At 62.0% G+C, this 115,343-nt stretch carries 99 protein-coding genes (1 of these 99 running past the window's edge); 35 read left to right on the top strand and 64 right to left on the bottom strand.

Annotated elements, in window-relative coordinates; all coding sequences use genetic code 11:
- The 11 genes from ureC to urtA form a co-directional block, all read right to left on the bottom strand.
- Positions 1–359, bottom strand: partial view of an urease subunit alpha gene (gene ureC / locus HBR93_RS04400; protein ID WP_115127279.1) — the start only. Its footprint begins 1,342 nt before the window's first position; the window shows 359 of its 1,701 coding nt (coding positions 1–359); the start codon lies at positions 357–359; its stop codon lies off the left edge, out of view.
- Between the two features lie 141 nt (positions 360–500).
- The gene (locus HBR93_RS04395) at positions 501–809 is read right to left on the bottom strand and encodes an urease subunit beta (protein WP_057958190.1); all 309 of its coding nucleotides are present in this window, start codon (positions 807–809) and stop codon (positions 501–503) included.
- Entirely contained in the window at positions 806–1,339 is a 534-nt protein-coding gene (locus tag HBR93_RS04390; RefSeq protein WP_057437504.1) for a GNAT family N-acetyltransferase, read from the bottom strand. Before HBR93_RS04390 ends, HBR93_RS04395 begins: the two co-directional genes overlap by 4 nt.
- Positions 1,340–1,344: 5 nt before the next feature.
- Positions 1,345–1,875, bottom strand: a complete 531-nt coding sequence (locus HBR93_RS04385) for a GNAT family N-acetyltransferase (RefSeq protein WP_169959874.1) — start codon at positions 1,873–1,875, stop codon at positions 1,345–1,347.
- 9 nt (positions 1,876–1,884) lie between these two features.
- Positions 1,885–2,187: an urease subunit gamma gene (locus HBR93_RS04380; RefSeq protein WP_032862374.1), complete on the bottom strand. Its 303-nt coding sequence runs from the start codon at positions 2,185–2,187 to the stop codon at positions 1,885–1,887.
- 86 nt (positions 2,188–2,273) lie between these two features.
- Positions 2,274–3,113, bottom strand: a complete 840-nt coding sequence (locus tag HBR93_RS04375; protein WP_057444483.1) for an urease accessory protein UreD — start codon at positions 3,111–3,113, stop codon at positions 2,274–2,276.
- Positions 3,114–3,144: 31 nt separating this feature from the next.
- Complete coding sequence (urtE, locus tag HBR93_RS04370; protein ID WP_057437509.1) at positions 3,145–3,843, bottom strand: urea ABC transporter ATP-binding subunit UrtE; 699 nt, start codon at positions 3,841–3,843, stop codon at positions 3,145–3,147.
- Positions 3,844–3,890: 47 nt separating this feature from the next.
- A complete protein-coding gene (gene urtD, locus HBR93_RS04365) occupies positions 3,891–4,724 on the bottom strand; it encodes an urea ABC transporter ATP-binding protein UrtD (protein WP_169960030.1) in 834 nt (277 codons plus the stop codon).
- 23 nt (positions 4,725–4,747) lie between these two features.
- Positions 4,748–5,827, bottom strand: coding sequence for an urea ABC transporter permease subunit UrtC (urtC, locus tag HBR93_RS04360; protein ID WP_057437513.1), 1,080 nt, complete (start codon positions 5,825–5,827; stop codon positions 4,748–4,750).
- Positions 5,827–7,329: an urea ABC transporter permease subunit UrtB gene (urtB, locus tag HBR93_RS04355; RefSeq protein WP_128593127.1), complete on the bottom strand. Its 1,503-nt coding sequence runs from the start codon at positions 7,327–7,329 to the stop codon at positions 5,827–5,829. Before urtB ends, urtC begins: the two co-directional genes overlap by 1 nt.
- A gap of 84 nt (positions 7,330–7,413) precedes the next feature.
- Positions 7,414–8,679, bottom strand: a complete 1,266-nt coding sequence (gene urtA, locus HBR93_RS04350; RefSeq protein WP_057437515.1) for an urea ABC transporter substrate-binding protein — start codon at positions 8,677–8,679, stop codon at positions 7,414–7,416.
- A gap of 301 nt (positions 8,680–8,980) precedes the next feature.
- On the opposite strand from urtA, the gene HBR93_RS04345 reads away from it, so the two are divergent.
- On the top strand, positions 8,981–14,908 hold the full coding sequence (locus tag HBR93_RS04345) for a DUF4329 domain-containing protein (protein ID WP_169959873.1): 5,928 nt from the start codon (positions 8,981–8,983) through the stop codon (positions 14,906–14,908).
- A 52-nt stretch (positions 14,909–14,960) separates the two neighbouring features.
- Here the strand turns inward: HBR93_RS04345 and HBR93_RS04340 are convergent, their stop codons facing one another.
- The 11 genes from HBR93_RS04340 to cbiE form a co-directional block, all read right to left on the bottom strand.
- Positions 14,961–15,971 carry an iron ABC transporter permease gene (locus HBR93_RS04340; protein WP_169959872.1) on the bottom strand — a complete coding sequence of 337 codons (1,011 nt, stop codon included), beginning with the start codon at positions 15,969–15,971 and terminating at the stop codon, positions 14,961–14,963.
- Complete coding sequence (locus HBR93_RS04335) at positions 15,968–16,915, bottom strand: ABC transporter substrate-binding protein (protein ID WP_169959871.1); 948 nt, start codon at positions 16,913–16,915, stop codon at positions 15,968–15,970. Before HBR93_RS04335 ends, HBR93_RS04340 begins: the two co-directional genes overlap by 4 nt.
- Positions 16,912–17,700, bottom strand: a complete 789-nt coding sequence (locus HBR93_RS04330) for an ABC transporter ATP-binding protein (protein ID WP_057437525.1) — start codon at positions 17,698–17,700, stop codon at positions 16,912–16,914. Before HBR93_RS04330 ends, HBR93_RS04335 begins: the two co-directional genes overlap by 4 nt.
- 37 nt (positions 17,701–17,737) lie before the next feature.
- Positions 17,738–19,846: a TonB-dependent receptor gene (locus HBR93_RS04325; RefSeq protein WP_169959870.1), complete on the bottom strand. Its 2,109-nt coding sequence runs from the start codon at positions 19,844–19,846 to the stop codon at positions 17,738–17,740.
- A 153-nt stretch (positions 19,847–19,999) separates the two neighbouring features.
- Positions 20,000–21,382, bottom strand: coding sequence for a PepSY domain-containing protein (locus HBR93_RS04320; RefSeq protein ID WP_169959869.1), 1,383 nt, complete (start codon positions 21,380–21,382; stop codon positions 20,000–20,002).
- A gap of 104 nt (positions 21,383–21,486) precedes the next feature.
- On the bottom strand, positions 21,487–23,562 hold the full coding sequence (locus HBR93_RS04315) for a TonB-dependent copper receptor (protein WP_169959868.1): 2,076 nt from the start codon (positions 23,560–23,562) through the stop codon (positions 21,487–21,489).
- Between the two features lie 93 nt (positions 23,563–23,655).
- Positions 23,656–24,078, bottom strand: a complete 423-nt coding sequence (locus HBR93_RS04310; protein ID WP_115127287.1) for a DUF2946 domain-containing protein — start codon at positions 24,076–24,078, stop codon at positions 23,656–23,658.
- A 19-nt stretch (positions 24,079–24,097) separates the two neighbouring features.
- Entirely contained in the window at positions 24,098–24,580 is a 483-nt protein-coding gene (locus tag HBR93_RS04305) for a copper chaperone PCu(A)C (protein WP_115127288.1), read from the bottom strand.
- A gap of 45 nt (positions 24,581–24,625) precedes the next feature.
- Complete coding sequence (locus HBR93_RS04300) at positions 24,626–25,021, bottom strand: DUF2946 domain-containing protein (RefSeq protein ID WP_169959867.1); 396 nt, start codon at positions 25,019–25,021, stop codon at positions 24,626–24,628.
- Between the two features lie 272 nt (positions 25,022–25,293).
- On the bottom strand, positions 25,294–26,004 hold the full coding sequence (locus HBR93_RS04295) for a cobalt-precorrin-6A reductase (RefSeq protein WP_169959866.1): 711 nt from the start codon (positions 26,002–26,004) through the stop codon (positions 25,294–25,296).
- Complete coding sequence (gene cbiE / locus HBR93_RS04290; RefSeq protein WP_115127291.1) at positions 26,001–27,206, bottom strand: precorrin-6y C5,15-methyltransferase (decarboxylating) subunit CbiE; 1,206 nt, start codon at positions 27,204–27,206, stop codon at positions 26,001–26,003. Before cbiE ends, HBR93_RS04295 begins: the two co-directional genes overlap by 4 nt.
- Before the next feature lie 111 nt (positions 27,207–27,317).
- Here cbiE and cobG point away from each other — a divergent pair, with 111 nt between their 5' ends.
- The 5 genes from cobG (at position 27,318) to HBR93_RS04265 (ending at position 32,684) form a co-directional block, all read left to right on the top strand.
- A complete protein-coding gene (gene cobG / locus HBR93_RS04285; protein ID WP_169960029.1) occupies positions 27,318–28,616 on the top strand; it encodes a precorrin-3B synthase in 1,299 nt (432 codons plus the stop codon).
- A complete protein-coding gene (locus HBR93_RS04280) occupies positions 28,609–29,235 on the top strand; it encodes a precorrin-8X methylmutase (protein ID WP_057437540.1) in 627 nt (208 codons plus the stop codon). The genes cobG and HBR93_RS04280 overlap by 8 nt, the downstream gene beginning before the upstream one ends.
- Positions 29,235–29,966: a precorrin-2 C(20)-methyltransferase gene (locus HBR93_RS04275; protein WP_029297692.1), complete on the top strand. Its 732-nt coding sequence runs from the start codon at positions 29,235–29,237 to the stop codon at positions 29,964–29,966. The genes HBR93_RS04280 and HBR93_RS04275 overlap by 1 nt, the downstream gene beginning before the upstream one ends.
- Positions 29,966–31,603 carry a precorrin-3B C(17)-methyltransferase gene (cobJ, locus tag HBR93_RS04270; RefSeq protein ID WP_115127292.1) on the top strand — a complete coding sequence of 546 codons (1,638 nt, stop codon included), beginning with the start codon at positions 29,966–29,968 and terminating at the stop codon, positions 31,601–31,603. Before HBR93_RS04275 ends, cobJ begins: the two co-directional genes overlap by 1 nt.
- 298 nt (positions 31,604–31,901) lie before the next feature.
- Positions 31,902–32,684 carry a hypothetical protein gene (locus HBR93_RS04265; protein WP_120731444.1) on the top strand — a complete coding sequence of 261 codons (783 nt, stop codon included), beginning with the start codon at positions 31,902–31,904 and terminating at the stop codon, positions 32,682–32,684.
- An 8-nt stretch (positions 32,685–32,692) separates the two neighbouring features.
- Here HBR93_RS04265 and HBR93_RS04260 read toward each other — a convergent pair whose 3' ends face one another.
- The 13 genes from HBR93_RS04260 to HBR93_RS04200 form a co-directional block, all read right to left on the bottom strand.
- The gene (locus tag HBR93_RS04260) at positions 32,693–33,289 is read right to left on the bottom strand and encodes a MarC family protein (protein WP_057437546.1); all 597 of its coding nucleotides are present in this window, start codon (positions 33,287–33,289) and stop codon (positions 32,693–32,695) included.
- 209 nt (positions 33,290–33,498) lie between these two features.
- On the bottom strand, positions 33,499–36,276 hold the full coding sequence (locus HBR93_RS04255) for a hybrid sensor histidine kinase/response regulator (RefSeq protein ID WP_120731447.1): 2,778 nt from the start codon (positions 36,274–36,276) through the stop codon (positions 33,499–33,501).
- Positions 36,277–36,378: 102 nt separating this feature from the next.
- Positions 36,379–37,671 (bottom strand): phosphoribosylamine--glycine ligase, encoded by a 1,293-nt coding sequence (gene purD / locus HBR93_RS04250; protein ID WP_057437548.1) that lies wholly within the window; start codon positions 37,669–37,671, stop codon positions 36,379–36,381.
- A gap of 131 nt (positions 37,672–37,802) precedes the next feature.
- Entirely contained in the window at positions 37,803–39,410 is a 1,608-nt protein-coding gene (purH, locus tag HBR93_RS04245; protein ID WP_057958208.1) for a bifunctional phosphoribosylaminoimidazolecarboxamide formyltransferase/IMP cyclohydrolase, read from the bottom strand.
- 81 nt (positions 39,411–39,491) lie between these two features.
- Positions 39,492–39,812 carry a DNA-binding transcriptional regulator Fis gene (gene fis / locus HBR93_RS04240; RefSeq protein ID WP_003186237.1) on the bottom strand — a complete coding sequence of 107 codons (321 nt, stop codon included), beginning with the start codon at positions 39,810–39,812 and terminating at the stop codon, positions 39,492–39,494.
- Positions 39,809–40,822: a tRNA dihydrouridine synthase DusB gene (gene dusB, locus HBR93_RS04235; RefSeq protein WP_057437552.1), complete on the bottom strand. Its 1,014-nt coding sequence runs from the start codon at positions 40,820–40,822 to the stop codon at positions 39,809–39,811. Before dusB ends, fis begins: the two co-directional genes overlap by 4 nt.
- A 186-nt stretch (positions 40,823–41,008) precedes the next feature.
- On the bottom strand, positions 41,009–42,217 hold the full coding sequence (locus HBR93_RS04230; RefSeq protein ID WP_169959865.1) for a DUF3426 domain-containing protein: 1,209 nt from the start codon (positions 42,215–42,217) through the stop codon (positions 41,009–41,011).
- Positions 42,218–42,247: 30 nt separating this feature from the next.
- A complete protein-coding gene (gene prmA, locus HBR93_RS04225) occupies positions 42,248–43,126 on the bottom strand; it encodes a 50S ribosomal protein L11 methyltransferase (protein WP_057958210.1) in 879 nt (292 codons plus the stop codon).
- A gap of 273 nt (positions 43,127–43,399) precedes the next feature.
- Entirely contained in the window at positions 43,400–44,761 is a 1,362-nt protein-coding gene (gene accC, locus HBR93_RS04220; RefSeq protein WP_003188188.1) for an acetyl-CoA carboxylase biotin carboxylase subunit, read from the bottom strand.
- 17 nt (positions 44,762–44,778) lie between these two features.
- Positions 44,779–45,243 (bottom strand): acetyl-CoA carboxylase biotin carboxyl carrier protein, encoded by a 465-nt coding sequence (gene accB, locus HBR93_RS04215; RefSeq protein WP_057437565.1) that lies wholly within the window; start codon positions 45,241–45,243, stop codon positions 44,779–44,781.
- 24 nt (positions 45,244–45,267) lie between these two features.
- Positions 45,268–45,723: a type II 3-dehydroquinate dehydratase gene (gene aroQ / locus HBR93_RS04210; RefSeq protein ID WP_057437567.1), complete on the bottom strand. Its 456-nt coding sequence runs from the start codon at positions 45,721–45,723 to the stop codon at positions 45,268–45,270.
- Between the two features lie 300 nt (positions 45,724–46,023).
- On the bottom strand, positions 46,024–47,985 hold the full coding sequence (locus HBR93_RS04205; RefSeq protein ID WP_057437573.1) for a methyl-accepting chemotaxis protein: 1,962 nt from the start codon (positions 47,983–47,985) through the stop codon (positions 46,024–46,026).
- A 54-nt stretch (positions 47,986–48,039) separates the two neighbouring features.
- Positions 48,040–49,710 carry a PleD family two-component system response regulator gene (locus HBR93_RS04200; protein WP_115127297.1) on the bottom strand — a complete coding sequence of 557 codons (1,671 nt, stop codon included), beginning with the start codon at positions 49,708–49,710 and terminating at the stop codon, positions 48,040–48,042.
- Positions 49,711–49,984: 274 nt separating this feature from the next.
- Between HBR93_RS04200 and HBR93_RS04195 the strand changes: the two genes are divergently transcribed.
- From HBR93_RS04195 to speA, 4 genes are all read left to right on the top strand, one after another.
- Positions 49,985–51,052 carry a DUF2333 family protein gene (locus HBR93_RS04195; protein WP_057437575.1) on the top strand — a complete coding sequence of 356 codons (1,068 nt, stop codon included), beginning with the start codon at positions 49,985–49,987 and terminating at the stop codon, positions 51,050–51,052.
- Between the two features lie 3 nt (positions 51,053–51,055).
- The gene (locus HBR93_RS04190) at positions 51,056–51,592 is read left to right on the top strand and encodes an NUDIX hydrolase (RefSeq protein WP_057437578.1); all 537 of its coding nucleotides are present in this window, start codon (positions 51,056–51,058) and stop codon (positions 51,590–51,592) included.
- A gap of 182 nt (positions 51,593–51,774) precedes the next feature.
- Positions 51,775–52,146 carry a translation initiation factor Sui1 gene (locus tag HBR93_RS04185; RefSeq protein ID WP_029297635.1) on the top strand — a complete coding sequence of 124 codons (372 nt, stop codon included), beginning with the start codon at positions 51,775–51,777 and terminating at the stop codon, positions 52,144–52,146.
- Between the two features lie 196 nt (positions 52,147–52,342).
- The gene (speA, locus tag HBR93_RS04180; RefSeq protein WP_029297633.1) at positions 52,343–54,256 is read left to right on the top strand and encodes an arginine decarboxylase; all 1,914 of its coding nucleotides are present in this window, start codon (positions 52,343–52,345) and stop codon (positions 54,254–54,256) included.
- A gap of 4 nt (positions 54,257–54,260) precedes the next feature.
- Here speA and HBR93_RS04175 read toward each other — a convergent pair whose 3' ends face one another.
- Both HBR93_RS04175 and HBR93_RS04170 read right to left on the bottom strand, forming a co-directional pair.
- Entirely contained in the window at positions 54,261–55,754 is a 1,494-nt protein-coding gene (locus tag HBR93_RS04175; protein WP_120731451.1) for a M91 family zinc metallopeptidase, read from the bottom strand.
- Between the two features lie 117 nt (positions 55,755–55,871).
- Positions 55,872–57,215 carry an MATE family efflux transporter gene (locus HBR93_RS04170; RefSeq protein WP_057958218.1) on the bottom strand — a complete coding sequence of 448 codons (1,344 nt, stop codon included), beginning with the start codon at positions 57,213–57,215 and terminating at the stop codon, positions 55,872–55,874.
- Between the two features lie 216 nt (positions 57,216–57,431).
- Here HBR93_RS04170 and HBR93_RS04165 point away from each other — a divergent pair, with 216 nt between their 5' ends.
- The 3 genes from HBR93_RS04165 (at position 57,432) to HBR93_RS04155 (ending at position 64,259) form a co-directional block, all read left to right on the top strand.
- The gene (locus tag HBR93_RS04165; RefSeq protein ID WP_057958219.1) at positions 57,432–58,280 is read left to right on the top strand and encodes an EamA family transporter; all 849 of its coding nucleotides are present in this window, start codon (positions 57,432–57,434) and stop codon (positions 58,278–58,280) included.
- Positions 58,280–59,233 (top strand): LysR substrate-binding domain-containing protein, encoded by a 954-nt coding sequence (locus HBR93_RS04160; protein ID WP_169959864.1) that lies wholly within the window; start codon positions 58,280–58,282, stop codon positions 59,231–59,233. The genes HBR93_RS04165 and HBR93_RS04160 overlap by 1 nt, the downstream gene beginning before the upstream one ends.
- Before the next feature lie 130 nt (positions 59,234–59,363).
- Positions 59,364–64,259, top strand: coding sequence for an alpha-2-macroglobulin (locus tag HBR93_RS04155; protein ID WP_115127301.1), 4,896 nt, complete (start codon positions 59,364–59,366; stop codon positions 64,257–64,259).
- Between the two features lie 128 nt (positions 64,260–64,387).
- On the opposite strand, the gene HBR93_RS04150 is transcribed toward HBR93_RS04155, so the two are convergent.
- A complete protein-coding gene (locus tag HBR93_RS04150) occupies positions 64,388–64,681 on the bottom strand; it encodes a hypothetical protein (protein WP_057437585.1) in 294 nt (97 codons plus the stop codon).
- A gap of 99 nt (positions 64,682–64,780) precedes the next feature.
- Between HBR93_RS04150 and pbpC the strand changes: the two genes are divergently transcribed.
- From pbpC to HBR93_RS04120, 6 genes are all read left to right on the top strand, one after another.
- On the top strand, positions 64,781–67,111 hold the full coding sequence (pbpC, locus tag HBR93_RS04145; RefSeq protein ID WP_120731459.1) for a peptidoglycan glycosyltransferase PbpC: 2,331 nt from the start codon (positions 64,781–64,783) through the stop codon (positions 67,109–67,111).
- A 156-nt stretch (positions 67,112–67,267) separates the two neighbouring features.
- On the top strand, positions 67,268–67,576 hold the full coding sequence (locus HBR93_RS04140; RefSeq protein WP_057437589.1) for a MazG-like family protein: 309 nt from the start codon (positions 67,268–67,270) through the stop codon (positions 67,574–67,576).
- Positions 67,569–68,318, top strand: a complete 750-nt coding sequence (locus HBR93_RS04135; protein ID WP_057437591.1) for a methyltransferase — start codon at positions 67,569–67,571, stop codon at positions 68,316–68,318. Before HBR93_RS04140 ends, HBR93_RS04135 begins: the two co-directional genes overlap by 8 nt.
- A 24-nt stretch (positions 68,319–68,342) precedes the next feature.
- Positions 68,343–68,945, top strand: a complete 603-nt coding sequence (locus HBR93_RS04130; RefSeq protein WP_057437597.1) for a DUF4136 domain-containing protein — start codon at positions 68,343–68,345, stop codon at positions 68,943–68,945.
- A 45-nt stretch (positions 68,946–68,990) separates the two neighbouring features.
- The gene (locus HBR93_RS04125) at positions 68,991–69,548 is read left to right on the top strand and encodes a DUF4136 domain-containing protein (protein ID WP_057437600.1); all 558 of its coding nucleotides are present in this window, start codon (positions 68,991–68,993) and stop codon (positions 69,546–69,548) included.
- A gap of 393 nt (positions 69,549–69,941) precedes the next feature.
- Positions 69,942–71,954, top strand: coding sequence for a pilus assembly protein TadG-related protein (locus HBR93_RS04120; protein ID WP_169959863.1), 2,013 nt, complete (start codon positions 69,942–69,944; stop codon positions 71,952–71,954).
- On the opposite strand, the gene HBR93_RS04115 is transcribed toward HBR93_RS04120, so the two are convergent.
- Positions 71,943–74,696: an ATP-binding protein gene (locus HBR93_RS04115; protein WP_169959862.1), complete on the bottom strand. Its 2,754-nt coding sequence runs from the start codon at positions 74,694–74,696 to the stop codon at positions 71,943–71,945. The two genes, HBR93_RS04120 and HBR93_RS04115, sit on opposite strands and share 12 nt — an antisense overlap.
- Positions 74,693–75,130, bottom strand: a complete 438-nt coding sequence (locus tag HBR93_RS04110; RefSeq protein WP_057437602.1) for a TadE/TadG family type IV pilus assembly protein — start codon at positions 75,128–75,130, stop codon at positions 74,693–74,695. Before HBR93_RS04110 ends, HBR93_RS04115 begins: the two co-directional genes overlap by 4 nt.
- Before the next feature lie 72 nt (positions 75,131–75,202).
- Here HBR93_RS04110 and HBR93_RS04105 point away from each other — a divergent pair, with 72 nt between their 5' ends.
- Together HBR93_RS04105 and HBR93_RS04100 are read left to right on the top strand one after the other, a co-directional pair.
- The gene (locus tag HBR93_RS04105; RefSeq protein ID WP_346266845.1) at positions 75,203–75,676 is read left to right on the top strand and encodes a prepilin peptidase; all 474 of its coding nucleotides are present in this window, start codon (positions 75,203–75,205) and stop codon (positions 75,674–75,676) included.
- A gap of 126 nt (positions 75,677–75,802) precedes the next feature.
- On the top strand, positions 75,803–76,579 hold the full coding sequence (locus tag HBR93_RS04100) for a response regulator transcription factor (protein ID WP_057437606.1): 777 nt from the start codon (positions 75,803–75,805) through the stop codon (positions 76,577–76,579).
- Positions 76,580–76,704: 125 nt separating this feature from the next.
- On the opposite strand, the gene HBR93_RS04095 is transcribed toward HBR93_RS04100, so the two are convergent.
- From HBR93_RS04095 to cpaB, 8 genes are read right to left on the bottom strand one after another with little or no spacing between them, the layout of a single operon-like run.
- Positions 76,705–76,977 (bottom strand): DUF3613 domain-containing protein, encoded by a 273-nt coding sequence (locus HBR93_RS04095; protein ID WP_057437609.1) that lies wholly within the window; start codon positions 76,975–76,977, stop codon positions 76,705–76,707.
- Positions 76,978–76,996: 19 nt separating this feature from the next.
- Complete coding sequence (locus tag HBR93_RS04090; RefSeq protein WP_169959861.1) at positions 76,997–77,713, bottom strand: tetratricopeptide repeat protein; 717 nt, start codon at positions 77,711–77,713, stop codon at positions 76,997–76,999.
- Between the two features lie 10 nt (positions 77,714–77,723).
- A complete protein-coding gene (locus tag HBR93_RS04085) occupies positions 77,724–78,611 on the bottom strand; it encodes a type II secretion system F family protein (RefSeq protein ID WP_120731467.1) in 888 nt (295 codons plus the stop codon).
- Between the two features lies 1 nt (position 78,612).
- Positions 78,613–79,494 (bottom strand): type II secretion system F family protein, encoded by an 882-nt coding sequence (locus tag HBR93_RS04080; protein WP_057437614.1) that lies wholly within the window; start codon positions 79,492–79,494, stop codon positions 78,613–78,615.
- A gap of 10 nt (positions 79,495–79,504) precedes the next feature.
- Positions 79,505–80,776, bottom strand: coding sequence for a CpaF family protein (locus HBR93_RS04075; protein ID WP_120731471.1), 1,272 nt, complete (start codon positions 80,774–80,776; stop codon positions 79,505–79,507).
- On the bottom strand, positions 80,773–81,966 hold the full coding sequence (locus HBR93_RS04070) for a pilus assembly protein (protein WP_057437617.1): 1,194 nt from the start codon (positions 81,964–81,966) through the stop codon (positions 80,773–80,775). The genes HBR93_RS04075 and HBR93_RS04070 overlap by 4 nt, the downstream gene beginning before the upstream one ends.
- Positions 81,963–83,165, bottom strand: a complete 1,203-nt coding sequence (locus tag HBR93_RS04065; RefSeq protein ID WP_169959860.1) for a type II and III secretion system protein family protein — start codon at positions 83,163–83,165, stop codon at positions 81,963–81,965. The genes HBR93_RS04070 and HBR93_RS04065 overlap by 4 nt, the downstream gene beginning before the upstream one ends.
- Positions 83,166–83,184: 19 nt before the next feature.
- On the bottom strand, positions 83,185–84,132 hold the full coding sequence (cpaB, locus tag HBR93_RS04060; RefSeq protein ID WP_115127310.1) for a Flp pilus assembly protein CpaB: 948 nt from the start codon (positions 84,130–84,132) through the stop codon (positions 83,185–83,187).
- A 331-nt stretch (positions 84,133–84,463) separates the two neighbouring features.
- Here cpaB and HBR93_RS04055 point away from each other — a divergent pair, with 331 nt between their 5' ends.
- Genes HBR93_RS04055 through HBR93_RS04045 form a run of 3 tightly spaced genes read left to right on the top strand, consistent with a single transcriptional unit; the run spans position 84,464 to position 85,333 of the window.
- Positions 84,464–84,652, top strand: coding sequence for a Flp family type IVb pilin (locus HBR93_RS04055; RefSeq protein WP_038445716.1), 189 nt, complete (start codon positions 84,464–84,466; stop codon positions 84,650–84,652).
- Positions 84,653–84,707: 55 nt separating this feature from the next.
- Positions 84,708–85,100: a response regulator gene (locus tag HBR93_RS04050; protein WP_057437620.1), complete on the top strand. Its 393-nt coding sequence runs from the start codon at positions 84,708–84,710 to the stop codon at positions 85,098–85,100.
- Between the two features lie 44 nt (positions 85,101–85,144).
- Positions 85,145–85,333 carry a Flp family type IVb pilin gene (locus HBR93_RS04045; RefSeq protein WP_115127311.1) on the top strand — a complete coding sequence of 63 codons (189 nt, stop codon included), beginning with the start codon at positions 85,145–85,147 and terminating at the stop codon, positions 85,331–85,333.
- 447 nt (positions 85,334–85,780) lie between these two features.
- Here the strand turns inward: HBR93_RS04045 and HBR93_RS04040 are convergent, their stop codons facing one another.
- From HBR93_RS04040 to HBR93_RS04025, 4 genes are all read right to left on the bottom strand, one after another.
- Positions 85,781–87,463, bottom strand: a complete 1,683-nt coding sequence (locus tag HBR93_RS04040; RefSeq protein WP_115127312.1) for a POTRA domain-containing protein — start codon at positions 87,461–87,463, stop codon at positions 85,781–85,783.
- A gap of 166 nt (positions 87,464–87,629) precedes the next feature.
- The gene (locus tag HBR93_RS04035) at positions 87,630–89,255 is read right to left on the bottom strand and encodes a collagen-like triple helix repeat-containing protein (protein WP_169959859.1); all 1,626 of its coding nucleotides are present in this window, start codon (positions 89,253–89,255) and stop codon (positions 87,630–87,632) included.
- Between the two features lie 312 nt (positions 89,256–89,567).
- Positions 89,568–90,416: a MaoC/PaaZ C-terminal domain-containing protein gene (locus HBR93_RS04030; RefSeq protein WP_169959858.1), complete on the bottom strand. Its 849-nt coding sequence runs from the start codon at positions 90,414–90,416 to the stop codon at positions 89,568–89,570.
- A gap of 2 nt (positions 90,417–90,418) precedes the next feature.
- Positions 90,419–91,771 carry a 3-oxoacyl-ACP reductase gene (locus HBR93_RS04025; RefSeq protein WP_169959857.1) on the bottom strand — a complete coding sequence of 451 codons (1,353 nt, stop codon included), beginning with the start codon at positions 91,769–91,771 and terminating at the stop codon, positions 90,419–90,421.
- 105 nt (positions 91,772–91,876) lie between these two features.
- On the opposite strand from HBR93_RS04025, the gene HBR93_RS04020 reads away from it, so the two are divergent.
- Together HBR93_RS04020 and HBR93_RS04015 are read left to right on the top strand one after the other, a co-directional pair.
- Positions 91,877–93,154 carry an acetyl-CoA C-acetyltransferase gene (locus tag HBR93_RS04020; protein WP_115127314.1) on the top strand — a complete coding sequence of 426 codons (1,278 nt, stop codon included), beginning with the start codon at positions 91,877–91,879 and terminating at the stop codon, positions 93,152–93,154.
- 174 nt (positions 93,155–93,328) lie between these two features.
- Positions 93,329–94,225 carry a PA4780 family RIO1-like protein kinase gene (locus HBR93_RS04015; RefSeq protein ID WP_029297573.1) on the top strand — a complete coding sequence of 299 codons (897 nt, stop codon included), beginning with the start codon at positions 93,329–93,331 and terminating at the stop codon, positions 94,223–94,225.
- A gap of 75 nt (positions 94,226–94,300) precedes the next feature.
- Here HBR93_RS04015 and cueR read toward each other — a convergent pair whose 3' ends face one another.
- On the bottom strand, positions 94,301–94,702 hold the full coding sequence (gene cueR / locus HBR93_RS04010) for a Cu(I)-responsive transcriptional regulator (protein WP_057437636.1): 402 nt from the start codon (positions 94,700–94,702) through the stop codon (positions 94,301–94,303).
- 259 nt (positions 94,703–94,961) lie between these two features.
- Positions 94,962–95,342 (bottom strand): hypothetical protein, encoded by a 381-nt coding sequence (locus HBR93_RS04005; protein WP_057437637.1) that lies wholly within the window; start codon positions 95,340–95,342, stop codon positions 94,962–94,964.
- A 147-nt stretch (positions 95,343–95,489) separates the two neighbouring features.
- On the opposite strand from HBR93_RS04005, the gene HBR93_RS04000 reads away from it, so the two are divergent.
- Positions 95,490–95,687: a cation transporter gene (locus HBR93_RS04000; protein ID WP_057437639.1), complete on the top strand. Its 198-nt coding sequence runs from the start codon at positions 95,490–95,492 to the stop codon at positions 95,685–95,687.
- 86 nt (positions 95,688–95,773) lie between these two features.
- Positions 95,774–96,967: a multidrug effflux MFS transporter gene (locus HBR93_RS03995; RefSeq protein WP_057437641.1), complete on the top strand. Its 1,194-nt coding sequence runs from the start codon at positions 95,774–95,776 to the stop codon at positions 96,965–96,967.
- 8 nt (positions 96,968–96,975) lie between these two features.
- On the opposite strand, the gene HBR93_RS03990 is transcribed toward HBR93_RS03995, so the two are convergent.
- On the bottom strand, positions 96,976–97,155 hold the full coding sequence (locus tag HBR93_RS03990) for a hypothetical protein (protein ID WP_057437642.1): 180 nt from the start codon (positions 97,153–97,155) through the stop codon (positions 96,976–96,978).
- A gap of 149 nt (positions 97,156–97,304) precedes the next feature.
- Entirely contained in the window at positions 97,305–98,318 is a 1,014-nt protein-coding gene (locus HBR93_RS03985) for a zinc-binding alcohol dehydrogenase family protein (RefSeq protein WP_057437646.1), read from the bottom strand.
- 122 nt (positions 98,319–98,440) lie between these two features.
- Here HBR93_RS03985 and HBR93_RS03980 point away from each other — a divergent pair, with 122 nt between their 5' ends.
- Both HBR93_RS03980 and HBR93_RS03975 read left to right on the top strand, forming a co-directional pair.
- A complete protein-coding gene (locus tag HBR93_RS03980; RefSeq protein ID WP_169959856.1) occupies positions 98,441–99,367 on the top strand; it encodes a LysR family transcriptional regulator in 927 nt (308 codons plus the stop codon).
- 137 nt (positions 99,368–99,504) lie between these two features.
- The gene (locus HBR93_RS03975) at positions 99,505–100,203 is read left to right on the top strand and encodes a helix-turn-helix transcriptional regulator (protein WP_169959855.1); all 699 of its coding nucleotides are present in this window, start codon (positions 99,505–99,507) and stop codon (positions 100,201–100,203) included.
- Between the two features lie 31 nt (positions 100,204–100,234).
- On the opposite strand, the gene HBR93_RS03970 is transcribed toward HBR93_RS03975, so the two are convergent.
- Positions 100,235–101,188 carry an adenosine deaminase gene (locus tag HBR93_RS03970; RefSeq protein ID WP_032859755.1) on the bottom strand — a complete coding sequence of 318 codons (954 nt, stop codon included), beginning with the start codon at positions 101,186–101,188 and terminating at the stop codon, positions 100,235–100,237.
- A 194-nt stretch (positions 101,189–101,382) separates the two neighbouring features.
- Here HBR93_RS03970 and HBR93_RS03965 point away from each other — a divergent pair, with 194 nt between their 5' ends.
- Positions 101,383–102,471 carry a calcium:proton antiporter gene (locus HBR93_RS03965; protein ID WP_115127318.1) on the top strand — a complete coding sequence of 363 codons (1,089 nt, stop codon included), beginning with the start codon at positions 101,383–101,385 and terminating at the stop codon, positions 102,469–102,471.
- 6 nt (positions 102,472–102,477) lie between these two features.
- On the opposite strand, the gene HBR93_RS03960 is transcribed toward HBR93_RS03965, so the two are convergent.
- Positions 102,478–103,413 carry a LysR family transcriptional regulator gene (locus HBR93_RS03960; protein WP_128593777.1) on the bottom strand — a complete coding sequence of 312 codons (936 nt, stop codon included), beginning with the start codon at positions 103,411–103,413 and terminating at the stop codon, positions 102,478–102,480.
- A gap of 131 nt (positions 103,414–103,544) precedes the next feature.
- On the opposite strand from HBR93_RS03960, the gene HBR93_RS03955 reads away from it, so the two are divergent.
- Entirely contained in the window at positions 103,545–104,507 is a 963-nt protein-coding gene (locus HBR93_RS03955) for an alpha/beta fold hydrolase (protein ID WP_057958248.1), read from the top strand.
- A 59-nt stretch (positions 104,508–104,566) separates the two neighbouring features.
- Positions 104,567–105,892, top strand: a complete 1,326-nt coding sequence (locus HBR93_RS03950; protein ID WP_057958249.1) for an MFS transporter — start codon at positions 104,567–104,569, stop codon at positions 105,890–105,892.
- An 86-nt stretch (positions 105,893–105,978) separates the two neighbouring features.
- On the opposite strand, the gene HBR93_RS03945 is transcribed toward HBR93_RS03950, so the two are convergent.
- From HBR93_RS03945 to HBR93_RS03920, 6 genes are all read right to left on the bottom strand, one after another.
- Positions 105,979–107,337 carry an 8-oxoguanine deaminase gene (locus tag HBR93_RS03945; RefSeq protein ID WP_057958250.1) on the bottom strand — a complete coding sequence of 453 codons (1,359 nt, stop codon included), beginning with the start codon at positions 107,335–107,337 and terminating at the stop codon, positions 105,979–105,981.
- 140 nt (positions 107,338–107,477) lie between these two features.
- Entirely contained in the window at positions 107,478–108,164 is a 687-nt protein-coding gene (locus HBR93_RS03940) for an SDR family oxidoreductase (RefSeq protein WP_115127322.1), read from the bottom strand.
- A gap of 46 nt (positions 108,165–108,210) precedes the next feature.
- On the bottom strand, positions 108,211–108,792 hold the full coding sequence (locus HBR93_RS03935) for a YigZ family protein (protein WP_057437658.1): 582 nt from the start codon (positions 108,790–108,792) through the stop codon (positions 108,211–108,213).
- Between the two features lie 13 nt (positions 108,793–108,805).
- Positions 108,806–109,465 carry a TetR/AcrR family transcriptional regulator gene (locus tag HBR93_RS03930; RefSeq protein ID WP_057437660.1) on the bottom strand — a complete coding sequence of 220 codons (660 nt, stop codon included), beginning with the start codon at positions 109,463–109,465 and terminating at the stop codon, positions 108,806–108,808.
- Between the two features lie 87 nt (positions 109,466–109,552).
- Positions 109,553–110,947 carry a nucleobase:cation symporter-2 family protein gene (locus HBR93_RS03925; RefSeq protein ID WP_057958251.1) on the bottom strand — a complete coding sequence of 465 codons (1,395 nt, stop codon included), beginning with the start codon at positions 110,945–110,947 and terminating at the stop codon, positions 109,553–109,555.
- An 86-nt stretch (positions 110,948–111,033) separates the two neighbouring features.
- A complete protein-coding gene (locus tag HBR93_RS03920) occupies positions 111,034–111,954 on the bottom strand; it encodes a LysR family transcriptional regulator (RefSeq protein ID WP_057437664.1) in 921 nt (306 codons plus the stop codon).
- A 125-nt stretch (positions 111,955–112,079) separates the two neighbouring features.
- Here HBR93_RS03920 and HBR93_RS03915 point away from each other — a divergent pair, with 125 nt between their 5' ends.
- Positions 112,080–113,429: an aspartate aminotransferase family protein gene (locus HBR93_RS03915; protein ID WP_128593780.1), complete on the top strand. Its 1,350-nt coding sequence runs from the start codon at positions 112,080–112,082 to the stop codon at positions 113,427–113,429.
- A 74-nt stretch (positions 113,430–113,503) separates the two neighbouring features.
- Positions 113,504–114,997 (top strand): CoA-acylating methylmalonate-semialdehyde dehydrogenase, encoded by a 1,494-nt coding sequence (locus HBR93_RS03910; protein WP_057958254.1) that lies wholly within the window; start codon positions 113,504–113,506, stop codon positions 114,995–114,997.
- Positions 114,998–115,343: the final 346 nt, after the last annotated feature.

Raw genomic sequence — 115,343 nt, 5'->3', positions numbered from 1 at the left:
CCGGCAATCACTTCCGTGCTGGCGCCGATGGCCAGGGTCACGCCGGGCTGGATGTCCGGGTTGCCGGCCTTGCCGATCCCGGCGATGCGGCCATTTTTCAGGCCGACATCGGCCTTGACGATGCCCCAGTGGTCGATGATCAGCGCGTTGGTGATCACTGTGTCGACCACCTCGGCGGCCAGCAGTTGGCTCTGGCCCTGGCCGTCCCGGATGACCTTGCCGCCGCCGAACTTCACTTCTTCGCCGTAGGTGGTGAAGTCCTGTTCGACTTCGATCCACAGCTCGGTATCGGCCAGGCGGACCTTGTCGCCGACGGTGGGGCCGAACATGTCGGCGTAGGCTTGGCGGCTGATTTTCATTGGGGTGTCCTGAAAAATTTGTGTTGATCGTTCCCACGCTCTGCGTGGGGATGCATCCGCTGACGCTCTGCGTCACGACGTTAAGAGCGGGACGCGGAGCGTCCCAGGCGGCGTTCCCACGCGGAGCGTGGGAACGATCAGTCAGTCGAGGTCGCCCATGATCCGTCCGGCAAAGCCAAACACCCGGCGCAACCCTGCCAGCTCCACCAACTCCACCTCGCGACTCTGCCCCGGTTCAAAGCGCACCGCCGTGCCCGCCGGGATGTTCAGGCGCATGCCGCGGCTGAGGGCGCGGTCAAAGGTCAGCGCGTCGTTGGTCTCGAAAAAATGGTAATGGGAGCCGACCTGGATCGGCCGGTCGCCACTGTTGGCCACGCTCAGGCTCAATGTGCGCCGGCCCACATTCAATTCGATGTCGCCAGGCTGGATCTGGAATTGGCCAGGAATCATGCAGGTTGCCCCAGGGTCTTGTAGTAGATGGCGGTCGGGCTGTAGCGCCCGTCCGGGCTTTGGCAGTAATCCGGCAGCTCGCCGATTTTGGTGTAGCGCAGGGCCTGGTAGAAGGCTTCGGCGGGGGAGCCGGCTTCGGTGTCCAGGTACAGCAGGCCGCGCTTGTGCTGGCGCGCGCACAGCTCCAGGGCGCTCATCAATTGCTGGCCGAGGCCGTGGCGCCGGGCGTCATTGCGCACCAACAGTTTCTGCACCTCGGCACGGTTGAGGCCATTGGCTTTCTGGCACAGCGCCAGTTGCACACTGGCCAGGACTTGCTCATTACGCACCACCACCCACAGCAACACGCTGGCGTCCTCGACGCCGGCTTGTACGCCATCGAAGTAGCTGCGCGCCTGGGCCGCGTCGAGGTCGGCCATGAAGCCTACCGATGCGCCGTGCTGCACGGCGTCCAGCAACAACTCAATCAAGCCCTGGCGGTAATGGGCAAAACTTTCGGCATTCACTCGACGCAGTTGGGCAGCGTTCATCGCTATTACTCCTTGTGAACCGCCGGCGGCTGGGCGCCGGGGTTGAGCAGCAGTTGCATAAAGGTCAGGTCCAGCCAGCGGCCAAACTTGGTGCCTACCTGGGCCATCTGCCCGGTGACACTGAAGCCCAGGCGCTCATGCAGGCGGATCGAGGCCTGGTTGCCGCTTTCGATGGCGGCGACCATCACGTGTTTGTCACAGGCCCTGGCGCATTCGATCAGTGCCTGCATCAGCAAGGGGCCAAGGCCTTTGCCGCGTTGGTCGTTGCGCACGTACACCGAATGTTCGACGGTGTGGCGAAAACCGTCGAAGGGCCGCCAATCGCCGAACGAGGCATAGCCGACCACTTTCTCGGCTTCCACCGCCACCAGGATCGGATAGCACTGCGCCTGGCGCGCACTGAACCAGGCCTGGCGATTGCCCAGGTCCACGGGTTGGTCGTTCCAGATGGCGGTGCTGTTGAGCACGGCATCGTTGTAGATATCGCAGATGGCCGGCAGGTCGCCGTGTACCGCGTCACGAATCAGCAAGGACATGGCCGGGCCTCAGGCGATGGGTTGGTGGACGGTCACCAGTTTGGTGCCGTCCGGGAAAGTGGCTTCAACCTGGATATCCGGGATCATCTCCGGGATGCCTTCCATCACTTGCTCGCGACTGAGCAGGGTGGTGCCAAAGTGCATCAGGTCGGCCACGGTGCGCCCGTCGCGCGCGCCTTCAAGCAGGGCGGCGGAGATATAGGCGATAGTTTCCGGGTAATTGAGCTTCACCCCGCGCGCCAGGCGACGCTCGGCCACCAGGCCTGCGGTGAAGATCAGCAGTTTGTCTTTTTCCCTTGGGGTCAGGTCCATGGTCAGCAGTCCGTCATAAAAAGCATTCTAAAAAACACCGAAGATTCATTGTGGGAACCCGCTCCCACACAAGCCCGGTTCCACCTTCATGTGTTCCAAATTCTTGGGGGTACAGCCTCACGCCCCAGCAGTGCCGGGCGCAACAGTCGCCATAAATCAATCAACCACGCCCGCGCCAGCAGGGTCTCGCTGGCCAGGCAGCGCGCCACCAGCAAGCCCGGCAACTGGGTCAGGTCGCCGCGTACTGCATGGGGCAGGGCGCGACACTGTTCCAGCAGTTCACTGTCGATTTCACCGGTCACCAGCAAGGTGGCAAACACCGGCTGGCCATCCAGGCCGATCGGCGAGTCGAGTAGGCCGTCGTCGCCGACGATGCGCTGGCGCTCATGCCAGAGCAACTGGCCGTCGCGGCGGATGTCCAGGTGCGACTGGAAGTGCCCGCGCTCGAAACGCTCGCCACTGGCCGGGCGCCCCAGCGCCACCACATCCCAGTACAACAGCCGGGCGTCGCCGTGCAGGTCGATGCGGGTGCTGAGTTCGGCCTGGGCCGCACTGAACACGATGGTTTCCTGGGGCAGCCACTCCAGGGTGGCGCCGGCCTCGACCGTCAAAGCCACCTGCTGATAGGCCGGCCCGCTGGCGCGGTACCACTTGGCAGCGCCGGGGCTGGTCAATTGCGCCCACGCGCCCTCAGCCAGGTGGGCGGTGATCTCCAGGCGATCCCCTCCGGCAATCCCGCCCGGCGGGTGCACGATGATGTGCTGGCACACCTCGGGGCCTTCGGCGTACAGGTGCTTTTGCACCCGCAGCGGGCCCAGGTGGCGGCGCATCACCGGGCGTGTGCTGGCGCCGAAGCGTGCATAGCCCAACTCCAGCGCGGCGTGCCAGCTGGGGGTGAACAGGGCGGTGGGGGCAGGAACGGTCATGGTCAGGGCTTAATCAACGGGACGCTACAGATTAGATGGTAACCAGGCCGCGTACACCGTCGGCCTCCATATTTTCACCACGGCCCTGCTGGACGATCTCACCCCGGGACATCACCAGGTATTGATCGGCCAGTTCGGCGGCAAAATCGTAGAACTGCTCCACCAGCAAAATCGCCATGTCGCCGCGCTCGGCGAGCTTCTTGATCACCGCGCCGATCTCCTTGATCACCGACGGCTGGATACCTTCGGTGGGCTCATCGAGGATCAACAGGCGCGGACGGCTGGCCAGGGCGCGCCCGATGGCCAGTTGTTGCTGTTGCCCACCGGACAGGTCGCCACCGCGCCGGTGCTTCATTTGCAGCAGCACGGGGAACAGCTCGTAGATAAATGCCGGGACTTCCCTGGCTTCGCTGCCGGGAAAACGCGACAGGCCCATCAGCAGGTTTTCTTCCACCGTCAGCCGGCCGAAAATCTCACGGCCCTGGGGCACGTAGGCGATGCCGGCGTGTACCCGCTGGTGCGGCTTGAAGCCGGTGATGGCCTTGCCTTCCCAGTTCACCGCGCCTTCCTTGGCGGGCAGCAGGCCCATCAGGCATTTGAGCAGGGTGGTCTTGCCCACGCCGTTACGGCCGAGCAGGCAGGTGACTTCACCGACTTTCACGTCGAACGAAAGGCCGCGCAGGATGTGGCTGCCGCCGTAGTACTGGTGCAGCTTGTCGACTTGCAACATGTTCAAACTCTCCTCAAATCCCCTGTGGGAGGTGGCTTGCATCTGGCCTAGCGACCGAGGTACACCTCGATCACCCGCTCGTTTTCCTGCACCTGCTCCAGCGACCCTTCGGCCAGCACGCTACCCTGGTGCAGCACCGTCACATGGTCGGCAATCGAGCCGACAAAGCCCATGTCGTGCTCCACCACCATCAGCGAATGCTTGCCCGCCAGGCGCTTGAACAGTTCGGCGGTGAACTCGGTCTCGGCGTCGGTCATGCCGGCCACGGGCTCATCGAGCAGCAACAGTTGCGGGTCTTGCATCAGCAGCATGCCGATTTCCAGGAACTGCTTCTGGCCGTGGGACAGCAAGCCGGCCGGGCGCTGTACCGACGTGGTCAGGCGAATAGTGTCGAGCACCTCCTCAATGCGGTCTTTCTGTTCACCGCTCAGACGCGCGCGCAGGCTGGCCCACACCGATTTGTCGGTCTTCTGTGCCAGCTCCAGGTTCTCGAACACGCTCAGGGCCTCGAACACCGTGGGCTTCTGGAACTTGCGGCCGATACCGGCCTGGGCGATCTGTACTTCGCTCATGCGCGTCAGGTCCAGGGTTTCACCGAACCACGCCTTGCCGTGGCTGGGGCGGGTCTTGCCGGTGATCACGTCCATCAGCGTGGTCTTGCCCGCGCCGTTGGGGCCGATGATGCAGCGCAATTCGCCGACGCCGATGTACAGGTTCAAGTCGTTGAGGGCCTTGAAACCATCGAAGCTGACGCTGATATCTTCCAGGGTCAGGATCGTGCCATGGCGGGTATTGAGGCCCTTGCCGGCGGCCTGGCCGAGACCGATGGCGTCGCGGCTGGTGCCCTGGTCGCGGTTCGGTTCGATGATCGGTTCGAGCATGAACTGGTCGGTTGCCGTGACTCTCATTGTTCGCCCCTTTTCTTCAGCAGGCCGATGATGCCCTTGGGCAGGTACAGGGTGACGATAATGAACAGTGCCCCCAGGAAGAACAGCCAGTACTCCGGGAAGGCCACGGTGAACCAGCTCTTCATGCCGTTGACCACGCCGGCACCCAGCAGTGGGCCGATCAGTGTGCCGCGCCCGCCCAGGGCCACCCATACAGCGGCTTCGATGGAGTTGGTCGGCGACATTTCGCTGGGGTTGATGATGCCCACTTGCGGCACGTACAGCGCCCCGGCGAGGCCGCACAGCACTGCGCTCAACACCCACACAAACAGCTTGAAGCCACGCGGGTCATAGCCGCAGAACATCAGACGGTTTTCCGCGTCGCGCAGGGCCGTCAGCACCCGCCCGAACTTGCTCCGGGCCAGGCGCCAGCCGATAAACAGGCTGCCCACCAACAGCAGCACCGTGGCCAGGAACAGCACCGCGCGGGTACCGGGCTCGGTGATACCGAAGCCCAGGATGCTGCGGAAGTTGGTAAAGCCGTTATTGCCGCCAAAGCCGGTCTCGTTGCGGAAAAACAACAGCATCCCGGCAAAGGTCAGGGCCTGGGTCATGATCGAGAAATACACGCCCTTGATCCGCGAGCGAAAGGCGAAAAAGCCGAACACCAGCGCCAGCAAACCCGGGGCCAACACCACCAGGCACAGGGCCCAGAGGAAGTGCTGGGTGCCGAGCCAATACCACGGCAGTTCGGTCCACGACAGGAAGGTCATGAACGCCGGCAACTCGCTGCCGGCGGCTTGGCGCATCAGGTACATGCCCATGGCATAACCGCCTAGGGCAAAAAACAGGCCGTGCCCCAGGGACAACATACCGGCGTAGCCCCACACCAGGTCCAGGGCCAGGGCGACGATGGCGTAGCAGAGGATCTTGCCCACCAGCGTCAGGGTGTAGGCCGAGACATGCAATGCGTTATCGGCAGGCAGCAGCGACAGCAGCGGCAACGCCAGCAGCACGGCGAGGATCACCACACCCACCGCGATCGTTACCTTGGGGCCGGCCTTTTGCGCGGCTGTAAGCATCAATGGCTGGTTCATCAGTCGATCACCCGTCCTTTCAGTGCGAAGAGTCCTTGCGGGCGTTTCTGGATAAACAGAATGATCAGCGCGAGGATCAGGATCTTGCCGAGTACGGCACCGATCTGCGGTTCGAGAATCTTGTTGGCGATCCCCAGGCCAAAGGCGGCCATGACGCTGCCGGCCAACTGGCCGACCCCGCCGAGCACCACCACCAGGAACGAGTCGATGATGTAGCTCTGGCCCAGGTCCGGGCCGACGTTGCCGATCTGGCTCAGGGCCACGCCACCTAAGCCGGCGATACCCGAGCCGAGGCCAAAGGCGAGCATGTCCACACGCCCGGTGGGCACGCCGCAGCAGGCGGCCATGTTGCGGTTCTGGGTCACGGCACGCACGTTGAGGCCCAGGCGGGTCTTGTTCAGCAGCAGCCAGGTCAGCACCACCACACACAAGGCAAAGCCGATGATCACGATGCGGTTGTACGGCAGCACCAGGTTGGGCAGCACCTGGATCCCGCCCGACAGCCAGGCCGGGTTGGCCACTTCGACGTTCTGTGCACCGAACAGCAGGCGCACCAGTTGGATCAGCATCAGGCTGATGCCCCAGGTGGCGAGCAAGGTTTCCAGGGGGCGGCCGTAGAGGTGACGGATCACCGTGCGTTCAAGTGCCATGCCGATGCCGGCGGTGACAAAAAACGCCACCGGCAGCGCGATCAGCGGGTAGAACTCGATTGCCTGGGGCATGTAGCGCTGCATCAGCAACTGCACCACGTAGGTGGAGTAGGCACCGAGCATCAACATCTCGCCGTGGGCCATGTTGATCACCCCGAGCAAGCCGAAGGTGATCGCCAGGCCCAGGGCCGCCAGCAGCAGGATCGAACCCAGGGACATGCCGCTGAAGGCTTGCCCGAGGATCTCGCCCACCAGCAACTTGCGCTTGACCTGGGCCAGGCTGGTTTCGGCGGCGGTGTGCACCCCGGCATCGGTTTCCACGCCGGGCGCCAGCAAGGCTTCCAGGCGCGTGCGGGCCAGCGGGTCGCCGGTGCTGCCAAGCAGGCGCACGGCAGCCAGGCGCACGGCCGGATCGGGGTCGACCAGTTGCAGGTTGGCCAGGGCCAGGCTCAGGGCACTGTGGACGTCGTCGTCGGCTTCGCTGGCGAGTTGCTGGTCGAGGAATTTCAGTTGCGCAGGCTGCGCGCTTTTTTGCAGGGTCCGCGCAGCGGCCAGGCGCACCGTGGGATCGGCGGCGAGCAGTTGTTGGCTGGCCTGCACATTGTCGATCAGGCCGCGCAGGCGGTTGTTCAGGCGCACGGTCTTGGGTTCGCCGTTGACCGTGAGTTGGCCTTGTTGCAGGGCGTTGACCAACTCGATGCGCGCCGGGTCAGGCTGGGCGGCCCAGTCCTGCAACAGCTTGGCTTGTTGGCTCGGGTTGGCGGCGAGGAAGTCTTCGGCATCACCGGCGTGTGCGGCCAGGGGCAGCAACAGCAGGCAGGCCAGGAGGAAGCGGTGGAGGGCAGTGGGCATAAACAAATGTCCTGGTCATGCGCGGACTAGGTTTATGTGGGAGCGGCGATTCGACCTGCTCCCACATTTGATCTGTGGTGCGGTTTAGTTGCTCTTCACCGCGTGATCCGGCTTCTTGTCATTGCCAGGGATGTACGGGCTCCACGGCTGGGCACGGATCGGCCCTTCGGTCTGCCACACCACCGAGAACTGGCCGTCGGACTGGATCTCGCCAATCATCACCGGCTTATGCAGGTGGTGGTTGGTCTTGTCCATGGTCAGGGTGTAGCCCGACGGTGCCGCAAAAGTCTGGCCGGCCAGGGCTTCGCGCACCTTGTCGACGTCGGTGGACTTGGCTTTCTCAGCGGCCTGCGCCCACATATGGATGCCGACGTAGGTGGCTTCCATCGGGTCGTTGGTCACCGCTTTATCGGCGCCCGGCAGGTTGTGTTTCTTGGCGTAGGCTTTCCAGTCGGCGACGAACTTGGCGTTGACCGGGTTTTCTACCGACTGGAAGTAGTTCCACGCCGCCAGGTTGCCCACCAGCGGCTTGGTGTCGATGCCGCGCAGTTCTTCTTCGCCCACCGAGAACGCCACCACCGGCACCTCGGTGGCCTTCAGGCCCTGGTTGGCCAGTTCCTTGTAGAACGGCACGTTGGAGTCGCCATTGACCGTGGAGACCACGGCGGTCTTGCCGCCCGCCGAGAACTTTTTGATGTTGGCCACGATGGTCTGGTAATCGCTATGGCCGAACGGGGTGTAGACCTCTTCGATGTCCTTGTCGGCCACGCCTTTGGAATGCAGGAACGCACGCAGGATCTTGTTGGTGGTGCGCGGGTACACGTAGTCGGTGCCCAGCAGGAAGAAACGCTTGGCGCTGCCGCCTTCTTCGCTCATCAGGTATTCCACCGCCGGGATCGCCTGCTGGTTCGGCGCGGCGCCGGTGTAGAAGACGTTGGGCGACATCTCTTCGCCTTCGTATTGCACCGGGTAGAACAGCAGACCGTTGAGTTCTTCGAACACCGGCAGCACCGATTTACGCGACACCGAGGTCCAGCAGCCGAACACCACCGCGACCTTGTCCTGGGTCAGCAACTGTCGGCCCTTCTCGGCGAACAGCGGCCAGTTGGAGGCCGGGTCGACCACCACCGCTTCGAGCATCTTGCCGTTCACTCCGCCCTTGGCGTTGATCTCGTCGATGGTCATCAGCGCCATGTCCTTGAGGGACGTTTCGGAAATGGCCATGGTCCCGGACAGCGAATGCAGGATGCCGACCTTGATGGTCTCGGCGGCCTGGACGGTCCAGGTCAGGCCCATGGCGGCAATGGATGCCGACAGAGTGAAAGCCTTGATCAAGCTGCGACGCTTCATGGTGCGATCTCCAGAACTGATTATTTTCATGAGGGCAGATAGGGGCATTGCTGGAGCGTTTGCAAAGGCTGTGCCTAGTGCCTGCACCGCGCGGTTGCAGGGGCTATCGACTGGGTGGGCAAGGCACGCTGCACCAAGTGAGGGCCTGTTTTGCATGCTGGTGCGTGACGCGCGCCCGAATAGGGCAGGGCGCGGCGGCAGATAACTATCTAGCGCCCCCTGCCTGGCCGCAGCGGTGATTATTTGGCTGGTTGTGTGGCCAGCGTCTGGCCACAGCGATTATCCAATTGGAGGGGATGTCATGGAGCGACCTAAACGCGGCTGGTTCGGGGGCGGTTTGCAGTCAGATGCGGTGCTGCCGCCAGTGGGGCCGGCCTTTGCCAGCATGGATGATGCGGCTCGTTATGCTCATCAGCAGATTGGTCGGCGGCGGGATGTGGAGTACGGCGGAGTGATTCTGGAGAGCCTGGCGGATGGTTACTTTCATTCCACCGAGCCCATCGCCGGGGAGCGCAATAGTTTCGATCACTGGAAGGTACTGAAAGTCGACAGCAATGGGCAGTACCTGGCCCCGGAAGGCTATCGGTGTGTGGCCGACTACCACTCTCACCCCGATCTGTTCGATGAGTTCGAAGCCAATAATCCGCAGTTTTCCGATCGTCAGGTCCGGGCGCTGAACGGCTTTTTTTCGGACATTGATCTGGCCATCAATATTCTGGAGCGCGGTTTTTTCTCTGCGTCCTATCTGTCCGCTCCCGACGGCGCGCTGCTCAAGCATGTCACCAGCGGCTCGGAAGAGGAGCGCCGTTTCGGGGTCTGGCTTGATCAAAAGCTGCACTTCAATCATGAGGACGGGATCCCCGACAACAAACCGGAAAGCCTTATCAAGAAGGTGCTCAGTGTCAGCCAACTGTCCTTTGTGGTGTCCAGTCCCTTGTGGGGCGGTTCGGTGGGCACCGTTCCCAAGCAGTGGCAGGCGTATTCACCCTTTGCCTCACACACCTACGACCTGCCTGCCTGCGGGCCTGTCCAGGCGGGACTGACGGCTGCGTTGGCGGTGCTGCAGGCGCGCAGCCCCCAGCGGACACGGCCGGTGTTTATCCTCAAGCACGTCGACAAAGAAGACTATGTGCTGAGTGAACCCCAGGCCGATGGCGCACCGGCGCTGTCGGTTCAACAGCTCTTCCCGCGCACCCCGGATGGCAAGCGCGTGGTGCACGACCATTTTCATTGGGTCGGGGTCTATCTGGGAAAAACCCCGACGCCGGTGCGGCTCGCCGCCCTGGAACCCTGGCTGTACCGTAACTTCTTTACTCCGCTTGAGCTGGCGACCCAGCTTTATCAGGGGCACCAGGCCACGGATTTACTGGGGCCGGGGCGCCAGCTGTGGTTCTATCGCAACCTCAACGATGGCGCGTTGTTGCGATACACCTGTGGGTTTTCGGCGGCTGAGACGGAGCTTTTTCGCGTCGCGCCCAGCGGGCGGGTGGTGGATAACCAGATTGATTCGGCGCTGCTTGCCGGCACGTTGCGGCCGCGGGATTTTGTGCTGCGCGTGGCAGCAGCCGGGCATTTGGCGGTGATCCGGGCAGGGAAGATCTGGGACAAGGTTGGCCCGGTCGATGGGCACTGGCGTGCTTGTTCATTGATTCCCAAGCCCGTCTTGAGCCCGCCTTTTGCCACGGCCGACGATGCTGCCCGCTGGGCCCACAATCGGATCGGCGAGCGGCGTGACAAGGAGTATGGCGGCGCGGTACTGAAACAGGGCGGGCGTTATTTCGCCACTGAGCCGGTGGCCGGTGCGTCCATTCAGTTTGATTTCCGCACCATGATGGCCACCGACGAGCATGACTACTTCATTGCACCGTCGCCCTATGACTGCCACGCCTTCTACCATTCGCATCCGGCAGGCTCCGCTGGGGAACAACAGCTGCACGAACAGTTTTCCGCCGACCAGGTCAGGGTGTTTATCAGCTTTTTCTCGTCGGCCGACCAGGCGTTTATCATCGGTAACCGTGAGTTCGCCCCGGCCCACTATCTCTCGGGGCCGGAGGGCTCTTTGCTCAAGTACATGAGCAGCGGCTCGGCAGCGGAGCAGAAGCTGCTCAAGCAACTGACCGGCGAGCTGGAGATCGAGCCGTTCACTGACTTTGAAGGGGCCATCTGGGGCTTTGCGGATGTTGGAGACCTGCGGGTGGTATTGCCCAATCGTGTCTGGGGCGGTGCTCGCGGTCGGATATCCAGAGGCTGGCGTCTCGGCCACCCGGTCGCCCCCGCCGGCAGTGTGCAGGAACAGCCGTTCTTTACACCGGTCGCCGGCATGGGGCATGTGGCGGCGCTGATCGCCCTGAATAATCTCGACTCGCTGCCGCCTGCTGCATACCAGGGGTTTGTCCTCAAGCATCAGACCCGCTCGTCGTATGTCGCGACGTTACCGGTGGCGGCGGGCTCGACCCTGGCAAGCCTGTTCCCGACCCGCGCCGACGGTCAGCCGAAACTGCTCTCTAACTATCGGGTGGTCGGCGTCTACCGGAACGCACCGCGCTTCGAGCCCGGGCAATTGCCGGCCAGCGAAGCCTGGTTGTACAAGCGCTTTGCCAGCCCGGCGCTGTGGGTGGACGCCATGACTCAGGCCATCGCCACCTTCGGCCTGCAAATCGCCGGACTGGGGTTCAAGCTGTATCTGCAGACCGCCGACAACGCGCTGCTGCATTGGCAGGTGCCGAGTGCGCAGGCCGCCAACGAACTGTTCAGCGTGGCGGGCCAGGCAGTCACCGACAACGGCAACCAGGCCGCCTTGCTCGATGGCTCGCTGACCCCGCGCGAGTTCGTGCGCCGGGTCATCCGCGCTGGGGAGTTGGTGGTGCTTCAGCAGGGCGGGTTATGGAACGTCCTGGGGCCGCTGCATGACCTTGAGCAACTGCCGTTGGGCTCGGGCGCCATGGTGCTCAGTGCCTCGTTCCTGACGGCCGATGACGCCGCACGCCATGCCCACGAGAAGATCGGCTTTCGCCGTGGGACCGCTCTGGGTGGCTACCTCCTCAAGAAGACCGACGGGCGGTTTGTGTTCACTGATCCGGTGAGCATCCACGGTGACGGCTTTGCCTCCGACCTGCTGCTGCCGACACAGGGCAGTGGCTTGCTGGTGCCCCCGGCGGGTTATGAAATTCATGCCCGCTACGCCTCCCATGCGGCTTTGTCCTTGAGTGACCTGGGGCGCCAGCGGCGTCTTGGCTGGACCCCTGCCGACCTGGAGGTGAATATCACGATGTTCTCGGACAGGGAGATCCGCTCGGTGATCGAATCCCGGCAGCCGGCCTATCTGAGCGGGTCGCCGAACAACCTGATCGGCTACACCCCCAGTGGCTCGGCCAATGAATTGCTGGTGCTCAACAACACCACCCGCGAGCCGGGCCAGCATGGGTATTTCGAACGGTTGGAAACCGGCAAGCTCAAGCCCGTGGACATTGTCAGCCGCCTGGCGGAGGCGGGCAATCTGCAGGTGCTGATTCGCAGCCAGTTGTGGGGGCCGCGTGGCAAGGTCTACAACGACTGGACGCCCAACTTCGAGTACGCCGAAGTGGATCTGCAAGCCCCGGCGTTTGGTGCGATTTTCAACAGCCAGGACGCGGCGGCACTCAACGCCCACGTTCGCTGGTACGGCAGGAACCTGGATGCCCAGGGAGGGGCGGCCTACATCCTCAAACACCCGCAACGCGATGAATTCGTGGTCAGTGAACTGTTGCCGGTCAAGCCGGACGGGCGTTGGTTGAGTGATTCCACCCGAGGCGCCGGGTATCTGGCCGGTGGCGATTTCGCCAGGGGGTTTGTCCTGGTGGGCCTGCTGTATTCACAGCAATGGCTGCCCGTGGGGCTATCCACGACAGAGGCCTGGCTGACGAGTTTTTTTGTCACGCCCGAGGTGTTGTTGCGTGCTGAAGAGGATGCCCGGAATCTACCGCGGTCTTCCACCACTCCCGTGCTGCCGGTGTATTTTTCGACGTTGGACGGGGCCTTGCTGCGGTATCAGCCCCAGGCTTCGTCATTGCTCAAGCAGAGTAGTGGCGGGGACGGTGTGACGATCCAGGGCATGAGCCTGCGCAATGGCTCCCTGGATACCCGCCGCTATATTTCGCTGATTGCCAAGGCCGGAGACTTGCGGGTGTTGTACAGCAGCCAGTGCTGGGACCGACGGGGCCCGGTGAGCGAAAACGCTGTGTTATGGCGGCCCTACAGGAACTTTATCCGTCGTCGCCTGGGGCCGACTTTCCAGGAGCAGGATGATGCGGTGCGGCATGTGCGCTCGCAGCTGAGCAATCACGATAACGGAGGGATGGGGGGGGTGATCCTCAAGCGCCCTGACGGCCTGTTCGTGGCGACCGAACCGTTGAGGGTGCCTCGGGAAGATTTCGATCCCAAGTGGATCCTGCCGGATGAAGTGGTCGCCTCCGGGGGCTTTCCGGCGGGACACACGATTGTCGCGCGCTACCGCACCAGCCCGGTGCGGGAGTTGCCGTTTGCTCTGGAGGTCACGCAAAAAAACGTCTATCGCAACATGCTCTCCACCCGGGTGATCAGTTCATCGTTGCAGTCCCCGGACACGCGTCTGACCCGCGAGTATCTATTGGGCAGTGACGGCTGTGTGCTCAGTTACACCCGAAGCCATACAGTCCTGGAGGATGAGCTGAAAAAGGCCTTGCTGCCGTTGACGCTCGAACGGGCGGAACTGTTGGATAACCTTGTCGAGCGCCAGATGCGCGATGGCACGCTGACCCCGGTCGAGTTTGTGTCCCGGTTGGGCCTGGCTGGTGTATTGCGGGTCGTGGAGGGGAGCCAGGTGTGGGGCCTGCCGCGCAGGATCAGCACCCCGTTCATTGCCAACCTTGACCGACCTGAGCCGTTATTGATCAGGAACTCGCTGGCCGATCCGCCGTTCAGCCCGGTCTTCACTCAGGAACAGGATGCCGTGCGCTATGCCCATGAGCACTGCAGGCACGGCGAAAGCCTACAGTTCGGCTACATCTTCAAGTCGCACAGATCGGGGCATTACATGGTCAGTCTGCCGCTGGTGCGCCAGAGCTATCGCGACTACAACCAGGTTTTCCCACAGGGCCTGTTTCCCCAGGGCTATACGCTCGAAGGTTTCTACCTCTGTGCTACCCGGGAGGTTCTGACCGCGGAGGATGACCCGTTGCATCAGGCGTTCTTTCTGCCGTCGGATATTGATACGGGGATACGCTTCTCCATTCACGGGCTCAAGGACAAAAAACTAACGTTTTACCTGTCGTGCCTGGACGGCGCGCTGCTCAGGTATCAGTACCTTGGCACTGATGAGCAACTGGACACCCTGAGCACGCTACAGACCCTGCGTTTGCAGCTACTGCAAGGGGGCACCCGCATGCTCGACTACGTGCGCAGCCTGATTGCCCGAGGCAATCTGGATATATTGATCGAGGGCCGTGTCTGGTCCGGCACCGTGCGGGTCGCCGCCGATTGGCGACCCGGTACGGGGGAAGGCTTTTTTGCAACCTGGCAGGCCTGTGGCCCGCTGTTTTCCCTTGCCGACGATGCAGCGCGCTCCATCCACCGCAGGCTCGCGCCGTATCGGGGGCGGGAGTACCTGGCCGCCGTATTGGGCAACCCCACGCGCACCTCGTTTGTCGGCACGCAACCATTGGCGGCCGGGCTCGATACGGCGCAGCAACTGGCACTTTTCTACACGGGGCCCGACGGGCCGGTACAACCTCTGGTACAGCCGGTGGGCCGCCCGGTGCCGTTACCCGTGTTCCCGTCGCGCTATGAAGTGGTCGCTGCCCAGCTTGTCTATAAAAGCATGCCGTCTACTCAAAGCAGTGATCCCAAGGAACAGAGGCTGATCAATAACTTTGTCGGCCCGACCCTCCTCGGATTCTATCTGCGCGTGGTACGTGCCCATGCGCAACGGCCAGCCAGCGTTTATCTGTCGGTTCGCGAAGGGGCACTCCTCAAATACATCCCGAGTTTTTCCAGGATGGAAGAGGAAGTCATGGTGTTGGGCACCGGCCTTCAGCCCAGTGTCTTTTTGAAACGCGTGACCAGTAGCGGCGAGCTTTTTGTACTGGAGCGGGATGCGTTATGGCGGTACGAGGGACGCCTGTCAGACGCTCAGGTCGATACCCGCGACGACACGCAAACCGAAGAAATCCAGATGGATGAAGCGTTGAGGATACGCGACCGCGATGAGTTGTAAGGGCGAGGGTCAACCTGCCGATACGCCGCCGGTCGATGAGTGTTGAGGAGGCCTAGCGCCTGCGCATCAGGCCAATAAAAAACAGCCCGCCAATCGCCGCCGTGGCCACGCCTATCGGCAGGTCTTCGGGGGCGATCAGGGTGCGCGCGGCGACGTCCACCCAGACCAGGAACAGGCTGCCCACCAGCACGCACACCGGCAATAAGCGCCGGTGCTCGGCGCCCACCAGGCGCCGGGCGATATGCGGCACCATCAGCCCGACAAAGCCGATAGAGCCGCTGATCGACACCAGTACGCCGGTCATCAGCGAGGCAATCAAAAACACCCGCAGCCGTACCGTGCGGGCATTCAGGCCCAGGGTCACGGCGGTCTGCTCGCCGGCCATCAGCGCGTTCAGTGGGCGGGCCATGCCCAGCAGCAACAGCAGGCCCAACAGCACGGTGGCGCTGGGAATCGCCAGCAGTTCCCAGCGTGCCAGGCCGAGGCCGCCGAGCATCCAGAACATCACCGCCGACGCGGCGCGATGGTCGCCCATGAACAGCAGCAGATTGGCCGCCGCCATCATCACAAACGACACCGCCACGCCGCACAGCAACAGGCGATCACTTTCTAGCCGGCCGTTGCGACTGGCTACCGCCAGCACCACCAGCATGCTCAGCAAGGCGCCGATAAAGGCGGCGATGGGCAGGGTCAGCAGGCCGATGATCTGGCCGACATGCAGCACCACAATCACTGCGCCCAGAGTTGCGCCCGAGGTCACGCCTAACAGGTGCGGGTCGGCCAGCGGGTTGCGGGTGACTGCCTGCAAGACCGCGCCGATCAGCGCCAGCCCGGCGCCCACCAGTGCCCCAAGCACCATGCGCGGCACGCGGATCAGCCAGACGATATGCTCCTGGCCCACCGACCAATCCACTTCGCCGATCCCCAGGGCCTTGTACAACAGAATCCGCCACACCACGTCCACCGGCACCCGCGCCGAGCCGAAGCCCAGCGAGACCACACAGGACACCAGCAGCACCGCACCCAGGGCGGCGAGCAGCAGGGCATAGCGGCGCTCGATCATTGGCCGTGGAACCCCTTGGCCAGGGTTTCCACCGCCAGCACATTGTCGATGCCCGGCGTGGCCTGCACGTAGGGGATCACGATAAAGCGTCGCTGCTTGATCGCATCCACCGATTGCAGGGCCCGGTTATCCAACAGGAACTGGATTTTCTGCTCGGCAGTGATTTCGCTGTAGTCGACGATCACGATCACCTGGGGGTTACGCTCGACGACGGTCTCCCAGTTGACCCGGGTCCAGCTGGCATCCACATCGTCGAGGATATTGCGCCCGCCGGCGGCAGCGATCAGCGCCTGGGGCATGCCCAGGCGGCCGGAGGTCATGGCGCGGTCTTCGCCGCTGTCGTAGAGAAATACCCGTGGCTGTTCGGCGGGCAGGGTTTTCTGCACGGCGGCGACCTGGGCCTGCATCCGGGCGATCAGGGCATTGGCGCGGTCCTGCACGTCGAAGATCCGGCCCAGGTTGCGCAGGTCGTTATAGGTGTCGTCCAGGGTCGCAGCCGGGCGCTTCATCACGAATGCGCACGACTCGGTCAATTCCAGCACGTTGATGCCCAACGGTTGCAGGGTTTGCGGGGTGAGGTCGCCACCGACGCGCATGCCGTAGTCCCAGCCGGCGAAGAAGAAATCCACGTTGGCATTGAGCAGGGTTTCCACCGACGGATACTTGGCCGCCAGCTCCGGCAGGCCGTCGAGAAGGGTGGCCATTTGCGGGGTCACCGCTTTCCAGCCGGTCACGCCGCTGTAGCCGACCATGCGCGACTTGAGGCCCAGGGCGAGCATCATCTGGGTCATGTTGATGTCGTGGCTGACCGCGTGTTCAGGGGCTTGATTGAAGGTTACCTCGCGGTTGCAGCTCTGAATCTTCAACGGGTAGCGGGTGGCTTCGGCAAAGGCCTGGGTTGCACCGCACAGCAGGGTAAGGCACAGCAGGGAACGCAGGATCATGGTTGGGTTATCCAGGTGATTCGTGGGTAGCCGGACAAAGGGTGGGTGTCGATCAAGGCATCAACCCCGAACACCTCACGCAGCAGCTCGACGGTCAGTACTTGGTGGGGCGTGCCGCTGGCGACGATACGGCCATGGTTGATCACGTACAGGCGATCACAGAAGGCCGCGGCCAGGTTCAGGTCGTGGATGCTGGCCAGGGTGCCGATCTGCAGGCGCTTGACCAGCTTGAGCAGCTCCAGCTGGTAGCGCGGGTCGAGGTGGTTGGTCGGCTCGTCGAGGATCAGCAGTTGCGGTTGCTGGGCCAGGGCGCGGGCGAGGATCACGCGCTGTTTTTCACCGCCGGACAGGGTGGCGAAGGCATGGTCTTCAAAGCCCAGCAGGCCGACGGACTCGAGGGCCTGTTGAATCAATTGGCGGTCGTGCAGGGTATCGCTGTCGAACAGCCCTTTGTGCGGAGTGCGGCCCATGGCGACCACTTCATCGACCCGCAGGCCGAAGGCATCGGGGAATTCCTGCAGCACCACGGCGATGCGCTGGGCGCACCAGCGCGAGGATTGCTTCCACACGTTCTGGTGATCGAGGTGCACTTCGCCCTGCTCGGGTTTGCTGAAGCGGTAGGCGCAGCGCAACAGGCTGGTCTTGCCGCTGCCATTGGGCCCGATCAACCCGACAAACTCCCCGGCACCCACCTGCAGGCTGGCATCACGCAGATGGAACTGGTGATGGCAGTGGCCATGCCCCAGGGGGGACCAGGCGAGGTGGTGAAGGTTGAGTGTGGGCATCAAATATCTCGAGTCAAACAGCGATCCGGGGTGGGGGTCAGAAGGTGTAGTCCGCCGTCACGAAGAACGAGCGCGGCTCCCCCAGAATCCATTGCTGGCCGTCATTGTATTGGCTTACGGCATAGGTGCGGTCGAACAGGTTATTCAATTGCAGGCCCAATGTCGTGTTGCGCAGGGCTTTCCACGAAACAGTGGCGTCGACCACGGTATAGCTGGGCAGCTCATTGCGATTGGCCATGTCGGCGTAACGCGCATCCACATAACGCACGCCGGCCCCGGCACGGATGTCGTCGGTCACGGCCTTGCTGAGCCACAGGTTGGCGGTGCGGCGCGGCACGTCCACCGGGCGATTGCCGTCGCGCGAAACCTGCACGCCGCCGACGTCCTGCTGGAAGTCGTCGTACTGCGCCCGCACGATGGCCGCATTGGCCTGCAGTTGCCAGGCGTGGGGCAGTTGCAGGTCGAGGCTGGCCTCCAGGCCGTCGGAGGATTGCTGGCCCACCTGCTGTTTGAACTGCGGGTTGCCCGGTACATCGGTCAGCAGTTTCTTTTTGACGATATGGTAGGCCGCCAGGGTCCACTCGCCGCGCTGGTCCCAGAAGGCTTGCTTGATGCCGATTTCCGTCTGTTTGGCGGTGGACAGGTCGAACGCCTGTTGGCTTGAACTCAGGGAGATCAGGCCGCCGACCCCATCGGTGCTGGTGGCGTACTGGCCGTAGACCGAGGTGTCCGGGGTGAGGGCAAAAACCAGGCCGGCCTTCCAGTTGTTGCCGGTGAGGGTCTTGTCGTTGCGTTCACCGCTGCGCAGTTCATCGCGGTCCAGGTGCACGTAGTCGCGACGGATGCCGGTGATCAGCGAGAGCCGGTCAGTCAGTTGCAGGCGGTTTTCCGCAAAGCCCGCGAACTGCTTGGTGGTGGTGGCGAACAGCGGCAGGAACGGGGTGGCACTTTCAAACGGTGCCTGGGCCGGGTGTTTCAGGTCAATGGGCTGACCTCCGGTCACTACGTCGGTAAACGGTGAATTGCTGGCCAGGCGGAAGCGGATGCGGTTGTATTCCACGCCGGTCACGGTCTGGCTGTCGAGGCCAAACAGGGTGTGTTTGAAGGTAAAGGTCTGGCGGTCGCCGACCTGTTCCTGGTTGTGCTTGATGCCGTAGAAGCCGCTGCGGGTCAGTTGCCCGGCACTGAAATTGTAGTTCTCGGCGTTCTGCCAGCGGCGCTGGGCCTTGAGGTAGTACAGCTCGTTGCGCGCGCTGACACTGTCGTTGATCTGCCACTCGCTGCTCAGGCGGGTCCACTGGTCGTTGTAATGCTGGGTGTCGTTGCTGACGTTGTAGTTCTTGTCACGCAGGCCCTTGTGCAAGTGGCCGTTGAGCAGTGGTGTGCCGAAGTAGTTCTGCGGGCGCTGGTCGCCGTAGTCGTGGGCCAGGGTGAAGCTCAGGTTGTCGGCAGCCTGCCAGCGCAGGGCGCCGCTGGCAAAATCGCTGGCCGAGTCGCCACGGTCGATAAAGCCATGGCTGCGCAGGCGGTTGAGGTTCAGGCGATAGCTCAGGGTGTCGGTCAGCGAGCCGCCACTGTCCAGGGCCTGTTGCTGGCGATCATAGGAACCGTAGCCGAGACGGATGTGGTTTTCGATCTCGCCCTCAAAGGGCTTTTTCGCGACGGTATTGACCACCGCGCCGGTGGCACCTTCGCCATACAGCACCGATGCGGGGCCGCGCAGCACGTCCACGCGCTCGACGGCCCAGGTGTCGACCGGGAAGGTCGAGGTGCCCATGCCGTTGTACAGGCGGTTGCCGTCATACAGTTGCATCACTGAGCCCTGGCCGGCAAAACCCCGAGCCTGCAGCGAGGTGCCACCGTCGCCTGGGGTGCCGGTGCGGCTGATTCCGGTGGCGCGGGAGATGGCGTCCTGCACACTGGCATCAGCGCGCTCACGGATCTGCTCGCCGGTCTGGCTTTCGACACTGCCTGGGGTTTGCAAGGCGCTGAGGCCCAGGCGCGAACCGGCGGTGGTCGGGGTGTTGAGGTCGACCGGTGCGCTGTCCACCGCCGGGGCGGTCACGGGGCTGACGGGCAGGGTCAGGGCCTGGGCACTGTTGTGCAAGGCAAGCAGGCACAGGCCGCTGGCAAGGTACTTGTTCATTGGGCGGCAGATCGCTTCTTCGAGACGGTACTCGCCGCTGGGCGCGGCGAGTGGGGACAGAGCAACAAGTGTTATAAGTTAACACTTCTTACGTGGAGGATGAAAGCCCGCGTAAGACTACATAACGCCTCTATGTAGGGCATCTCGCCTACCTCATGCAGAAGATGAGGCCGATTCACGTTGCTTGAACAGGCGTGACAAGACCAGCCGATCCAATACCCAGACCACGATCAGCGAGGCGCCGACCAGCGGGAAAACAATCGCCAGGGCGAGCATGATCACCATCGCGGTTTTCCACTTCGGCAAGTCATGGCGCAACGGCGGAACCCCCAGGCCACCCTGTGGCCGGCGCTTCCACCAGATCACCAGGCCGCTGACCGAACTCAGCAGAATCATCAGGCACACCAGCAGCACAATGATCTGGTTGACCACGCCGAACATCTTGCCCTCGTGCAGCATCACCCCGGACTCGGTGACCCGCGCTACGGTGTTGTAGTGCTCCCAGCGCACATCGGCCAGGACCTTGCCGGTGTATTGGTCGACATGCAGGGTCGCATCATTGCGCGGGTCGTTGGCGAACACCGCGATGGTGAACACGCCCGTGGCTGTGGTCGGGAACGTGATGCTGTAGCCCGGCTCGACTTGGCGTGCGGTGGCCAGGTCCACCACCTGTTGCAGGCTGATTGTCGGGGCGGCAGGACCGTGGTGCATGCCGCCGTGCTGCATGTGCTCGGCATGCTCGCCGGACATCGGCATGGGGGTGTTTTCCATGGCCCAGGGCACGGTCTGTTGCGTGGCGGTATTGAGGCTGCGGGCTTGCTGGTCGGATTGCGGCACGTCGTTCCACATGGCGGCCGGGAAGCGGTTCCAAAGGTCGGCGTATTGCTTGCCCCAGAAGCCGGTCCAGGTCAGGCCGCTGAGGATCATCAGCAGCAGGAACGCCGCGCCCCAAAACCCGGTGACCGCGTGCAGGTCGCGCCAGAACAGGCGCCCGCGACTGCCCAGGCGTGGCCACAGGATCCCGGCGGCCGATCGGCCGCGCGGCCACCACAGGTACAGGCCGGACACCACCAGCATCACACCCCAGCCCGCCGCGAGTTCGATCAGGCGGTCGCCAGTGGTGCCGATCATCAACTCGCCATGCAGGGCACGGACGATGGCTTGCAGGTTGTAGGTCGCGTCCTGCTCCCCGAGCACGTTGCCGCGATAGGGGTCGACGAACACCGTCAGTTCGTGGCCGGCGTTGTGCAGGACAAATTGCGCGCTGCTGCTGGCGTCCACAGGTGGTAGGTATTTGCTGAGGGTGGCTTGGGGGTAGGCGGCCTTGGCGCGCTGCAATTGCTCGTCGGCGCTGAGGACATGCGCGGCGGGCTCGACCTTGAGCAGGTCGCCATACATCAACGGGTCCAGCTGGGGTTTGAACAGGTAGATGATGCCGGTCACTGCCAGCAACACCATGAAGGGCGCGACAAACAGCCCGGCGTAGAAATGCCAGCGCCAGGCCAGGTTGTAGAAGGAAATTTTTGGCGGGTTCATCAGGGTGCTCCGCAAGGTTTTTTATTTATAGGTAGGTCTGGAGGTACGGGCCTGTGTAGGAGCGAGCGAGCCCGCTCCCACACAAAGCCACCTCCCACTAGCTGTTAGAAGCTCATATCCACCTTGGTCCAGAGCGTGCGCCCTGGTTCATTGATGGCTTGCGGGTCGTTGGCCGGGTAGCCGAAGCCAGCGTTGCCGGCCAGGTTCAAGTGTTCGGCGTAGGCCTTGCCAAACAGGTTGTCGACGCCGGTGCTGACCTTGAAGTTCTTGTTGATGCGGTACGCCGCATTGAGGGAGAACACGCCAAAGCCACCGCTCTTGGCGAAGTCCTTGCCGACCACGTTGCCCTTGTTCTGGTCGATGCGGTTTTGTGCCGCCACCACGCGCCACAAGGCGCCGGCGCTCCAGTCGTCTTCGCTGTAGGTCAGGCCGAAGCGCGCGTCCAATGGCGGCATTTGTGGCAGGGCCTTGCCATCACTGCTGTTTTTGCCCCAGGCGTAGGCCAGGGTCGCATCGGCTTTCCAGTTGGCCGTCAGCTTGTAGGCTGCGCCCAATTCACCGCCCATGATCCGCGCGTTGATGTTCTGCGCCTGGGAGGTCATGCCCATCATCCCCGGGGTGTAGTTGAACAGGATGTAGTCGCGCACCTGGCCGATATACCCGGAGGCCCAGGCTTCCAAGTCAGCGGTTTTGTATTGCAGGCCGAAGTCCAGTTGGGTGGTTTTCTCTGGTTTGACTGCATCAAAGGCATTCAGCGAACCCGCTGGGCCTTTGCCGGGGGAGAACAGCTCCCAGTAGTCCGGGAAGCGTTCGGCGTGGCCGAGGCCGGCGTAGAGGGTCGTCGGGCTGTCGGCCAAGTCATGTTCATAACGTACGAAACCGGACGGCAGAGTGTCAGCGCGGGTATCGCCGGCGGTCGGGTTGGCGCGGCTCATCATGCCGCTGCCGGTGCGCTGGCGGTAATCCTTGGCCGAGGCGCGATCCAGGCGGGCGCCAGTGATCAGCCGGTCATTGTCGGCGGCGTACCAGGTCAACTCGCCAAACACCCCGTAGTTATGGAAGTCGGCGTCCTTGTTGCGCGGCAGGTTCTTGTAGGTGTCGACCCCGGCGCTGCTGCGCTGGCGATGTTCGTTGGTCTGTGCGTCGATACCGCTGATCAGTTGCACATCGGCCCAGCGCCAGGTGGCCTTGATCCGCGCGCCGAGGGTACGGCGGTCGACGTTGGAAGCCATGGGCCCGGCCATCATCCCGGTGCCCGACGGCGTGCGCAGGCTGTAGTTGTCCATCACGTGGTCGGCGTAGTTGTAGTAGACCTGTGCTTCGACCTTGTCCAGCACCTCGCCGATGTTGGATTTCTCGAAGCGCAGGCCGAGGCTTTCGCGCAGGAACTGCGAGCCGTCCATGCCGCGCCCGGCGTAACGCGCTTCGCCATCGCCACGGCCGGCGGTGAGCTCCAGAAGGGTGTCGGCGTCCGGGGTCCAGCCGAGGGCGACGTCGCCGTTCCATTTGTCGTAGCGCGAGGCGACGGTGTCGTTGTTGCCGTCCTTGTAATCGTCGGAGTGAGCCTGGTTGCCGATCACGCGAATGTAGCCCAGTGAACCGCCGGCGGCGGCATCCACGACTTTGTCGAAGCGCCCGTTGGAGCCGGCGAGGATGCTCGCATTGACTCGGGTGCCCAACTCGCCGAACTGCTCCGGCTCACGGTCGAACAGCACCGTACCGGCCGAGGCGCCCGGGCCCCAGAGCACGGTTTGCGGGCCTTTGATCACGGTCAGCTTGTCGTAGGTTTCCGGCGAGATATAGGAGGTGGGTGCGTCCATGCGGCCAGGGCAGGCGCCGAGCATCATGCTGCCGTTGGTGAGGATATTCAGGCGCGAGCCGAACATGCCGCGCAGTACCGGGTCGCCGTTGGTGCCGCCATTGCGCACCAGGGCAAAGCCGGGGATGGTCTTGAGGTAGTCACCGCCATCACTGGCCGGCACAGGCTGGCGCGGGTCCTTGGGGTTGGTGACGATGGTCAGGGGGGAGCTGGGGGCGACGCCGGTAATCACTGTCGGGCTCAGCTCATTGTGATGCTCGGCGTGTTCGTCGGCATGCGCCTGTGGCGCCAACAGTGCGCCGCACAAAACGGCGAGCACAGGGGTACGTCCCATACGGGTGTCAGCAGGAAACCTGGACATAAAAATTCCATCAATCAGTCGTAAACAACACGGCCAGCAGCCTGCGGCTGTCTGTGTGAAGGCGGCCGTGCGAAGTTGTGTGTTATTGGCGGTCTACGACTGGCTGGGCGGGGCGCGGCTGCGGGCGCCGGGGAAAATGCTCTGCCGGGCATGGCCCAGGCGCGGTGCGGGGATCAGGCCAGTGGCCGGCGGCGGGCTGCCGAGGGCCACGAATGACACGCTGCCAGGCAGGGCCGGGCAACTGAACAACAGGCTGCAATAGCCGCATTTCTCCCACATCACGTGGTCGGCGGCGGGGACCTTGGCGTGCTCGGCCGGGTGCTGGGGCGCGGCATGGCAGGTGTCGTCCATGGACATCTGCATGGACATGCCGGCGTGATGATCCATCGGCATCGCTTGGGAAATCAGCGGTCCGATAAAGATCATCAGCATGGCGAACAGGCTGATCCAACTGCCGCCCGCCAACCTCAAAGGCTGGCGGCGGCGCGTGGTCGACCTGTTGGCGCGAGCACCCATGGGGAGCGGCCTGGGCTGGTTAATGGGCGTGCTTGTGTCCGTGCTCGGCCATCGGCGGTACTTTTTGCACCGAGACTTGCACTTTTACCGGCCCGGCCTTTTCGAAGTTCAAGGTCAGCGGGAAGTGCTGGCCGTCGCGCAACTGGCTGCGATCTTTAAGATCCAGGAGCATCACGTGATAGGCCATCGGCGCAAAGGTCAGCTCGCCCTTGGACGGCACGGCCACGCTGGGCACCTGCTGCATCTTCATCAGGTCACCGTGCATCACATGCTCATGCAGCTCGGCCTTGGCCGCCACTGGCGTGTCGACACTGAGCAAGCGGTCCGGGGCTTCACCCTGGTTATGGATCACAAAGTAGGCGGCTACCGTCGGCGCATTGGGCGGCAATTCCTGTGACCAGGGGTCGCTCACCAGCAGGTCGCCGGCCTTGTAGTCATCGGCATTGGCGGCACTGAACGCAGGCAGCAGCAAGGCCGCCAGAAGCAGGGAAGATTTGAGCATGGCAGTTCTCCAGAACGATTCAAACGCAGTTCAATTGCGAAGTGATCAAACGGTAGGAGAGGCGCGGGGGCTGAGGCTCGGCCATTGCTGGCGCGGAGTCGGGGCTTGCAGGGCAGGCGATGGCAGGCCAGGCGCCGGGTCGATTCGTGTGAGATACAACTGCGGCACATGCCCCGGCAGCGCCACCAATGGCGCCGAGCCCGAACAGCACCAGCAATGCTGCATGCTGGAATGTTCGTCCTGCTGCGGCGCCGGTATATCCAGCGTGCCCAGGGACATCGCCACCAGCTTGCTGCCATTGGACGAACAGAAACTGCCCCACAGCAATTGCTCGGAAGGGCTTTTACCCTGTTGCATTGCCCCGGCCAATGGCATGGCAAACGCATTGAACAGCACTGCAAGGCAGGCGATCCAGGCAAATGCAAAGCGTTGACGGGCCATGGCGGACAATCCGTAGGGTTAAGCGATCAGGTGGGTATTTAGCCTGATCGGGGGGCATAAGTAAAAGTTGCTGGTGTGGTTTGGTGTCGCAGTGATGTCAGTGGCTGTGCTTATCATGATAGACGCGAACGCAGGATTACCAATCGCGAAAACACCGCAGTCCTAAATGTGGGAGCGGGCTTGCCCGCGATTGGGGTATGTCAGGATCAAATATGCTGACTGATACACCGCTATCGCGGGCAAGCCCACTCCCACATTTGAGCTGTGTTGTTCTATAAAACCTGCAGTATTGCGTCGACCGTCAAAAACTCCCGATCCACCCCCGCCAACACCGGCCGCTGCAAAACCACCACCGGTATGCCGCGCTCGCGGGCCACCTCCAGCTTGGGTTCGGTGGCGCTGCTGCCGCTGTTCTTGCTGATCAGCACATCAATCCGCCGTCGTTCGAACAACGCCCGTTCATCCTCGATCAAAAACGGCCCACGGGCGCCGATCACTTCGCAGCGTTCGTTGCCGGGGTAGACGTCCAGGGCGCGCAAGGTCCAGAACTGCCCGGCGGGGATTTCATCGAGGTGTTGCAGCGGTTCGCGACCGAGGGTGAACAGTGGGCGCTGGAAGGGTTTCAATGCCTCGATCAGTTCGCTCCAGTCACTGACTTCACGCCAGTCATCACCCGGTTGTGGCTGCCAGGCGGGACGGCGCAGGGCCCAGCAGGGGATCGTGCACAAGCGCGCGGCCTGGGCGGCGTTGGCGCTGATTTGTGCGGCGTAGGGATGGGTGGCGTCCAGCAGCAGGTCGATGCCCTGTTCGCGAATAAACTGCGCCAGCCCTGCGGCGCCGCCGTAACCACCGACGCGCACCTGGCACCTCAGGTCAGTGGGCACCCGGCCAATCCCGGCCAGGCTGTAGATATGCTGGGGCCCCAGGGTGCGGGCGATGGCCAGGGCTTCCGTCACGCCGCCCAGCAGCAGGATGCGCTTCATAGCGGCTTGAGCACTTCAAGCAAGGTGATGGGCAGCGCCTGGCGCCAGGTATCGAAGTCGCCCAGGGGCTGGGCCTGGGCCACGTGGATGCGGGTCAACTCGCCGCCGTGTTGCGCGCGCCAGGCCATCAGGGTCATTTCGCTTTGCAGGGTCACGGCATTGGCCACCAGCCGCCCACCGGGGCGCAGGTGTTGCCAGCAGGTGTCGAGCACGCCGTCGCGGGTCACGCCGCCGCCGATGAAAATCGCATCAGGCGCTTCCAGCCCTGCCAGGGCCTGGGGCGCGCTGCCGCGAATCAATTGCAGGCCAGGCACGCCGAGGGCATCGCGGTTATGTTCGATCAGTTGCTGGCGGCCAGCGTCGGCTTCAATCGCCAGGGCGCGGCAGCTGGGATGGGCGCGCATCCACTCGATGCCGATGGAGCCGCTGCCGGCGCCGACGTCCCACAGCAATTCGCCAGGGGTGGGGGCGAGGCGCGCGAGGGTCATGGCCCGCACATCGCGCTTGGTCAGTTGGCCGTCATGCTTGAACGCTGAGTCCGGCAGGCCGGCCAGGCGCGACAGGCGTGGGGTATTGGCGTCGGCGAGGCAGTCGATGGCGACCAGGTTCAGCGCGGCAATGGCTGGGTCTTGCCAGCTTTCGGCGTGGCCATCGATACGCCGTTCGGCCGCGCCACCGAGGTGTTCAAACACACTCAGGCGGCTCGGGCCAAACCCGCTGGCGCGCAGCAACGCGGCGATGGCCGTCGGGCTCTGGCCGTCGTTGCTCAACACCAGCAAGCGCACGCCGCTGGCCAGATGAGCATTGAGCGCGGCCACCGGGCGGGCGACCACCGACAGTGTCACCACGTCCTGCAACGGCCAGCCCAGGCGCGCCGCCGCCAGTGACACCGACGAAGGCGCCGGCAGGATCAACAGCTCATCCGCCGCCACCTGCCGCGCCAGGCTGGCGCCGACGCCGTAGAACATCGGGTCGCCGCTGGCCAGTACGCACACCGGTTCAAAGCGCCGTGCCAGCAGCGGCTCCAGGGAAAACGGGCTGGGCCACAGCTCGCGTTCGCCGCGGATGCACACCGGCAGCAAATCCAGCTGGCGCTGGCCGCCGATGATACGAGAGGCGCGCAACAGAGCATGCCGGGCATTCCTGCCCAGGCCCTTGAAGCCATCTTCACCAATGCCTACTACTGTCAGCCAGGGCGACATATTGATTCCTTGAACGACATCCGACGGGCAGGCTTTTCATGCTGCCGGACAAAGCAGGCATAATACCGCGCCTTTACCCGTGAACCGGTAGCCCCCGTGAAGCCACTTCCTCTGTCCGCCAGCAAACGTCCCTCGGGTTGTCCGGGGTTGCTGCGTATTGTCCAGGCATTGGATGGCGGGATTTGCCGGATCAAACTGGCCGGTGGGGTCATCACCGCCGCGCAGGCGCTGGCCGTGGCACACGCCGCGCAGAGCTACGCCGGCGGGGTGATCGAGGCGACCAACCGCGCCAACCTGCAGATCCGCGGCATTGGCCTGGAGCACGAGGGTTTGATCGCGCACCTGCTGGCCGCAGGCCTGGGCCCGACCACCGCTGCGGGCGATGATGTGCGCAATGTGATGCTCAGCCCCGGCGCGGGCATCGACCGCGACATGCTGCTGGACACCCGGCCCCTGGCGGAGCAGATCCTCGCCACCCTGCAGACCCATCCACGGTTCCATGAGTTGTCGGCCAAGTTCGCCGTGCAACTGGATGGCGGCGAAGCCCTGGCGATGCTCGAACATCATCACGACCTGTGGTTATCGGCTTACCCCGCGCAGGGCCAGACCTTGTTGGCATTCGGCCTGGCCGGTTGCCCGGGGCGTGACAGGCCGCTGGGCGCCGTACCCCTGGAGCAAGGCCATGAGCTGGTCGTGGCGGTGTTGGAACTGTTTCTTGAGCTGGCCCGACCCGACCAGAACCGCATGCGCGACCTGCTGACACACACGTCTGTGGATAACTTCGTCGGGCGCTTGCGCCTGCCGGTACTGCCCGCCGATGGCTATCGTCGCCGCGCCAACCCGAGCAGTTTGCGCCTGGGCACTTATCCACAGCGCCAACCGCAGCAGGTCTATGTGGCGGCGGTCACGCCATTAGGACGCCTGGACTCGAGCATGCTGCGTGGCGCCGCGCAACTGGCCCTCGAACAGGGCGACGGCACATTGCGCTTCACCCCGTGGCAAGGCCTGCTGCTGCCCAACCTGGCCCCGGACGCCGCCGTGCGCGTGACGGCGGGCCTGGCGCAATTGGGCTTCCTCTGTTCCGCCGACCAGGCCCTGGCGCGGCTGATTGCCTGCACCGGTTCCAGCGGCTGCGCCAAGGCCCTGGCCGACACCAAGGCCGACGCCCTGCACCTGGCCACGCTGCTCCAGGGCCATGGCCTTGATGTGCACCTGTCTGGCTGCCCACGCACCTGCGCTGCGGCACACATTGCCCCGGTCACCCTGCTGGCAGTGGGCACCGGGCACTACGACCTCTATTTTCGCGATGCAGGCCAGCCGGGTTTCGGCCGCCTGCACGCGCACAACCTTTCTATTGAAGCGGCGGGCGCCGTGTTGCGTGCCCGTCCACGGAGCAACACCGATGATTGATTACATCCGCGACGGTCAGGAGATCTATCGCAACTCCTTTGCGATCATTCGCGCAGAGGCCAAGCTGGATCGCATCCCGGCCGACCTGGAAAAACTCGCCGTGCGGGTGATTCACGCCTGCGGCATGGTCGAGGCTATCGACGGTTTGCAGTTTTCTGAAGGCGCAGGCAAAGCCGGCCGTGAGGCCCTGGCCGCCGGTGCGCCGATCCTGTGCGATGCGCGGATGGTCTCCGAAGGCGTGACCCGTGCGCGCCTGCCTGCCAATAACCCAGTGATCTGCACCTTGCGTGACGATAGCGTGCCGGAGCTGGCGCGGGAGCTGGGCAACACCCGTTCCGCTGCCGCCCTGGAATTGTGGCGCCCGCACCTGGCAGGCAGTGTGGTGGTGATCGGCAACGCGCCGACTGCGTTGTTCTATCTGTTGGAAATGCTCGACGCTGGCGCCCCCAAGCCGGCGCTGATCCTCGGTTTTCCGGTGGGTTTTGTCGGCGCCGCCGAGTCCAAGGCGATGCTCGCCGCAGACAGCCGTGGCGTGCCGTTTGTGATCATGCAAGGCCGCCTGGGCGGCAGTGCGATGGCCGCCGCAGCGGTCAACGCCCTGGCTACGGAGGTCGAATGATGCAGGCGCGTGGACGTTTGATCGGCCTGGGCGTCGGCCCCGGCGACCCGGAACTGATTACCCTCAAGGCCCTGCGCCTGCTGCGCGAATCGCCGGTGGTGGCGTACTTCGTCGCCAAGGGCAAGAAGGGCAATGCGTTCGGCATTATCGAAGAACACCTGGTGCCCCAGCAGACGCTGATGCCGCTGGTGTACCCGGTGACCACCGAAGCCTTGCCGGCGCCGCTGTCCTATGAACAGGTGATCAGCGATTTCTACGACGCGGCCAGTGTTGATGTGGCCGCGCATCTGGATGCCGGGCGCGATGTGGCGGTGATCTGCGAAGGCGACCCGTTCTTCTACGGCTCCTACATGTACCTGCATGACCGCCTCGCCGAGCGCTATGACGCCCAAGTCATCCCCGGGGTGTGCTCGATGCTCGGCGGTGCCTCGGTGCTGGGGGCGCCTTTGGTGTATCGCAACCAGAGCCTGTCGGTATTGTCCGGGGTGCTGCCCCACGACGAACTCAAACGCCGCCTGGCGGATGCCGATGCGGCGGTGATCATGAAGCTGGGACGCAACTTCACCAAGGTGCGCCAGGTGCTGGAGGAGCTGGGGCTGGCCGGGCGTGCGCTGTATGTGGAGCGCGCCACCATGGCCAACCAGAAAATCGTCGCGCTGGATCAGGTGGAGCCCATGTCTTCGCCATATTTCTCGTTGATCATCGTGCCGGGCGAAAGGTGGCAAGGGTGATGACGCCGGCGATCGTCATTCTCGGCCAGGGCAGCCTCGCCACCGCGCGCAGCATCCAGCAGGTGTACCCCGGCGCCTTGATCCACGGCCTGGCAGGCCGGGTGGAAGGCGCCGACCAGGCCTACAGCGAATTTGGCGCGACCGTGCGCCAGTTGTATCAACAGGGCACGCCGATCATTGCCCTGTGCGCGGCCGGGATTGTGATCCGCACCTTGGCGGCGCTGTTGCTGGAGAAAGGCGAAGAGCCGGCGGTGCTGGCCGTCGCTGAAGACGGCAGTGCGGTGGTGCCGTTGCTCGGCGGCCTGGGCGGGGTGAATATCATGGCGCGGGAAATCGCGGCGGCCCTGGGGGTGGCGGCTGCGATTACCACCAGTGGTGAACTGCGCTTTGGCACCTGCCTGCTCAATCCGCCCCAGGGTTATCAGTTGGCGGACCTTGAGCTGGGCAAGCGTTTTGTCTCGGACCTGCTGGCCGGCGAACAGGTGCGCATTGAAGGCGCCGCACCATGGCTGGAGCAGGCCAACCTGCCGCAGGACCAGCAGGCGCGCCTGAGCATTCATGTCGGCAGTGCCGAGCGCGTGCCGGCGGCCAATGAGCTGCTGATCTATCCGAAAAACACTTGGGTCACCTGCCGCCCCGGCGTCGGCTTGGCCGCGCGGGTGCGCCAGGCGTTGCAGCAGGACGGCATCGCCGTGCAGTCCCTGGCGTGCCTGCTGGCCGATGACGCCGACATGGCCAGTGGCGAACTGCATGAGGCGGCGCTGGAACTGGGCGTGCCGCTGCGCTTTACGGCGCTGGCGGCAGGCCCCGATATCATCATCCACTCGGCCGCCGGGCCCGTGGACCTGGCGCAACTGGGCCGCCCCCGTGGCCGTCTCGCCGTGATCGGCCTGGGCCCCGGCGCAGCCGAGTTGATGGTGCCGGCTGTCAAGGCAGAACTGGCGCGCTGCACCGATGTGCTGGGTTACGAAACCTATGTGCGCATGGCCGGGCCGTTTCGCGCCGACCAGGTGCAGCACTGCACCGATAACCGCGAAGAGATGCAACGGGCACGGCATGCTTTCGAGCTGGCGGCCCAGGGGCGTTCGGTGGTGGTGGTGTCTTCCGGCGACCCAGGGGTGTTCGCCATGGCTGCGGCGGTGCTGGAGGCGCTGCACGAATCCAGCGACCCGGCCTGGCAGCGGGTCGAGCTGGAAATTTTGCCGGGGGTCTCGGCGTCCCTCGCCACCGCGGCCCAGGCGGGTGCGCCGTTGGGCCATGACTTCTGCGTGATGTCGCTGTCGGACAACCTCAAGCCTTGGTCCATCATCGAGAAACGCCTGGACCTGGCCTGCCAGGCCGACCTGGCTTTGGCGTTCTACAACCCCATCTCCCGTTCGCGCCCATGGCAATTGGGGCGTGCCCTGGAAATCGTCGCCCAGCACCGCCTCGCCGCCACGCCGGTAGTGCTGGGGCGCGATATCGGTCGCCCCGGGCAAACGCTGCGCACCACCACCCTGGGCCAACTGACCCCGGACCAGGTGGACATGCGCACCATGGTGCTGATCGGTTCGTCCACCACCTGCGCGTTCCCTCGGGTGGGCGGTGGTGAGTGGGTGTACACGCCACGCTGGTATGGCGAGAAACCGGCCTCCTGAAACGGCAGCGGCCCCGCAATGGGGCCGCTGATCTGTCAGAAAAGGCTAATCATTGATGACAGAAACCTCTGTGTTCTGCCGCGTCATTTCGCAATGCCATTAACGGTTCCTCTCTTTCAGTTGCAGAAAGTAAGCCTGCGATTATCAGGTGTCACCCCATCCCCAGTATTTACGCGGGGTGCAACAAACTCTGATTTTTCCTACGGTGAAATGACGCTCTCCGTACCCCCTGAAAAAAGTTCAATCACGCGACTAGTGTTTCTTGTAAGCCCATGTGGGTTTTTGTGGAGAAACAGTTATGGAGCGCAAACATAAACGAATCAATCTGGCTAAAAAGAACAAGCTGATCGCAGCGTACCGACTGCCGCTGAGCAGCCGGCCGGCGGGTTCGCCGGCGCCGGTGCAGGCTGACGGCGACCTGAATGGCGCGGTGATCAATAACAGTGTGTTTTCGTTTGTCGCGGGCATGAGCCGCCTCAACAAGGAATACACCCGCAAGAGTTACCTGTTGGCCAGTAGCTACGTGAGTGATGTGCTGAAAGTGGGGCGCGGCACGCAGGCCTGGTACGACGAGTTCATCAAGGTCATGGGCAACCTGGGGTGGCTGCCGATACGCAGCAGTTTCGAGCGCGTCACCACCTCCGTGAAGGGGCTGAGCGTGCAGGTGGCGGCGCTGAATATCATCACCTCCACGGTGGCCTCGACGTTTCTGTCAGGCTCCCTGGCAATGGTGCTGCCCAAATTGGCGGCGGATGCTTTCGACGCCTTGAAACAGCTGTCGGCACCCTTTGATCTGTTCAAGCGCAACATCGTCAACCATGAGGGCGGCGACTTTGGCCTGGCGTCCTGTTCCGAGGTCGACGGTGAGGTGTTGATGGTGCTGGTGACCTACAGCGCCCAGGGCGTCAGCAAGAAAGTGGGGGTGCCGTTTTTTGAATGGGACAGCTCCACGGTCGAAGCCTACAGCGGCCAGACCTGCCTGATGCTCAACCCTGCCGTGGTCAACGACGCAACCCTCCAGCAGTTGCGTGAGAGTGCGGGCGACAAGGTCTTGCTGGCCATCGCCCAATATCGGATCTGACCGGGGCCTCAGGGCACCAGGTAACCGCGTACGCCGGTAAAGATGATCTGCGCCGCCAGCGCACAGACGAACAAGCCCATCAGGCGGCTGACAATCTGCAGCCCTTGGTCGCCGAGGATGCGTTCGATGCGGTTGGACAGATACAGCACCACACCCACCGTCAGGCTGGCCAGGGCGATGCTGAGAATGGCCATGAGCTTGTCATCCCAATGGGGCTGGCTGACACCCATTACCAGCAGTGCGCCGATGGTGCCGGGGCCGACGGTCAAGGGGATGGTCAGGGGGACGATAGTCACGTCCTGCTGCACATTGTCGGTCTGCACTGCCGACTTGCCCTGGGCCATGCCCAGGGCGGAGATAAACAGCACACTGCCGGCGCCGATGCGGAAGGCGTCCACGGTGATGCCAAATACACTGAAAATCACCCGGCCAAACAGGTAGAGCAACACGCTCGACACCAGCGTCGCCAGAGCGACCTTCCAGGCCAGGCGTCGCCGCTCCTTGCTGGAATAGCCCCGGGTCAGGCTGATAAAGCAGGACAGGACGAAGAAGGGGCTATACAGCACCAGCATCTTCAAATAAACGCTGAACAACACGTGGAGCATGGTGGGAGCTCACAGCGAAGGAAGGGCGAGGGGGAGTTTATCAGGCTTGTGGGCCAGAAGGCGCGACTGCGAACCAATGTGGGAGTGGGCTTGTGTGGGAGCTGGCTTGCCTGCGATGCAGGCACCCTGGTGTTTCAGTTGCACCGAGGTGATGCTATCGCAGGCAAGCCAGCTCCCACAGAGCGTTGTGGTGAGCGGGGCGTTCCAATTCAGGACGTGTGCGCCTGCTCCTGCGGCTGCTCGCGCTGTGTCACCCAGTACTCCACCAGCTCGCGCAGTTGCGACAGTTCTACCGGCTTGGCCATATGCCCATCCATCCCGGCCTGGCGTGCGCGTTCCTTGTGTTCCGAGAGGATGTGCGCGGTCAGCGCCACCACCGGCGTGCGGGTGCGCTGGTTGCTGACTTCCCAGACCCGCAATTGCTGGGTCGCGGAGAAGCCATCGAGCACCGGCATTTCGCAGTCCATCAACACCAGGTCATAGCGCTGGGCCTTCATCGCCTGCAAGGCTTCCTCGCCATTGCTGGCCGTGTCGGGTTGCAGGTTGAGCTTGCCGAGCATGCCGCGAATCACTTTGGTGGAGATGCTGTTGTCTTCGGCCACCAGGATGCGGAAATCGCTGGGCACGGTGATGGTCACGGGGACGTTCGGCGCGGCATGGCGCGGCTGGACCACACCCTTGCTGCGCTGGGTCAACTCGTCGGCCAGGGTGGTCTTGAGGGTGTAGCCCGCCACTGGTTTGGCCAGGATGCGCTTGATCCCGCAGTTGCGCGCGATGATCTTGCTCGGCGCATTGCTGATGCCGGTGAGCATGATCAGCAGGATGTCGTGGTTCAGGCTCGGGTCTTCCTTGATCTTCGCCGCCAGTTGCATGCCGGTCATGCCGGGCATGTTCTGGTCCAGCAGCACCACATCGAAATAGTCGCGCAGGTGCGCCTTGGTACGCAGCAGGGCCAGGGCCTCCTTGCCCGACGGTACGGCGCTGACATTCAGGCCCCAGGCGGTGCATTGCTGCACCAGCACCTTGCGGCAGGTGTCGTTGTCGTCCACCACCAACACCCGTGCGCCTTGCAGCGGGCCGTCGAGGTCGGAGGTCGGGTGTTCCAGGCGCTCCGGGTCCAGGGGCAAGGTCAGCCATAGGGTGCTGCCTTGCTGGCTGCCCGCCTTGATGCCGAACTCGCCATTCATCAACAGGATCAGCTGGCGGGCGATCACCAGGCCGAGGTGGCCGCTCAGGCGCGTGGCCGAGAGGAAGTTCTTGCTGTGCAGTTCGCTGTGCAGCAGGGCATCGCGCTCGGCGGCCTCCATCGGCACGCCGCTGTCTTGCACGGCGATGCGCAGGCGCGGTTTGCTGCTGCGCTCATCCAGGGCGACCACGATCAGCACTTCGCCTTCGTCGGTCTTTTGCAGGGCGTTTTCCAGCAGGCTCAACAGGGCCTGGCGCAGGCGCGTCGGGTCGCCACTGATGACCCGTGGCACCTGGGGCTGGATAAAGCTGATCAGTTCGACGTTCTGCTGCTCGGCCTTGGCGCGGAAAATACTCAGGCAGTCTTCGATCAGGGCATTGAGGTCGAACTGCACATCGTCCAGTTCGATCTGCCCGGACTCGAGCTTGGAGATGTCGAGAATCTCGTTGATCAGGGTCAGCAGTTCATTGCCGGCGCTGTGGATGGTCTGCACGTAGTCGCGCTGCTTGACCGACAGCGGCGTGCCCAGCAGCAACTCGGTCATGCCCAGCACGCCGTTCATGGGGGTGCGGATTTCGTGGCTGATCTTCGCCAGGAACTCGGCCTTGGCCGCAATTTCGGCATTGCTGGCAGCCAGGTCGCGGCTGAGGCTGAAGCGATCCTCGACGATGCTGCGCTGGCGCTCGCCCAGGGCCTGGCTCATCAACAGGCCGCTGACGCAGATCACCGCCAGCAAGGTGATGATCAGGCCTTGCGGCGCCACCAGGGTCAGGCCCAGCAGGGCCGGGAGGATAATCAGCGTGCCGGTGTTGAACACCACCATGGCGAGCAGGAACAGACGTGCCGGCCGGTAGCCTTTTTGCCAGTGGTAGGCCGAGACAAACAGCATGCTCAGGCCGGCCAGCGCCACCAGGGCGTAGGTGATGATATTCAGCGGCAGGGTGTTGACGAACAGCAGCAACAGGCCGCACAGCACGATCAACAGGATGTCCGCCATCAGCAACTTGTTCAGCGGGTGCGGGCCCAATGGCGCGAAGAAACGGTAGGCGAACATCAGGCCGCATGGCGCGGTCAGCAGCAACGCCATGTAGGCGCCCGGGGTTTGCACCGCCTGCCAGTTCGGCAGCCACGGGCCCAGCAGGTTGAGCAACAGCAACAGGCTGAGCATCAGCAGCACTTCGCAGGCCGCCAGCCACAGGCTGCTGCGCGAGCGATGGTAGGCGTAGCGGGTGAGGTTGTGCAGGATCAGCATCAGCAGGCAGCCGAACAACAGGCCGTAGACCAGGGTCTGGGTCTGGTTGGCGGCGGCCTGCACGGCCGGTTCCAGGGTCAGGTAGGGCCGCAGCTCATGCTCCGAGACCAGGCGCACATACACATCCAGGGGCTTCTGGCTCTGGGGCATGGGCAGCATGAATTCGCTGCTGGGCAGTGGGCGTTCGGCCTGGGGTTGGCGGGTGCCGGTGTTGATCTGCTCGATCAGCGTGTCGCCGTCCAGCACATACAGATTGAGATGCGCCAGGTCCGGCGCGAAGACCCGCAGCACTTGCTCGTGCTTGCCGGGTTGCAGCTTGAAACGTACCCATAGCGCACCGTTGGGTTCGGCGGCGGTGATCCGTTCCAGTTCAATAGGGCTGAATTGGTTGATGTAGCGTGGCGAGCGAATATCGCTCAATTGCAGGTCGGCCTGTTCATCAAGCAATACGGCCCAGCCACTGCCTTGCGCAACGGCCTGGGCCGGCAACAGACAGAGCAGGGTCAGCAGACTGACCGTGAAGATTATGGCGATCCTGAGCCAGCGCACGGCGAAATCCCTTCGTAGGTTAATGCACGGGGTTAACTATGCGCGGGACCGTAATGGGACGGCAAGGGCCAAAGGCCCCTGCCTAGCCGAACGGATAGCTGTTTACTGACTCTCGCCCCGCTCACGGGCAATGGCGCGATAGCCGATGTCCTTGCGGTAGAAACAGCCCTGCCAGTCGATTTTTGCAGCCAGCTTGTAGGCTTGCTGCTGGGCGGCATCGACACTGGCACCCATGGCGGTGGCGCACAGCACGCGGCCACCGGCGGTAACCACCTGGCCATCCTTGAGCGCGGTCCCAGCATGGAACACCTTGCCTTCCAGCGTAGCCGCGGCGTCCAGGCCCTGGATCAGGTCACCCTTGGCGTAGTCGGCAGGGTAGCCGCCGGCGGCCAGCACGATGCCGACGCTTGGGCGTGGATCCCACTGGGCTTCAACCTTGTCCAGCGCTTGCGCCAGGGCGGCTTCCACCAGCAGCACCAGGCTCGACTGCAGACGCAGCATCACCGGTTGGGTTTCCGGGTCGCCGAAGCGGCAGTTGAACTCGATGACTTTCGGGTTGCCGGCCTTGTCGATCATCAACCCGGCGTACAGGAAGCCGGTGTAGACATTGCCTTCATCGGCCATGCCGCGCACGGTCGGCCAGATCACCAGGTCCATGACGCGCTGGTGCACGTCGGCGGTGACCACCGGGGCAGGGGAGTAGGCACCCATGCCGCCGGTGTTCGGGCCGGTGTCGCCGTCGCCGACGCGCTTGTGGTCCTGGCTGGTGGCCATCGGCAAGACGTTCTTGCCGTCGACCATCACGATGAAGCTGGCTTCTTCGCCATCGAGGAATTCTTCGATCACCACCCGCGAACCGGCGTCACCGAAGGCATTGCCGGCGAGCATGTCGCGCACCGCGTCTTCGGCTTCCTGCAGGGTCATCGCCACGATCACGCCTTTACCGGCGGCCAGGCCATCGGCCTTGATCACGATAGGGGCGCCTTTCTCACGCAGGTAAGCCAGGGCGGGCTCGATCTCGGTGAAGTTCTGGTAGTCGGCAGTCGGGATCTTGTGGCGAGCCAGGAAATCCTTGGTGAAGGCTTTCGAACCCTCCAACTGGGCGGCGCCAGCGGTAGGGCCGAAGCAGTCCAGGCCACGGCTGCGGAACAGGTCCACGACGCCGGCCACCAGCGGTACTTCAGGGCCGACGATGGTCAGGGACACGTTCTTTTCGGCGAAGTCGGCCAGTTGCTCCAGGGCCAAGACGTCGATGGCGACGTTTTCGCACTTGGCTTCAATGGCGGTACCGGCGTTGCCGGGCGCGACGAAGACTTTCTGGACGCGAGGGTCCTGGGCGACTTTCCAGGCCAGGGCGTGTTCACGGCCACCGCTGCCAATGATCAAAACATTCATTTCAAAAACCTCAAATTCTGTTAGTTGATCGTTCCCACGCTCTGCGTGGGAATGCCTCTACGGACGCCCTGCGTCCGAGGGACGCGGAGCGTCCCGGGCTGCGCACCCACGCGGAGCGTGGGCGCGATCAATCAGTGACGGAAGTGGCGCATGCCGGTGAAGACCATGGCAATGCCGGCTTCATCAGCGGCGGCAATCACTTCAGCATCACGCATCGAGCCACCCGGTTGGATCACCGCAGTCACGCCCGCTTTTGCAGCGTTGTCCAGGCCATCACGGAACGGGAAGAACGCGTCCGAGGCCATCACCGAACCGACCACCTGCAAGCCGGCGTGTTCGGCCTTGATCGCCGCAATACGCGCCGAGTTCACGCGGCTCATCTGGCCGGCGCCGACACCGATGGTCTGGCGGTTCTTGGCGTAGACGATGGCGTTGGACTTAACGTACTTGGCTACTTTCCAGGCGAAGATCAGGTCGTTGATCTCTTGCTCGGTCGGTGCGCGCTTGGTCACCACTTTCAGGTCTTGGCTGCCGATCATGCCGATGTCGCGGCTCTGCACCAGCAAGCCGCCATTGACGCGCTTGTAGTCCCAGGCAGCGGCACGCTCAGCCGACCACTCGCCACAGGCCAGCAGGCGCACATTGGCCTTGGCGGCGACGATGGCGCGGGCCTCTTCGCTGACGGATGGGGCAATGATCACTTCGACGAACTGACGCTCGACGATGGCCTTGGCGGTCTCGGCGTCCAGTTCGCGGTTGAAGGCGATGATGCCGCCGAATGCCGATTCGGTGTCGGTGGCGTAGGCCAGTTCGTAGGCCTGGCGGATCCCGCCTTCAGCGTCCGGGCTCACGGCCACGCCGCACGGGTTGGCGTGCTTGACGATCACGCAGGCTGGCTTGACGAAGCTCTTCACACATTCCAGCGCGGCGTCGGTATCAGCCACGTTGTTGTAGGACAGCTCTTTGCCCTGCAGTTGGGTCGCGGTGGCGATCCCCACTTCGGCAGGCTTGGCTTCCACGTAGAACGCCGCGCTCTGGTGCGGGTTCTCGCCGTAGCGCATTTCCTGGGCCTTGATGAACTGGCTGTTGAAGGTACGCGGGAACTGGCTGCGGCCTTCAGTGCTGAGGGTCTCGGCGGCCTGGTTCACGGTGCCCATGTAGTTGGCGATCATGCCGTCATAGGCAGCCGTGTGTTCGAAGGCCTTGAGCATCAGGTCGAAACGCTGGGCGTAGGTCAGGCCGCCAGCTTTCAGGCTTTCCAATACTTGGGCGTAGTCGCTGGCGTTGACCACAATGGCCACGTCTTTGTGGTTCTTGGCTGCCGAGCGCACCATGGTCGGGCCGCCGATATCAATGTTCTCGATAGCGGTCGGCAGGTCGCAGCCTGGCTTGTTGATGGTGGCTTCAAACGGGTAGAGGTTGACGGCCACCAGGTCGATCGGCTTGATGCCGTGCTCGTTCATGATGGCATCGTCGATACCGCGACGGCCGAGGATGCCGCCGTGGATTTTCGGGTGCAGGGTCTTGACCCGACCGTCCATCATTTCTGCGAAACCGGTGTAGTCCGCGACTTCTACTGCGGCCACGCCGTTGTCCTGCAGCAGTTTGAAGGTCCCGCCCGTGGAGAGGATTTCCACACCCAGGGCTTCCAGCTCCCGGGCAAATTCGAGGATCCCGGTCTTGTCGGAAACACTGATCAAGGCGCGGCGGATCGGCAGGCGGGTAGTCTGGTCGGTCATCTCAATTTCCATCAAAAGCAAAGGAGTCAGCAAAAAAGGCGACCGGTTTTACGCGGGCGCCTTTCTGGTTTGATTGAATGCTTACAGCAAATCGTACTGTTTGAGCTTCTTGCGCAGGGTCCCACGGTTCAGGCCCAGCAGCTCACTGGCTTTGGTCTGGTTGCCCTTGACGTAGTTCATCACGCTTTCGAGCAAGGGCGCCTCGACTTCGGAGAGCACCAGGTTGTACACATCCGTGACGGCCGCGCCCTCAAGGTGGGCGAAATAATTGTGCAGCGCTTTCTCGACGCTCCCGCGAAGGGTCTGGCCTTCTTCGCTCGGCGTGTTGAGGTGCTGTTTCAAATTGACGTTGTCGCTCACGGGTGTTGTTCCACTCACTAAAGTCTCGGTCATCATCGTCATGCGGCCACCCCTTCTCCGTCCCCTGCTCTCAGGCTCTTGTCTCGTTCGGCAAAGAACTCACGAACGGCGGTGACCTGTGCTTGCGTTTCATCCAAACGATTGAACCCGGTGCGAAACTCTTTGGCGCCGGGCAGGGTTGCGAGGTACCAACCCACATGCTTGCGAGCAATGCGCGCGCCCATCACGTCCCCATAGAAGATGTGCAGGGCGGCCAGATGCTCTAGCAGAATACGTTCCACCTCGATCAGCCCCGGTGCCGGCATGATTTCGCCGGTACGCAGGAAATGCTCGATCTCACGAAAAATCCATGGCCGCCCCTGGGCGGCCCGGCCGATCAACAGGCCATCGGCACCGGTTGCGTGCAATACGCGCCGGGCTTTCTCGGCCGAGTCGATGTCGCCGTTGGCAAAGACCGGAATCGACACTGCCTGCTTGATCGCGGCAATGGTGTCGTATTCGGCCTCGCCGGTATAAAGGTCAGCGCGGGTGCGGCCATGCACCGCCAATGCTGCAATGCCTGCCTGTTCGGCGATCTTCGCCACCGTCAGGCCGTTCTTGTTGTCCCGGTCCCAGCCGGTGCGAATCTTCAGGGTGACCGGCACATCCACTGCACCCACCACGGCGTGCAGGATCTCGGCCACCAACTGCTCATCCTTCAACAGGGCGGAACCGGCGGCCTTGTTGCAGACCTTTTTTGCCGGGCAACCCATGTTGATATCAATAATTTGTGCACCCAGCTCTACGTTGGCTCGGGCTGCATCCGCCAGCATTTGCGCATCACCGCCGGCGATCTGCACCGAGCGGGGCTCGGGATCACCTTCGTGGATCATGCGCATCCGCGATTTGCGGGTGTTCCACAAGCTCATGTCGCTGGTGACCATTTCCGAGACTACAAGCCCTGCCCCCAAACGTTTGCACAGCTGACGAAAGGGCTGGTCAGTGACGCCCGCCATCGGGGCGAGAATCAAAGCGTTTGGCAATGTATATGGGCCGATGCGTACCGCCGACATAGGACTTCCCTGTTGTGGGGCCGGATCATTAGAGTTCGAAAAAGGGTTGGCATGATACCCGCTCTCGATGACTGGTTAAAGGCTGAATTGGATAAAATCTGAGCAGTTATTTTCTTATCGCCAGCGGTTTGGTCGTGGACGAGCAAGTCAATAACCTGCCGTCCGAACCTTGACGCGCGCAACCAATCACTCGGGGGAGTGGAAACTCAAACTGTAGTTCACGGCCTTGTTGCCTGGGTCGAGAATGTCCAGGGCGATATGGATCGGGGTCTGGGACGGCATCTCGGTCTGGCCGGCCAACTCGCCGCTGAGGTATTCGGCGGGTTTGAAGCGCCGGCTGGCGATCATCCGGCCATTAAGGTCGGCGAAGCGCAGCTCCAGCAGCGGGAACGGCTGGGAGAACGTCGCACGGTTATAGATGATGGCATCCACCACCAGCGCGCCGGCAAACTCCGGATGGCTGCGCACCACCAGGTTGCTGCTCTTGATATGGGCAATATCCACCCGCGACGGCACGGTACAGCCCAGTTTCGGGCACAGTTCCTGGAACCATGGGCGGTACTTGTCCTGGCGGGCCAGGTCGTCGAACTGGTAGGCAATGTACTGGCCGGCGAGGGCGGCGGCGGCCAGCAGCACCAGGGTCAGCCAGAGCAGGCGGCGGCCCCAGCCGGCGGGGCGCTTGCCGGCGTAGAGGTGCAGCGGGTCGTCTTCCAGGTCCTGCAGCATCTCGTCATGGACGTTGCCCGTGGCGCGTGTGCGCTTGCGGCGTGGTTCAGGCTCGGGTTCGTCCGGCTCGCTGCTGAGCGTTGGTTCGGGCGACTCGAGAGCGTCGTCGGCACGCAGCACGGGCTCATCGTCCACCTCGTGAATGTCGAAGGACATCGAGGGCTCGGTACGCTGGGGCTTGCCCGTGGGGGCCGGGGCTGGTTCGACGGTTTCCTCGGTGTGGGCGATTGTCGCAGCCCGTTCGTCCGGCGGGTCGCTGAACAGGCTGGCGGCCCACTGTTCTTCTTCAGCCTTGACCGTATCGCGGCTGGCGATCATCGACTCGTCTTTTTGCCGACGGTCCGCGCCGGCCTGGCGGCGGTCGCTGCCCTGGGGCTGGGTGTGTTGGATCTCCCGGCGCTCGAGCTTGGCCAATTCTTCGTCGAGGTTCAGGTGGTCCAGGTCCAGCTCTTCGGCGGTCCATTGCTTCTGGCTGATGGCGCGTGGCGGGGCTTCGGTAGCCGGCGCTTCAGGCGCGTGGGCGCGTTGCTCCAGCAGTTGCCGGGCGGCATTGAACACTTGCAGGCACGAGCCGCAACGAACCACACCACGGGCCACGCTCAATTGAGCATGGCTGGCGCGGAAGCGGGTTTGGCAATGCGGGCACTGGGTGACGAAACTGTCGGTCATGCGGCCATCCGATTCATGCAGGCGCTCATTCTAGCGCCGACGACCGCTGATGCGTACCCAGCCATCGCGGTTGGCGATGGGGTCCAGGTCGAAGTCCTGGGCGTAGGCGGCGGCGACTTCTTCGCCCTGCTCGGCGAGGATCCCCGACAGCGCCAGGCGCCCACCGGGCCTGACCAGGCTCGACAGTTGCGGAGCCAGCGAAACCAGCGGCCCGGCGAGGATATTGGCGACCAATACATCGGCCTGCACCTGGGGCAATTGCTCCGGCAGGTACAGTGGGAATTTGCCTTCAGGAATGTTGTTGCGCCCGGCGTTATCGCGGGAGGCCTCCAGGGCCTGCACGTCAATATCGGTACCGACGGCTTCCTTGGCGCCCAGCAACAGCGCGGCGATGGCCAGGATGCCCGAGCCGCAACCGAAGTCCAGCACGTTGCAGCCTTGCAGGTCCTGGCCGTCGAGCCATTCCAGGCACAGGGCGGTGGTCGGATGGGTGCCGGTGCCGAACGCCAGGCCCGGGTCCAGCAGCAGGTTGACCGCCTCAGGCTCCGGGGCCGCGTGCCAGCTTGGTACGATCCACAGGCGCTGGCCGAAACGCATGGGCTGGAAGTTATCCATCCAGCTGCGCTCCCAGTCCTGGTCTTCGATCACTTCGCTATGGTGCTCGGGCAGCGGGCCGCCGGTCAGCAGTTCCATATGGGCAAACACGCTGCTGGCGTCGGTGCCGTCTTCGAACAGGGCCAGCAAGTGGGTGTGGGACCACAGCGGCGTGGTGTTCAGCTCAGGCTCGAAAATCGGCTGGTCTTCGGCGTCCATGAAGGTCACCGACACGGCGCCGACTTCGAGGAACGCGTCTTCATAGGTTTCGGCTTGTTCTGGGCTGATGGCGAGACGGACTTGCAGCCAAGGCATGGCGGGCACCTTTGAAAAAATGAGTGTGCAGCGGGGTGGGGCTGCGAAAGGGCGCAAGTTTACGCGAGAGCAGGCCAGAAGACGACACCACTGACAGCACGGGAGCCAAATGTGGGGGCTGGCTTGCCTGCGATGGCGGGGTGTCAGCTTGCTCATCAGTGTCTGGCCTACCGCTATCGCAGGCAAGCCAGCTCCTACAGGGTTTTGTGGTGTTCTTGTGTGCGCATAAACGACAAAACCGCCCGAAGGCGGTTTTGTGGGTGGAGCACAAACTTACTGGTTGGCCAGCTTGTGTTCCAGGTAGTGAATGTTCACACCACCTTCGCAGAAGCCTTCATCACGAACCAGATCCCGATGCAGAGGGATGTTGGTCTTGATGCCGTCGACCACGATTTCGTCCAGGGCATTGCGCATACGGGCCATGGCCTCGTCGCGAGTGGCGCCCCAGGTGATCAGCTTGCCGATCAGCGAGTCGTAGTTGGACGGAACCTTGTAGCCGCTGTACAGGTGCGAATCGACGCGAACGCCGTTGCCGCCTGGTGCATGGAAATGCTTGACCAGGCCTGGACTCGGGATAAAGGTTTTCGGGTCTTCGGCGTTGATCCGGCACTCCAGGGAGTGACCGTGCATCTTCACGTCGTCCTGGGTAAAGGACAGCACGTTGCCAGCGGCGATGCTCAGCATCTCCTTGACGATGTCGATACCGGTGACCATTTCCGAAACCGGGTGCTCTACCTGCACACGAGTGTTCATCTCGATGAAGTAGAAGCGGCCGTTCTCGTAGAGGAACTCGAAAGTCCCGGCGCCACGGTAGTTGATATCGATGCAAGCCTTGACGCAGCGTGCCAGGACTTCCTGACGTGCTTTTTCATCCAGGCCCGGTGCCGGAGCTTCTTCCAGGACTTTCTGGTGACGGCGTTGCAGCGAGCAATCGCGGTCGCCCAGGTGGATGGCGTGGCCCTGGCCGTCGGACAGTACCTGGACTTCCACGTGACGTGGGTTGGTCAGGTACTTTTCCAGGTAGACCATCGGGTTGCCGAACCAGGCACCCGCTTCGGAGCGAGTCTGCTTGGCCGCTTCGATCAGGTCTTCTTCCTTGTGCACCACGCGCATGCCGCGACCACCACCGCCGCCGGCGGCCTTGATGATCACCGGGTAACCGACTTCGCGACCAATGCGCAGGGCGGTTTCCTCGTCTTCCGGCAGTGGGCCGTCGGAGCCTGGAACGGTTGGCACGCCGGCTGCGATCATCGCGTCCTTGGCCGACACCTTGTCGCCCATCAGGCGAATGGTCTCGGCTTTCGGGCCGATGAAGGCGAAGCCGGATTTTTCCACCTGTTCGGCGAAATCGGCGTTTTCCGCGAGGAAGCCGTAGCCAGGGTGGATGCCGTCAGCGCCGGTCACTTCAGCCGCGGCGATGATGTTCGAGACCTTCAGGTACGAGTTCGTGGCCAGTGGCGGGCCAATGCAGATGCTTTCGTCCGCCAGTTTCACGTGCATCAATTCGGTATCGGCCGTCGAGTAAACAGCGACGGTCTTGATGCCCTCTTCCTTACAGGCGCGCAGGATCCGCAGCGCGATCTCGCCGCGGTTGGCGATCAGGACTTTTTGCAGTTTCTTCGCAGGTTTCAACATCGAAGGCGCTCCGCGGTTCAAACGATGGTGAACAGCGGCTGGTCGTACTCAACCGGCTGACCGTTTTCTACCAGGATGGATTCGATGACGCCGGCTTTTTCGGCCGTGATGTGGTTCATCATCTTCATCGCTTCCACGATGCAGATGGTGTCGCCCACTTTCACGGTCTTGCCCACTTCAACGAAGGCTGGCGAGGTCGGTGCCGGGGTGCGGTAGAAAGTACCGACCATTGGCGACTTGACCACGAAACCGTTCAGCGCAGGGGCAGCAGGTGCGGCAGGTGCAGCGCTAGCAGCAGGTGCGGCGGCTGGAGCAGCAGCGGCAGGCGCCGGCGCTTGCATCTGGGGTGCGTAGAACTGTTGGGCCGGGGTCTTGCTGTGACGGCTGATCCGTACGGATTCTTCGCCTTCCTTGATTTCCAGCTCGTCGATACCGGATTCTTCCAGCAGTTCGATCAGTTTCTTAACTTTACGGATATCCATGAATCATCAACTCCCAAGGGTCGGTCAGGGGCGTTTAGCCTGTTCTTCAATGTGTTCCAGGGCGGCCTCCAGGGCCAGTCGGTAACCGCTGGCGCCAAGGCCGCAGATCACTCCTACCGCTACGTCGGAGAAGTAAGAGTGATGGCGGAAAGCTTCGCGTTTATGCACGTTCGATAAATGCACTTCGATGAATGGGATGCTCACCGCCAGCAGCGCGTCACGTAAAGCAACACTTGTGTGCGTAAAAGCGGCGGGATTGATCAGGATAAAGTCCACGCCTTCGCTGCGCGCGGCGTGAATGCGATCAATCAATTCATACTCGGCATTGCTTTGCAGGTAGAGCAGATGGTGGCCGGCTTCACGGGCCCGTCGCTCCAGATCGAGGTTGATCTGTTCGAGGGTGACTGCACCGTACACACCCGGTTCGCGGGTGCCGAGCAGGTTCAGGTTGGGTCCGTGCAGAACCAGTAAGGTCGCCATCGGCTGTTCCTTGTTATTGATGTGGGTACGTCAGAACCCGGCGACTATGCCGCAAAGCCTTTGTGACTGTCCAGTTCTCTGCAATAGCCAGCACGATTAGCGAGGATTGCGCAAAATTTGTGACTAGGGCCTTGGATCCGGTCATTGGTAACACGGTTGAGAGTACACAGGAGATCAAATGTGGGAGCGGGCTTGCTCGCGAATGCGGTGTATCAGTCAACCTATCCATTACTGACCCACCGCATTCGCGAGCAAGCCCGCTCCCACATTTTTGATTCCCGTCTGATTTGGGAGATAGAGTCAGACGCGAAATGCCTGCACGGCCGTGTTGAGCTGCCCGCCGAGCACCAACAGATGCTCGCCCTGGCGGCGGCCTTGGCCAATGCGCAACAGGTTGTCCTCACCCAACTGGTGGATGCGCTCGCTGTTATCGCGGATCTCACTGACCGCGCCGCTCTGCTGGGCCGTTACATCGGCAATCCGGATGGCTGTGTCGGAAATGGTCTGGATCGCGCCGACGATTTCGTCCAGTGCGCCGTCGGCCGCTTCGGCTTGCTGGGCGGTGGCTTCGGCGTGTTCGACCTGGGCGCGCATGCCTTCCACCGATTGCCGTGCTGCGGTTTGCAGGCCGGCGATCAAGGTCTGGATCTCGGCGGTGGCGCCCGCCGTGCGCTGGGCCAGGGAGCGTACTTCGTCGGCGACCACGGCAAACCCACGCCCGGCCTCGCCGGCGCGGGCGGCTTCGATGGCGGCGTTGAGCGCCAGCAGGTTGGTCTGCTCGGCAATCGAGCGGATCACCGTGAGCACGTTGCCAATGGTCGCGGACTCTTCGGCGAGTTTCTCGATCATTTGCGCATTGCCCTGCACTTCGCCCACCAGCGCGTGCAGGCCGGTCAGGCTCAAGCCGATCACCCGTTGCCCATGCTCCACGGCCTCGCCGGCGCTGCGGCTGGCCCCGGCGGCCTGGCTGGCGTCACCCGCGACCTGCTGGATAGTGGCCTCCAACTCGCCCAATGAATCACGGATTTGCGCAGTGTCCCCGGCCTGGCGTTCGGCGCCGTCATGCAAGCCGCCGCTCAGTTCGGCCAGGGCGCGGCTGCTGCCGGCCACTTGCTCTGCATTTGCGCGAATAGTGCCCACCAGGTTCACCAGGTAAGTCCGCAGGCGATTGAGCGAGGCTTCAATATCATGCAGTTCACGGTTGGTTGCACCCAGGGCGATCTCCTGGCTGAAGTCGCCCTCGGCCCAGGTCGACAGGGCCGGCGCCAGGCTGGTCAGCACCCGCGCCAGGCGCCGTTGCAGGGTGTCGATGAGCAGGGCGATCAGCAGGATCAGGCCAATCATTACGCCTTGGATCACCCGCACTTCGCCCTGGATTCGAGCGTGCTGGGCGCGCACTTCGGGCTCCAGCGCAGCAATGGCGTGCTGCACGGTGTTGATTTTCAGGTGGGTGGCGGCGGCCAGTTCGGTACGTTTCTGGATTTGCTCGCGGGTCCGCGCCAGTTCGGAAGGGTAGCGCGTGAGCAGGCTGTTGAGCTCGCGCTTGAGGCCTACGCCGGTGTCTTCGGCGACCGTGGTTTCGCTGCTTTCCAGGCCCATCAACGCCGAAAAATCATCGCTGTTGGAGGCACTGCTGGCGGTCACGCCCAACAGTGGTAGCTGCTCAATCAAGTCCGCCTGGCTGCGGATGTTGGCCAGTTCACGCTCCACATCGGCCGCCAGCTCGCTGCGCCCACTGCTCACCAGTTTGTCCCGCGCCAGGGATAGCCGCCCCAGATGCTGCGCGGCGGCGAGCAACGGTGGTAGATAACGCGCCGCGTCCGGTGAGCTGACGCCGATGGCGTACTGGCTCAGTTGCTCCAGATTGGCCCCCAGCTCCCGCTCGGCTTGCAGCAGCAAGGCTTGTGGGTCGCCGGCCAGCTTGCCGGCGGCCAGCAGGTCGGTCTTGCTGAAACCCTCAAGGTCCAGCAAGCCGGGGCGCAATTTTTCGCTCAGCTCAGGCGGCAGTTCGTCCAGGTTCAGCGCCAGGCTTTCCAGGCTCTGGCCGGCAGCGCTCAGGCGCAAGGCATCGCCGCTGGCCAAATAGTCGTCGATATTGCGCGCGGTCTGGTTCTGGAAGGCTTGGGACAGGCCCAGGTAGCGCTCCATCAGCACATAAGGGCGTTCAAGCGCCCGTTGCGACCACCAGAGCGTAGCGCCCAGGGCCAGGCAAACGGCGACCAGCAGAAGGGTATTGAGATTTGTCAGCAGCTTCAGGCGCATGCGTGGTTTCAACCAACGGCGGAAGAATAAGTGCCTGAAGTTATTGCGTTTTCGTTACAGCGTTATGACGGACTGAGTGGAATCCGATGAAAAGGTGGCACTTTGCCTTGATGTGCCTGCGGCGTGTACGCGATTGCGCCCGGCGTCCTTGGCGCGGTACAGCGCTTCGTCGGCCTGGGCGGCCATCATCAGGCTGTCGGAGCCGTCGCACAGCTCGACCACTCCGGCGCTGAAGGTGCACCACAAGTCCTGGGGCTGGGCCGGGTAATGGATTTCGGCAAAGCGCCCACGGATTTCATCGAGCACTTTGCAAGCGGCGTCCAGGTCGGTGTCGGGCATCACAATGGCGAATTCTTCACCGCCGTAACGGCCGATGTAGTCGGTCTTGCGCAGGCGCTGCTTGAGAAACAGCGCCAGGCTCTTGATCACGCGGTCGCCCATGGGGTGGCCGTGGCTGTCGTTGACCCGCTTGAAGTGGTCAATGTCGAGCATGGCAAAGCTCAACGGCTTGTTCTCGCGGCGCGAGCGGAAGCTGCAGTCTTCCAGCAGTTGCAGGATATGGGTGTGGTTGTACAGGCCGGTCAGGCTGTCGCGCACCATCCGCGCCTTGAGGTGGCGGGCGCGGGCGGCGCGGTTGCGTACGGTGGTGATCAGGTGGCGCGGCTTGATCGGCTTGGTGAGGAAGTCGTCGCCGCCTTCGCTCATGGCGTCCAGCTGTTTATCCAGGTCATCTTCGGCCGACAGATAAATGATCGGCACGCTGACATAGCGGTCATTGTGGCGGATCACCTTGGCCAACTCGGTGCCGGTACAGGCTGGCATATACATGTCGAGGATGATCAGGTCGGGCTGGAAGTCCGCCAGCTCGGCCATGGCCTGGATCGGCTCGATCAGGGTGCGGGTGACGATCCCGGCGCTGTTGAGCAGGCGCTCGGTGTGCATCGCCTGGGCGCGGGAGTCGTCGATGATCAACACTTTATAGGGTTCGTACTGGGCGACGCAGGTCAGCACCTCGATTTTTTCCAGCAGGCTCGACGCCTCCAGGGTCCCGGTAAGGAACTCCTGGCCACCGGCGCGCACGGCGGCCAGGCGGGTGGGGGTGTCGGTTTCGTGCAGGCTGAAGAACAGCAGCGGCAGTTTCTGCTCCAGGCCTTCCTGGGCTTCGGCGGCCAACTTCAGGCCCAGGCCGGCGCCACAGAAGTCCACGTCCATCACAATCGCCGCCGGCAGGCGTTCGGCCATGGACGAACGGAAGGCGGCCACGCTGTCCAGAGACTGCGCACTCAAACCAAAGAATTCCAGCTGCTTGGCCAGGCGCTCGGCGCGGTCGTGATCGGCGAGCATCACGTAGATCGGCTTGCGCATTGGCGGCAGGAAGGTCTGATCCAACTGGTCGCCCTGACGCAGGCCGGTCCGCGACAGGCGCTGCATCAAACGGTTGAGGTCGGTGATCAGGTGACTGCTCAGGCGGCCGCGGTTTTCGTCCACGGCTTTAAGCGACTCGATGATGTGCCGGGCCAGTTGGCCATGCTCGGGTTGTTCGAAGCGTTCGGCAAAACGCAGCAGGCGCAGATTGGCCTCGCTGAGTTCATTCAATTCGGCGTTCGACCATTCGCTGCGCTGTAAACGCTGCCAGATCTCAAGAATTTGACGCGCCTGATGAATTACCCGCTGGGCAAAGTGGTGCTTGAGACGCTCACGACTGGGGTCTTCTGGCTCGGTCATATCCTGACTACTAGGTAAGGGTGCATGCTGAGGTCGACTGGTGGCTCTATGCTAGCACCTCTTTTCATTCGCACGAGTGTCATACGTCAATTAACTGCAGCGTCCTGTGGATTCATTTGCTGACCCTTGGGTCGCGTAGGCGCATCGGCGCCCATCCTTTATAGTTGAGTGCCAGCTTTACGCCACCTTGATTAAAAGCCCCGCACCGACGGGCACGATGGGGTAGGGTTGTGGTCGTAGCTATTGAACTCAAGTGACTGAAAGGATATCCGCCATGCTGGACTGGAAAAACCGTGCAGGCAGCGCCCCAGGCCCAAGCCCTGCGCCCAAGTCGGCCTCCCGCAGCTATTTTCGTAATCTGTTGATGAGCCGTGCCCTGATGACCCTGGTGGTGATTTACCTGTTGGTCACCGGTGGCCTGGGCTGGTATTGGAGCCAGGAGCCAGCGTTGTTCCCGGTCCAGCAAAACGCGCAAATTGCCGCCGAAAAAGACGGCAAGCAAATGGTCATCGGCTTTACCACTGTCGAAACCGTCAAGACCGTGGTGGGTACCCTGCTGAACAAGCCTGGTGGTTATATTTCCAATGACCGCTTCCCGCCTGGGTTGTGGATGGACAATATGCCCAGCTGGGAATATGGCGTGCTGGTGCAGGTGCGTGACCTGACCCGTGCCCTGCGCAAGGACTTCGCCCGCTCGCAATCGCAATCGGCAGAAGACGCCGACCTGGCCAAGGCCGAGCCGCGCTTTAACTTCGACAACAAGAGCTGGGTGCTGCCCTCCAGCGAATCGGAGTACCAGGAAGGCATCAACTCCCTGAACCGCTATCAGGCGCGCCTGTCCGACCCCAACCAGAAAGGCGCGTTGTTCTACGCGCGTGCCGACAACCTGAACAACTGGCTGGGCGATGTTGCTACCCGCCTCGGTTCGTTGTCGCAGCGCCTGTCGGCCAGTGTCGGCCGGGTCAAGCTCAATACCGCGCTGAAAACCGAAACGCTGGCGCCGGGCGAAGTGCCGCAGCTCGATGAAGAAGTGGTGGAAACCCCATGGATGCAGATCGACAACGTGTTCTACGAGGCCCGCGGCCAGGCCTGGGCCCTGTCCCACCTGTTGCGCGCCATCGAAGTCGACTTTGCCGACGTGCTGGCCAAGAAAAACGCCACCGTCAGCGTGCGCCAGATCATTCGTGAGCTGGAGGCGTCCCAGGAAACCCTGTGGAGCCCGATGATCCTCAATGGCAGCGGCTATGGCGTATTGGCCAACCACTCGCTGGTGATGGCCAACTACATCTCCCGTGCCAACGCGGCGGTGATCGACCTGCGTCAACTGCTGAACCAGGGTTGAGTCATGGTCGATAGCGCCAAGGAGGTCGCGCACCGCGCGGCCTCGGATGCCGAACACATCGCCTGGGTCGACGAGCAGGACAACCTGCTCGGCGCCCTGGTGCGTGCTGACCTGCGCGAGCGCGGGCTGATCGGGCGCGGCACCTACATCATGCTGTTTAACTCGAAGGGTGAACTGTGCGTGCACCGGCGCACCCTGAGCAAAGCCATCTATCCCGGTTATTGGGACGTGGCGGCGGGCGGCATGGTCGGGGCTGGCGAGACCTACGAGCAGTCGGCCGCCCGTGAGCTGGCAGAAGAATTGGGCGTCAGCGGTGTAGAGCTGACCGCCCACGACCACTTCTTTTTCGAGGACACGGGCAACCGGCTCTGGTGCTCGGCGTTTTCGGCGGTCTGGGATGGGCCGCTGCAGTTGCAGCCCGAAGAGGTGCTGGAAGCGCGTTTTATGTCCATTGAGGCAGTCCTGGCCGATATCGAGCAAAAGTCCTATTGCCCCGACTCCCTGGCCGCCTTAAAACGCTATCTGGCGGCGCGTCGCTAAAGTTGCATAAATTGGCGCCATTTGGCTCTTAGCAAGTAGGCTTTTTGCCGTTACACTGCGCGACTTTTCAAGCCGAACTGCCTTGGCGGTTCGGTAGCGCTGCCCCTGCCTGAGTGGGGCTTCGCGGTTGGTGGCCGGTTGACGGGCACTGATCAGTCTTCATCCTCCCAAGAGGATTGCCGGTGGCCAAAAAAGCCGCATCCTTCGCCGCCCTTGGTGGCCTGGTGTTTTCCACCGACGCAGGTCGGCATTGCCCGGACTGTCGCCAGCCCGTGGACGCCTGTACCTGCAAACAGACCCTGATTCCCGAAGGTGACGGTATTGCCCGCGTACGCCGCGAGAGCAAGGGCCGTGGCGGCAAGACGGTGACCACCATCACCGGCGTGCCTCTGGCGGCCGAGCCACTCAAGGAGTTGGCCACCGTGCTGAAAAAGCGCTGTGGCACCGGTGGCGCCCTGAAAGACGGAATCATCGAAATCCAGGGCGATCACGTCGAGTTGCTGTTGGCCGAGTTGATCAAGCTCGGTTACAAGGCGAAGAAATCCGGCGGCTAGCAGCCTCTGTGAAACCCGCACCGACGAGCGCGCTCGTCGTCTCCATGGTTTCACAGAGCCTGTTCCTGACCGGTGTCTAAACTCTGTCCTGCGAGCGGGGTCTACCTCTCTCACAGGCAAATCGTCATTTTCACTCTTTAGACTGCGCCAGCCTCTGACTTGGGTGGCGCTCTTCGACTTTATATAGGGGACTTCGATGTCCGTACGACGCACACGCAAAGACGATGGCAGCCAATGGACAGTTGCGGACAGCCGCAGTGTTTACGGGATTCGCCATTGGGGGGCCGGATATTTCGCGATCAATGATGCCGGTCGCGTTGAAGTCCGTCCGAACGGCCCGAACAGCTCGCCCATCGACTTGTACGAGCAAGTGGATGAGCTGCGCAAAAGCGGCCTGTCCCTGCCGTTGCTGGTGCGCTTCCCGGATATCCTGCAAGACCGCGTGCGCCAGCTGACCGGCGCCTTCGACGCGAACATCGAGCGCCTGGAATACCAGAGCAAATACACTGCGCTGTACCCGATCAAGGTCAACCAGCAGGAAGCGGTGATCGAGAACATCATCGCCACCCAGGACGTGTCCATCGGCCTGGAAGCCGGCTCCAAGCCTGAGCTTCTGGCGGTGCTGGCTCTGGCACCGAAAGGCGGCACCATCGTCTGCAACGGTTACAAGGACCGTGAGTTCATCCGCCTCGCGCTGATGGGCCAGAAGCTGGGCCACAACGTGTTTATCGTGATCGAGAAAGAGTCCGAAGTGGGCCTGGTGATCGAAGAAGCCGCCAACCTCAAGGTCAAGCCACAGGTCGGCCTGCGGGTGCGCCTGTCGTCCCTGGCGTCGAGCAAGTGGGCAGACACCGGTGGCGAGAAGTCCAAGTTCGGCCTGTCGGCGGCGCAGTTGCTGTCGGTGGTCGAGCGCTTCCGCGCCGCGGGCCTGGACCAGGGCATCCGCCTGTTGCACTTCCATATGGGCTCGCAGATCGCCAACCTGGCGGACTACCAGCACGGGTTCAAGGAAGCCATCCGCTACTACGGCGAACTGCGCAACCTTGGCCTGCCGGTGGACCACATCGACGTCGGCGGCGGCCTGGGCGTGGACTACGACGGTACCCACTCGCGCAACGCCAGTTCGATCAACTACGACATGGACGACTACGCCGGCGTGGTGGTGGGCATGCTCAAGGAGTTCTGCGACGCGCAGAACCTGCCGCATCCCAATATCTTCTCCGAGAGCGGCCGCTCCCTGACCGCTCACCACGCCATGCTGGTGGTGCAAGTCACCGACGTCGAGAAACACAACGACGACGTGCCGGTGATCGAGAACAAGGAAAGCCTGCCGGAAACCGTGCAATGGCTGGTTGACCTGCTGGGCCCGACCGACATTGAAATGGTCACCGAAACCTACTGGCGCGCCACCCACTACATGAGCGACGTGGCCGCCCAGTACGCCGACGGCAAACTGACCCTCGCGGAAAAAGCCCTGGCCGAACAGTGCTACTTCGCCGTGTGCCGCCGCCTGCACAACTCGCTCAAGGCCCGCCAGCGCTCGCACCGCCAGGTGCTGGACGAACTCAATGACAAGCTGGCCGACAAGTACATCTGCAACTTCTCGGTATTCCAGAGCCTGCCGGACACCTGGGCCATCGGCCAGGTACTGCCGATTCTGCCGCTGCATCGCCTCGACGAAGAGCCGCTGCGCCGTGCAGTACTGCAAGACCTGACCTGTGACTCCGACGGCAAGATCAAGCAATACGTCGACGAGCAGAGCATCGAGACCAGCTTGCCGGTGCACGGTTTGAACGAAGGCGAAGATTACCTGCTGGGCATCTTCCTGGTGGGCGCCTACCAGGAAATCCTCGGGGACATGCACAACCTGTTCGGTGACACCGACTCGGTGAACATCTACCAGCGCGACGACGGCACGGTCTACAGCGCCGGGATCGAGACCCACGACACCATCGAAGACATGCTGCGCTACGTGCACTTGTCGCCGGAGGAGTTGATGACCCACTACCGTGACAAGTGCGCCAGCGCGAAGATCACGGCGGCGGAGCGTACGCAGTTCCTGGATGCTTTGCGCCTGGGCCTGACCCGCTCCTCGTACCTGTCTTCCTGACTTATCAGATGCGCGGCGCCTCATCCACGTCATAACGGTCGCGCAGCGGAACGCCCATTTCCTCACGGAGGGCGTTTTCCGTGAAGGGATAAGGGTTGACGTTGGTCGCTGGAGTGTTGGGGTTATTGTCAAAGTCGAAAGGCGTGGCATCCGTGGGAATTCCAACCACTTGGTATTCCTCGTTGTTTACGGTTCTCGGCACTCCGCTTCTGAGGAGGGGGGCTCCATTAGCGTCCTTCAGGATTTGTTTGCCAGGTATGCCCGTCCCTGTGGCTCCATTGAACGCGTGAGCGAGTTCATGATGGAGCGTAATCTCCGGGGAGATGGAAAAGGTCTGGTCAAAGTCAGCGGGTTCGAAAACGATTTCGGGCTGGGTCGAAACTGAACCCGGTTTGTTGTCTTTTATATAACCAAACTCAGGGCGGAAAGGGTCTTTCCTGAGTTCAGCGTTTGAGGTGTACTCATTCCTGAATCCGTAGGCGCTAAAGCCTGGGGTGTGCGATTCGGTAAGGACGATAGGCCTATGCCCGTCTTCAACAAATTGATCCATGGCTTCGAGTGCTTTTTGACCCGCTGGTGAGGCTCTTAGTCGGTCTATAACATCTTCCGTCTGTTCTATGAATTGTTCTGTACCTTTTATTACCAGGCCTTTTCTACCGCTCTCGGAATATGTAACAGGGATGATTTTAGAGTTGCCTTGGTTGTTAATTGTGTCGGTAGACTTGGCATAGATCTTATCGTTTTTATCATAAGAGTTAATGGCGTCGGCGCCCTCGCCGCTATAAAAGGTAGTCCGGTAATAACCACTCAGTGTGTCATTGCCCCTTCCCCCGTTTAGTACAACCTTGCCAGGCCCAGCGTAAAGATGGTCATCTCCCCTGTCGCCGTTGAGGAATAACACTCTGTTGGCAGGACCAAAGCCTGCATACAGGTGATCGTTTCCTTTTCCTCCCGATATCGCAGCGTTGCCCGTGCCGGCAGTAATTGTGTCGTCGCCATCGCCGCCAGTTACCGCCATATCGCCGGTGCCCAAGCGTATGTGATCGTTTCCTTTTCCACCGATCACGGTCCCCACTCGCCCATTTGAAACAATATCGTCATCACCGTCGCCGCTGTTTATGTGCATTTCGATGTTGACGTACTTGTCGACGGTAATACGGTCATTGCCTCCAGCAGTGTTGATCCTCAGTGAGTGCGCGTTGTTGTTTGCTGTCAGTGGGAGTTTGTAGTCTTTGCCATTGATACGCGCGTTGAGCTGGTGGTTTGCGCCTACGGTAATACTGACGTTGTCAGCCCGGTCGGAGGTGGTAATCAGCACTCTGCTGACATCGGGCACACGCTTGCCTTGAGGGTCTGTTTTATAGGTTGAAATCTGCTGGATCTTGGTGTTTCCATCATCCGCTAAAACGCTGATATGTGGGGTGCCGACCGGTTCCGCCGGTGGAGTGACGCGTGGTGAAAGGGGGGCTGCGGTTGCTGGTGTCGGGAGTATATTCATTCACAGACCTACCTTGGATGAGAGGTGATGTTTGACCTCGAAGGTGTAAATGCTCTGTGGTCTGCTCCCCGAAAACAGCCAAGCTGTTTTGTAACAATCAACAGATAGCCCGCGTTCTCAGGGTTGGCCGAGCCAGCGGTCCTGTTTGTTCAGTCGCCACGCAATCGCCCACAACGTCAGACTGCGCACCGCCATAAACAGCAGGAACGTTATCCACAGCCCGTGGTTACCCAAACCCTGCAGCGCCCAGGCAAGCGGCAGCATAATTAGCACCGTCAGCAGCATGCCATTGCGCATCTCCCGCGCACGGGTCGCGCCGATAAACAAACCGTCCAATAAGTAACTCCACACCGCAATCAACGGCAGTACCGCAAGGTACGGCAGGTAGAGATCGGCGGTTGCGCGCACGCTGGGGATATCGGTCTGCATGGCGATAAACAGGTGCCCGCCGAAGGTAAACAGCAGGGCGAAGCCGAGACTGGCGATCAGCGACCAACCGCAAGCGACCACCAGTGAGCGGCGCAGGGCCTGACGGTCACGGGCGCCGATGGCGTGGCCGCACAGCGCTTCTACCGCGTGGGCCAAACCGTCCAGGGCATGGGCGGTCAGCAACAGCCCGTTGAGCAGCAGGGCATTGGCCGCGACGGTGGCATCGCCCAACCGTGCGCCTTGCACCGTGATCATGAAAAACACCGACTGCAGCGCCAGGCTGCGGATAAAGATGTCGCGGTTGACCGCCAGCAGCGCGCGCCAGCTTTGCCAGACCTTGAGCGCCGCCCAGGCGATATGCCCAGGGTAGGCGCGCAGGGCTTTTTGCGTGAGGGCCAGGCCGAGCAGGGCGCCGGTCCATTCGGCAATCACCGAGGCCCGCGCCGAGCCGACCACGCCCCAGTCCAGGCCCAGCACAAACCACAGGTTCAGGGCGATATTCACCAGGTTAGTGGTCAATAGAATCGCCAGCGGGGCCCGGGCGTTTTGCGTGCCCAGGAACCAGCCCACCAAGGCATAGGTAGCCAGGGCGGCGGGCAGGCCGAACAGGCGGGTGTGGAAGAACTCGCGGGTCAGTTGATTCAACTCGGCGGAGGGCTGCATCCACTCCAGCGCCAGGTGGCTCAGGGGAATGCCCACCGTGCCCAGCACCATCGCCAACCCCAGTGCCAGCAGCAGACCTTGCAGCAGGATTTGCCGCAGCGCCGCGCCATCATTGCGCCCGGCGGCCTGGGCGGCAAACCCGGTGGTGCCCATGCGCAGAAAGCCCATGGCCCAGGCCAGGAAGGTATACAGGCTGGCCCCTACGGCCACGGCGCCCAATTGGTGGGCGTGGGGCAGGTGGCCGATGACCATGCTGTCCACCAGCGCCACCAGCGGTACCGAAATATTCGACAGAATCATCGGCGCGGCCAGGGCCCAGACACGGCGGTGAGTGGGGCGATGACGCCAGTCGGTGAGTAAGGTGGACATGCGGGCTCCTTGGGGGAGCGGCATTGTAACGCTGCCTGGGCAGCATCGCAGACCCAATGTGGGAGCAGGCAAGCCAGCTCCCACAGCAGGTCCCAGCGTTGTGGGTGGCAATGTCGGCATGATGAAGGCTCATGGCTGCGCTGATGAGCTTTCGCTTCTGGCCAGCACGCGAGGCTGAGTTAAATACCCGCCTTCTCCTCAGAACAGCCAAACTCCATGGATAACTCCGATATCGCGATCACCCTGGTCCTGATCTCCGCCTTCATGCACGCCACCTGGAACGCTGTTGTCCGAGCCGGCAGCAGCCGCTTCATGACCCTGGCCATCGTCGATGGCACGGCGCTGGTGATCTGCCTGGCGGCGCTGCCGCTGGTCAATGTGCCGAGCCTGCAAGTCTGGGGTTATGTACTGCTCTCGGTGATATTGAATACGGTCTATCGCCTGTTTCTGATCAAGGCCTATGAGACGGGCGACTTCGGTCAGGTCTACCCGGTGATGCGTGGTGTGCCGCCGGTGCTGGTGGCGTTGTTTTCCTACTTTCTGCTGCATGAGCAACTGTCGTTCCAGGCGATGGCAGGGGTGTTGTTGATTTGCCTGGGGATCATCAGCCTGACATTTGTGCGCAGGATGACCGCGCACATGCTCAAACCAATCCTGATGGCGGTGGGCGCTGGAGTGTTTATTGCGTCCTACACAGTGGTGGACGCCAAGGGCGTGAGAGCCAGTGAAACGGTGCTGCAATACATTATTTACCTGACGGTGTTCCAGAGCATTCCTATCCCGCTGCTGGCGTTTTGCAAGGAGCGTGCGGCACTTGTCCAAACCATTGGCAGTCATTGGCGAGTGGGTGTCTTGGGGGGTGTTTTTTACCTGGCATCCTACGGCCTGGTGTTGTTCGCGCTGTCGCTGGACGCGGTGGCCAAGGTCTCAGCGCTGCGGGAAACCAGTGTTATTATCGGCGCCATTATTGCCGCGCTGTTCTTTCATGAACGGTTCGGCTGGCGACGGATGCTCTCGGCGTGCGTCATTGTTTGCGGGATCATCCTGATCAAAGTGAGCACTTGATGGCTCAGCGTCCTCCACCCACTGCGATGCTTCAGGCTTTTGTCAGCGCCGCGCAAACGGGCAGTTTCGCGCGTGCGGCATCTGAGCTTAACCTCACCGCCAGTGCCATCAGCCATCAAATTGCGGGCCTGGAAGAGTGGTGGGGCGTGCAGTTGTTTGAGCGGCACTCACGTGGCGTCAAGCTGACGTCGGCAGGGCACGCCTTGTTGCCGGTCACTGATGGGTTTTTCAAAGGGCTGGAGGCGGCGTTGCAGGTTCTCAATCCGCGCGAAGCCCAACCGTTGTACCTCTCGTGCACCTCTTCACTCTGTTCGACCTGGCTGATTCCCAGAGTGCATGGCTCGCATACTGACGCCTCGTTCAATCTCGACCTGGTGCTGACCAGCGCAGATATGAGCCCTGCCAGCCTGGGTGCTCATCAATTTGATGTCGCAGTAGTCATAGGGGGCGGGGACTATCCGGAGCATCATGTCGAGTTGCTGATGCGCGATGCGGTGTTTCCCGTATGTTCGCCGGCGTTTTATCGCGAGCATGGCGATATTGCGCCGAAGGATATCGCCCGGTACCCATTGATTCACCGGGCGGATGATCAGATCTGTCCGGGGTGGGAGAGTTGGTTTGCGTTCCAGGGGGTGGCGGCCCCCCCGTATCACCCTGGGCCTCGGTTTCCGGATTCGAGCCTGGCTATAAGCCTTGCGCTCAAGGGGGCTGGGATCGCACTGGGCAGGACGGCGTTGGTATATGACCAGTTGGAAGAGGGGGGATTGGTTGCCTTGAGCAGCCCGGTGATGATGTCGCCGGCGGCGTACTACATTATTTGCCGCAAGGGTCGACAGTCCGAGCCGGCCATCGCCCGGTTGATTGAGTGGCTCAAGCTCAGCGCGGGTGAGTTTCTGCGGGAGGTTGGGGCGAGGCATCCGCAAATAGCGGGCGCTGGAGCATTTCAGAGGTAGGGTTTGACCTGACTTGGTCTGTACACAGAACCAAATCGCCCTCCGTCGGTCAATGTGATCGCCACCATAACCCGCTTCACTGGCGCTGATATATAGTTCACCCCTCAGACACCCTCACAACGAGTGCCCCATGCTTAACAAAGGATTGTTCCTGGCCTGCGCGCTGGCCCTGCTGAGCGCCTGCGATTCTTCCGACAAACCAGCAGCGCCAGCGGCCCCTGCGGCAGCGGTGACGGCGCCGGCCAAGGCCGCGGTAGACGTGGCGACGCTCAAGCAGCGTTATGCCGGCCGTGAGTTAAGCGTGGTGGACGTGTCTGAGGTGCAACTGGATGGCGCCAGCACCTTGTCGGTGAGTTTTTCGATTCCGCTGGACCCGGACCAGAAGTTCGCCGACAAGCTGCACCTGGTGGACAGCAAATCCGGCAAGGTCGACGGTGCCTGGGAGCTTTCCGACAACCTGATGGAACTGCGCCTGCGTCACCTGGAGCCCCAGCGCAAACTGGTGCTGACCGTGGACGCCGGCCTGCGTGGGGTGAATGACGCCAAGCTCGCCGCCGAGTACGTCAGCCGCCTGGAAACCCGCGACCTGCAAGCCACCGTCGGCTTCGCCAGCCGTGGCACCCTGTTGCCCACCCGTCTGGCCGAAGGTTTGCCGGTGATCGCGCTGAATGTCGACAAGATCGACGTCGAATTCTTCCGCATCAAGCCCGAATCGCTACCGGCGTTTCTCGCCCAGTGGGGCCGCAATACCAGCCTGCAAAGCTATGAGTCCCGTGAACTGCTGCCCATGGCCGACCTGGTGTACGGCGGCCGTTTCGACCTGAATCCTGCGCGCAACACCCGTGAAACCCTGCTGCTGCCCATCGCCGGCCTCAAGCAACTGCAACAGCCGGGCGTGTACCTGGCGGTGATGCGCGCCTCGGGCACTTACAACTATTCGCAACCGGCCACGCTGTTCACCCTCAGTGATATCGGCCTGTCGGTGCACCGTTACGCCAACCGCCTGGATGTGTTTACCCAGGCGCTGGAAGGCGGCAAGGCACTCGATGGCGTCGAGCTGGAAATCCTCGATGCCGAAGGCCGCGTGTTGGGCCAGGGCAAGACCGAGAAGGGCGGCCACGCCGAACTGCCATTGCCGAAAAAGGCCCAGGTACTGCTGGCCAAGCAGGGCGAGCAAACCAGCCTGTTGCGCCTCGACAGCGCAGCGCTGGACCTGGCCGAGTTCGATATCGGCGGCCAGCCCGCGCACCCGCTGCAATTCTTTGTGTTCGGCCCGCGTGATCTGTACCGCCCTGGCGAAACCGTGCTGCTCAACGCCCTGCTGCGCGACAAGGACGGCAATGCCGTCAAGCCGCAGCCCGTGAGTGTCGAAGTGCGCCGCCCGGATGAGCAGGTCAGCCGCAAATTCGTATGGGACGCCGATGCCTCTGGCCTCTATCAGTACCAGTTGCAGTTGGCCGGCGAAGCGCCGACCGGGCGCTGGCAGCTGGTGTTCGACCTGGGTGACGGTAAGCCGCAGCTGTATGAATTCCTCGTCGAGGACTTCCTGCCCGAGCGCCTGGCCCTGGAACTCAAGGGCAGCGACACGCCGTTGAGCCCGGCGGACAACGCCGTTATCCAGGTCAACGGCCGCTACCTCTACGGCGCCCCGGCGGCGGGCAATCGCCTGAGCGGGCAAGTGTATGTGCGCCCTCTGCGCGAGGCGGTCAAAGCCCTGCCGGGCTACGAGTTTGGCTCGGTAACGGAAGAAGAGCTGAGCCAGGATTTTGAACTGGACGAAAGCGTGCTCGATGCCCAGGGCCAGGAAAAGCTGACCCTGGAAAGCAAATGGAGCGAGGCCAAGTCGCCGCTGCAACTGATCGTGCAGGCCAGCCTGCAAGAATCCGGCGGGCGCCCGATCACCCGCCGCCTGGTACAGCCGGTATGGCCGGCCGAGCAACTGCCCGGCCTGCGCGGCTTGTTCGATGGCAAGGAGACCGATGGCGATGGCCCGGCGGAATTCGAAGTACTGCTGGCCAACCAGCAAGGTGACAAGCTGGCGGCGGACAACCTCAAGGTCCGCCTGATCCGCGAGCGCCGCGACTACTACTGGAACTACTCGGACAACGACGGCTGGAGCTATCACTACAACGAGAAATTCCTCAACCTCGATGAGCAGACCGTCAACATCAAGGCCGGCGATACGGCCAAGGTCAGCTTCCAGGTGGAGTGGGGCCCTTACCGCGTCGAAGTCGAAGACCCACAGACCGGGTTGATCAGCAGCAAGCGCTTCTGGGCTGGCTACCAGGCTCAGGACAACACCGAAGGCGGCGCCGTGCGCCCGGACCAGGTCAAGCTGGCGCTGGACAAACCGGCATATGGCGATGGCGATACGGCCAACGTCACCGTCACCCCGCCGGCAGCCGGCAAGGGCTACCTGTTGGTCGAATCCAGTGAAGGCCCGTTGTGGTGGCAGGAAATCGAGGTGCCGGCCGAAGGCAAGAGCTTTGCAGTGAAGCTCGATCCGAAATGGTCGCGTCATGATCTGTATGTCAGCGCGTTGGTGATCCGTCCCGGCGAGCGCAAAGCCAACATCACCCCCAAACGCGCCGTGGGCTTGCTGCACCTGCCGTTGGATCGTACCCAGCGCAAACTGGGCCTGACCCTGACTGCACCGGAAAAAATGCGCCCCAAGCAGCCACTGACGGTCAAGGTCGCGGCAAAAAATGCCGATGGCAGCGTGCCGAAACAGGTGCATGTGCTGGTGGCGGCGGTGGACGTGGGCATCCTCAATATCACCGAGTACCCGACCCCGGATCCGTACTCCAGCCTGTTCGGCCGCAAGGCGTATGGCGTGGATCAGTTCGATATCTATGGGCAGTTGATCGAAGCCGGCCAGGGCCGCCTGGCCAGCCTGGCCTTTGGTGGTGACGCGGCGCTGGCCAAGGGCGGCAAGCGCCCGGACACCAGCGTCACCATCGTCGCCCTGCAAAGCGCGCCGGTGACCCTGAACGAGAAAGGCGAGGGCGAAGTCAGCGTCAATATCCCCGACTTCAACGGCGAGCTGCGCCTGATGGCCCAGGCCTGGAGCGATGACCGCTACGGCATGGCCGAAGCCAAGACCGTGATCGCCGCGCCCTTGATTGCCGAACTGTCGGCCCCACGCTTCCTCGCTGGCGGCGACCAGACGCGTCTGGCGCTGGACCTGTCCAACCTGTCGGGCAAGGCACAGAAGCTCGATGTGCAACTGACCGCCGAAGGTCAACTGACCCTGCTGGGCGAGCCATCGCAAAGCGTGCAACTGACCCAGGGCCAGCGCACCACCTTGCAGATTCCAGTGCGTGCGCTGGGCGGTTTTGGCCAGGGCAAGATCAAGGTTACGGTCAACGGCCTGGACCTGCCGGGCGAGAACCTGCCGGCGTTTACCCGCGAATGGACATTGGGTGTGCGCCCGGCTTATCCGGCGCTGCTCAAGCAATACCGCGCAGTGCTCAAGGACGAAGCCTGGAGCCTGCCGGACAGCGAACTGGCCCTGTTTGAACCGGCCGGGCGTGAGGCGCTGTTGAGCCTGTCGAGCCGCCCGCCGTTGAACCTGGGCGAGCAGATTCGTGCGCTCAAGGCCTACCCGTATGGCTGCCTGGAGCAAACCGCCAGCGGCCTGTACCCGTCGCTGTACGCCGACGCCGCCGTGCTGACACGCCTGGGGTTGACCGGCGAGCCGGATGCCGAGCGCAAACGCAAGATCGAACTGGGCATCGAGCGCCTGCTGGGCATGCAGCGCTACAACGGCAGCTTTGGTTTGTGGGGCGCCGATGGCGAGGAAGAATACTGGCTGACGGCGTACGTCACCGACTTCCTGCTGCGCGCCCGCGACCAGGGTTTTGCCGTACCGCCTGAAGCGCTGAAAAAGGCCAGCGAACGCCTGCTGCGCTATGTGCAGGAACGCAATCTGATTGAAGTCGACTACAGCGACAACGCCGACCACACGCGCTTCGCCGTGCAGGCCTACGCCGGGCTGGTGCTGGCGCGCAGTCAGCAGGCGCCGCTGGGCGCATTGCGCAGCTTGTTCGAACGCCGCAGCGATGCGCGTTCCGGCCTGCCCCTGGTGCAGTTGGCGATTGCCTTGCAGAAAATGGGCGACCAGCCGCGCGCCGACCAGGCATTGCTTGCCGGTTTGGCGGTCAAGCGCAAAGCCAATGAATGGCTGGCCGACTACGGCAGCCCACTGCGTGATCAGGCGATGATCCTGGCCTTGCTGGAAGAAAACGACCTGGCCAAGGGCAAGCGTGAAGAGCGCCTGTTCGAGCTGTCGGACCAGATGGCGGCCAGCCCATGGCTGTCGACCCAGGAGCGCAACTCGCTGTTCCTCGCCGGCCGTGGCCTGCTGGGCAAACCGGAAACCAATTGGACGGCGCAGTTGAGCAGCGGCGGCGAAACCCGCGAGCTGAACAACGGCCAGTCCGGCCTGAAGTTGGAAGGCCCGTTGCTGGCTTCACCGCTGACCCTGCGCAACCCGGGCAGCGAGCCGATTTACCAGCAACTGAGCATCTCCGGTTATCCACAGCACGCGCCGGTAGCGGGTGGCGAAAACCTGAGTATTCGTCGTGAGTACCTGGGGATGAACGGCCAGCCGCTGAACCTGCAAAACCTGCGCAGCGGCGACCTGGTGCTGGTGCACATTGCGGTCAGCGCCAACAAGCAACGGGTGCCGGATGCACTGGTGGTCGACCTGCTACCAGCTGGCCTGGAGCTGGAGAACCAGAACCTGGGCCAAAGCGCCGCCAGCCTGGAAAACGCCAGCAGTCAGGTCAAGGAATGGCGCGAGTCGATGCAGAATGCGTCGATCAAGCATCAGGAATACCGCGATGATCGCTATGTGGCCGCGCTGAACCTGGACGGCTACGGCACCACGCACCTGCTGTACCTGGCCCGCGCTGTCACGCCTGGGACTTATCGCGTACCGCCGCCGCAAGTGGAGTCGATGTACCGGCCGAACTGGCAGGCAGTGGGGGATACCCCAGTGGATATGGTGATCAAGGGGCGTTAAGCGCCTTCTGTAGGAACTGGTGCTGCCTTTAATGTGGGAGCTTGCCCGCGATAGCGGTTTTTCAGCCGATGTATTCGGCGACTGACACACCGCTATCGCGAGCAAGATCGCTCCCACAGGGTCTGTATTTAATGCACAACCCAACTGAGCAGCCACAACCCCAGCATCAACCAGATAATCCCCATGATGATCGAGGCCCGCATAAACGCCCGGACTGCCGAGTACAGCAGCATCAGGCCAATGATCAGGGTGATGATGCTGATGATCGAGGTGTCCATGCCCAGGGTGCGCGACAGGCCGTCGATAAAGTTGCCGCCGGCATTGGTCAGGGCGCCGAACAAGCCGCTGAGCCCATCGACGATAAAGCGGATGACCGAACCGAGCGCCTGGCCCAGCCATTCGAAAAAGCTTTCTACCTGCATATGAGTTTCCTGATGAAAGGGTGGGCGTATCTGCCGGACCTGAGCCTTTGGTCGCCAATCCCTTGGGCGAGTTCCCTAGAAGCATAGAGGTTTGCCCGTTTGAATTTGCGAATAGTTGCACGCGCTACCCTGGGTAGCCTGCTGGTGGTGATAGCTCTGCTGTGGCTGGCCGACCGCCTCTGGCCCCTGCCGTTGCCCAAGGACGATCTGGCCCGTGTGGTACTGGCGGAGGACGGCACGCCGTTGTGGCGCTTTGCCGATGCCAACGGCGTATGGCGTTACCCGGTGGCGACCGATGAAGTCTCGCCGTATTACCTCGATGCGCTGCTGACCTACGAAGACCGTTGGTTCTACCAGCACCCCGGCGTCAACCCGCTGGCCCTGGTGCGGGCGACCTGGCAGAACCTGACCGGCGCGCGGGTAGTGTCTGGCGGCAGCACCTTGTCGATGCAGGTGGCGCGCCTGCTCGATCCCCATTCGCGCACCCTGCCGGGCAAGTTGCGCCAGCTGTGGCGCACCGCGCAGCTGGAGTGGCACCTGTCCAAAGACCAGATCCTCAACCTGTACCTCAATCGCGCGCCCTTTGGCGGCACCTTGCAGGGCGTGGCGGCAGCCAGTTGGGCGTATCTGGGCAAGTCGCCGCAACAGCTGACCCACGCCGAAGCAGCGTTGCTCGCGGTACTGCCCCAGGCACCGAGCCGTCTGCGCCCGGACCGTCACCCGCAGCGCGCCCAGGAGGCCCGGGACAAAGTGCTGCGGCGCCTGGCCGAGTTCCAGGTGTGGCCGCAATCGGCGGTCGACGAAGCCCTGGAAGAACCCCTGTTGCTGGCGCCGCGCCTGGAGCCCAGCCTGGCGCCGCTGCTGGCGCGCCGCCTGAACCGTCCCGACAGCCCGCCGCTGATTCGCACCACTCTCGACGCGACCCTGCAACGCCGTCTCGAAGACCTGCTGCTGGGTTGGCGCGCGCGGCTGCCGGAGCACACCTCGGCCGCGATCCTGGTGGTCGAAGAAGAAAGCATGGCCGTGCGCGCCTACCTGGGCTCGGTGGATATCAACGATGCGCGGCGCTTTGGCCATGTGGATATGATCAGCGCCCTGCGCTCGCCGGGCTCGACCCTCAAACCCTTCCTGTATGGCATGGCTTTGGACGCGGGGCTGATTCACTCCGAATCGCTGTTGCAGGATGTGCCTCGGCGCTATGGCGATTACCGGCCGGGCAACTTCTCCATGGGCTTTACCGGCGCGGTGCCGGCCAGTACGGCGCTGTCCAGCTCGCTGAACCTGCCGGCGGTGCAACTATTGGAAGCCTATGGGCCCAAGCGCTTTGCCGGCGAAATGCGCATCGGCGGCATGCCCCTGGCGCTGCCGGCGCTGGCCGAGCCGAACCTGGCGTTGATCCTGGGCGGCGCCGGCAGCCGCCTGGAAGACCTGGTCGGTGGCTACAGCGCGTTGGCCCGTGACGGCAAGAGCGCGGCCATCCGTTTGCAGCCCGATGATGTGCTCAAGGAGCGGCCGTTGTTATCGCCGGGTTCGGCGTGGATTGTGCGGCGCATCCTCAGTGGCCAGGCGCGGCCGGACCGTGATCCCCGGGCCGAGTTGGTGCAGCGCCCGGTGTTGGCCTGGAAGACGGGCACCAGCTACGGCTTTCGCGATGCCTGGGCCATTGGCGTCGGGCCGCGCTATTTGATTGGTGTGTGGATCGGCCGCCCGGACGGCACCCCGGTGCCCGGCCAGTTTGGCCTGGCGTCGGCGGCGCCGTTGATGCTGCAAGTGCACGATGTGTTGACCAACCGTGACAGCCAGCGCGGCATTACCGCACCCGTTAAACCCGTGCCGATGAATGTCGGCGTGGCGGCGATCTGTTGGCCCCTGGGCCAGCCCATGAGCCGCAGCGACGCCAATTGCCGGCGCCAGCGGTTTGCCTGGACGCTGGACAACACCACGCCGCCGACCTTGCAGGCCCTTGACCAACCTTTGGGTGTCGGCTTGATGGAAACCGTGTGGGTCAATGCCAAGGGCCTGCGCGTGGCGGCCAGTTGCCCAGGCGCGGTATCGCGGGACATTGCCCTGTGGCCGGCACCGCTGGAACCGTGGTTGCCGAGGATCGAGCGGCGTGACGCACGCATCCCCGCGCCAGACCCGGATTGCCCGCCACCAGCGCTGGCGGCGTCGTCGCCGTTGTCGGTGGTGGGTGTGCGTGAGGGCGATCAACTGCGCTTGCCGGCGGGCAGCCAGCAGCAACTGCGCCTGAAGCTCTCGGCCCTGGGCGGCAGTGGGCGGCGCTGGTGGTTCCTCAATGGTGCGCCGCTGGGCGACAGTGCCAATCAGGACAGCATCAATGCCAGCCTGGAGCAGTTGGGACGCTATCAACTGAGTGTGCTCGATGAGGCGGGGCAGACGGCCAGGGTTGAGTTCAGCGTGGTTGATTAGATCGCCATCGCAGGCAAGCCGGCTCCCACAGTTTGATTTGTTAACACCGTCCAATGTGGGCGCTGGCTTGCCTGCGATAGTGCCCTGACAAGCAGCGCAAATTTATTTGCCATCCCCGCCTTTGAGCCTGAAGCTATACCCCTTCAGGAGCGCCCCATGAATCTCGAACACCTTACCGAACGCATGCATCGCATCCGCGATAACAACGACTGGAAACAATTCCACAGCCCGAAAAACCTGGCCATGGCCGCCAGCGTAGAGATGGCCGAGCTGGTGGAAATTTTCCAGTGGCTGAGCGAAGACCAGTCGCGCCAGTTGCCCGCCGACAAACTCGCCCATGCCGGCCAGGAAGTGGGGGACATCGTGCTCTATCTGCTGCTGCTCTGCGGTGAGCTGGGCCTGGATATGGATCAGGTGGTCAGCGCCAAGCTGGCCGACAACGAGCGGCGGTTTACCCATGAGTGATCGCCATTTCGACCAGTTGGCCACGCGTTTTGCCGAGAAGATCTACGGCGGTGCCAAGGGCGCGATTCGCCTGGCGGTGTTGCAGGCCGACTTGACCGAGGCCCTGCCGGAGCGGCCGTTGCGCGTGCTGGATATCGGCGCCGGCCTGGGCCATATGTCGTTGTGGCTGGCCGAGCGCGGGCATCATGTGACCTTGGCCGAGCCCGCCGAGCCGATGCTCGAAGGCGCCCGCCAGCGGTTCGCCGCAGCGGGGCAGAGTGCAACGTTCATCCAGGCGCCCTGGCAGGACCTGTTGGGTCAGCTCACCGAGCCCTACGACCTGGTGCTGTGCCACGCCGTGCTGGAATGGCTGGCCGAACCCCATGCGATCCTGCCGGTGCTGCACCAGTTGACGGCGCCGGGTGGCTGGTTGTCCCTGGCGTTCTATAACCGTGATGCGCTGATTTACCGCAACTTGCTCAAGGGCCACTTTCGCAAGATGCGCAAAAATGACATGGCCGGCGAAAAACAGAGCCTGACCCCGCAACAGCCCCTGGACCCACGGGAACTGGCGGCGCAACTTGAAGGCCTGTGGCAGGTCGAAAGCCAGAGCGGGGTGCGGGTCTTCCACGACTATATGCCGGTGGAATTCCAGGCCCGCGCCGATTTGCAGGACTTGTTGGAGATGGAACTCGCTCACCGTCGTCACCCAAGCTTTGCCGGACTTGGGCGTTATTTGCACTGGATCTGCCGTCCGGTTTAAGCGGCCCAGTCTGCGGAGATCGAAATGAAGCGCTGTGCATTGATCCTGCTGTGCCTGGGGCTGGGGGCCTGCTCCAGCAACAACCCGTATGTGGCGGCCTCCAAGCCCATGCCGCCGGCGCCTGCCCAGGCGGCCAACACCTTTGATGCCAGCGCCTACCCGGCGCCGGTGCGTGACTACGGTGCCTATCGCAATTGGGCCTGGCGCAACGGCCAGTTGCCGGCCGGCTCGGCCTGGGCAGATCCTGCGCAGATCGCCGAAGCCGTCAGCGGTGCCCTTGACCAGCGTGGCCTGCGGCCGGTGCATGACCAGCGCGCGCCGGACTTGCTGGTCAGCGCCGATGTGCATCTGGAAAAACGCCTGCGCCAGGTGCAGGACGATTATGGCTACGGCTACGGTGGCTACAACCGCTATGGCAACGGCTACGGCATGTACAACTCGGTGCCGATCGTGCGCACCTATGAAGTGCAAGTCGTGGTGGTGCGCGTCAACCTGTTCGACGCCCGCACGGGCCAGGCGGTATGGAGCGCCAGCGCCGAAACGGGCAGCCAGGGCAGCCTGAGTGAACGCGGCGATGCCTTGCGCCAGGCTGTGCAGAAGGCCATGACGGCGTATCCTCCCAGTTAACAGCTATTCTCATTTCAGGCTCGGTTTGCCCTTTGGAGAACTACCATGTTGCGTCGTATCGCTTTGCTCGCTTTTGCCGTGCTGCTGGGTGGTTGCCAGACTCATCAGGTCAATCACGATTTTGACGCCAGCCGCGACTTTGCCGCCTACCGCAGTTGGGCCTGGAAAGACCCGGCGTTGCAGTACCGCCCTGACGATCCGCGGATCAAGAGCGACCTGACCGAGCAGCGCATCCGCCAGGCGGTGGCCGATCAGCTCGACCAGCGCGGCTTGCGCCCGGCAGCTCCCGGGGCCAAGGCAGACCTGAACGTGCAGGCCTACCTGATCGTCGAAGACCGCCAGCAGCAAGTCACCACCAACTACGGCGGCGCCTGGGGCGGCCCGTGGAATGGCTACTGGGGCGCACCGATGTACAACGAAACCCGCAACGTCACCTACAAGGTCGCGACCCTCCAGATCGACTTGCTCGACGGCAAGGACGGCAAGCTGGTGTGGCGCGGCAGCGACGAACAGATGATGAGCAACTCGCCCAGCCCCCAGGACCGCAGTGCGGCGATCCGGGCGACAGTGACCAAGGTGCTGTCCAACTATCCGCCACGCTAAGTTGTACTCGGTCCGTGTAGGGCCGCTGCATCACTGCGATGCGGGCGCTGCGGTTTAACAGGTACACCGAGGCGATCCCTTCGCAGCCTCGCCGGGGCTCGACAGCTCCCACATTCGATCTGTGTTTCCAAGATAGATTTGCAGGTGCCGCGGCTCCCCTGTGGGAGCTGTCGAGCCCCGGCGAGGCTGCGATGGGATCGCCTCCTTACACCCGATCCACTGAGGTGCCCGCATCGCAACAATACGGCGGCCCGACAAGCCAGCATCAGGCGCTGTTTATTTCCGTCAGTCGCCAAAGTGGCGACTTGCCAGCGCACCTGCCAAGCCTTGTCTACACTGCTGTTGACTACAGGAGAGTAAGCGCTCGGCAGTTCGCCGGCAAAGGAGTGCTCGATGTCTCCCCGACTTCGTTCTGGCCAGCGTGGCGCAATCGGTCTGGTGTTCGCCGGCACCCTGGCCTTGGCCCTGGTGTTTCTGTTGCTGGTGGTCGATAGCGGCCGCCTGTACCTGGAAAAGCGCAAGCTGCAGGCCGTCGCCGACACTGCCGCCCTGGAAGCCGCCAATCGTGGCGGGCAGTGTTCAGGCAGCACCACCGCCGTCGATTACGCCAAGCAGAATGCCACCCGTAACGGCTTCACCGTTGTCGCCAACGACAGCAGCCGCGCATTGGCGGTGACGTGTGGGACGTTGCTGACCAATGCGGCCAATATCCGTGTCTTTACTGCAGATGCCACCAAGAATGAAGCCATCCGCGTCGTTGCTACCCGCACGGTGACCACCGGTATCGCCAACGGGGTCTGGAGGTTGTTCAGCGGTACGTATAACGCTAATACGACATTGAGCGCGACGGCCGTTGCGGCGCTGGCGACTCCGGTGGCGGCACTCACAATCCGCAGCACGGCAGTCGTTGTCGATACAGCCAGCAAGGCTTCCACTCTCAATGCTCTGTTCGGAGGGTTGTTGGGCGGTGGCCTGAACCTGTCGGTGGCCGGGTGGAATGGTTTAGTTAATACCAATATCTCTCTACTGAGTTACCTGGACCGGCTAAAGCTCGACCTGGGCCTGACAGCGGTCGGCTATACCGAAGTTCTTGGCAATACCGTCGGTGTTGGTCAGCTCATTCAAAGTGCAATCAATGTATTGGACCCCACCAACACATTGGCCACAGATGTGACGATTGTCGGCTTGAACGCGCTCAAGACGGCGGCCGGTGCCACTCAAGTGGTGTTGGGCGATATTCTGCAGATTGCAAGTGGCACGGATGTGGCGTCTCTGGCAGTGAACATGCGGGTGTTTGATCTGATCGAAGGTTTTGTGCAACTGGCCAACAAGAAAAATGGCCTGCTGGCTAGTGTTCCGATCAACGTGCCTGGAGTGGCGCAAATCACTGCGACCGTTCAGGTTTTACAGCCGCCTCAACTATCTGCGGTCGGCAATCCAGCCAAAGCTGTAGCAGCGGGGCATAATCCTGAAACCGGTCCGAATCGCATCTATGTGCGCACGTCTCAATTGCGGGTTCTGCTCTCGGTCAACTTGCCCGTAATGAACACAGTCCTGGATCTGGTGAACGGGGTGGCTGGATTGGCAGGACCACTGGCAAATACGGTGGGTGCACTGCTACAGCTGAATGTTGTGGGCGCGATCAATGCGCTGACGTGTGGCTTGGGAGCACTGTGTACTTCGCCCAGCCTGCAGATTCTGGACTCGCCTGTCCGTGTGGATATTGCGGTGGAAGCCGCCAGTGCCAGTAGTTGGGTGACAGCCTACAGCTGCGCAAGTCCTACCAATAAAAGCCTGACAACCAGCACCAATACCTCGCTGGTCAATTTGAAACTGGGTCAGGTTGATGGCTTGTCCAGCATTTTCGGCAGCAGTCAAACTCCGCCCCAGATGGTTGTGAAACCATTGAAGGTCGTGGATATCGGTACCGAGTCATGCCGCCGCTTTTTGATATTCAACGACTGCAACGCCCGTGTTCCCTCCGTGGGGGGTGGTATTGGGTTATCTGCCAACATTGATGTGGGTGGGAGTAAAAACCTTGCCCATACATACCTGTCTCCCAATTTGCCGGAAATTTCGCAGCCACCGTTTTATTACGCTTACACCACTAGCAATATCGTCAGCGGGCTCACAGACCCGGCCAAGGGGACGGCAGCAGGTCTTGTTCTAAATATGTACGGCCCACAACCCGGAAATGAAAACTTACTAGGTAATATCATTGGTGGTCTTGGAACCGTGTTTAACAGCGTAACGTCCCTGTTGATCAATACCATCAAAACCACACTGACACCGTTGCTGGACTCGCTGATAAACACCCTATTACTAGCCTTGGGCGTCGACCTGAACAAAGTGGATGTAGGTGCCAACCTGAGTTGTCAATCAGGCCGCGCCTACCTAGTCATCTAACCCCCCACCCACCACCGGCAACTCCACGCAAAACCGCGCCCCATGTTCACTGTTGGCGACGCTCAGGCGTCCGCCCATGTTTTCCACAATGCCGTAGCTCACCGATAACCCCAGCCCGGTGCCGACGCCAATCGGTTTGGTGGTGAAAAAGGGCTCGAAAATCCGCTCCAGCAGCCGTGCATCAATGCCGCCGCCATTGTCTTCGACCCAGATGCGTACATGGCGGCTGTCGTGTTCGCTATACAGGGCGATCCATGGGCGAAAATCGTGGTTTTTTTCGTGTCGCGCCATCAGCGCATCGCGGGCGTTGACCATCAGGTTGATCAGTACTTGCTCCAGTTGGTCGACATGGCCGTTGACCTGCACCTTGAAGTCCATGGGCGTGATGCGCAGATCCACACCTTTACCGCGCAGGCCTTCGCCCAGCAGTGATTGCGTACCTTCCACCGCCTGGGCCGGGTCGAAGGGCTGTTGCTCGACCTCCGAGCGGCGGCCGAACACGCGCATGTGGTCCACCACCCTGGCCGCACGCTGGACCTGTGCATCGATGCGCTGGAGTTTTTCCGTCAGGTAGTCGAGTTGCACGTCGCCGTTGCCCAGGCGCTTGAGCACGTTGGCGATGGCCATACGCATGACGTTCAGCGGCTGGTTGATCTCATGGGCCAGGCCGGTGGCCATCTCGCCGAGGGTGGCCATTTTCGCGCTTTGGGTCAGTTGTTGCTGGGAGCGGCGCACTTCGGTGTTGTCGCGGCCCACGGCCTGGATTTCCTGCAACTGGCCGTGCTCGTCGAACACACCACGGTCGGACCAGACCCACCACGCATGTTCGCGTCCCGGCAGTTGCAGGCTGATTTCGGCGGTGCTGACCGGGAATTCCGGGCTCAGTTGGCCGATGCGTTTTACAAAGGCGTTGCGTTGTTCGTCCGATAACCAGTGGCCCAGGTTGATCCCCGGCAATTGGGCGGGCGTGCATTCCAGGTAGTTGGCCAGGGGCGTGTTGCCGAAGGTCAGGGTCAGGTCCGGGCGGTAGCGGCAGATCATCGCCGGCGAGTCTTCGACGAGGAGGCGGTAGCGCTCTTCGCTGTCCTTGATCTGTTGCGCCGCCAGGGTGGCTTCGGTGACGTCCAGCCACAGGCCGACGGCTTCCACCGGCAAGCCCAGGTCGTCGCGCAGCAGCTTGGCTTCGTCCAGCAGCCAGTGGTAGTTGCCCTGGCGATCGCGTACGCGGTAGCGGCTGCGCACGTTGCCTTCGCGTAGCAATTGCCGGGTGCGTTCGAAGTACAGGTCGCGGTCTTCGGGGTGCACCCATTCCACGGAGGTGTCGTGGGTGCATTCGGCCAGGGTCCAGCCCAGCAGCGGCAGCAGGCTGTCGCTGAAAAATGCCGGGTGCAGCGCGCCGTTGACGTAGCGCTGCACGTAGATCACCGCCGGTGAGCTGGCGATCAGGTTGTCCAGGCGGGCATGGGCGGCGGCGGCCTGCAGTTGCTGGTTCTTGATGTCGCTGATATCGAGCATGAAGCCGATCCAGCGCCGCTGCTCGCCGGCGCCCAGCACCTGGCCCTGGACGCGGTACCAGATGGGGTTCTGTTTGGCGTCGCTGCGCAGCAGGCGCACGCTGGCGAGCAAAGGTTTGCCCAGGCTTTGCAGGTCTTGCAGGCGGCTGTTGAGTTCCTGGCGGTCGGCGGGGTGGATCAGTTCCAGCCAGTTGGCCAGCACCTGTTTGGTCGGTGCATCTTCCGGGCTCAGGCTGCGCATCAGTTGGGGGGCCAGCAGGATCTCTTCACCGTTGGCCAGCAGTTCCCACCAGCCGGTGCCGAGCAGGCCTTGCAGGGCTTCCACCCGCTCCAGTTGTTGGTGATGGCGCTGCTCGCGCAGGCGGCTGAGCAAGGGCGCGGCGAGGGCGGCAGTGAGGTTCAGCCAGTCACGTTCGCTGACGTCGGGGTGGCCGCTGTAGAACCCGCACAGTAACCACGCGGCGACCCCCTGGCTATCGCGGTACGGCACCAGCAGGCCCTCGGCATTGCCAAACACGCTGTGCAGGCGCGGGTGCTCGCTACGGCCCTGGAGGGTTTTCAGGCTTAGCGGGGTGTTGCCGTTGAGGCTGTCCAGGCAGGTGCCCAGGCGCTGCCCAGGCGCCCACAGTTGCGGCGCGTCATGGGCGCTGTAGCTGCTGTAGACCAGCCAGTCCTGATCCTGCTGGTCGAGCAGCACCATCGCCGCGCAAGGGATACGCCAGCGCTGGGTCAGGCTGCGCAGGTGCTCGCTGAACACTTGCGGCAGGCGCGACAGGCTGCACACGCGCAGTTGTTCGCTCATCTGGCTGGCGAGCAGATGGTTCTGCTCGCGCTGCTGGGCCAATTGCCGGCCCCTCAGCAGGTCGCTGATATCCAGCAGGCGCAGGATCCAGCCGTCGCCATCCGGTTCGATCCAGCCACGGGTATGCAGGATGGTCTCGGCGGCGCCCTGGAAATCCAGGTCCAGGCTGTGCCGCTGCCAGTCGGCAGGGGTGCCTTCGATGCTCAGGGCGCCAGGCAGGCACAGCAGGTCGCGCAACAACGGGTGAGCCTGGGCACTAAGGTGGCGGGCTAACTGTGGGTGCAACGCGCGGCTGATATCCAGCACATGACCATGCTGATCCAGGCGCAGGTGCAAGCCTTGCGCGGGTGGGCTGGCGGGCGTCTCCAGGGCCTGGGCGCTGTTGCGGCCGAGCAGCCTGCCGAAGATTTTGTCACCGGAGTTCAAAATTGCAGGCTCGACTGGGCGTGCAACGTGGTCGGCAGCCGGGGCACCGTACCAATGCCCGGCAACACAATAAACGGCAGGACGTTCTTCAGGTTGGCCGAGGGGTAGTTGATCTCGACGGTCAGCACGCCTGCGGTGTAGGTCGGATTGATATGGGCCGTCTGGAACTGGAAGGTCGCTGGAATCCACTGCAATTGGCTTTGCACGGTCTGGGTCGCCCGCAGGATGAGCGCTGCATTGTAGTTGGGGGTGCTGGGGTCCAGTGCCACGCTGCGGCGCACGGCCTCGGCGGTGGCCTGGTTGAACGACTGCAGCAGCAACAGTGGCAGGCTGTAGCTGACCATGGCATAGAACACGGCAAAAAAAATCACGAACACCGCGGCAAATTCGATAGCGACGGCGCCTTTTTGCTTTCTAGGGAGGCTGGTTTTCATCACTGCGACTACCCTGACTGCTACTACCTGCTATCAGCATAGAATCAATCAGCAAAAAGGGACGGTTTTTACGTGATCCAAGGCCTCGTGGTGTTTGTCTGGTTGGTGGTGTGTGCGCAGCAGGATATTCGCCAGCGGCAGATTGCCAATCGCCTGACCGTGGGCGCGCTGCTGCTGGCACTGTTCTATCTGCTGTGGAGCGGCAGCACGTGGCTGGGTACTTCCAGGGCGCAAGGGCTGTGGGCGTTCTGCCTGGCCCTGCTGTTGACCCTGCCCGGCTACGCCCTCGGGCGCCTGGGCGCGGGCGATGTGAAGATGCTGGCGGCGTTGGCGCTGGCGTCGAATTCGACCTACCTGTTGTGGTCTCTGATCGGTGCTGGCGTAGCCAATGTCGCCTGGCTGGTCTATGGGCCGCGGCTGCTGCCCCTTGCCAGTCAAGGTGTTAGAGCGCGCCTGGGTTACCTGGTGGTGGACCCGTCAAAAAAGCTGCCTTTCGCGCCGTTTCTTTTAGTGGGTTTTAGCCTGGCCTGGGCGTGGCTCCATTAGTCGTGGGCGCTCTGTATCGCTATGTACATAGTCGGAAAGTACGTCTACGTTTATTTATACAAGCAAGTAGGAAGGTTCTTCGCAACCGATAGGTCAATCTTTGGCTTGCCAGGCATGGAGTAGCGTGTGGACAAAGTTACATCTGCAGTAAAAGTGCTCGTGGTCGACGATCAGCCGCTGATTGTGGAGGAGCTTTGCGAATTTCTTGAAAGCAGCGGTTATCGCTGTGTCCCTTGTGAGTCCAGCCAGCAGGCCGTGCAACGCTTCAGCGACGATCCGCAGATCGGCCTGGTGCTGTGTGATCTGCATATGCCGGACATGGACGGTATCGAACTGGTGCAGGCCCTGCAGAAAATCGCCGGCAAGCAGCGTGCCTTCGAAGCCATTATGTTGACCGGTCGGGCCGACAAGCAGGACGTGATCAAGGCCTTGCGTGTGGGCATCTCCGATTACTACCAGAAGCCCATCAACCTCAATGAGTTGCTGGAGGGGTTGCAGCGCCAGGAAGCCGCGCTGGAAGAACGCCACAAGAATCTGCATTTGGGGAAGCTGAACCAGAAGCTGCAGTATCTTTCCGAGTCCATCGACGATTTGTACCAGGACCTGGACAAGGTCCGTCGCGGCCCGGCGCCGCAAACCGAGGGCGAAGGGGTAAGCGAGGAGGTCCTGGAAGTGCCGGCGATCTTCAATCAGCTGTCACCCCGGCAACTGGATGTTGCCCGGCTGGTGGGCAAGGGCCAGACCAACTACCAGATTGCCTGCGAGCTGGGTATTACCGAGAACACGGTCAAGCTGTACGTGTCTCAGGTGTTGCGCTTGACCCATATGCACAACCGCACCCAACTGGCGTTGGCACTGTCGCCGAGCAACTCGGCATTGCGCCAGCGGGTGACGGCGCACTGACGCTTTGCGTACAGCCATGTAGAGCGGGCTTGCCCGCGATAGCGTCGGATCAGCCAGGGCATGTATCGGCTGACACACCGCCATCGCGGGCAAGCCCGCTCCCACATTTCTCCAGTGGCTGTGGTTTATTTGCTGCCACCCGAGCTCCCGCCTTCGCTGCTTTCGCCGAACTTTTCGGGGATCGCGTATCTTTTGCTTTCCAGCAAACGCTGCATCGCCAGTTCGCGTTCGGCGGGCGTTGCTCTCTGCACCGTGGGCGAGGCGGCTTGCCCGTTGACTTGCAGCCCCAGCCAGTTTTCCGTTTCCTCCTGGGCCTTGGACGAGGGCCCCGGTTCGATGGCCATTGCCGTCAGGGGCAGGGCCAGCAGCGTCAGGCTGGCGAGGTAATGGAATTTCATCATCGGCTCCTTCAAGCGCTTACTTGATTAGTACGGGCGGTGCATCGCTGGCCGCCGCGACCTGGTCCTTGGCCGCAGGTGTGCCGGAGGCCTTGAGTTTCTCGGCGCGGGCCTGGGCCTCGCTGACCTGCTCGGCGCTCAAGCCCACCTGGCTGGCCAGTTGCGCGGCCTGCCCCCAGTGGTCCTGGTAGATCAACAGCGTCACCAGGTTGACCGCCGCTAATTGGTCGCTTTGCTTGAGCTCCATGGCCGTCATGAACTCAAAACGCGCCTCTTCCAGGCGTCGTTGATTGAGGTAGACCACGCCCAGGTCATTGCGGATTTTCTCGTTGGTGGGCGCCAGTTGCGCCGCCCGCTGCATATGGGCCAGGGCTTGGGCGTTGTCGCCCTGGGTCGCCGCCAATTGCCCCAGGCCGTGTTCCCCTTCGGCGGCCATGCAGGTGCCCAGCAGGCTGCGGTACAGCGGTTGCGCTTCGCTGCGTCCGAGCAGGCGATAAACCTTGGCCTTGCGCTGGCGCACTTGCGGCAACGAGTCCGGCAGGCTTTGCAGGTTGGCCAGGCTGGCGTGCATCTTCCCTTCGTTGGCCATGTCGTCAGCCAGGTTCAGCGACAGCTCCTGTTCGGCGCTGGGCTTGGCGCAACTGCCCGGGGTCATCAATGCCGACCACGGCGTCTGGCCGTTACTGGCACAACCGCCGAGCATCAGCAGGCTCAGGCCTGCAATCAGTGCTTTCATCGAGTGCTCCTCAAAAGCTGCTCAGGGCCCGGGAGATCGCAATAAACGCCGGCCCCCCCAGCACAATCAATAAAGCGGGAAACAGGAAGACCATCATCACCACCGACATCTTGGCCGACATCTTCGAGATGAATTCCTGCAAACGGGTCAAGCGGCGATCATCGAGCAGTTGCTTGAGGGCCAGCAGCGACTTCATGGCACCGCCACCCTGCTGGATCAGTTGCTGAAGAATGATGCAGGTGTCGGTGAACTCATCCACGGCCAAGAGCCTGGCGGTCTTGCCCAGTTCCTCGCCCAGTTCCAGGCCCGAGTCGACCCGCGCCAGGATCAAGCGCAATTCCTGGGTCAGGGCGGGCAGCAGGCGCTGCGCTTCAACGCTCAACACACGCAGCGACTGCTCAACCGCCATGCCCGACTCGAACAGAATGCGCAGCAGCGGGATAAAGGTCGACACCTCGCGGGAGATTTGCTGCTGCCGGGCCTTGGCGGCACTGGCGAGGATGCGCTTGGGGATCAGGTAGCCCACGCCCAGGCCGAGCAGGGGGGCGATCCACGGGGAGTCGGCATTGGGAAAGATCAGGCTTTGTCCCACCAGCATCACCCCGGCCAGCAACAGCGGCACGCCAATCTGGCAAGCAGCGAAGATCGAGCGCTGATTGGCTTTGCGCCAGCCCACGCGGTTGAGCAGGAGCTGGGTTTCGTTATCCATGCTCACTGAGCGTTGGGCCAACTGGCTGCTGCCAAACTGGCTGAGCAGGGTGCCGAGACGGTCACCGCGCACCAGTTGGCCTTGCAGGCGTTGGTTGACCAGGCGCTCGCGGCGGCGCTGGTTCAGCAACTGGCCGGCGATCAGCACGAGCGCAGCCAGAAATAATAAGGCACTGATCAGCAGGACCATCTCAAATACTCCGCAACATGCGCCACATCGTCAGGCAGCCCAGCACCTGCATGCTCAGCGCGGCCAGCAGCATGTAGCGGCCGCTGTCGTCATTCCACATGGTCATCAGGTAGCCGGGGTTGATCAGCATGAAATAGCCCACCATCGCAATCGGCATGCCGGCCAGCACGAACGCGGTGACGCGTGTTTCGCCGGTCATGGCGCGCAATTGCCGGGCGCCTTGTTCTCGCTCGCGAATGACCTTGATCAGGTTCTCCAGCAAGTCGCTGGCGTTGCCGCCATAGCGATGGTTGACCTTGAGTCCCAGGGCGAGCATGCGGAACTCGTCCTGTTCGTAGAATTCGGCGAAATCACTGGCGGCCTCGGGCAGGCTGACCCCCAGTTGCACGTTGCGCTGAATGCGCCCCATGGCGGGCTTCAAGGGTTCCTCGGTACTGTCGATGGCCCCCAGCAAGGCATCGGCCAGGGTGCGCCCGGACTTCAGGCTGCGCACGGTATGGTCGAGCACCTGGGGCAGTTGTTCGATCATCCGCTTCACCCGCCGCCGATAGCGCCAGGCGATGTACAGCCGCAGTATCAGCGGCGGCAACAGAAGCATGGCGAGCAGGCCGACCCAGCTCCATACCAGAAACCCGAGGACTGCGCCCAACACCCAGCAGGTCAGCCACAGGCCCAGGCTGTCGGTGGGTTTGCCCAGGCCCGCGCGCAGGAACATGCGCTCCAGGCCGACCCAACGCCCGCGTTCTTCGGCCAGCAGTGGCTGGCCTGCGGCGAGCCGTTCCAGCACGCGGTCGGTTTCCGCCTGGCGCAGGCCACTGAGGAACAGGTGCAGCGACACGCCAATCAGAATCACGCAACTGAACATCAGGATGGCGCCGGTCATGGTGACGCTCCTATAGCGGCAGGGCGGATTCGCGGCGCAGCTTGTCACCCGCCGGGTTGAGGGCCTCGCGCAGGAAGCCAAAGCCGGTGCGCCGGTCATGGCGGAACAGGGTGTTGGTGACATACACGTCATCGCGCACACCCACCACTTCCACCACTTCGCTGACGCAACGCCGGCCATCGGGCAGGCGGGTCAGTTGGATCACCACATCCAGGGCCGCGCAGATCATCTGGCGCAGGGTTTTTTCGGCAACCACGCGACCGGTCAGGCCCACCAGGGTTTCCAGGCGCAACAGGGCGTCCTGGGCATTGTTGGCGTGCACGGTGCTCATGGAACCGTCGTGGCCGGTGTTCATCGCGGTCATCACATCCAGCACTTCCACGCCACGGATCTCGCCGAGGATGATGCGGTCCGGGCGCATCCGCAGGGCGTTGCGGATCAGGTCGCTGGCCTTCACCTCGCCGTGCCCTTCGGCATTCGGCGGGCGGGTTTCCAGGCGCACCACGTGAGGGTGGCCCAGTTGCAGTTCGGCGACGTCTTCGATGGTCACCAGGCGTTCGTGGGGGTTGATCAACTGGCTGAGAATATTGAGCAAGGTGGTCTTGCCGGTGCCGGTACCACCGCTGATCAGGATATTGCAGCGCTTGCCCACCGCTTCCTGGAAGAACTCGAAGATCGACTGGTCGATGGTCTGCATCGCCACCAGGTCGCTGCTCTTGAGCATGTCTTTGCGAAACTTTCGAATCGACAGGCACGGCCCGTCCAGGGCAATCGGCGGGATGATCGCATTGACCCGGCTGCCGTCGGGCAGCCGGGCATCGACCATCGGCGATGACTCATCCAGGCGCCGGCCCAGGGGGGCGAGGATGCGTTGCATGACCCGCTCCACATGGTGGGCGTCGATAAAACGCAGGTCGCTCTGGTGCAACAGGCCGTCCCGCTCGACAAACACCCGGTGCGGGCCATTGACCAGAATCTCGGTCACCGACGGGTCACGCAACAGCACTTCCAGCGGGCCGAAACCGGTCAGCTCATCGACGATTTCTTCGGCCAGGCGCTCCATCTCATAACGGGAAATCGCCAGGTGCATGCGGGTGATGTATTCGGACACCTTGTCGATGACAAATTGCGCCAGGGATTGGCGCGAACCTTCCAGCAGGTTTTTCCCCGACTCTTCGATGGCGTCGATGATGTAGCGATGCAGCACCAGTTTCAGACCGTCGTGATCCACCGCGCTGTTAAGCCCGCGAGCGGGGGTGCCGAAGAGATTTTCGCTGCTCATTTGGTTGTCCCCAGCAGCCGTTCAAACCAACGGGTGGAGGGTTTTTGCAGGCCTTCGGAACGCTTGGCCAGGCGTTCACCGAGGGTCTTGAGGTTTTGCGTCAGGGGCTCCCTGGGCGCCAGGCTGAATAAGGTTTGCCCCTGGTTCTTGGCGTTCAGGCGCACCTCGGGGCTGAACGGCAAAACCGCGATGGCTTCCAGGGCGAAGCTCTTTTCCAATGTATCGGTATCCGGCGCGGCACCTTTGAGGTAGCGGTCCACCAGCAGCTTGGCATGATCAAGCTTCATGCCTTTTTCCCGCCAATGGTTCAGCACGGCCAGGTTGCGCCGGCAGTCGAGGACGTTCTGGTCGGTACACCACAAAAGCTTGTCGCAGTGGCTGACAAAGGTGCGCAGGGCTTCGCTGTCGCGCTGGCCGGTGAGGTTCACCACGATGTGCTGGAAGTGTTGGCGCAAGGCACTGAGCAGCATGTACAGCTCAGCGGCGCTGGTCATTTCCAGCGGTTCGTCGTTTTCGGTGTAGGCGAGGATGCGCAGGCCGCCTTCGGTGGCGGTGAAGGCGCTGTTGATCAAGGTGGTGTCCAGGCGGCGCAAATGGCGCAGGGCATCGCCAAAGTTGAACGAACTTTCCAGGCCCAGCAGCGCCAGGCTGTCGCCACGGGGCAGGCCCAGGTCCAGTAGCAGGGTCTCTTGCCCGCTCTTCTGCACCACCATCGCCAGGTGGCTGGCCAGCAGCGCGCCGTCGGCATTGCCCTGGGTGCCATACAGCACCGTCAGGCCACCCAGGTGCGCATTGTGGGCGACTGGCGGCAAGCGTTTATTCAAGCGCCGCACCAGGCCGGCGACCTCACTGGAGCGTGAACCGTAGGCGACAAAATCCCGCGCCCCGGCGCGCATCGCGTTGAGCACCAGTTGATTGTCCATGCCGTCGCCGAGGGCGACGATGGCCAGCATCGGCTTGGCTTCCAGCGCGCCCTCAATCAAGGCGCTCTGGGCGACCACATGCTCGCGGTCCAGGCCGACGAACACCAGGTTGGCGAAGGTTACGTCCACCAGGGCCAGCAGTTCGTCGAGGCTGCCGCCACCGGCACTGACCACTTGGCCCAGGGGCGCCAGGGCCCCTTGCAGCCATTCCAGGTCGGTGGTGTTGCGGGTAATTGCCAGGAACGTCTGGCTCAGGCTATCGCTCATTGGGAAAGTCCTGTGTGTCGGTCGAAGTTGCCGTTTTCCAGGAAGTACAAGCGATACCAGTTGGGGTCGTAGTTGCGCAGTTTTTCACCGGGCAGGGACGGCAAACGGGCGTTGGCGGCCAGGGGTTGGACCAGGTGCGGGGTGACGATCATCAGCAGCTCTTTTTCCTCGCGGCTGACGTTGCTGTCACGGAAAAACGCGCCAAGGATCGGGATATCGCCCAGGCCAGGAAACTTGCTGACGGTGGAGCGATTGTTATTGCTGATCAGGCCGCTGATCACAAAACTTTCGCCATCGGCCAGGGAGACCGTGGTGTCGGTGCGGCGCACGGTCAGGGCCGGGACCTGGATGCCTTCTAACTCCAAGGCGTTGGCGTAATCCAGCTCGCTGACTTCCGGTGCGACCTTGAGGGAAATCCGCGTGCGGTCGATCACGGTGGGGGTCAGGGTCAAGCGGATACCGAACTCTTTGTACTCGATGGAGATCGTGTCGCTGCCGGCACTCGGCACCGGGATCGGCACTTCGCCGCCGGCAAGAAAGGTCGCGCTGTGCCCGCTCATGGCAACCAGGCTCGGACGCGCCAGGGTATAGGCAAAACCGCTGCGCTCCAGGGCGTTGATCATCGCCGAAAAGCGCCCGCCGCCGATGCCGATGTTAAAGCTTTCGTTGTCCAGCGGCAGGGCCCCCCCGGCTGTGCGCGGGCTGCCGAACAGGAAGTTGCGGGTGCCGCCAAAGATCGACGTACTGGCCTCCTTGAGCTTGGTGCGGCTGACTTCGACAAAGCGGATATCGGTCTGCACCTGGCTCGGCAGGGACGGGTCGTCGGAGGGCGACAGGGCCAGGCTGGTCAGGGTCGAGGTGGCCTTGCCCTTGACGAACACCATGCTCTGGCGCGGCGCGCTGGAGCAGTGGGTCCAGACCATCAGGCTGGTGGCGCCAGAGGCAACGCCGGTGAGCAGGAACGCACGATTCCCGTTGAGGTGCACGTCGGCGATTTTCGGGTCGCCGATGGCCAGGCGGGTAATAGGCACTGGCGATTGCAGGGTTTGTTGCAGGCCTTCACCGACCTCGACCACGGCCGGCAAGGCGCCCAGGTTGCTGCAGCTGTCGGTGGCGGCGAACGCCAGGCCCACAGGCAGGCTGGACAGCATCAGTGCCCAGGCCATTTGAGTGAACGCAGGTGCAAAACGTTGGCGCATTCAAGGCGTCCTTGTTCAATCAGGGATTTTGTTGGGTCGCTTGGTTACCGCGTATGACCTCGATGCCGGAGCGCCGGGGTTCGCTGGCGCCTGCGGCCTGGGCGACTCTTTTCGGCGTACCGAGCATGGCCAGTTGGGTGAACTGGTACAGCTCGCGATTGGCGCTTTGCAGTTTGGCGAAGGCCTCGTTGTCCCCGGCCCAGTACTGGCTCAGCAATTGTTCATCGGCACTGCGCACCGCCAGACGCAAGGCGCCGACGCTGGTGGCCAGCATCAAGCGGCTCATCAACTGTTCCGGCACCGCCAGCACTACCGTCCGCGGCGGGCCTGCCTGACGTTGTGCCTGGCGGGCTTTTTCTTCATCGGTAGTGGGCGGCGCAACGGCGGGCTTGCCATCGTTGGTGGGGCCCAGGTTATCGCCCACACTGAGCAGGCGCAGGGCTGGCACGATGATCTGCGAGGTGGGCTCCGGGTTAGTGCCTTCCGGGCGCAGGAACAGCAGCACATCCACATAATCCCCAGGGCTCAACTGGCCTGCGGCACCGATGACTTCATCGACGGCCACTGCCAGGGCGCGTTCGTCAGTGCGGATCATGCGGGCCAGTGGGCCACCGGCATTGAAGCTCGAATCGTCCAGCCAAGTGCCAGCGCTCAGGGCTCTCAAGGGCGTGCGGCCGATGGCCTGGTCGAGGCTGGTCAAGCTGCCAGCGGGTGCGGTGCGCAGCTTTTCTAGGGTCAGGTCGGTGGCGGTGAGGGCAACATACGGTGGCACATCATGGGCCAGTACCACCACCGATTGGCGGGTCTGGTCTTCGACGGCGGCGACGGTTTTTTCTACAGAAACACCAGAGGGCGCAGGCTCTGCAGCCGGCTCAGGCGGACGACTTAGCACCAGCCCCCAATAGCCTGCAAACAGCGCACCGATTAATAACAACCCGGCCAGGATCATGCTGACACGACTGTTCATGAAGGCTCTCCCTATCCTGTTGCTTGCACTACGGGCCCGTTTTTCCTAACGAGTTGATTTCGCAACCAGGCAGCTATGAACATCTAACGATTTCGCTATTTGACGGTAGCCGAGCTAAGACAAAATGCCATTAGCCACCACGATTTATTTTGGAACCCTCGCGCATTGCCTTAGACGCACAGGTTTATGGCGCCAAAGTGGCGGCTAATACTTTGTGATTAATCCGTTCTTACAGTTGTTGAGGTGGGTTTTGTTGACAATGCTCTAGTGGCACGCAGCAATCACCGTGTAGCACCGCGACCTGCGCAAGCAAGCGCAAAGGAGAAGTCATATGTTCCTTACCTTCATGATGAAGCTGTATGTCCAACTCCAACTGTTCTTTCATCGCAAAGAGGGGGCGACGGCGATTGAGTACGTGATTCTTGTCGCGGTTATTGCGCTGGTCGTGCTGGCTGCCGGCAAACTGCTTGGGCCTCAGATTGCGGCTATGTTCGCTAAAGTCGGGGCAGCCTTGACCTGATTGGCAATAGAGCCTTGAGCAAGCCCATCAGTGATTGTCTTGGAAGGTATTGCTCATGAACGCTGTTGTTGCGAGCCGCCAGCAGATCCTGTTGGTGGATGACGAAGAAGAGGCCCTCGTTGAACTGGCGGAATCGCTGGGAGACGAGGGCTTCGTTTGTTTCTGCGCCAACTCCGTCACGGACGCATTGCAGGAGCTGACACTGCATCCTGATATTGCGCTGGTCATTACCGACCTGCGCATGCCTGAAGAAAGCGGCATTTCCCTGATCAAGCGCTTGCGTGAGCACACCTCACGCCAGCACCTGCCCGTGATTGTCATGTCTGGCCATGCCGAAATGGATGATGTCAGTGACATGTTGCGGTTGCAGGTCCTGGACCTGTTTCGCAAACCGATCTATCTGGTTCGGTTGATCGACACCCTGAACAATCTGTTCCCCCGGGCGTAGGGAACAGTTGGTCTGTCCGTAGCGCCCTGTTGAGGAGATGCCCTATGTTGCTTGCCCTGCTGCTGAGGATGTATGCGTGGTCGATGCTGTTCTGGCGCCGGCGGGACGGTGCGACGGCTATCGAGTATGTGATTTTGATTGTGGTGATTGCGTTGGTGGTGTTGGCGGCTGGGAAGTTGTTGGGGCCGCAGATTGAGGCGTTTTTTGGCAAGGTGGGGGATGCGTTGACCTGAGTGCGATGGCCATAGGTATCTACACTGGGGTTGTGTACATATCCGTTGCTGCGGTCACGGCGGCTATTGGTTCCGCCCTTACGGCGGGTCACTTTCGAAGAGCGCGAAAGTAACCAAAGCGCTTTTGCCCCACCACTCGGTGCCTCGCCTAGGCTCGGCATGCCCGCAGTCAGGCATTGCTCCGTGGGCCCGCCGCGATCGGCCATCCATGGCCGTGTCGCGGCTACCCCGGCATCCATGCCGGGGTGCCCACTGCGCAATACCTGCCTGCGGCCAGCGTGGTTTAACGGGGCGCCTGAGATCAAGATCAAAAGCCAGATCAAAAGCAGAGCCACAGCAACAGCCAGATCAAAAGCAGAGCTACGGCAACCGCAGAGTCAGAGCGCGAAGCTGCGTTCCCTGTGGGAGCTGGCTTGTCGGGTCGCCGCATCGCCGGCAAGCCGGTTCCTATAGCTGATAGCTAAAACTCAATGTGTAGCGCGGCCGCCGGTTAAAGCTATCCAATGCCATATCGGACATCGGCTTGGCCGCCTCCAGCGCGATGTTGTAGTACTTGGCATCGCCAAAGCGCACGCCAACGGCGGCGGATGACATGTCGCTGTCCTTGACCGGCAGGTTGTTGAACCAGGCCTTGGCGCGGTCGAGCACGACGTAGGGCTGCACGATTCTTACCCAATCGCCGGCGCGGTTGTAGCTGTAGTTCACCTCGTAGGCCACCCCCCAGCCCTTGTCGCCCGAGCCCTGGTCATCCGGGTAGCCTCGGCCGAAATTTTGCCCACCGAACACCGCACGTTCGCTGTCGGGCAAGGTGTCGTCGCTCCAGTACAGCGCTGCCGAGAGCACGCCTTGCCAGTTGTCGAAGAACTTGTCGCTCTGCACCCCGGACAGGCGCAGGCGGAAGAAGTCCAGGTCCGACTTTGTCCCCTCCAGGTCACTGCGCGTGTGGGCTCCCAGGCCGTCGATGCCCTGGTACAGGCCGGCGCTGAGGATGCGCAGTTGGCGATTGTCGGCCTTGCGCCAATCCCCTTCAAAGGCCAGCGCTCGCAAGTCGGTTTCTACGTCAAAGCGTTGCGGGTAACCCACCAGTTGATAGCGAGTCTTGTCGTTCACCCCGTAGAAGCGGGTGCCGAGGGTCAGGGACTCGCTGGGCGAGGCGATCAGTGGGTGGCTCAGGCCGATGGAGAAGCGGTCGTTCTCGCGGTGCGGCTTGAGCGAGAAGCCGCCGTCGAGGCGGATATGGGTGCTTGGGTCGCTGCGGTAGCGTGCGCCATACAGGCTCAGTTGTGTGCCTTCGGCGTTGATGAATTGGCTGTAGTCGAGCCGGTAGTAATGCTCTTTGTCTTCACCCGGCGGGAACAGGCCGCTGAGGCTCACTTGTTCGCCCATTGCCGTGTGGGAATTGCTGGTGCCGGCGATCAAGGCTTGCAGGCCGCCACGGCTGTCGTCGGTCATGCTCATGCTGCTGGTAAAGGGTTTGCGGCTGGCCTGGATGTTCATATGCGCGGCACCATCGGTGGTGCCCGGTGGCGGTACTTGCGCTTGCAGCGTGACGCCCGGAATGCGCCCCATCAAGGTGGTATAGCGCTCAAAGGTCTTGCGGGTCAGCGGGCGTTCGGCCTGGAGTTTTTGCGCCAGTTTGTCGACGTAGGCCGAGACCGAACCAATGTCACCCTGTACCTGGTAGTCCTTGATATAGCCCTCGACCAGCACCACGCGCACCAGGCCCTGTTCGAAGCGCTGGTCGGGCAGGAACGCGTAGGACAACAAGTAGCCATCCTGCTGGTAGCGGCGGGTGATGCTGCGGGTCGCTTCGATCAGTTGCGCGAGGTTGGTTTCACGGCCAATCAACGGCTCGAACACCTGTGCAACGTCCTTGAGCGGGTACACCGTGCCGCCTTCGATCTGCAGCTTGCGGATGGTGACTTTGGTGTCCATCAGCAGCGGTTGCGCTTGTGCGGCCGGGGTCTCGGGTAGCTGGGTCTGCGGCGTCACTGGGCGGTAGGCGTCGGCCGGCAGGTTGGGAACCGGGAGATTGCGAATGGTGTCGTTGCTGTTGAGGAAACTGGGTAGGGTCTCGGCGTGGACGTAGGCGCTGAGGGTGAGCAATAACAACGGGGTCAAGGCGCGCATAGGACACTCCATGGTCAAAACTGCAGCGGCATTTCGCAGGTTCCCACCGGGCTCTTGGACGCGGTTGGGAGTCCAATAAAAAAGACGAGAGACCCATTGGAATCTCTCGTCTCAACCAAGCGTAGGCGCTGTAGGGGAGGCCGTCTAATGGCCAGGTGCAATTCTTCTATTTGCCGGTCAGGCCCTTGAGCAGGCCGCCTACGCCGGTGTTTGCAGTGGCCGATCCAGACGCCGTGGCGTTGATGTTCAGGCCGCCGAGCAGGCCACCGCCACTGCCGCTGGTGCCGCCGGTAACCAGGCCACCCACGGAGGAGACCACTCCACCGACTGCGTTGACGGTCTGACCCACGGTGTTGGTGATCGGGTTGGCATTGGTGGCGGTGATGTTGCCGCCGAGGCCGCTGGTTGCGCCGCCCACTTGAGTCACCAGGCCGTTGACCTGTGCACCGATGCCGGTAGTGGTGCCAATGTTTTGGGTCAGGCTGCTGATACCTGAAGTCACAGGGTTCAACGCCGCGCCCACATTGTTCGCAAGACCTGCGACCGGTGCGGTTGCCGCCGTGTTGGCGACGCCGTTGCCACCAATCACTGTGCCGAGCGAGGCCACCGTGTTGCCCAATGCGCCACCTGCCACACCGCCCGCGCTGACGGCGCCGTTGGTGTTGCCCGCATTCAGGCCGTTACCGACGTTGGACACCAGGCCGCCCACCAGTTCAGGCAGACCGGAGGCTGGGGCGCTGCCACTGCCGGTTCCGGCAGACGGTGCGACATAACCACCTGCAGTGCCTGCTACCGCACCGACACCGCCGAGTACCGTGCCCAGGGCACCGGTCACCGGGTTGCCTGTGCCACCTGCGCCTGCCACCTGGGTGCCGAGGCCGGTGGCGGTAGAACCGACTTTATCCAGCAGGCCGTTGACCGGGTTGCCCAGGCCAGTGGCTTTGCCCAGATTGCCCGTGGTGTTTTCCACCAGCGAGACCACAGGCACCAGCACTTTGCCGCCCAGGGTGTTGGTGACCGATCCCAGGGGACCGGTGGTGCTGGCAGTGCTCAAGGTATCGCCGAGCATGGTGACCGCCTGGCCGACTTTATCCACCAGGCCACCGGCGGCCCCACCGACGCCGCCAGTAAGGCCGCCGACTACCGGGATACCGCCCAAGGTGGTCGACAGGGTTTTACCGGTGTTCGAAACCCCGGTGCCCAGGTCGGCAACGCCGTTGGCTACGCCGGCCACGGTAACGCCCAGGGAGTTGCTGTTAGTGCCCAGGGAACCCAGGCCATCGCCGACGCCAGTGCCGATGCTGCCGACTGCGGTGCCCACGCTGGTCACCAGGCCACCTGCCGTAGTGCCGACTACTGGAACGCCGCCAACGGTTGTGCCGATGCCACCAATGGCTGTGCCGACATTGCCGAGCGTGTCGCCCAGGCTGGCTGCAATCTGCCCAGTGACCAAGGGGCTGGTGGTCGAGCCAGTGCCGCCGCCAGTGCCGCCACCTGTGCCGCCGCCAGTGCCGCCGCCGGTACCGCCACCAGTGCCGCCGCCAGTGCCACCGCCGGTACCGCCACCTGTGCCGCCGCCAGTGCCACCGCCAGTGCCGCCGCCGGTACCGCCACCAGTGCCGCCGCCTGTGCCACCACCATCACCACCGCCGGTACCTGCACCGGCATCCGGGGAGGAGGATGCGACGCTGCTCTTATGACCGCCACCACCACTGCTGCAGCCTCCCAGGCTCATCGCCAGAATAAGGGCCAATGCAGTACTTGCCTTCCACAACACGACTTGAGTTTTCATGATGAGTTCCTTAGCACCTGGTACAGCCTTTGTTGGTTTCGCTAGTTCGCCCGTTCTTCAGCGAGCAATACATGCGTCCGTTGTGGCTATAACAGTCCTCGGTACTCTTTATCGCAACGCTCAACTTGGTATTAACGATTTATATACAGGCAGGCTTATTCGTCCTGATGACTAATGCCAAAGGTATATAAGACGGTTTTTTTTTTGGGGTGATGTGTTTTAAATCAATGGCTTAAATAAGTTAGCGGGCTACCAATGGCCCGCTATAACTTAGGGTGTATATATACAATTAATCAGCAAATTACCCCGGTTTCAGGCAATCGGCTGCCACTTCCCGAGCATATGTTCGATGTTGCCATCGCCCTTGAGTTGCAACTCGCCGCCGGAGCCGGGGGCACTGCTTAACAAGATGACCTGTCCAGGCAGCCGCACAGGTTTCTTGAACTCAACGTAGATCTCGATATTCGCCGCCGGCAGATGTTCATGCAGGGCCGCGACGGTGCGCGCCTTGTTCCACAGCCCATGGGCGATCGCCTGGGGGAAGCCGAACAGCTTGGCAGTGAGGGCGCTCAAGTGGATCGGGTTGTAGTCGCCGGATACTCGGGCGTACCGCCGACCGATGTCGGACGGCGCCTGCCAGCGGGTCAGTTCGCTGACGGTATTAGTTGTTGGCAGGGAGTGCTCCGGCGTCTCCCCCTCGAGTTTCACCCCACGACAGAGCATTCGACTTTCGCTTTCCCACAGCAAGCCCAGGGAATCCTCGACGGTGGTGATCAAGTCAAAGGTCGCACCCTTGGCATGGGGTCGCAGGTTGCGCGTATGCACACTGACCCGCACCTCGCTGACCCCGCCCATGGGGCGGAATACGCGGATACGGTTGCTCAGATGCACCAGCCCCAACAGTGGGAAAGGAAATTCCCGGGCTGTCAGCAACTGCAACTGCAGGCCGAACGCCAGGATGTGCGGATAGGTCGCCGGCAGCATTGGGCTGTCGGCAAACCCGCAGACCTTGCGATAGGCCGCCACTGCCTCGGGATTGACCTGCACCCGGCAGTGCAGCCCAAAGTCGGGCAGGGTGGTGCCGGTAATTTTGCGCTTGAGTGCGGCGCGCCAGTACAACGGTGGCAGCGCCGGGCTGCTGGGTAATGTGTGCCACAGCATCGTTATGCTCCCAGCAGGCTTTGCCCGCACACCCGCAACGCCTGACCACTGACCGCCCCCGAGCCTGGCTGGCCTAGCCAGGCCACTGCTTCGGCAACGTCCTGCGGCAGGCCGCCCTGGCCCAGGGAGCTCATGCGTCGTCCGGCTTCACGCAAGGCGAAGGGAATATGCGCAGTCATCTGGGTCTCGATAAAGCCCGGTGCCACCGCGTTGATGCTGATGCCGCGTTGCGCCAGCAACGGCGCCCAGGCTTGGGCCAGGCCGATCAGCCCGGCCTTGCTCGCGGCGTAGTTGGTTTGCCCGCGATTGCCAGCGATGCCGCTGATGGACGCGAGCAATACCACGCGGCCATTGTCGTGCAGGGTGCCGCTGTCGAGCAGGGCCTTGGTCAACACTTGCGGGGCGTTGAGATTGACCGCCAGCACCGCGTCCCAGTATTCCGGGGTCATATTGGCCAGGGTCTTGTCGCGGGTGATGCCAGCGTTGTGCACCACAATGTCGATGCCGTCCGGCAATTGCTCGATCAATTGCGTGGCCGCGTCATCGGCGCAGATATCCAGGGCAATGCCACGCCCGCCCAACCGTGCGGCGAGGGCGTCGAGATCGGCCTTGGCTTGCGGCACATCCAGCAACACAATTTCGGCACCGTCGCGCGCCAGGGTTTCGGCAATCGACGCGCCGATGCCACGGGCAGCTCCGGTCACCAGGGCCTTGCGCCCGGCCAGCGGGCGCGTCCAGTCGTGCACCTGGGTCGGGCAGGTGCTCAGGCGCAGCACTTGGCCGCTGATATAGGCACTTTTCGGCGAGAGGAAAAACCGCAGCGCACCTTCCAACTGATCCTCGGCGCCTTCTGCGACATACAGCAGCTGTAACGTGCCACCGTTGCGCAGCTCCTTGGCCAGGGACCGGCTGAAGCCTTCGAGGGCGCGCTGGGCGCTGGCGGCAAACGGCTCGTCGAGGCTTTCCGGGGCGCGGCCGAGAATCACCAGGTGTGCGCTGTGGTCGAGATTTTTCAGCAGCGGCTGAAAGAATTCGCGCAGTTGCTTGAGTTGGTCGGTGTGCTGCAAGTGGCTGGCGTCGAACAGCACCGCCTTGAGCTTGGGGCCATGCCCGGGAATCCACGGCGTGGCCTGCAGCGATTCGGGGCCGTAGCTGTAGATGGCCTCGGTGAGTTTATTGGCAACCCCCTGTACCTGGGCCGCGAGCGGGCCGCCGCCCAACAGCAGGGCGCCGTCCACCGGGCGCAGGCGCCCGGCTTGCCAGCGCTCCAGGCGTACCGGGGACGGCAGGCCAATGGCCGAGACCAGGCGGTGGCCGAGGCTTGAGTTGGCGAAGTCGATATAACGGTCAGACATGGAACGCTCTCCGGCTGCTGGGGTTCAAAGGGTGGACCATCAATCGGTGACAGTCGTTCCTAGTCTAGGCTCAGGATTGCACCTACCACCTTCAGGGAGCTTTACATGACTCAGTTGCGCCGCGTCGCGATCATTGGCGGTAATCGTATCCCCTTCGCTCGTTCCAATGGCCCCTACGCCACAGCGAGTAACCAGGCCATGTTGACTGCCGCCCTGGAAGGTTTGATCGAGCGCTACAACCTGCACGGCCTGCGCATGGGCGAGGTGGCCGCAGGTGCAGTGCTCAAGCACTCGCGGGATTTCAACCTGACCCGCGAATGCGTGCTGGGCTCGCGGCTGTCGCCACAAACCCCGGCCTATGACATTCAACAGGCCTGTGGCACCGGGCTGGAAGCGGCGCTGCTGGTGGCCAACAAGATTGCCCTGGGGCAGATCGAATGCGGGATTGCCGGCGGCGTCGACACCACCTCCGATGCGCCCATTGGCGTCAATGAGGGGTTACGCAAGATCCTGCTGCAAGCCAACCGCAGCAAATCCATGGCGGATAAATTAAAAGTTCTGTTACAACTTCGTCCGCAACACCTCAAGCCGGAACTGCCGCGCAATGGCGAGCCGCGTACCGGCCTGTCCATGGGCCAGCACTGCGAGCTGATGGCGCAGACCTGGCAGATTCCCCGCGCCGAACAGGACCAACTGGCCCTGGAAAGCCACCAGAAGATGGCTGCGTCCTATGCCGAGGGCTGGCACAACGATTTGCTCACGCCGTTTCTCGGCCTGACCCGCGACAATAACCTGCGCCCGGACCTGACCCTGGAAAAACTCGCCAGCCTCAAACCGGCTTTTGAACGCAGCGAAAAGGGTACCCTCACCGCCGGCAACTCCACCCCCCTGACCGATGGCGCGTCCCTGGTGTTGTTGGGCAGCGAAGCCTGGGCCAAGGAGCGTGGCCTGCCGATCCTCGCCTACCTGCGCGATGGCGAGGCGGCGGCGGTGGATTTCGTCAACGGCGCCGAAGGGCTGTTGATGGCGCCGGTGTATGCCGTGCCACGCCTGCTGGCGAGAAATGGCCTGACACTGCAGGATTTTGATTACTACGAAATTCACGAGGCCTTCGCCGCCCAGGTGTTGTGCACGCTCAAGGCCTGGGAAGATGCCGATTACTGCAAGACCCGCCTGGGCCTGGACGCGCCGTTGGGCGCCATCGACCGCAGCCGCCTTAACGTCAAGGGCAGCTCCCTGGCGGCCGGGCACCCGTTTGCCGCCACCGGTGGGCGTATCGTCGCCAACCTGGCCAAGCTGCTGGATGCGGCGGGCAAGGGGCGCGGGCTGATCTCGATCTGCGCGGCGGGCGGGCAGGGTGTGACAGCGATCATTGAGCGCTGATCTCGGCTATCATCCGAACGCCTTGGGCAATAACGGCTTTGTCGGATTAATCTGGCATATTGGATGCATTCTTTAGCAGATCAAAGCTCGTTACCCTCTCCCCGCTGTGCGAGGATTGCCGTATAACGAGTGCCATACGCGTGTTTGGTAATAAAGGACCCACAATAAAAGCTGATGAAGACTCCTAAACGCATTGAACCCCTGATCGAGGACGGTCTGGTCGACGAAGTGCTGCGCCCACTTATGAGTGGTAAAGAAGCAGCTGTTTATGTGGTGCGCTGCGGCAACGAGTTACGTTGCGCCAAGGTCTACAAGGAGGCGAATAAACGAAGTTTTCGTCAGGCGGCCGAATACCAGGAAGGCCGCAAGGTCCGTAACAGCCGACAGGCCCGGGCCATGGCCAAGGGCTCCAAGTTCGGCAAGAAAGAAACCGAAGACGCGTGGCAGAACGCCGAAGTAGCGGCGCTGTTTCGCCTGGCCGGTGCGGGCGTTCGTGTGCCCCAGCCCTACGACTTCCTCGAAGGCGTGTTGCTGATGGAGCTGGTGGCCGATGAATACGGTGACGCGGCGCCACGTCTGAACGACGTGGTCCTGGAACCGGATCAGGCCCGTGAGTATCACGCCTTCCTGATCTCGCAGATCGTGCTGATGCTGTGTACCGGCCTGGTGCACGGTGACCTTTCGGAGTTCAACGTGCTGTTGACGCCGACCGGCCCCGTCATCATCGACCTGCCGCAAGCGGTGGATGCGGCGGGTAACAACCACGCATTCACTATGCTGGAGCGGGACGTGGGCAACATGGCGTCGTATTTCGGGCGCTTTGCCCCGGAATTGAAGACCACCAAGTACGCCAAGGAAATGTGGGCGCTGTACGAAGCCGGCACCTTGCACCCGGCCAGCGTGCTGACCGGTGAGTTCGACGAGCCGGAAGAGTTGGCGGATGTGGGCGGCGTGATGCGCGAGATCGAAGCGGCACGGCTCGACGAAGAGCGGCGCCAGGCGATCCGTGCGGCGGATGATGCGCCACCGGGCAAACCGGCGGAAGAACCGCCACCGCCTTGGATGCAGTGATCTTCAGGTCACTGGCAATGTAAATGTGGGAGCTGGCTCCCACATTGGGTTTTGTGGGCGGTCAGTGATACCCCGTCACTTGCAACAACCGCCCGCTGCCAACTCCTTGAGAATCGGGCAGTCCGGCCGGTGATCGCCCTGACAGTGCTCCATCAGGTCCTGCAATGTATCGCGCAGTTGCCCCAACTCGCGGATCTTGTGGTTCAACTCTTCGATATGCTGGCGAGCCAACGCCTTGACGTCGGCACTGGCCCGTTGCCGGTCCTGCCACAGTTCCAGCAACTTGCCGACCTCCTCCAGGGAAAACCCCAGATCCCTCGAACGCTTGATGAATGCCAGGGTGTGCAGGTCGTCGTGGCCATATAGGCGATAGCCGCTGTCGCTGCGATTGGCCGGTTTAAGCAGGTTGATGGATTCGTAATAGCGAATCATCTTGGCGCTCAAGCCGCTTTGCCGGGCTGCCAGACCGATGTTCATGGGCGGTGATCCTCCAGATCCTTGGGTTTCCAGGTTTCAACAGCAGCGCATTGCTCACCACGTCCTCACTGGACAGGGTCCGTAGCGGGTCGAGCAGGCCGAACCAGTTGGACACAACAGCCCCGAATGGATGCTGCCCAATTTTGCGCAGATCTCGCGCCGGCGGTTGCGCTTTGCGGCAGTCTTCCGGGAAATGTTGGCTGTAGCATCAACCTTGACCTTAGGGGAAGGTCAAGCTCCATTGTTTACCTGCCGTGGATTAATAGCCCAGCTTTGCCGCCTTGAGGTACATGCCGTCCGCACCCTGGGCAATGCGCAGTTTGCGCACATCGCCAGCCTTCAACTCGATGTGCTGTGCCTTGGGCGCCAGCAATCCCGGCAGACAGCCTGGGGCTTGGCCTGGCAGTAGCTTGAGGCGCAGCGAGACCGGGCCTGCGGGGAAGTTGAACGAGGTGGATTGCTCCTGGAACAGCCGCCCGGCCAACTGGTCATTGACGTACAGGCCAATCTCGCAATTGGTGGGGACTTCCAGGCGCTCCCTGGAAATGATCAGCACCGCATAATCCTCGGCCGCGCTGGCCTGGGGGGCGGCGGCGAACAGGCTCAACAGGCTCACAAGGCCAAAAAGCGACCAGCGCATGGTGAATTCTCCGGGTTTCAAATCGTGGATGGTTGCAGCTTGGCCGACGCCGCCAGGGAATACCAGCCCGGCTGTTGTTTTCGGCGCTTGACCTTGCCATCGTGGCAAGGATGAAACTGGGCGCAACCTCACTTAAGGAGTCATGTCATGCAAATATTCAGCGTTGAAGGAATGACCTGCGGCCACTGCGTTCGTGCCGTTACCCAAGCCGTTCAGGCCCTGGACCCGGCAGCCAGTGTGAAGGTCGATCTGGGCGCCAAGGAAGTGGGGGTGGAAAGTCGTTTGTTGCCGGAAGAAGTGATCCGCGTGATTACCGATGAAGGCTACAGCGCCAAGCTCGCCTGATTATTTAATAGTTAGCGAGCTATCGTAATGTTCAAGGCACCCAAGCGCGGCTAGACTGTCGGGCTGCCGACTCTTTTGGGTGCCTGATGAACCTTCGCATACTCCTCATTCTGGGGGCCTTGAGCGCATTTGCGCCGCTGGCCATCGACTTTTATCTGCCGGGCTTCCCGGCCATGGCAGTGGCGTTCGGCACCGACGAAAAACATATCCAGTTGACCCTGGCGGTGTACTTCACCGGGCTTGCGGTCGGTCAATTGATCTATGGGCCGCTGGCGGATCGTTTTGGCCGGCGCGTCCCGCTATTGAGTGGTGTCACCCTGTTCACCTTGGCCTCCCTGGCGTGCGCCTATGCGCCGTCCCTGGAGTGGCTGATCGGTGCGCGCTTCGTCCAGGCCCTGGGCGGGTGTGCGGGCATGGTGATTTCCAGGGCGGTGGTCAGCGACAAGTGCGACGCGGTGGGTTCGGCCAAGGTCTTTTCGCAGTTGATGCTGGTGGTCGGGCTTGCGCCGATCCTGGCGCCGATGCTCGGTGGGGTGATGGTTAGCCTGTGGGGCTGGCAGTCGATCTTCCTGGCGTTGACCCTGTTCAGCGTCGGTGCGGGTGTGGCAGTGGCTGTCGGTCTGCCGGAGAGTTTTCCGGCCCATCAACCTCGGCAGCCGCTGTCCGGAGCGTTGCGCCAGTACGGGCGCCTGCTGGCCGACCGCGTATACCTGGGGTATGCCGTGACCGGCGGCATCGCGATTGGCGGGATGTTTGCCTACATTGCCGGTTCGCCTTTCGTCTTTATCAAGCTGTACGGCGTGCCGGCTGAGCATTATGGCTGGCTGTTCGGCACCAACGCCGCGGGCTTTATCCTGGTGGCGCAGGTCAATGCGCGGCTGCTGTCCAAGCGCGGGCCGGCCTTTCTCCTGACCCGTACGGTATGGGTTTACCTCGCGGCAGCGCTGGCGTTGTTGGCCGTCAGTGCCTTGCATACCGAAGCACTGTGGCCGCTGCTGGTGCCGCTGTTCCTGTGTATCGCCAGCCTGGGCTGCATCATGCCCAATACCTCGGCGTGCGCCATGAACGGCCAGGGCGCGCGGGCCGGCAGCGCCTCGGCACTGCTGGGCTGTATCCAGTTTGGTGTGGCGGCGGGGGCGGCATCGTTGGTCGGCGCATTGCACGACGGCACGGCCATGCCGATGTCGATCGTCATCAGCCTGTGCGGGGTGTTGGCGGTAGTGGTGGCCATGTGGACCCAGCGCCTGCAGCGGCAGCGAGCCTTGCAAGCGCAGGTCTGACAGTCTTTTCAGCCCGTAGCGCGCTGCTGGTTTTCGGGAAACCGGTGGGGCGCCTGGATCCGGTTTTGCAGGGTGTTGGCGAAGGCGCGGGCCTCGGCTTCACTGCGGAAGGTAAAGGCGTCCTGGTCCAGGCGGACCTGCCATTTGTTGCCTTGGGATTTTGCTAACGCTTTTATCAGGATCTTCATTGCTGACTTCCTCACGTAAAAGATTGCGTGGCAAAGGCGGCCAATATAAACCCGAAGACGCTCAAAAATATGACAAGGATCAAGTGTCTGACTAGCGGTGCCGTCCGTTGCCCACAGGTGGAACGGACGACACTGACAGAGCCCGCTTCTTAGAAGCCTTCCAGCACAATCTTGCCCTTTGCCTTGCCGCTTTCCAGCAAAGCATGGGCGCGGCGCAGGTTCTCTGCGTTGATCACGCCGAAGTGCTCGCCCACCGTGGTTTTCAGGGTGCCGGCATCGATCAGCTCGGCCACTCGATTGAGCAGGTTGTGTTGCTCGATCATGTCGGCAGTCTCGAACATCGAGCGGGTGTACATGAATTCCCAGTGCAGCGACAGGCTCTTGCGCTTGAGCTTGAGCACATCCAGCGACTTGGGGTCATCAATCAGTGCCAGTTTGCCTTGGGGCGCGAGCGCTTCGACCAACTGGTCCAGGTGCTGGTCGGTTTGGGTCAGGCTGGCGACGTGGGTCACCTGTGGGTGGCCTACGCGCTTGAGCTCTTCGCTCAGAGGCTGGCTGTGGTCGACTACCAGGTCAGCGCCCAGGTCCTTGGCCCAGGCCTGGGTTTGCGGGCGCGAGGCGCTGCCGATCACCTTGAGTGCGGTGAGTTGCGCCGCCAATTGGGTGAGGATCGAACCTACGCCACCGGCAGCGCCGACAATCAGCAGGCTCTGGCCTTGATCGGTCTTGCCTTCAGGCACTTGCAAGCGCTCGAACAGCAGTTCCCAGGCGGTGATGGCAGTCAGCGGCAGGGCGGCAGCTTCGGCGAACCCCAGGCTCTTGGGCATATGGCCGACGATGCGCTCATCGACGGTGTGCAGTTCGCTGTTGCCACCCGGGCGGGTCAGGGAGCCCGCATAAAACACTTTGTCGCCGGCCTTGAACAGCGTCACTTCACTGCCCACGGCCTTGACCACACCGGCCACGTCCCAGCCCAGCACTTTGGCCGCGCCGTTTTCCGGGGTGACGTTCTGGCGGATCTTGGTATCCACCGGGTTGACCGAGATGGCTTTGACTTCTACCAGCAGGTCGCGCGGACCGGCCACCGGCTCAGGCAACTGGATATCCTGCAGGGACTTGGGGTCGTTGATTGGCAATGCGGCGTAGTAGGCGATGGCTTTCATGGCAAGTTCCAGGAAGGGCGGAATGGGATGGTTAGATCATTAGCTATTTCTCTTGCAGATAAAACCCGCTAAAAGAGCAGTCTCTTTCAATGGTTTTTTGATAATCCCTCGGGGCGGTGGTCATGCTGCGTTTTGATGATTTGCAGTTGTTCGTACGTGCGGCGGATTTGGGGAGTTTGTCGGCCGCCGCACGGGTCATGGATATGTCGGCGGCGGTGGCCAGCGCAGCGTTGAAACGCATTGAGCAACAATTGGGCGCGCGCTTGCTGGCACGTTCTACTCGCAGCCTGCGCCTGACTGCCGAGGGCGAGGGTTTCTTGCAATACGCCCGCGGTGCCTTGAGCCAACTGGATGAAGGCCGGCGCCTGCTGGCCAGCAGCCAGGACCATGTCAGTGGTGTTTTGCAACTGTCGGCGCCTTCGGACTTCGGCCGCAACCTGCTGTTGCCGTGGCTGGACGAATTTCAGCGCGAGCACCCGCAATTAAGTGTGCGCCTGCTACTGGGCGACCGGATTGCCGACCTGTTCCGCCAGCCGGTGGATATCGCCTTGCGCTATGGCGAACCCGAGGATTCGAGCCTGGTGGCCTTGCCGGTCGCGCCGGACAATCGCCGGGTGCTCTGCGCCGCGCCCAGCTACCTGGCCCGGCATGGCGAGCCGCGCCACCTGGAGGAACTGGCCCAGCACAACTGCCTGCTGTACATGCTCGGTAGCCGAGTGCATGACCATTGGCGCTTTCAGGATGGCAAACGGGAAATCAGTCTGACGGTTACCGGTGACCGCTTCAGTGACGATGCCGATGTGGTGCGGCGCTGGGCCGTGGCCGGGGTGGGGATTGCCTATAAGTCCTGGCTGGATGTCAGTGCCGACGTACTGGCAGGCCGCCTGCGGTTGCTCTTGCCGGAGCTGCAGGGTGAGCGCACACCGCTCAATCTGCTGTGCGCCCATCGCGCGCAGTTGAGTAAGCCGATCAACCTCCTGCGTGAAATGCTCGTGGCACGTTGTGGGAAGTTGAGCGCGCAGTTGCCTGAACAGCAAGGGACTACGTAATAACCCCAGGGAATTCAGGAAACTTCAGGCAAATGCTGTCGCTGATTTGGCTGTAAGACGCCACGGAATCTGCTGCTTACACACTTATACTTTTCCGCGAAATGGAGCAGACCAACGAATCTACAGGGAGTGAATACATGGAACAGGCACCTTGCATCAGCCAGATCGCCACCTTGCTGGCCGACCCCAAACGCGCCGCTATGATCTGGGCGTTGATGGACGGCTCGGCCAAGCCGTCCGAAGAACTGGCGATGCTGGCGGGGTTATCCGCGTCATCGGCCAATGCGCATCTGGCGCGATTGGCGGCGGGTGGATTGCTGCGCATTGAAGCCCGGGGGCGCAAACGCTTCTTTCGCATGGCGGCGGCCGATGTGAGCGCGGCAGTCGATGCGCTGGCCAGTACCACCATGGCCAGTTTGGCGCGCAGTGCAGTCGGCCTGCCGGTGGCGGCCTTGCTGGCACCGTCGTCGTTGCGTCATGCGCGGCTTTGTCATGACCATCTGGGGGGTGAAATGGCGGCAGCACTCTATCAACGCATGGTGTTGGCGAAGTGGGTTGAACGCTTCGAACAGCGGCTTCACGTGACGCCGTTGGGCGCACGCCAATTGGCCGAGCGTGGCATTTACACCCAGGCCCTGGCGCAGCACAGTTACTCGACGATGGCTTGTGATTGTTTTGACTGGAGCGAGCAGCAACCGCACCTGGGCGGGGCATTGGGGGCGGGATTGTTGCAGTTGTTCATGCAGTCACGCTGGCTGACGGTGATCAATGAGTCGAGCGTACTGCAGGTCACCGAGACCGGGCGCCTGGAAATTGCCCGGATGGCGGCCTTGTAGGAGCCGGAAAACCGGCCCCTACAGGGTTTGGTCAGGGCTTGACCAGGCGTGCATCCAGGCTGTTTTGCGCCAGGCGGCGGGCCTGGTCCTGGGTCATGCCCAGCGAGGTGTGCAGCGCGTGGAAGTTCTCGGTGACATAACCGCCGAAGTACGCCGGGTCATCCGAGTTCACCGTGACCTTCACCCCACGCTCGAGCATGTCGAGGATGTTGTGCTGGGCCATGTCGTCGAACACGCACAGCTTGGTGTTGGACAGCGGGCACACGGTCAGCGGGATCTGCTCGTCGATGATCCGCTGCATCAGGCGCTCGTCTTCGATGGCGCGCACACCATGGTCGATTCGCTGGATCTTCAGCAGGTCGAGGGCTTCCCAGATGTACTCCGGCGGGCCTTCCTCACCGGCATGGGCGACGGTCAGGAAACCTTCGCCACGGGCGCGATCGAATACGCGCTGGAACTTGCTTGGCGGGTGGCCCATTTCCGAGCTGTCCAGGCCTACGGCGACAAACGCATCCCGGAACGGCAGCGCCTGGTCGAGGGTTTTTTGCGCTTGCTCTTCGCTCAGGTGGCGCAGGAAGCTGAGGATCAGGCCGCTGGTGATGCCCAGTTGCTGCTCGCCATCTTTGAGCGCGCTGGCGATGCCGTTGAGCACCACTTCAAACGGGATCCCCCGGTCGGTGTGGGTCTGTGGGTCGAAGAACGGTTCGGTATGGATCACGTTCTGCGCCTTGCAACGCAGCAGGTAGGCCCAGGTCAGGTCGTAGAAATCCTGGGAGGTGCGCAATACATCGGCGCCCTTGTAGTAGAGGTCGAGAAACTCCTGCAGGTTATTGAAGGCGTAGGCCTTGCGCAGGGTTTCGACGTCGTTCCACGGCAGCGCGATTTTGTTGCGTTCGGCCAGGGCGAACAGCAACTCGGGCTCCAGCGAGCCCTCCAGGTGCAGGTGCAGTTCGGCCTTGGGCAGGGCATTGAGCCAGTCGTACATGGGTGCGTTCTCATCAGGTGCAATGGCGGCATTCTACAGGCCAGGGCGCAAATAATCGGTAAAACCTGACCGAGCGGTAAGCATTGTTCGTGCCTGCGGCAATGGGCGAATGAACTAAGGTGTAACGAAACGTTAGCGATACGCCGCAGTCTGTACCCCATCAATGACTGATTTGCCGCTCGAAAAGGCCCGTAATGCTCACATCCCTCAAGCAAGAAAAGTACATGTGGCTGGCGCTGATCGCCGCCCTCGCAGCCTACCCTCTGGAGCACTGGCTGTTGCACAGCGGACAGATGACGGCCCTGTTCGGCGGCCTGGTGCTGATCGGTTTTATTGTCATGGCCTCGATGCGCGTGGCCCACCATGCCGAGCTGCTCGCCGAAAAGGTCGGCGACCCCTACGGCACCATGATCCTGACCCTGGCGGCGGTGCTGGTGGAAGTGGTGATCCTGGCGATCATGATGAGCAACGAGGCATCGCCGACCCTGGTGCGTGACACGATCTACTCAGCCGTAATGCTGGATATCAACGGCATCCTTGGCCTGGCTGCGTTGATGGGCGGCATCAAGCATGGGGAGCAGTCCTACAATGATGATTCGGCGCGGACCTACAGCGTGATGATCTTGACTGCCATGGGCGTGTCCATGGTGGTGCCGGAATTTATCCCCGAGGCCGACTGGAAAATCTACTCGGCCTTCACCATCGGTGCGATGGTGGTGTTGTATGCCTTGTTCCTGCGTATGCAGGTGGGGCCACACAGTTACTTCTTCAGCTACAGCTATCCGGAAAAACGTCGCAAGCCATCGCCGCAAGAGCACGCCTCGCCGGTCAACCTGACGTTCTCCATCGCGACCCTGGTGTTTGGTGTGGTGGTGATTGGCGCATTGGCCGAGGTGATGTCCAAGACCCTGGACCTTGGCCTGGAGGGCACGGGGGCGCCGCCGGTGATCACGGCGATCCTGGTGGCGGCGATTTCCGCCGCCCCGGAGATTCTGACCGCCTTGCGCGCAGCCTTGGCCAACCGCATGCAGTCGGTGGTCAACATCGCGCTGGGGGCTTCGTTGTCGACGGTGATTCTGACGGTGCCGGTGATGGAAGCCATGGCGCTGTACACCGGCCAGCCGTTTCAGATGGCGATGACCCCGGTGCAAACGGTGATGGTGTTTATCACACTGATTGTCAGTGCGATCAACCTCAACGATGGCGAAACCAACGCCATCGAAGGGATGACCCATTTTGTATTGTTTGCGACCTTTATCATGCTGTCGCTGCTGGGGGTATAGGCCTGGCTAGGTGATTTTGCGCGCGGGCCAGAGCCCGTTTTCAAACATCCTCTCGCTTTCCTGTTTCAACTCGGTAATCACACGTGCGACGCAAGGGTCCGTCAACTTTCCCCGGTGGCGGGCGATGCAGATGGTGCGAGTAACCCGAGGGACTATCAGCGCGGCCTGCAATTGCCGGGTGCGTAGTTTTTCCGCAACGGAACTGGCGGCCTGGATACCGAACCAATTGCCGGTTTCTATCAAGCGCACCTGGAATTCGCCGGAGTCTATTTCAATGCTCACATTGAGGGTGAGGTCGTGGCCCGCCAAATGATTGTCCAACAGGGTGCGAATACGGTTGAGGCGCGAGGCCATGACCAGCGGAAACTCCGAGAGTCTTTTGACGTTGATCTCCTGCAGATTGAGCAGGCTGTGACTGCCCACCAAGTAGAGATCTTCCTGGGCGAAGTCTTCGCAGACCACCTCGGTGGAGGATTTGCGGTCGAACAGCAGCGCGATGTCCAGTTTCCCGTCGCTCAGCCAATCCCAAAGATAAGCGGACGGGGACTCTACGACGCGCAAGCGGATTCCCGGGTAGGCGGCTGCCAGTCGGGTCAGGAGTGGGACGACCAATACATTGGCGCAAGAGTAGGGCACGCCTATGACGACTTCTCCTTCGGGAAAATCAGAATCTTCATGTATTTTTTTGTAGGCCATTTCGGCCATGCCCAGTAGTTCATAAGCGCTGCTTAAAAAACGTTGGCCCAATGCAGTCGGCGAAGCCCCTCTGGCATCTCTCGTTAACAATTGCACACCAATAGCTTGTTCGAGTTTGGTCAACGTTACAGTAAGAGCAGGTTGTGCAATGCCCAGTTTGCGCGATGCGGCCGTCACACTGCCTTCTTCGCATACAGTCACAAATGCAATGAGCCTGCCTATATCGAGCTTTCGGGCATTTTTCATGGGTTAGCCTGTCATGGGGTATATATCTTATATATGGGTCAATCAAAAAACGGTATTTCCAATATAGCCTGAGTAGGATCAATCTCAAGTGATTAAACAAGCTGTGTATTAAAAAAGCAGAGGTAATCACAATGACGATCCAGGACATTGCATTGAAGTCTATCGAGGGTTTTCATGTTGGCGGAGAGCGCGTGTATATGGACGGCTTTCCGGAACAACTGATGACCAAGGTTCCCGGCGCCGCGCCTATCCGGGTGTCCATGAATGGGCATCACATGGTTGGCCAGATGTATTGCCAACGGTATACACAAAGCAACCCGCGCTCCCCCTATCCACTGGTTTTTCTGCATGGCGGCGGCCTGACCGGCGCCTGTTGGGAAAACACACCGGATGGCCGGCCGGGGTGGTTGACTTTTTTTCTGAAGGCCCGATACGACGCCTGCTTGTGCGATGCGTTTGAGCGTGGACGTGCATCCTGGCCTGCCTATCCCGAGATCCTCGCAGGCAAGCCTGAACACCGGACGCTGGATGCGGTATGGCATCATTTCCGCTTCGGTCCGGCGTCCAGTTACTGCGCTGAGGCCCGTGAAGAGCAGGCTTACCCCGGGCAGCAGTTCCCGGTGGAGCACCTGGATGTTTTTGGCCAACAGTTCGTGCCTCGCTGGGCAGGTACCGATCACCGGGCACTTGCCGGCTATAGAGCCTTGCTGGAAAAAATTGGACCTTGTGTATTGATCGGGCATAGCCAGGGCGCTTACTACGCCCTGCAACTGGCGCAGGAGTTTGCAGGAACGGTGAAAGGGGTGGTTGCTATCGAGCCATCGGCAGTTCCCGAACTATCCAAAAGTGTACTGACGCTTCCTCCGCATCTAGCCATTTGGGGGGATTTCATTCGCGATAAAAGTGTCATGTGGGAGAGCTACCTTCACAGATGTGAGGCGTACTTTGAGCAACTGCAAAATAAATCGGTAGATTCCCGGGTCTTGGAGTTGCCGACGGTCGGAGTGTCGGGTAACAGTCATATGTTGATGATGGATGCTAACAGCAATCAAGTGGCCGGAATGATTGATGAGTGGTTGGTTAGTCTTGCTTGAAACGTTGAATAATAAAAATAATAATTTGAGAGGGTTTACATCTCTCAATGGGGGGAAGTATGCAGGCTGCAAAGGCAGAGTTGGCGCAAGACAGTGTCTCGGATGATGTTCAGGGCCAGGCACTGATAAGAAAAATAACCTGGCGCTTGATGCCATTAATTATAATTTGCTTTTTTTTTGCATTTTTTGATCGGATCAATATCAGTTTTGTAAAGTTTCAGCTGGAAAGCGAGTTAGGGTTCGGTAATTCGGTGTATGGGCTGGGGGCCAGTTTATTTGTTGTCGGGTATGTGATTTTCGAAGTGCCCAGTAACTTGATGCTCTACAAGGTGGGGGCGCGCAGGTGGATTGCCAGGATCATGATGTCCTGGGGGATTGCTACTTGTGCCATGGTCTTTGTCCAGACCGAATGGCAGTTTTATGTGCTGCGCTTCCTGATCGGCGCAATGGAAGCGGGTTTTGGGCCGGGGGTCGTATTTTACCTGACGCTTTGGTTTCCTTCTGCATTTCGAGGTCGAGCGACGTCGCACTTGTTCCTCGCTTCGGCATTTTCAGGACTGATAGGCGCACCCTTGGCGGGGCTCCTGTTAGAACATATGGATAACGTGTTTGGTCTTCCCGGGTGGCATTGGCTGTTTCTATTCGGAGGTGTTCCCTGCGTTGTGCTGGGGATCGTTGTCTTGAATGTACTCTGTGATCGTGTGGAGGACGCTAAATGGCTGACGCGGGCCGAAAAATCATGGTTGGCGCAAAAAATATCGGAAAAGAACCAATCGTCTTCTGTAGAGCACTCCTTTCGAAGCGCATTGAAATCGCCGATTCTTCTGTTGTTGGGGTTTCTCTACTTTCTCATTCAGCTTGGGTCCCATGGCCTTAATTTCTGGGCGCCGCATTTGATTCGTTCCACTGGGGTGGAGTCGTCAGGCACATTGGGGCTTTTGACTGCGGTGCCTTACGTCTGTGGGGCAATTGCGATGATTACCGTTGGACGCCTGTCAGACCGTTCAGGCGAGCGCCGAAAATTCGTGGCAGGCCTGTTGTTGCTGGCGTCTATCGGATTTCTGTTAGCGGGCTTTTTCGATGACGATACGACGTTGCTGGTGATTGCCCTGGGCGTATTGGGCGGTGGCGTGATTGCCTCCATCCCCGCATTCTGGGCATTGCCGCCGATGATTCTATCGGGAGCGGCCGCGGCGGGAGGTATCGCATTGATCAACACGCTGGGGCAGTTCGGTGGAATCGTCAGCCCATTGATGGTCAGTCAGATCATCGAGTTTACGGGGAGTGCGACGCCTGCGTTGTATGTGATCAGCGCCACCAGCTTGTTGGCGTGCTTGATCCTGATGTTTATGTTGCCGGACAAACTTAAACATAAAGACCTGTAACCAGAGCGCTGTTTTCCCTGCGTTTTTGTGCAAGTGCCAAAGCAGCGACCCAGGTCGCTGCTTTGGCATTCGAGCTCGGGCCCGTCTTAGGACGCGTTGATCAACTGCCGCGCCGCCTGGCTGTGATCGGCGATCAAGGCCTTGAGGTCCATGCCCTCGATTTGCCCGTCGATCACCCGCCACTTGCCGCCCACCATCACCCGGTCCGCCCGGTCCGCGCCGCATAGCAGCAGGGCCGACAGTGGGTCGTGGCTGCCGGAGAAACGCAGCTCATCGAGCTTGAACAGGGCCAGGTCGGCCTGTTTGCCCACCGCCAGCTCGCCAATGTCGCTGCGGCCCAGCAGTTTGGCGGAGCCTTTGGTGGCCCAGCCGAGTACGCCTTCAGGGGTGATTTTTTCCGCGCCATAACGCAGGCGTTGGATGTACAAAGCCTGGCGCGCTTCGAGAATCATGTTGGACGCATCGTTGGAGGCCGAACCGTCCACGCCCAGGCCAATCGGCGCGCCGGCGGCGATCAGGTCCAGGGTCGGACAGATGCCGGAGGCCAGGCGCATATTGGAGCTTGGGCAATGGCAGATACCGGTGCCGGCCGCGCCCAGGCGGGCGATTTCGTCCGGGTTGAAGTGAATGCCATGGGCCAGCCAGGTGCGGGGGCCGAGCCAGCCGACGCTGTCGAGGTAGTCCACGGTGCGCAGGCCGAAGCGCTGCAGGCAGAAGTCTTCTTCGTCGAGGGTTTCGGCCAGGTGGGTGTGCAGGCGCACATCGAGTTGGTTGGCCAGTTCGGCGCTGGCGCTCATGATTTCGGGGGTGACCGAAAATGGCGAGCAAGGCGCCAGGGCAATCTGGATCTGCGCACCGTCGCCGCGCTCGTGGTAGCGCTGGATCAGGCGTTGGCTGTCTTCAAGGATTACTTCGCCCTGCTGCACGGTCTGCTGCGGTGGCAGCCCGCCGTCGGCTTCGCCCAGGCTCATGGAACCGCGGGTGAGCATGGCGCGCATGCCCAGTTCGCGCACGCTGTCGACTTGCACGTCGATCGCCTGTTCCAGGCCATCGGGAAACAGGTAGTGGTGATCGGCCGCGGTGGTGCAGCCGGAGAGCAGCAGCTCGGCGAGGGCGACTTTGCTGGCCAGCGCGAGTTTTTCCGGGGTCAGGCGCGCCCACACCGGGTACAGGGTTTTCAGCCAGGGGAACAACGGCTGGTTGACCACCGGCGCCCAGGCGCGGGTCAGGGTTTGGTAGAAGTGATGATGGGTGTTGATCAGGCCGGGAAGCACCACGTGCTCGCGGGCGTCGAAGGTTTGTTCGCAGGCGATGCTCGGTTGCTGGCCGAGGGCGAGCACTTCGACGATCACACCGTCTTGCAGCACCAGGCCGCCACGGGCGTCCAGGGTGTTGGCAGTGAAAATCGCGAGAGGGTTTTTTAACCAGATACGGGTCGCAGGCATTGGCCGGCTCCTCTGAATGATGGGTTCAGGTTTGCCAGCTCAGTGTTGCCCTGTCTGCTGATCCAGGGTCGCCGGTAAGGGCGAGGTGGGAAGTTTACGTGGAGTGAGCGGTGGGGTCTATCCACCGCTTATCTGTTGGCTTACCAGGGAATGGTCTGGCCCTTGTAGTTGACGAAGTGATGGCCGCCCTTGCCGGTGTAGGCGTTCACCTGGGCGATCAGGCCGCGCACGCTGGTTTCCACGTCCAGGTCGGCCCCTTCGCCGCCCATATCGGTCTTGACCCAGCCCGGATGCAGCGACAATACGGTCAGCTTCTGCTCGCCCAGTTGCGTCACGAAGCTGTTGGTCATGGAGTTCAGCGCGGCCTTGCTGGCCTTGTACAGCGCAAGGTCCGGCGCGTCGGGCATGGTCACGCTGCCCAGTACCGAACTCATGAACGCCAGCACGCCGCTGCCCTGGCGAATCTGCGGGGCAAAGCGCTGGGCCAGGTTGATCGGTGCCACAGCATTGGTGAAAAACAGTTGGCCGACTTCGGCCTGGGTGGCATGGCCCGGGGTCTGGTTGGCCGGGCCCTTGACGCCGGCGTTGACGAACAGCAGGTCGAAGGTCTGGGCTTTCAGGCGCTGGTTCAAGGCGATGACGGCCTGTTGGTCGTCCATGTCCAGTTGCTCGATCTGTACCGGGCCGAGGGCTTTGAGGGCGTCGGCTTTTTGCGGGTTGCGCACGGTGGCGGTGACGTGCCAGCCGTCAGCCAGCAATTGCTTGACCAGGCCAAGGCCCAGCCCGCGCGAGGCGCCGATGATCAATGCGGTTTTTGGCGTAGACATGAAGGCTTCCTATGGCATCGAGGTTCAGTGAACAACCTTATCAGGTTCAGCGTTGCAGCAGGATTCGTCCGCGGCTCAGGTCGGCCAACTGGGTTTGCAAGGTGTCGATATGGGCTTCGCCGAGGGCCAGTTGTAGCTCCACGCCATTGGCGGTGAAGGTTTCTTCTACCACCAGGCCGCCCAGTTCGGCGACACGCAGCTTGACCAGGGGCAGTTCAGCAAAGCCGCAGGCGCAGCTCAACGGCACACGGCTGATCAGCTCGATACGCTCGGCGTTTTGCAGGCATTTATTCGCGCCACCGCCATACGCCCGGGCCAGGCCGCCGGTACCCAGTTGGATGCCGCCGTACCAGCGGACCACCAGCACCACGACCTGATCGAATCCCTGGGCCTCGATGGCAGCCAGGATCGGTCGCCCAGCAGTGCCGCCGGGTTCGCCGTCGTCGTTGCTGCGGTATTGCCCACCGAGTTTCCAGGCCCAGCAGTTATGTGTGGCGTTGAGGTCGCTGTGCTGCTCGATAAACCCCTGGGCGTCTTGCGGGCTGCTAATCGGCGCGGCATAGGTGATGAAGCGGCTTTTGCGGATTTCTTCGCGAAATTCGCAAAAGCCCGTAAGGGTGAAAGGCATTGAGTCGCTTCGTTCAGAGGGCCGGCTTGATGCCACAGCCTTTGAGAATAATGTGGATAAGGTTGTTACCCGCGTCTTCCATATCCTGCTTGGTCAGCTTGGTACGGCCGGTCACGCGGCAGATCTGGGTGGCAAAGTCAGCGTAATGCTGGGTGCTGCCCCACAGCAGGAAGATCAAGTGTACCGGATCGACAGGGTCCATCTTGCCGGCATCTATCCAGGCCTGGAACACGGCGGCGCGGCCGCTGAACCAGGTGCGGTAGTCCTGGCTGAAATATTCGGTAAGGCATTCGCCGCCGCTGATGATCTCCATGGCGAAGATCCGCGAGGCCTGTGGCTGACGTCGCGAGTATTCCATCTTGGTGCGGATGTAGCGGGTCAGTGCTTCGGCGGGATCATCCTCGGCGGTCAGGGTGTTGAAGGTGCTGTCCCACAGCTCGAGGATATTGCTCAGTACCGCGATATACAGCCCCAGCTTATTGGTGAAGTAGTAATGCAGGTTGGCCTTCGGCAGCCCGGCGCTCGCGGCGATGGTGTTCATGCTGGTGCCTTTGTAGCCATGCCGGGCGAATTCGTCTTCGGCGGCCTGGATGATCGCTTGTTCGTTCTTTTGCCGAATGCGGCTGGCGGGTTTTCCGGCGTGGCTGTTGTGGGCAGGAACTTCGAGGCTCATGGAGGTTTCCGTGCAGATCGATGAATGCGATTGCTGCACAGATAACCCACCCTCAAGCCTCAGACAAGTCCCGATACGATAAAAGCGTCAAAGCGGTTCCAGCGTATCGCTTTCCAGGGCTGGATTTGCGGCAGGTGTTGCGGCCTTGGATTCCGGCAGGAGCAGGCACAACACGATTGCCGTCAGCCCGCCGCTGGTGATGGCCGAATCGAACAGGTTCTGCACCAGGGTTGGCATCAGGTGCAACAGGTTCGGTTGCGCCGCGATGCCCAGGCCGACCCCGAACGAGGTGGCGATGATCAGCATGCTGCGCCGATCCAGCGGGGCCTGGGCCAGGATGCGCACGCCGGCGGCGGCAACACTGCCGAACATTACCAGGGTCGCGCCACCCAGCACGGGTTTGGGGATTTGCTGCAAGACTGCACCAATCAGTGGAAACAATCCGAGACAGAACAGCACCACGCCGATGTACAGGCCCACATAGCGGCTGGCAACGCCGGTCAACTGGATCACCCCGTTGTTCTGGGCAAAGGTGGTGTTGGGGAAGGCACTGAAGGTGGCAGCGATCATGCAACTGACGCCATCTCCGAGCACGCCGCCCTTGAGTCGGCTTATATAGGAAGGGCCGCTGATGGGCTGGCGGGCGATCATGCAGTTGGCAGTGAGGTCGCCTACGGTTTCGATACTGCTGATCAGATAAATCAGCGCTACCGGTAGGAAGGCGCTCCAATCGAAACTGAAACCAAAATGGAATGGCGTCGGCAGGCTGATCAAGGGCAGGTCGGGCAGGGGCTGGGGCACCAGCTTGCCGCTGAACCAGGCGGCGACGCTGCCCAGCAGCAGGCCGATGATGATCGCGCTCAGGCGTACCCACGGCGTGTTCGAGCGGTTGAGCAGGATAATCGTCAGCACCACGAACAGGCCCAGGGCCAGGTTGGTCGGCGCGCCAAAGTCCGGCGCATTGAAGCCGCCGCCCAGGTCGGTGATACCTACCTTGATCAGGCTGATGCCAATCAGGGTAATGACAATCCCGGTTACCAGCGGCGTGATGACCCGGCGTAACTGGCCGATAAACCGGCTCAACACGACCTGCACCAACGCGCCGAAAAAACACACGCCGAAGATCATTGCCAGAATGTCTTCCGGGCTGCCGCCACGCTGCTTGACCAGGAAGCCCGCCGACAACACCGCGCCGAGAAAGGCAAAGCTGGTGCCTTGCAGGCAGATCATCCCAGCGCCAATCCCAAATGGCCTACGGGCCTGGATGAAGGTACCGACACCGGAAACCATCAGCGCCATGCTGATCAAGTAGGGCAAGTGGGCGGCCAGGCCCAGGGTCGAACCGATGATCAGCGGCGGGGTGATGATGCCGACGAAGCTGGCGAGTACATGTTGCAGGGCGGCAAGCAGGGCGGGCAATGGTTTGGGGCGGTCGTTGAGGCCGTAGATCAGGTCGCTGGCGCTGGAGGATTCTGGTGGCATGGCATGTGGACTCAGGGCTGACGGTTCATGGTCCCTGTGCCTTGCAAAAAGCTGTCCACTTGCTCAGGTTTTGTATGGAGCCCGTATCAGCGGGTCGCTGCCAGGCTTTCGAGGAAGCTTTCCAGCACCAAATGAGGGCGACGGCCTTTGCGCGTGACCGAAGCCAGGCTTAAATCGTAAAAGCGTGTAGCCGGTTTCAGCGCGCGTAGTCGGCCTTGTTGCACCCATAGGCTGGCGTAGTGGTCGGGCAGGTAGCCGATGAAGCGCCCGGTGAGGATCAGGAAGGCCATGCCTTCGCGGTCGGAAGCGCTGGCGGTGCAGTTGAGCGCTTGATAGTGGGCCTGGATGTCGGCGGGCAGGCGGAAGGTCGGCGCGATGGCGTCCTGGCTATTGATGCGCAGGTCGTCCAGTTGTTTGTTTTCGGCGTAGAACAGCGGATGACCCACCGCACAGTAGAGCAGCGAGCGCTCGCTATACAGCGGTTGGTATTCCAGGCCCGACAGTGCGCTGGCCTGGGGCACCACGCCGACATGCAGGCGCCCGTCGAGCACGCCTTGTTCCACTTCGTTGGGGGCGATCATGCGGATCTGGATCTGCACGTCGGGACCGCGCTCTTTCAACTGCGCCAATGCATGGGTGATGCGCATATGGGGCAGGGTCACCAGGTTATCGGTCAGGCCGATGGTCAGTTCGCCGCGCAGGTGTTGGTGCAGGCCGTTGACCTCGGTGCGGAAACTTTCCAGCGCGCTTAATAGTTGCAGTGCCGATTGGTAGACCTCGCGGCCTTCTTCCGTCAGGGAGAAGCCGGCGCGCCCGCGTTGGCACAGGCGCAGGCCCAGGCGTTGTTCCAGGTCGCTCATTTGCTGGCTGATGGCGGAACGGCCGATGCCCAGCACGGTTTCTGCCGCCGAGAAGCCGCCGCACTCCACCACGCTGCGGAAGATGCGCAGCAAACGGATATCGAAGTCGCTGACTTGTGCCAGTGGATCGGGTCGGCGGCTGCTCATAGTTTAGTAAAGGCCTGACTGAAGGTTAGAAGAGTTGCATTTCTTAGACTTTATCTCCGTGGCAATTTAGCTGCAACAACGCTTTTCAATCCCGACGCTGCCTTTTGCCCTGCGAGGTTTTGCTGATGAACATGCCCGAAAACGCCCCATCCACCCTGGCCAGCCAATTGAAACTGGATGCCCACTGGATGCCTTACACCGCCAACCGTAACTTCCAGCGCGACCCGCGCCTGATCGTGGGGGCCGAAGGCAGTTGGTTGATCGATGACAAGGGGCGCCGGGTCTATGACTCGTTGTCGGGCCTGTGGACCTGCGGCGCAGGGCACACGCGCAAGGAAATCCAGGAAGCGGTCGCCAAGCAATTGGGCACCCTGGACTACTCGCCGGGCTTCCAATACGGTCATCCTTTGTCCTTCCAGTTGGCAGAAAAGATTACCGACCTGACCCCAGGTAACCTGAATCACGTGTTCTTCACCGACTCCGGCTCCGAGTGCGCCGATACGGCGGTGAAGATGGTGCGTGCGTACTGGCGCCTAAAGGGCCAGGCGACCAAGACCAAGATGATTGGTCGTGCCCGTGGGTATCACGGGGTAAACATCGCCGGCACCAGCCTGGGCGGCGTCAACGGTAACCGCAAGATTTTTGGCCAGGCGATGATGGATGTCGATCACCTGCCGCACACCCTGCTGGCGAGCAATGCCTTCTCCCGCGGTATGCCGGAGCAGGGCGGTATTGCCTTGGCTGACGAGTTGCTCAAGCTGATCGAGTTGCATGATGCGTCGAATATCGCTGCGGTGTTCGTTGAGCCGATGGCGGGCTCCGCTGGCGTGCTCGTGCCGCCGCAGGGTTATCTCAAGCGCCTGCGTGAAATTTGTGATCAGCACAATATCCTGCTGGTGTTCGACGAAGTGATTACCGGCTTTGGTCGTACCGGCTCGATGTTCGGCGCAGACAGCTTCGGCGTGACCCCAGACCTGATGTGCATCGCCAAGCAAGTCACCAACGGTGCGATCCCGATGGGGGCAGTGATTGCCAGCAGCGAGATTTATCAGACCTTCATGAACCAGGCGACGCCTGAGTATGCGGTGGAATTCCCACACGGCTATACCTACTCGGCGCACCCGGTAGCGTGCGCAGCGGGGCTGGCGGCATTGGATCTGTTGCAGAAGGAAAACCTGGTGCAGAGCGTGGCTGAAGTCGCGCCGCACTTTGAGAATGCGCTGCATGGCCTCAAGGGCAGCAAGAACGTAATCGACATCCGTAACTACGGCCTGGCCGGTGCTATCCAGATTGCACCGCGTGATGGGGATGCCATCGTGCGTCCATTCGAGGCGGGCATGGCGTTGTGGAAGGCGGGGTTCTATGTGCGCTTTGGCGGCGACACCCTGCAGTTCGGCCCAACCTTCAACAGCAAGCCGCAGGACCTGGATCGCTTGTTCGATGCGGTCGGCGAAGTGCTGAACAAGATCGACTGATTTCTTCTTCTATATAGAACAACTGTCGGGCGCGACACGTGTCGCGCCTGTGGACAACTTTTCAGGAGCCTTGCATGAGCCTTATCCAGCATTTGATCAACGGCGAATTGGTCAACGACAGCGGTCGTAGTGCCGATGTGTACAACCCGTCCACCGGCCAGGTGATTCACCAGGTGCCATTGGCCAGCCGTGAAACCATTCAACAAGCCATCGACTCGGCCAAGGCGGCGTTCCCGGCCTGGCGCAACACACCACCGGCCAAGCGTGCCCAGGTGATGTTTCGTTTCAAGCAATTGCTGGAGCAGAACGAAGCACGCATCTCCCAGTTGATCAGCGAAGAGCATGGCAAGACCCTGGAAGACGCTGCCGGCGAACTGAAGCGCGGGATTGAGAACGTCGAGTACGCGTGCTCGGCACCGGAAATCCTCAAGGGCGAATACAGCCGCAACGTCGGCCCGAACATTGATGCCTGGTCCGATTTCCAGCCGTTGGGCGTGGTGGCAGGTATTACGCCGTTCAACTTCCCGGCCATGGTGCCGCTGTGGATGTATCCGCTGGCCATCGTCTGCGGTAACTGCTTCATCCTCAAGCCATCAGAGCGCGACCCAAGCTCGACGCTGCTGATCGCCCAGTTGCTGCAGGAAGCCGGTTTGCCCAAAGGCGTACTGAGCGTGGTGCATGGTGATAAGGGTGCGGTGGATGCGCTGATCGAGGCGCCTGAGGTCAAGGCCTTGAGTTTTGTCGGTTCGACGCCGATTGCCGAGTACATCTATTCCGAAGCGACTAAGCGCGGCAAGCGTGTACAGGCGCTGGGCGGGGCGAAGAACCACGCGGTGCTGATGCCGGATGCGGATCTGGATAACGCGGTCAGTGCCTTGATGGGCGCAGCCTACGGTTCCTGCGGCGAGCGTTGCATGGCGATCTCGGTGGCAGTGTGTGTGGGTGACCAGGTGGCGGATGCTCTGATCGCCAAGCTGGTGCCGCAGGTCAAGGCGCTGAAAATTGGTGCGGGTACTTCCTGTGGCCTGGACATGGGGCCGCTGGTTTCTGCGCAGGCGCGGGACAAGGTCAGTGGCTATATAGAAGACGGTGTGTCTTCGGGTGCTGAGCTGGTGGTCGATGGGCGTGGCCTGAGCGTCAGTGGTCATGAGGACGGTTTCTTCCTCGGTGGCTGCCTGTTTGATCGCGTGACGCCTGAAATGCGCATCTATAAAGAAGAGATCTTTGGCCCAGTGCTGTGCATCGTCCGGGTGAATAGCCTGGAAGCGGCGATGCAACTGATCAATGACCATGAATATGGCAACGGCACCTGCATCTTTACCCGTGACGGTGAAGCGGCGCGGTTGTTCTGTGACGAGATTGAAGTGGGCATGGTGGGGGTCAACGTTCCATTGCCGGTGCCGGTGGCGTATCACAGCTTTGGTGGCTGGAAGCGTTCGCTGTTTGGCGACTTGCACGCCTACGGGCCGGATGGGGTGCGGTTCTATACCCGTCGCAAGGCGATCACTCAGCGTTGGCCGCAGCGTGCCAGCCATGAAGCGTCGCAGTTCGCGTTCCCTAGTTTGTAAGGTTGCATGAATAGAAAGCCGGCCCTTGGGGGCCGGCTTTCGCGTTTTCGGGGCTTTTTTGACCGATATGACAGAATTGTGAAAATAGGGGTTGACGGCAGATTCTGGAAGTCTATAATTCGCCCCACTTCCGGCGCAGTCGAAACGGAAAACTCCTTGGTAAACAAAGAGTTACGCAGAATTCGACAGCGAGTTGCTTCAGTTCATCGAAGCCCAGAGGGAGTTGGTAGAGCAGTGTTGTTTGGCTCTATTAACGTTTCGATCCTCTCGGTCGAAAGCGGAGAAAAAGAGGTGTTGACAGCAGCGTGTAACGCTGTAGAATTCGCCTCCCGCTAACGAGAGATCG

Source organism: Pseudomonas sp. WS 5411 (genome assembly GCF_012985595.1).
In the GTDB taxonomy this organism is placed as follows: Bacteria; Pseudomonadota; Gammaproteobacteria; order Pseudomonadales; family Pseudomonadaceae; genus Aquipseudomonas; species Aquipseudomonas shahriarae.
The sequence above is the reverse complement of the archived record's forward strand: the minus strand, read 5'-3'. Positions and strand labels throughout refer to the sequence as shown.

Bases quoted from the DNA above. Each gene is read 5' to 3' on its own strand.
- urtA (WP_057437515.1), bottom strand. From the start codon at position 8,679: ATGAAGCGTCGCAGCTTGATCAAGGCTTTCACTCTGTCGGCATCCATT.
- HBR93_RS04160 (WP_169959864.1), top strand. From the start codon at position 58,280: ATGGCTCAGCGTCCTCCACCCACTGCGATGCTTCAGGCTTTTGTCAGC.
- HBR93_RS03920 (WP_057437664.1), bottom strand. From the start codon at position 111,954: ATGAGCAGCCGCCGACCCGATCCACTGGCACAAGTCAGCGACTTCGAT.
- HBR93_RS03985 (WP_057437646.1), bottom strand. From the start codon at position 98,318: ATGAAAGCCATCGCCTACTACGCCGCATTGCCAATCAACGACCCCAAG.
- HBR93_RS04080 (WP_057437614.1), bottom strand. From the start codon at position 79,494: ATGACCGGCGCCATCCTGATGTTCAGTTGCGTGATTCTGATTGGCGTG.
- HBR93_RS04280 (WP_057437540.1), top strand. From the start codon at position 28,609: ATGATTGATTACATCCGCGACGGTCAGGAGATCTATCGCAACTCCTTT.
- fis (WP_003186237.1), bottom strand. From the start codon at position 39,812: ATGACGATGATGACCGAGACTTTAGTGAGTGGAACAACACCCGTGAGC.
- HBR93_RS04385 (WP_169959874.1), bottom strand. From the start codon at position 1,875: ATGTCCTTGCTGATTCGTGACGCGGTACACGGCGACCTGCCGGCCATC.
- dusB (WP_057437552.1), bottom strand. From the start codon at position 40,822: ATGTCGGCGGTACGCATCGGCCCATATACATTGCCAAACGCTTTGATT.
- HBR93_RS04050 (WP_057437620.1), top strand. From the start codon at position 84,708: ATGAACGCTGTTGTTGCGAGCCGCCAGCAGATCCTGTTGGTGGATGAC.
- HBR93_RS04315 (WP_169959868.1), bottom strand. From the start codon at position 23,562: ATGTCCAGGTTTCCTGCTGACACCCGTATGGGACGTACCCCTGTGCTC.
- HBR93_RS04175 (WP_120731451.1), bottom strand. From the start codon at position 55,754: ATGAATATACTCCCGACACCAGCAACCGCAGCCCCCCTTTCACCACGC.
- HBR93_RS03930 (WP_057437660.1), bottom strand. From the start codon at position 109,465: ATGAGCCTCGAAGTTCCTGCCCACAACAGCCACGCCGGAAAACCCGCC.
- HBR93_RS03970 (WP_032859755.1), bottom strand. From the start codon at position 101,188: ATGTACGACTGGCTCAATGCCCTGCCCAAGGCCGAACTGCACCTGCAC.
- HBR93_RS04275 (WP_029297692.1), top strand. From the start codon at position 29,235: ATGCAGGCGCGTGGACGTTTGATCGGCCTGGGCGTCGGCCCCGGCGAC.
- prmA (WP_057958210.1), bottom strand. From the start codon at position 43,126: ATGCCTTGGCTGCAAGTCCGTCTCGCCATCAGCCCAGAACAAGCCGAA.
- HBR93_RS04090 (WP_169959861.1), bottom strand. From the start codon at position 77,713: ATGAAAGCACTGATTGCAGGCCTGAGCCTGCTGATGCTCGGCGGTTGT.
- purH (WP_057958208.1), bottom strand. From the start codon at position 39,410: ATGACCGACCAGACTACCCGCCTGCCGATCCGCCGCGCCTTGATCAGT.
- HBR93_RS03945 (WP_057958250.1), bottom strand. From the start codon at position 107,337: ATGCCTGCGACCCGTATCTGGTTAAAAAACCCTCTCGCGATTTTCACT.
- HBR93_RS03995 (WP_057437641.1), top strand. From the start codon at position 95,774: ATGAACCTTCGCATACTCCTCATTCTGGGGGCCTTGAGCGCATTTGCG.
- HBR93_RS04025 (WP_169959857.1), bottom strand. From the start codon at position 91,771: ATGTCTGACCGTTATATCGACTTCGCCAACTCAAGCCTCGGCCACCGC.
- HBR93_RS03965 (WP_115127318.1), top strand. From the start codon at position 101,383: ATGCTCACATCCCTCAAGCAAGAAAAGTACATGTGGCTGGCGCTGATC.
- HBR93_RS04205 (WP_057437573.1), bottom strand. From the start codon at position 47,985: ATGCGCCTGAAGCTGCTGACAAATCTCAATACCCTTCTGCTGGTCGCC.
- HBR93_RS04310 (WP_115127287.1), bottom strand. From the start codon at position 24,078: ATGGGTGCTCGCGCCAACAGGTCGACCACGCGCCGCCGCCAGCCTTTG.
- HBR93_RS04005 (WP_057437637.1), bottom strand. From the start codon at position 95,342: ATGCGCTGGTCGCTTTTTGGCCTTGTGAGCCTGTTGAGCCTGTTCGCC.
- HBR93_RS04035 (WP_169959859.1), bottom strand. From the start codon at position 89,255: ATGAAAACTCAAGTCGTGTTGTGGAAGGCAAGTACTGCATTGGCCCTT.
- HBR93_RS04110 (WP_057437602.1), bottom strand. From the start codon at position 75,130: ATGAAAACCAGCCTCCCTAGAAAGCAAAAAGGCGCCGTCGCTATCGAA.
- HBR93_RS04375 (WP_057444483.1), bottom strand. From the start codon at position 3,113: ATGACCGTTCCTGCCCCCACCGCCCTGTTCACCCCCAGCTGGCACGCC.
- HBR93_RS04045 (WP_115127311.1), top strand. From the start codon at position 85,145: ATGTTGCTTGCCCTGCTGCTGAGGATGTATGCGTGGTCGATGCTGTTC.
- HBR93_RS04140 (WP_057437589.1), top strand. From the start codon at position 67,268: ATGAATCTCGAACACCTTACCGAACGCATGCATCGCATCCGCGATAAC.
- HBR93_RS03980 (WP_169959856.1), top strand. From the start codon at position 98,441: ATGCTGCGTTTTGATGATTTGCAGTTGTTCGTACGTGCGGCGGATTTG.
- HBR93_RS04300 (WP_169959867.1), bottom strand. From the start codon at position 25,021: ATGGCCCGTCAACGCTTTGCATTTGCCTGGATCGCCTGCCTTGCAGTG.
- HBR93_RS04265 (WP_120731444.1), top strand. From the start codon at position 31,902: ATGGAGCGCAAACATAAACGAATCAATCTGGCTAAAAAGAACAAGCTG.
- HBR93_RS04020 (WP_115127314.1), top strand. From the start codon at position 91,877: ATGACTCAGTTGCGCCGCGTCGCGATCATTGGCGGTAATCGTATCCCC.
- urtC (WP_057437513.1), bottom strand. From the start codon at position 5,827: ATGAACCAGCCATTGATGCTTACAGCCGCGCAAAAGGCCGGCCCCAAG.
- HBR93_RS04085 (WP_120731467.1), bottom strand. From the start codon at position 78,611: ATGGTCCTGCTGATCAGTGCCTTATTATTTCTGGCTGCGCTCGTGCTG.
- HBR93_RS04165 (WP_057958219.1), top strand. From the start codon at position 57,432: ATGGATAACTCCGATATCGCGATCACCCTGGTCCTGATCTCCGCCTTC.
- HBR93_RS03925 (WP_057958251.1), bottom strand. From the start codon at position 110,947: ATGCCACCAGAATCCTCCAGCGCCAGCGACCTGATCTACGGCCTCAAC.
- HBR93_RS04335 (WP_169959871.1), bottom strand. From the start codon at position 16,915: ATGATCCTGCGTTCCCTGCTGTGCCTTACCCTGCTGTGCGGTGCAACC.
- HBR93_RS04125 (WP_057437600.1), top strand. From the start codon at position 68,991: ATGTTGCGTCGTATCGCTTTGCTCGCTTTTGCCGTGCTGCTGGGTGGT.
- HBR93_RS04135 (WP_057437591.1), top strand. From the start codon at position 67,569: ATGAGTGATCGCCATTTCGACCAGTTGGCCACGCGTTTTGCCGAGAAG.
- HBR93_RS04030 (WP_169959858.1), bottom strand. From the start codon at position 90,416: ATGCTGTGGCACACATTACCCAGCAGCCCGGCGCTGCCACCGTTGTAC.
- HBR93_RS04260 (WP_057437546.1), bottom strand. From the start codon at position 33,289: ATGCTCCACGTGTTGTTCAGCGTTTATTTGAAGATGCTGGTGCTGTAT.
- urtB (WP_128593127.1), bottom strand. From the start codon at position 7,329: ATGCCCACTGCCCTCCACCGCTTCCTCCTGGCCTGCCTGCTGTTGCTG.
- HBR93_RS03990 (WP_057437642.1), bottom strand. From the start codon at position 97,155: ATGAAGATCCTGATAAAAGCGTTAGCAAAATCCCAAGGCAACAAATGG.
- HBR93_RS03910 (WP_057958254.1), top strand. From the start codon at position 113,504: ATGAGCCTTATCCAGCATTTGATCAACGGCGAATTGGTCAACGACAGC.
- HBR93_RS04295 (WP_169959866.1), bottom strand. From the start codon at position 26,004: ATGAAGCGCATCCTGCTGCTGGGCGGCGTGACGGAAGCCCTGGCCATC.
- cbiE (WP_115127291.1), bottom strand. From the start codon at position 27,206: ATGTCGCCCTGGCTGACAGTAGTAGGCATTGGTGAAGATGGCTTCAAG.
- HBR93_RS04065 (WP_169959860.1), bottom strand. From the start codon at position 83,165: ATGCGCCAACGTTTTGCACCTGCGTTCACTCAAATGGCCTGGGCACTG.
- HBR93_RS04055 (WP_038445716.1), top strand. From the start codon at position 84,464: ATGTTCCTTACCTTCATGATGAAGCTGTATGTCCAACTCCAACTGTTC.
- HBR93_RS04320 (WP_169959869.1), bottom strand. From the start codon at position 21,382: ATGAACCCGCCAAAAATTTCCTTCTACAACCTGGCCTGGCGCTGGCAT.
- HBR93_RS04155 (WP_115127301.1), top strand. From the start codon at position 59,364: ATGCTTAACAAAGGATTGTTCCTGGCCTGCGCGCTGGCCCTGCTGAGC.
- aroQ (WP_057437567.1), bottom strand. From the start codon at position 45,723: ATGGCGACCTTACTGGTTCTGCACGGACCCAACCTGAACCTGCTCGGC.
- cobJ (WP_115127292.1), top strand. From the start codon at position 29,966: ATGACGCCGGCGATCGTCATTCTCGGCCAGGGCAGCCTCGCCACCGCG.
- accB (WP_057437565.1), bottom strand. From the start codon at position 45,243: ATGGATATCCGTAAAGTTAAGAAACTGATCGAACTGCTGGAAGAATCC.
- HBR93_RS04380 (WP_032862374.1), bottom strand. From the start codon at position 2,187: ATGGACCTGACCCCAAGGGAAAAAGACAAACTGCTGATCTTCACCGCA.
- HBR93_RS04040 (WP_115127312.1), bottom strand. From the start codon at position 87,463: ATGCGCGCCTTGACCCCGTTGTTATTGCTCACCCTCAGCGCCTACGTC.
- HBR93_RS04230 (WP_169959865.1), bottom strand. From the start codon at position 42,217: ATGACCGACAGTTTCGTCACCCAGTGCCCGCATTGCCAAACCCGCTTC.
- speA (WP_029297633.1), top strand. From the start codon at position 52,343: ATGTCCGTACGACGCACACGCAAAGACGATGGCAGCCAATGGACAGTT.
- HBR93_RS04000 (WP_057437639.1), top strand. From the start codon at position 95,490: ATGCAAATATTCAGCGTTGAAGGAATGACCTGCGGCCACTGCGTTCGT.
- HBR93_RS04390 (WP_057437504.1), bottom strand. From the start codon at position 1,339: ATGAACGCTGCCCAACTGCGTCGAGTGAATGCCGAAAGTTTTGCCCAT.
- HBR93_RS04130 (WP_057437597.1), top strand. From the start codon at position 68,343: ATGAAGCGCTGTGCATTGATCCTGCTGTGCCTGGGGCTGGGGGCCTGC.
- HBR93_RS03940 (WP_115127322.1), bottom strand. From the start codon at position 108,164: ATGTCTACGCCAAAAACCGCATTGATCATCGGCGCCTCGCGCGGGCTG.
- HBR93_RS04190 (WP_057437578.1), top strand. From the start codon at position 51,056: ATGGTCGATAGCGCCAAGGAGGTCGCGCACCGCGCGGCCTCGGATGCC.
- HBR93_RS03960 (WP_128593777.1), bottom strand. From the start codon at position 103,413: ATGAAAAATGCCCGAAAGCTCGATATAGGCAGGCTCATTGCATTTGTG.
- HBR93_RS04150 (WP_057437585.1), bottom strand. From the start codon at position 64,681: ATGCAGGTAGAAAGCTTTTTCGAATGGCTGGGCCAGGCGCTCGGTTCG.
- HBR93_RS04195 (WP_057437575.1), top strand. From the start codon at position 49,985: ATGCTGGACTGGAAAAACCGTGCAGGCAGCGCCCCAGGCCCAAGCCCT.
- HBR93_RS03975 (WP_169959855.1), top strand. From the start codon at position 99,505: ATGGAACAGGCACCTTGCATCAGCCAGATCGCCACCTTGCTGGCCGAC.
- HBR93_RS04305 (WP_115127288.1), bottom strand. From the start codon at position 24,580: ATGCTCAAATCTTCCCTGCTTCTGGCGGCCTTGCTGCTGCCTGCGTTC.
- urtD (WP_169960030.1), bottom strand. From the start codon at position 4,724: ATGCTCGAACCGATCATCGAACCGAACCGCGACCAGGGCACCAGCCGC.
- HBR93_RS04120 (WP_169959863.1), top strand. From the start codon at position 69,942: ATGTCTCCCCGACTTCGTTCTGGCCAGCGTGGCGCAATCGGTCTGGTG.
- urtE (WP_057437509.1), bottom strand. From the start codon at position 3,843: ATGTTGCAAGTCGACAAGCTGCACCAGTACTACGGCGGCAGCCACATC.
- HBR93_RS04075 (WP_120731471.1), bottom strand. From the start codon at position 80,776: ATGAGCAGCGAAAATCTCTTCGGCACCCCCGCTCGCGGGCTTAACAGC.
- HBR93_RS04015 (WP_029297573.1), top strand. From the start codon at position 93,329: ATGAAGACTCCTAAACGCATTGAACCCCTGATCGAGGACGGTCTGGTC.
- HBR93_RS04345 (WP_169959873.1), top strand. From the start codon at position 8,981: ATGGAGCGACCTAAACGCGGCTGGTTCGGGGGCGGTTTGCAGTCAGAT.
- purD (WP_057437548.1), bottom strand. From the start codon at position 37,671: ATGAATGTTTTGATCATTGGCAGCGGTGGCCGTGAACACGCCCTGGCC.
- HBR93_RS03950 (WP_057958249.1), top strand. From the start codon at position 104,567: ATGCAGGCTGCAAAGGCAGAGTTGGCGCAAGACAGTGTCTCGGATGAT.
- cueR (WP_057437636.1), bottom strand. From the start codon at position 94,702: ATGAACATCGGTCTGGCAGCCCGGCAAAGCGGCTTGAGCGCCAAGATG.
- cpaB (WP_115127310.1), bottom strand. From the start codon at position 84,132: ATGAACAGTCGTGTCAGCATGATCCTGGCCGGGTTGTTATTAATCGGT.
- HBR93_RS04095 (WP_057437609.1), bottom strand. From the start codon at position 76,977: ATGAAATTCCATTACCTCGCCAGCCTGACGCTGCTGGCCCTGCCCCTG.
- HBR93_RS03955 (WP_057958248.1), top strand. From the start codon at position 103,545: ATGACGATCCAGGACATTGCATTGAAGTCTATCGAGGGTTTTCATGTT.
- HBR93_RS03915 (WP_128593780.1), top strand. From the start codon at position 112,080: ATGAACATGCCCGAAAACGCCCCATCCACCCTGGCCAGCCAATTGAAA.
- HBR93_RS04395 (WP_057958190.1), bottom strand. From the start codon at position 809: ATGATTCCTGGCCAATTCCAGATCCAGCCTGGCGACATCGAATTGAAT.
- HBR93_RS03935 (WP_057437658.1), bottom strand. From the start codon at position 108,792: ATGCCTTTCACCCTTACGGGCTTTTGCGAATTTCGCGAAGAAATCCGC.
- accC (WP_003188188.1), bottom strand. From the start codon at position 44,761: ATGTTGAAACCTGCGAAGAAACTGCAAAAAGTCCTGATCGCCAACCGC.
- HBR93_RS04340 (WP_169959872.1), bottom strand. From the start codon at position 15,971: ATGATCGAGCGCCGCTATGCCCTGCTGCTCGCCGCCCTGGGTGCGGTG.
- HBR93_RS04200 (WP_115127297.1), bottom strand. From the start codon at position 49,710: ATGACCGAGCCAGAAGACCCCAGTCGTGAGCGTCTCAAGCACCACTTT.
- HBR93_RS04170 (WP_057958218.1), bottom strand. From the start codon at position 57,215: ATGTCCACCTTACTCACCGACTGGCGTCATCGCCCCACTCACCGCCGT.
- HBR93_RS04070 (WP_057437617.1), bottom strand. From the start codon at position 81,966: ATGAGCGATAGCCTGAGCCAGACGTTCCTGGCAATTACCCGCAACACC.
- HBR93_RS04325 (WP_169959870.1), bottom strand. From the start codon at position 19,846: ATGAACAAGTACCTTGCCAGCGGCCTGTGCCTGCTTGCCTTGCACAAC.
- HBR93_RS04330 (WP_057437525.1), bottom strand. From the start codon at position 17,700: ATGCCCACACTCAACCTTCACCACCTCGCCTGGTCCCCCCTGGGGCAT.